This window comes from Bradyrhizobium sp. Ken64, from assembly GCF_055807555.1.
This window is the reverse complement of the sequence record NZ_JBVVPA010000022.1, coordinates 1-94,557: the sequence shown is the minus strand read 5'-3', so window position 1 is coordinate 94,557 and position 94,557 is coordinate 1. Positions and strand designations below refer to the sequence as shown.

At 64.1% G+C, this 94,557-nt stretch carries 94 protein-coding genes and 1 pseudogene; 47 read left to right on the top strand and 48 right to left on the bottom strand.

The features are described from left to right. Positions 1–235: 235 nt before the first annotated feature. Both AC0L2F_RS29180 and AC0L2F_RS29175 read right to left on the bottom strand, forming a co-directional pair. Positions 236–937 (bottom strand): Crp/Fnr family transcriptional regulator, encoded by a 702-nt coding sequence (locus AC0L2F_RS29180; RefSeq protein ID WP_063992701.1) that lies wholly within the window; start codon positions 935–937, stop codon positions 236–238. A 17-nt stretch (positions 938–954) separates the two neighbouring features. Next, positions 955–1,194: a hypothetical protein gene (locus AC0L2F_RS29175; protein WP_473250764.1), complete on the bottom strand. Its 240-nt coding sequence runs from the start codon at positions 1,192–1,194 to the stop codon at positions 955–957. A 171-nt stretch (positions 1,195–1,365) separates the two neighbouring features. Here AC0L2F_RS29175 and AC0L2F_RS29170 point away from each other — a divergent pair, with 171 nt between their 5' ends. After that, on the top strand, positions 1,366–2,103 hold the full coding sequence (locus AC0L2F_RS29170; RefSeq protein WP_063992699.1) for a Crp/Fnr family transcriptional regulator: 738 nt from the start codon (positions 1,366–1,368) through the stop codon (positions 2,101–2,103). Between the two features lie 20 nt (positions 2,104–2,123). Here AC0L2F_RS29170 and AC0L2F_RS29165 read toward each other — a convergent pair whose 3' ends face one another. From AC0L2F_RS29165 to lptF, 10 genes are all read right to left on the bottom strand, one after another. Next, a complete protein-coding gene (locus AC0L2F_RS29165) occupies positions 2,124–2,840 on the bottom strand; it encodes a Crp/Fnr family transcriptional regulator (protein ID WP_007609338.1) in 717 nt (238 codons plus the stop codon). Positions 2,841–3,206: 366 nt separating this feature from the next. Then, on the bottom strand, positions 3,207–3,443 hold the full coding sequence (locus tag AC0L2F_RS29160) for a hypothetical protein (RefSeq protein ID WP_007609339.1): 237 nt from the start codon (positions 3,441–3,443) through the stop codon (positions 3,207–3,209). 75 nt (positions 3,444–3,518) lie between these two features. Continuing rightward, the gene (locus AC0L2F_RS29155) at positions 3,519–3,680 is read right to left on the bottom strand and encodes a Flp family type IVb pilin (protein WP_007609340.1); all 162 of its coding nucleotides are present in this window, start codon (positions 3,678–3,680) and stop codon (positions 3,519–3,521) included. 144 nt (positions 3,681–3,824) lie between these two features. Further along, positions 3,825–4,883 carry an alcohol dehydrogenase gene (locus tag AC0L2F_RS29150; protein ID WP_473250763.1) on the bottom strand — a complete coding sequence of 353 codons (1,059 nt, stop codon included), beginning with the start codon at positions 4,881–4,883 and terminating at the stop codon, positions 3,825–3,827. Between the two features lie 16 nt (positions 4,884–4,899). After that, a complete protein-coding gene (gene rsmA / locus AC0L2F_RS29145; protein ID WP_063992696.1) occupies positions 4,900–5,760 on the bottom strand; it encodes a 16S rRNA (adenine(1518)-N(6)/adenine(1519)-N(6))-dimethyltransferase RsmA in 861 nt (286 codons plus the stop codon). Then, positions 5,757–6,773 carry a 4-hydroxythreonine-4-phosphate dehydrogenase PdxA gene (gene pdxA, locus AC0L2F_RS29140; protein ID WP_473250762.1) on the bottom strand — a complete coding sequence of 339 codons (1,017 nt, stop codon included), beginning with the start codon at positions 6,771–6,773 and terminating at the stop codon, positions 5,757–5,759. The genes rsmA and pdxA overlap by 4 nt, the downstream gene beginning before the upstream one ends. Then, complete coding sequence (locus tag AC0L2F_RS29135) at positions 6,773–7,699, bottom strand: peptidylprolyl isomerase family protein (protein ID WP_007609348.1); 927 nt, start codon at positions 7,697–7,699, stop codon at positions 6,773–6,775. The genes pdxA and AC0L2F_RS29135 overlap by 1 nt, the downstream gene beginning before the upstream one ends. A gap of 69 nt (positions 7,700–7,768) precedes the next feature. After that, positions 7,769–10,258, bottom strand: a complete 2,490-nt coding sequence (locus tag AC0L2F_RS29130) for an LPS-assembly protein LptD (protein WP_063992693.1) — start codon at positions 10,256–10,258, stop codon at positions 7,769–7,771. Beyond that, complete coding sequence (gene lptG / locus AC0L2F_RS29125; protein WP_473250761.1) at positions 10,258–11,355, bottom strand: LPS export ABC transporter permease LptG; 1,098 nt, start codon at positions 11,353–11,355, stop codon at positions 10,258–10,260. Before lptG ends, AC0L2F_RS29130 begins: the two co-directional genes overlap by 1 nt. Further along, the gene (lptF, locus tag AC0L2F_RS29120) at positions 11,352–12,521 is read right to left on the bottom strand and encodes an LPS export ABC transporter permease LptF (RefSeq protein WP_007609351.1); all 1,170 of its coding nucleotides are present in this window, start codon (positions 12,519–12,521) and stop codon (positions 11,352–11,354) included. Before lptF ends, lptG begins: the two co-directional genes overlap by 4 nt. A 339-nt stretch (positions 12,522–12,860) precedes the next feature. On the opposite strand from lptF, the gene AC0L2F_RS29115 reads away from it, so the two are divergent. The 6 genes from AC0L2F_RS29115 (at position 12,861) to AC0L2F_RS29090 (ending at position 22,616) form a co-directional block, all read left to right on the top strand. Then, positions 12,861–14,360: a leucyl aminopeptidase gene (locus AC0L2F_RS29115; protein WP_473250760.1), complete on the top strand. Its 1,500-nt coding sequence runs from the start codon at positions 12,861–12,863 to the stop codon at positions 14,358–14,360. A gap of 6 nt (positions 14,361–14,366) precedes the next feature. After that, positions 14,367–14,819, top strand: a complete 453-nt coding sequence (locus tag AC0L2F_RS29110) for a DNA polymerase III subunit chi (RefSeq protein WP_473250759.1) — start codon at positions 14,367–14,369, stop codon at positions 14,817–14,819. Between the two features lie 166 nt (positions 14,820–14,985). After that, positions 14,986–15,480: a hypothetical protein gene (locus tag AC0L2F_RS29105; RefSeq protein WP_473250758.1), complete on the top strand. Its 495-nt coding sequence runs from the start codon at positions 14,986–14,988 to the stop codon at positions 15,478–15,480. 435 nt (positions 15,481–15,915) lie between these two features. Beyond that, entirely contained in the window at positions 15,916–18,762 is a 2,847-nt protein-coding gene (locus AC0L2F_RS29100; protein WP_473250757.1) for a beta strand repeat-containing protein, read from the top strand. Positions 18,763–19,042: 280 nt separating this feature from the next. Further along, on the top strand, positions 19,043–21,175 hold the full coding sequence (locus AC0L2F_RS29095) for a type I secretion system permease/ATPase (protein ID WP_473250755.1): 2,133 nt from the start codon (positions 19,043–19,045) through the stop codon (positions 21,173–21,175). Beyond that, positions 21,162–22,616, top strand: coding sequence for an HlyD family type I secretion periplasmic adaptor subunit (locus AC0L2F_RS29090; RefSeq protein WP_473250754.1), 1,455 nt, complete (start codon positions 21,162–21,164; stop codon positions 22,614–22,616). The genes AC0L2F_RS29095 and AC0L2F_RS29090 overlap by 14 nt, the downstream gene beginning before the upstream one ends. Before the next feature lie 153 nt (positions 22,617–22,769). On the opposite strand, the gene AC0L2F_RS29085 is transcribed toward AC0L2F_RS29090, so the two are convergent. The 3 genes from AC0L2F_RS29085 to AC0L2F_RS29075 all read right to left on the bottom strand — a co-directional run bounded on the left by AC0L2F_RS29085 (position 22,770) and on the right by AC0L2F_RS29075 (position 25,372). Beyond that, positions 22,770–24,632: an ABC-F family ATP-binding cassette domain-containing protein gene (locus AC0L2F_RS29085; RefSeq protein ID WP_473250753.1), complete on the bottom strand. Its 1,863-nt coding sequence runs from the start codon at positions 24,630–24,632 to the stop codon at positions 22,770–22,772. 71 nt (positions 24,633–24,703) lie between these two features. Further along, positions 24,704–24,877 carry a hypothetical protein gene (locus AC0L2F_RS29080; RefSeq protein ID WP_007609361.1) on the bottom strand — a complete coding sequence of 58 codons (174 nt, stop codon included), beginning with the start codon at positions 24,875–24,877 and terminating at the stop codon, positions 24,704–24,706. Between the two features lie 249 nt (positions 24,878–25,126). Beyond that, positions 25,127–25,372, bottom strand: coding sequence for a hypothetical protein (locus AC0L2F_RS29075; protein ID WP_007609363.1), 246 nt, complete (start codon positions 25,370–25,372; stop codon positions 25,127–25,129). Positions 25,373–25,682: 310 nt separating this feature from the next. Between AC0L2F_RS29075 and ndk the strand changes: the two genes are divergently transcribed. Together ndk and AC0L2F_RS29065 are read left to right on the top strand one after the other, a co-directional pair. Beyond that, positions 25,683–26,105, top strand: a complete 423-nt coding sequence (gene ndk / locus AC0L2F_RS29070) for a nucleoside-diphosphate kinase (protein ID WP_007591953.1) — start codon at positions 25,683–25,685, stop codon at positions 26,103–26,105. Between the two features lie 44 nt (positions 26,106–26,149). Continuing rightward, the gene (locus AC0L2F_RS29065) at positions 26,150–27,010 is read left to right on the top strand and encodes a TerC family protein (RefSeq protein WP_473250752.1); all 861 of its coding nucleotides are present in this window, start codon (positions 26,150–26,152) and stop codon (positions 27,008–27,010) included. 6 nt (positions 27,011–27,016) lie between these two features. Here AC0L2F_RS29065 and AC0L2F_RS29060 read toward each other — a convergent pair whose 3' ends face one another. The 5 genes from AC0L2F_RS29060 to AC0L2F_RS29040 all read right to left on the bottom strand — a co-directional run bounded on the left by AC0L2F_RS29060 (position 27,017) and on the right by AC0L2F_RS29040 (position 32,609). Next, on the bottom strand, positions 27,017–27,328 hold the full coding sequence (locus AC0L2F_RS29060; protein ID WP_063992684.1) for a DUF3240 family protein: 312 nt from the start codon (positions 27,326–27,328) through the stop codon (positions 27,017–27,019). After that, positions 27,328–30,393 (bottom strand): efflux RND transporter permease subunit, encoded by a 3,066-nt coding sequence (locus AC0L2F_RS29055; protein WP_473250751.1) that lies wholly within the window; start codon positions 30,391–30,393, stop codon positions 27,328–27,330. The genes AC0L2F_RS29060 and AC0L2F_RS29055 overlap by 1 nt, the downstream gene beginning before the upstream one ends. Continuing rightward, positions 30,394–31,428, bottom strand: a complete 1,035-nt coding sequence (locus AC0L2F_RS29050; RefSeq protein ID WP_473250768.1) for an efflux RND transporter periplasmic adaptor subunit — start codon at positions 31,426–31,428, stop codon at positions 30,394–30,396. A 330-nt stretch (positions 31,429–31,758) separates the two neighbouring features. Next, positions 31,759–32,322 (bottom strand): cytochrome b/b6 domain-containing protein, encoded by a 564-nt coding sequence (locus AC0L2F_RS29045; RefSeq protein ID WP_473250750.1) that lies wholly within the window; start codon positions 32,320–32,322, stop codon positions 31,759–31,761. A gap of 11 nt (positions 32,323–32,333) precedes the next feature. Next, entirely contained in the window at positions 32,334–32,609 is a 276-nt protein-coding gene (locus AC0L2F_RS29040) for a PepSY domain-containing protein (RefSeq protein WP_473250749.1), read from the bottom strand. 275 nt (positions 32,610–32,884) lie between these two features. On the opposite strand from AC0L2F_RS29040, the gene AC0L2F_RS29035 reads away from it, so the two are divergent. The 3 genes from AC0L2F_RS29035 to AC0L2F_RS29025 are packed head-to-tail and all read left to right on the top strand — an operon-like array spanning position 32,885 to position 35,270. Further along, on the top strand, positions 32,885–33,172 hold the full coding sequence (locus tag AC0L2F_RS29035; protein ID WP_007609379.1) for a PepSY domain-containing protein: 288 nt from the start codon (positions 32,885–32,887) through the stop codon (positions 33,170–33,172). Next, the gene (locus tag AC0L2F_RS29030) at positions 33,172–33,837 is read left to right on the top strand and encodes a response regulator transcription factor (protein WP_063992680.1); all 666 of its coding nucleotides are present in this window, start codon (positions 33,172–33,174) and stop codon (positions 33,835–33,837) included. Before AC0L2F_RS29035 ends, AC0L2F_RS29030 begins: the two co-directional genes overlap by 1 nt. Continuing rightward, on the top strand, positions 33,834–35,270 hold the full coding sequence (locus AC0L2F_RS29025) for a sensor histidine kinase (protein WP_473250748.1): 1,437 nt from the start codon (positions 33,834–33,836) through the stop codon (positions 35,268–35,270). Before AC0L2F_RS29030 ends, AC0L2F_RS29025 begins: the two co-directional genes overlap by 4 nt. Positions 35,271–35,355: 85 nt before the next feature. On the opposite strand, the gene ppx is transcribed toward AC0L2F_RS29025, so the two are convergent. The 4 genes from ppx to AC0L2F_RS29005 all read right to left on the bottom strand — a co-directional run bounded on the left by ppx (position 35,356) and on the right by AC0L2F_RS29005 (position 40,508). Next, positions 35,356–36,858 (bottom strand): exopolyphosphatase, encoded by a 1,503-nt coding sequence (ppx, locus tag AC0L2F_RS29020; RefSeq protein ID WP_473250747.1) that lies wholly within the window; start codon positions 36,856–36,858, stop codon positions 35,356–35,358. Positions 36,859–36,873: 15 nt separating this feature from the next. Further along, positions 36,874–39,066, bottom strand: a complete 2,193-nt coding sequence (locus tag AC0L2F_RS29015; protein ID WP_473250746.1) for an RNA degradosome polyphosphate kinase — start codon at positions 39,064–39,066, stop codon at positions 36,874–36,876. A gap of 128 nt (positions 39,067–39,194) precedes the next feature. Further along, the gene (locus tag AC0L2F_RS29010) at positions 39,195–39,872 is read right to left on the bottom strand and encodes a P-loop NTPase family protein (protein WP_063992677.1); all 678 of its coding nucleotides are present in this window, start codon (positions 39,870–39,872) and stop codon (positions 39,195–39,197) included. Between the two features lie 93 nt (positions 39,873–39,965). Then, entirely contained in the window at positions 39,966–40,508 is a 543-nt protein-coding gene (locus AC0L2F_RS29005) for a CDP-alcohol phosphatidyltransferase family protein (protein WP_026233129.1), read from the bottom strand. Positions 40,509–40,663: 155 nt separating this feature from the next. Between AC0L2F_RS29005 and purM the strand changes: the two genes are divergently transcribed. Both purM and purN read left to right on the top strand, forming a co-directional pair. Then, on the top strand, positions 40,664–41,737 hold the full coding sequence (purM, locus tag AC0L2F_RS29000) for a phosphoribosylformylglycinamidine cyclo-ligase (RefSeq protein WP_007609393.1): 1,074 nt from the start codon (positions 40,664–40,666) through the stop codon (positions 41,735–41,737). A 14-nt stretch (positions 41,738–41,751) separates the two neighbouring features. Beyond that, positions 41,752–42,405, top strand: coding sequence for a phosphoribosylglycinamide formyltransferase (gene purN, locus AC0L2F_RS28995; RefSeq protein ID WP_473250745.1), 654 nt, complete (start codon positions 41,752–41,754; stop codon positions 42,403–42,405). Positions 42,406–42,501: 96 nt separating this feature from the next. Here purN and AC0L2F_RS28990 read toward each other — a convergent pair whose 3' ends face one another. Next, entirely contained in the window at positions 42,502–42,708 is a 207-nt protein-coding gene (locus tag AC0L2F_RS28990) for a cold-shock protein (protein WP_007591938.1), read from the bottom strand. A 377-nt stretch (positions 42,709–43,085) separates the two neighbouring features. Here AC0L2F_RS28990 and AC0L2F_RS28985 point away from each other — a divergent pair, with 377 nt between their 5' ends. Then, positions 43,086–44,234, top strand: a complete 1,149-nt coding sequence (locus tag AC0L2F_RS28985; RefSeq protein ID WP_473250744.1) for an autotransporter outer membrane beta-barrel domain-containing protein — start codon at positions 43,086–43,088, stop codon at positions 44,232–44,234. Between the two features lie 79 nt (positions 44,235–44,313). Here the strand turns inward: AC0L2F_RS28985 and AC0L2F_RS28980 are convergent, their stop codons facing one another. Continuing rightward, a complete protein-coding gene (locus tag AC0L2F_RS28980; protein ID WP_473250743.1) occupies positions 44,314–45,354 on the bottom strand; it encodes a LysR family transcriptional regulator in 1,041 nt (346 codons plus the stop codon). 71 nt (positions 45,355–45,425) lie between these two features. Between AC0L2F_RS28980 and AC0L2F_RS28975 the strand changes: the two genes are divergently transcribed. The 5 genes from AC0L2F_RS28975 (at position 45,426) to AC0L2F_RS28955 (ending at position 48,981) form a co-directional block, all read left to right on the top strand. Then, entirely contained in the window at positions 45,426–46,043 is a 618-nt protein-coding gene (locus tag AC0L2F_RS28975; RefSeq protein ID WP_007609400.1) for a hypothetical protein, read from the top strand. Then, positions 46,030–46,650 carry a GNAT family N-acetyltransferase gene (locus AC0L2F_RS28970; RefSeq protein ID WP_007591919.1) on the top strand — a complete coding sequence of 207 codons (621 nt, stop codon included), beginning with the start codon at positions 46,030–46,032 and terminating at the stop codon, positions 46,648–46,650. The genes AC0L2F_RS28975 and AC0L2F_RS28970 overlap by 14 nt, the downstream gene beginning before the upstream one ends. Positions 46,651–46,675: 25 nt before the next feature. Further along, entirely contained in the window at positions 46,676–47,239 is a 564-nt protein-coding gene (locus AC0L2F_RS28965; protein WP_007609401.1) for an isochorismatase family protein, read from the top strand. A gap of 30 nt (positions 47,240–47,269) precedes the next feature. After that, on the top strand, positions 47,270–47,440 hold the full coding sequence (locus AC0L2F_RS28960; RefSeq protein WP_007609402.1) for a hypothetical protein: 171 nt from the start codon (positions 47,270–47,272) through the stop codon (positions 47,438–47,440). Between the two features lie 158 nt (positions 47,441–47,598). Then, a complete protein-coding gene (locus tag AC0L2F_RS28955; RefSeq protein WP_007609403.1) occupies positions 47,599–48,981 on the top strand; it encodes an aspartate aminotransferase family protein in 1,383 nt (460 codons plus the stop codon). Positions 48,982–49,115: 134 nt separating this feature from the next. Here AC0L2F_RS28955 and rnd read toward each other — a convergent pair whose 3' ends face one another. The 6 genes from rnd to AC0L2F_RS28925 all read right to left on the bottom strand — a co-directional run bounded on the left by rnd (position 49,116) and on the right by AC0L2F_RS28925 (position 56,540). Beyond that, on the bottom strand, positions 49,116–50,267 hold the full coding sequence (gene rnd / locus AC0L2F_RS28950) for a ribonuclease D (RefSeq protein WP_007609405.1): 1,152 nt from the start codon (positions 50,265–50,267) through the stop codon (positions 49,116–49,118). A gap of 411 nt (positions 50,268–50,678) precedes the next feature. Next, complete coding sequence (locus AC0L2F_RS28945) at positions 50,679–52,010, bottom strand: ABC transporter substrate-binding protein (protein WP_007609407.1); 1,332 nt, start codon at positions 52,008–52,010, stop codon at positions 50,679–50,681. 11 nt (positions 52,011–52,021) lie between these two features. Beyond that, the gene (locus AC0L2F_RS28940; protein ID WP_063992673.1) at positions 52,022–52,891 is read right to left on the bottom strand and encodes a carbohydrate ABC transporter permease; all 870 of its coding nucleotides are present in this window, start codon (positions 52,889–52,891) and stop codon (positions 52,022–52,024) included. Next, entirely contained in the window at positions 52,888–53,838 is a 951-nt protein-coding gene (locus AC0L2F_RS28935) for a carbohydrate ABC transporter permease (protein ID WP_473250742.1), read from the bottom strand. Before AC0L2F_RS28935 ends, AC0L2F_RS28940 begins: the two co-directional genes overlap by 4 nt. 1 nt (position 53,839) lies before the next feature. Next, the gene (locus tag AC0L2F_RS28930; RefSeq protein ID WP_063992671.1) at positions 53,840–54,691 is read right to left on the bottom strand and encodes a phosphodiesterase; all 852 of its coding nucleotides are present in this window, start codon (positions 54,689–54,691) and stop codon (positions 53,840–53,842) included. Between the two features lie 373 nt (positions 54,692–55,064). Next, positions 55,065–56,540, bottom strand: coding sequence for a protein adenylyltransferase SelO (locus tag AC0L2F_RS28925; RefSeq protein ID WP_473250741.1), 1,476 nt, complete (start codon positions 56,538–56,540; stop codon positions 55,065–55,067). A 195-nt stretch (positions 56,541–56,735) separates the two neighbouring features. Here AC0L2F_RS28925 and aspS point away from each other — a divergent pair, with 195 nt between their 5' ends. Next, positions 56,736–58,508: an aspartate--tRNA ligase gene (gene aspS, locus AC0L2F_RS28920; protein WP_473250740.1), complete on the top strand. Its 1,773-nt coding sequence runs from the start codon at positions 56,736–56,738 to the stop codon at positions 58,506–58,508. Positions 58,509–58,647: 139 nt separating this feature from the next. On the opposite strand, the gene AC0L2F_RS28915 is transcribed toward aspS, so the two are convergent. After that, positions 58,648–60,612: a hypothetical protein gene (locus AC0L2F_RS28915; RefSeq protein WP_473250739.1), complete on the bottom strand. Its 1,965-nt coding sequence runs from the start codon at positions 60,610–60,612 to the stop codon at positions 58,648–58,650. A 245-nt stretch (positions 60,613–60,857) separates the two neighbouring features. Between AC0L2F_RS28915 and AC0L2F_RS28910 the strand changes: the two genes are divergently transcribed. Continuing rightward, positions 60,858–63,167 (top strand): NADP-dependent malic enzyme, encoded by a 2,310-nt coding sequence (locus AC0L2F_RS28910; RefSeq protein WP_007609425.1) that lies wholly within the window; start codon positions 60,858–60,860, stop codon positions 63,165–63,167. 314 nt (positions 63,168–63,481) lie between these two features. Further along, positions 63,482–63,934 (top strand): DoxX family protein, encoded by a 453-nt coding sequence (locus AC0L2F_RS28905; protein WP_007609426.1) that lies wholly within the window; start codon positions 63,482–63,484, stop codon positions 63,932–63,934. 4 nt (positions 63,935–63,938) lie between these two features. On the opposite strand, the gene AC0L2F_RS28900 is transcribed toward AC0L2F_RS28905, so the two are convergent. The 4 genes from AC0L2F_RS28900 to AC0L2F_RS28885 form a co-directional block, all read right to left on the bottom strand. Then, the gene (locus AC0L2F_RS28900) at positions 63,939–64,499 is read right to left on the bottom strand and encodes a dihydrofolate reductase (RefSeq protein ID WP_473250738.1); all 561 of its coding nucleotides are present in this window, start codon (positions 64,497–64,499) and stop codon (positions 63,939–63,941) included. A gap of 8 nt (positions 64,500–64,507) precedes the next feature. After that, positions 64,508–65,533 (bottom strand): polysaccharide deacetylase family protein, encoded by a 1,026-nt coding sequence (locus tag AC0L2F_RS28895; RefSeq protein WP_007609428.1) that lies wholly within the window; start codon positions 65,531–65,533, stop codon positions 64,508–64,510. Positions 65,534–65,698: 165 nt separating this feature from the next. Continuing rightward, positions 65,699–66,268: a glutathione peroxidase gene (locus AC0L2F_RS28890; RefSeq protein ID WP_473250737.1), complete on the bottom strand. Its 570-nt coding sequence runs from the start codon at positions 66,266–66,268 to the stop codon at positions 65,699–65,701. Positions 66,269–66,360: 92 nt separating this feature from the next. Then, entirely contained in the window at positions 66,361–68,019 is a 1,659-nt protein-coding gene (locus AC0L2F_RS28885) for a L,D-transpeptidase (protein WP_473250767.1), read from the bottom strand. A 208-nt stretch (positions 68,020–68,227) separates the two neighbouring features. Between AC0L2F_RS28885 and AC0L2F_RS28880 the strand changes: the two genes are divergently transcribed. After that, entirely contained in the window at positions 68,228–68,776 is a 549-nt protein-coding gene (locus AC0L2F_RS28880; RefSeq protein WP_007609437.1) for a CreA family protein, read from the top strand. Positions 68,777–68,809: 33 nt separating this feature from the next. Here the strand turns inward: AC0L2F_RS28880 and AC0L2F_RS28875 are convergent, their stop codons facing one another. Further along, entirely contained in the window at positions 68,810–69,019 is a 210-nt protein-coding gene (locus AC0L2F_RS28875; RefSeq protein WP_007609438.1) for a hypothetical protein, read from the bottom strand. A 418-nt stretch (positions 69,020–69,437) separates the two neighbouring features. Between AC0L2F_RS28875 and AC0L2F_RS28870 the strand changes: the two genes are divergently transcribed. Continuing rightward, on the top strand, positions 69,438–69,602 hold the full coding sequence (locus AC0L2F_RS28870) for a hypothetical protein (RefSeq protein ID WP_473250736.1): 165 nt from the start codon (positions 69,438–69,440) through the stop codon (positions 69,600–69,602). Positions 69,603–69,637: 35 nt separating this feature from the next. Continuing rightward, positions 69,638–70,000 carry a hypothetical protein gene (locus tag AC0L2F_RS28865; protein WP_473250735.1) on the top strand — a complete coding sequence of 121 codons (363 nt, stop codon included), beginning with the start codon at positions 69,638–69,640 and terminating at the stop codon, positions 69,998–70,000. Positions 70,001–70,003: 3 nt separating this feature from the next. Here AC0L2F_RS28865 and AC0L2F_RS28860 read toward each other — a convergent pair whose 3' ends face one another. Continuing rightward, on the bottom strand, positions 70,004–70,252 hold the full coding sequence (locus AC0L2F_RS28860; RefSeq protein WP_007609447.1) for a DUF6719 family protein: 249 nt from the start codon (positions 70,250–70,252) through the stop codon (positions 70,004–70,006). Positions 70,253–70,303: 51 nt separating this feature from the next. Beyond that, complete coding sequence (gene pdxR / locus AC0L2F_RS28855; protein ID WP_473250734.1) at positions 70,304–71,791, bottom strand: MocR-like pyridoxine biosynthesis transcription factor PdxR; 1,488 nt, start codon at positions 71,789–71,791, stop codon at positions 70,304–70,306. 74 nt (positions 71,792–71,865) lie between these two features. Here pdxR and AC0L2F_RS28850 point away from each other — a divergent pair, with 74 nt between their 5' ends. The 7 genes from AC0L2F_RS28850 to AC0L2F_RS28820 all read left to right on the top strand — a co-directional run bounded on the left by AC0L2F_RS28850 (position 71,866) and on the right by AC0L2F_RS28820 (position 78,423). Then, entirely contained in the window at positions 71,866–72,591 is a 726-nt protein-coding gene (locus tag AC0L2F_RS28850; RefSeq protein WP_473250733.1) for a pyridoxamine 5'-phosphate oxidase family protein, read from the top strand. Positions 72,592–72,645: 54 nt separating this feature from the next. Continuing rightward, positions 72,646–73,923 (top strand): ArgE/DapE family deacylase, encoded by a 1,278-nt coding sequence (locus tag AC0L2F_RS28845; RefSeq protein WP_473250732.1) that lies wholly within the window; start codon positions 72,646–72,648, stop codon positions 73,921–73,923. A gap of 253 nt (positions 73,924–74,176) precedes the next feature. Next, positions 74,177–74,986: an alpha/beta hydrolase gene (locus AC0L2F_RS28840; protein ID WP_473250731.1), complete on the top strand. Its 810-nt coding sequence runs from the start codon at positions 74,177–74,179 to the stop codon at positions 74,984–74,986. Between the two features lie 33 nt (positions 74,987–75,019). Next, a complete protein-coding gene (gene kynA, locus AC0L2F_RS28835) occupies positions 75,020–75,859 on the top strand; it encodes a tryptophan 2,3-dioxygenase (RefSeq protein WP_473250730.1) in 840 nt (279 codons plus the stop codon). A gap of 8 nt (positions 75,860–75,867) precedes the next feature. Further along, the gene (gene kynU, locus AC0L2F_RS28830; protein ID WP_473250729.1) at positions 75,868–77,070 is read left to right on the top strand and encodes a kynureninase; all 1,203 of its coding nucleotides are present in this window, start codon (positions 75,868–75,870) and stop codon (positions 77,068–77,070) included. A 171-nt stretch (positions 77,071–77,241) separates the two neighbouring features. Further along, positions 77,242–77,643 carry a PaaI family thioesterase gene (locus tag AC0L2F_RS28825; RefSeq protein ID WP_007609457.1) on the top strand — a complete coding sequence of 134 codons (402 nt, stop codon included), beginning with the start codon at positions 77,242–77,244 and terminating at the stop codon, positions 77,641–77,643. A 150-nt stretch (positions 77,644–77,793) separates the two neighbouring features. Further along, on the top strand, positions 77,794–78,423 hold the full coding sequence (locus tag AC0L2F_RS28820; protein WP_473250728.1) for a GNAT family N-acetyltransferase: 630 nt from the start codon (positions 77,794–77,796) through the stop codon (positions 78,421–78,423). A gap of 80 nt (positions 78,424–78,503) precedes the next feature. On the opposite strand, the gene AC0L2F_RS28815 is transcribed toward AC0L2F_RS28820, so the two are convergent. Both AC0L2F_RS28815 and AC0L2F_RS28810 read right to left on the bottom strand, forming a co-directional pair. Continuing rightward, positions 78,504–78,809 carry a hypothetical protein gene (locus tag AC0L2F_RS28815; protein WP_007591844.1) on the bottom strand — a complete coding sequence of 102 codons (306 nt, stop codon included), beginning with the start codon at positions 78,807–78,809 and terminating at the stop codon, positions 78,504–78,506. 95 nt (positions 78,810–78,904) lie between these two features. Then, positions 78,905–79,591 (bottom strand): DUF2161 domain-containing phosphodiesterase, encoded by a 687-nt coding sequence (locus AC0L2F_RS28810; RefSeq protein WP_219683542.1) that lies wholly within the window; start codon positions 79,589–79,591, stop codon positions 78,905–78,907. A gap of 138 nt (positions 79,592–79,729) precedes the next feature. Between AC0L2F_RS28810 and AC0L2F_RS28805 the strand changes: the two genes are divergently transcribed. After that, on the top strand, positions 79,730–80,077 hold the full coding sequence (locus AC0L2F_RS28805) for a hypothetical protein (RefSeq protein WP_473250727.1): 348 nt from the start codon (positions 79,730–79,732) through the stop codon (positions 80,075–80,077). Here AC0L2F_RS28805 and AC0L2F_RS28800 read toward each other — a convergent pair whose 3' ends face one another. Further along, on the bottom strand, positions 80,078–80,758 hold the full coding sequence (locus tag AC0L2F_RS28800; protein ID WP_473250725.1) for an SDR family oxidoreductase: 681 nt from the start codon (positions 80,756–80,758) through the stop codon (positions 80,078–80,080). Positions 80,759–80,875: 117 nt separating this feature from the next. On the opposite strand from AC0L2F_RS28800, the gene AC0L2F_RS28795 reads away from it, so the two are divergent. Next, entirely contained in the window at positions 80,876–81,619 is a 744-nt protein-coding gene (locus tag AC0L2F_RS28795) for an SGNH/GDSL hydrolase family protein (RefSeq protein WP_473250724.1), read from the top strand. Here AC0L2F_RS28795 and AC0L2F_RS28790 read toward each other — a convergent pair. Then, positions 81,609–82,397: a tyrosine-protein phosphatase gene (locus AC0L2F_RS28790; RefSeq protein ID WP_063992655.1), complete on the bottom strand. Its 789-nt coding sequence runs from the start codon at positions 82,395–82,397 to the stop codon at positions 81,609–81,611. The two genes, AC0L2F_RS28795 and AC0L2F_RS28790, sit on opposite strands and share 11 nt — an antisense overlap. Positions 82,398–82,467: 70 nt before the next feature. Here AC0L2F_RS28790 and AC0L2F_RS28785 point away from each other — a divergent pair, with 70 nt between their 5' ends. Then, positions 82,468–82,779: an MliC family protein gene (locus tag AC0L2F_RS28785; protein ID WP_063992654.1), complete on the top strand. Its 312-nt coding sequence runs from the start codon at positions 82,468–82,470 to the stop codon at positions 82,777–82,779. Positions 82,780–82,893: 114 nt separating this feature from the next. Here the strand turns inward: AC0L2F_RS28785 and AC0L2F_RS28780 are convergent, their stop codons facing one another. Next, a complete protein-coding gene (locus AC0L2F_RS28780) occupies positions 82,894–83,094 on the bottom strand; it encodes a DUF2735 domain-containing protein (protein ID WP_473250766.1) in 201 nt (66 codons plus the stop codon). A gap of 541 nt (positions 83,095–83,635) precedes the next feature. On the opposite strand from AC0L2F_RS28780, the gene AC0L2F_RS28775 reads away from it, so the two are divergent. From AC0L2F_RS28775 to AC0L2F_RS28760, 4 genes are all read left to right on the top strand, one after another. Then, positions 83,636–84,670 carry a glutamine synthetase beta-grasp domain-containing protein gene (locus AC0L2F_RS28775; protein ID WP_473250723.1) on the top strand — a complete coding sequence of 345 codons (1,035 nt, stop codon included), beginning with the start codon at positions 83,636–83,638 and terminating at the stop codon, positions 84,668–84,670. 194 nt (positions 84,671–84,864) lie between these two features. Then, the gene (locus AC0L2F_RS28770) at positions 84,865–85,566 is read left to right on the top strand and encodes a GrlR family regulatory protein (protein WP_473250765.1); all 702 of its coding nucleotides are present in this window, start codon (positions 84,865–84,867) and stop codon (positions 85,564–85,566) included. Between the two features lie 18 nt (positions 85,567–85,584). After that, the gene (locus AC0L2F_RS28765) at positions 85,585–86,268 is read left to right on the top strand and encodes a substrate-binding domain-containing protein (protein ID WP_473250722.1); all 684 of its coding nucleotides are present in this window, start codon (positions 85,585–85,587) and stop codon (positions 86,266–86,268) included. 32 nt (positions 86,269–86,300) lie between these two features. Next, positions 86,301–87,122: a tetratricopeptide repeat protein gene (locus tag AC0L2F_RS28760; protein WP_473250721.1), complete on the top strand. Its 822-nt coding sequence runs from the start codon at positions 86,301–86,303 to the stop codon at positions 87,120–87,122. 81 nt (positions 87,123–87,203) lie between these two features. Here AC0L2F_RS28760 and AC0L2F_RS28755 read toward each other — a convergent pair whose 3' ends face one another. Beyond that, positions 87,204–87,332 carry a hypothetical protein gene (locus AC0L2F_RS28755; protein WP_007609481.1) on the bottom strand — a complete coding sequence of 43 codons (129 nt, stop codon included), beginning with the start codon at positions 87,330–87,332 and terminating at the stop codon, positions 87,204–87,206. A 44-nt stretch (positions 87,333–87,376) separates the two neighbouring features. Here AC0L2F_RS28755 and AC0L2F_RS28750 point away from each other — a divergent pair, with 44 nt between their 5' ends. From AC0L2F_RS28750 to AC0L2F_RS28740, 3 genes are all read left to right on the top strand, one after another. After that, positions 87,377–87,844, top strand: a complete 468-nt coding sequence (locus AC0L2F_RS28750; RefSeq protein WP_473250719.1) for a hypothetical protein — start codon at positions 87,377–87,379, stop codon at positions 87,842–87,844. Between the two features lie 56 nt (positions 87,845–87,900). After that, positions 87,901–88,050: a hypothetical protein gene (locus AC0L2F_RS28745; RefSeq protein ID WP_473250718.1), complete on the top strand. Its 150-nt coding sequence runs from the start codon at positions 87,901–87,903 to the stop codon at positions 88,048–88,050. Between the two features lie 283 nt (positions 88,051–88,333). Continuing rightward, the gene (locus AC0L2F_RS28740; RefSeq protein WP_007609499.1) at positions 88,334–89,038 is read left to right on the top strand and encodes a GrlR family regulatory protein; all 705 of its coding nucleotides are present in this window, start codon (positions 88,334–88,336) and stop codon (positions 89,036–89,038) included. 23 nt (positions 89,039–89,061) lie between these two features. Here AC0L2F_RS28740 and AC0L2F_RS28735 read toward each other — a convergent pair whose 3' ends face one another. Continuing rightward, on the bottom strand, positions 89,062–89,994 hold the full coding sequence (locus AC0L2F_RS28735; protein WP_007609500.1) for a hypothetical protein: 933 nt from the start codon (positions 89,992–89,994) through the stop codon (positions 89,062–89,064). A gap of 284 nt (positions 89,995–90,278) precedes the next feature. Here AC0L2F_RS28735 and AC0L2F_RS28730 point away from each other — a divergent pair, with 284 nt between their 5' ends. Next, the gene (locus AC0L2F_RS28730; protein WP_473250717.1) at positions 90,279–91,052 is read left to right on the top strand and encodes a hypothetical protein; all 774 of its coding nucleotides are present in this window, start codon (positions 90,279–90,281) and stop codon (positions 91,050–91,052) included. Positions 91,053–91,212: 160 nt separating this feature from the next. Next, positions 91,213–91,404: pseudogene (locus AC0L2F_RS28725) on the top strand (GrlR family regulatory protein); the annotation flags it as partial. Between the two features lie 176 nt (positions 91,405–91,580). Here the strand turns inward: AC0L2F_RS28725 and AC0L2F_RS28720 are convergent. Then, a complete protein-coding gene (locus AC0L2F_RS28720) occupies positions 91,581–92,366 on the bottom strand; it encodes an IclR family transcriptional regulator domain-containing protein (protein WP_473250716.1) in 786 nt (261 codons plus the stop codon). 114 nt (positions 92,367–92,480) lie between these two features. Between AC0L2F_RS28720 and AC0L2F_RS28715 the strand changes: the two genes are divergently transcribed. Together AC0L2F_RS28715 and AC0L2F_RS28710 are read left to right on the top strand one after the other, a co-directional pair. Then, positions 92,481–93,698, top strand: a complete 1,218-nt coding sequence (locus tag AC0L2F_RS28715; protein WP_473250715.1) for an ABC transporter substrate-binding protein — start codon at positions 92,481–92,483, stop codon at positions 93,696–93,698. A gap of 47 nt (positions 93,699–93,745) precedes the next feature. Beyond that, the coding region (locus tag AC0L2F_RS28710) for a 3-carboxyethylcatechol 2,3-dioxygenase (RefSeq protein ID WP_473250714.1) at positions 93,746–94,557 on the top strand (812 nt) is incomplete at its 3' end.

Here is a 94,557-nt window from a genome sequence, read left to right as displayed (position 1 = left end):
ACGTCGCTGCCGTTTCGTCATCTGACACCTCTTGCTGTCTAAGCTATAGGTGTCCACCGATTTAGGGGAGGCTCAGAATCTTCCCGCGGCGGCAGTCTGGATTGCTTCGCTTCGCTGCGCTCGCAATGACTCCGTGGAGACGGCGTGCGCTAACCTTCCATCTCGTGTCCCGGACGCAGGCCGACTGGGCTTGCTCGTTGGAGCGCCGCCGCGCTGCCCGAGTTGCCCGTATCGCTCACGTCAGATAATCCGGGGTGAAATCCGCGAGCGCGCGAAGCTCGTCGGGTTGCAACAGCTCGATCTCGCTTCCCTCCCAGGCAATCAATCGGCGCCCTCTCAGCTCCTGGATGGTGCGATTGACGTGGACGATCGACAATCCGCAGGCATCGGCGACATGCCGCTGCGTCATCGGCGTCTGGAAGCAGCGGTTCTTGACGAGGCCCACGACCTCCAGTCTTGCGGCGAGCTCGCAGATCAGATGCGCCACCTTCGGCAGCGCCGCCTGTGCGCCGAGGCGCGCGATCCATTGTCGCGAGATCGCCGCGTCGATCAGCGTCTCGCGCCAGAACGCGCGGGTCAGGTGAATCGAGCCGTCAAGCAGCTGCTTGAGTTGGCTGTGTGCGACGTAGCCGACGATGGAGGGTCCGAGACCGACGAGGTCCGCATCCATCGGCGAGACCAGCAGCGTGTGCAGGCATGGCATGTCGCCGGGAACGTGGAAGGCGAGGATCTGGCTGCGATCGCCGACGATGCGCGCCTGGTAGAGGAAGCCGCTGACGACGAAAACGCATCTGGAGGCATCTTCACCCTGGCGCAGCACGATCTCGCCGTCCGATACCTGGCGCAGCGTGGACGGCAGACCCGCGATCTGGCGGCGTTCGTCTTCGGAGAGGCCTTCAATCGCCTGGAGATGTGCGATGAACTTCGGGTGTGGCATGGAGAGGAAGAGGTGTTTCAGTCGTCACGCGGCATGGCCGGCTCGAGCAGGCGTCGTGAGAGTTTTGCGATGGTCCAGTCGGAGACGGGAACCGCCTGGAACTCGCGGATGGCGCGCGCAAGCTCCTGATCCGACATTGGCCGCGCCGGCTCCTTCAACGTGCCATGCAGGATAGCAGCGCGGATACTGTCCAGGTGCTCGCCCGAATCCGATGCGAACAGCTGGCGAATGCGTTTCAGGATCGTCGTAGGGCTCATGCGAAGGGCGGGCGCAGTGTGCGATCGAGGGACGGGGGCCGCGACCCTGTACCGTCGCAAACCGGTAGCAACCTGTGCTTCCGACCAGCGTTCTAGTCCGCTGGATACGGGCCAGATGTATCATTTGATCGAACCGGCAGGATTTTTGGCGGGGCACATGGAACGGGACACATGGAAAAAGCGCATGACGTGCTGATCCGGAACCTGAGCGAGCACACCGCACTCGCACAGGAGGATGTCGCGGAAATTCGCGGGCTGACCTTCGTTCAGCGCGAGTTCGCTCCGAACGAGGATTTCATCCGTCAGGGTGACGAACCCGAGCATTCGGCGCTGGTCGTCTCCGGCATGGTCGCGCGCTACCATTTGCTCGACAGCGGCCGGCGGCAATATCTCGCGTTCCATTTGTCTGGAGACCTGCCGGACTCGCAGGGACTGTTCATCGACCAGATGGACCATGGCCTCTGCGCGCTCGGACCCGCTTCGGTGGCGTTCTTCCCGCATCGCGAATTGTTCATTGCCTTCCGGCGACGGCCGACCTTCGCACTGTCGGTCTGGCGCGAGACTCTGCTCGATGCCGCGATCTTTCGCGAGGCCATCACCAATAATAGCGCGCGGCCGATGCACACGCGCATGGCACACCTGTTCTGCGAGCTGTTCTACCGCGCCCGGGCTGCGCAACTCGTCCGCGGCAATCGCTGCCGCCTGCCGCTCAGCCTCGCACAGCTCGGCGAAACCCTGGGCATGGCGATCGCGACCGTGAACCGGACGCTCGCCGACCTCAGGCGGAGCGGGACCATGGACATGCGCGAGGGCGAGCTGATCGTCCTGAAATGGCGCGAACTGCAGCGGCTCGGAGGCTTCAGTCCGACCTATCTGCATTTGAAGCGCCAATCGCCTCCGCATGCTTGAGACCGCAAGGCTAACCAAGGCTAACCGTCCGCGGCCGTGCGTCCCATCACCTCATCAAAGTGCTTCTTCACCCAGTCGTTGCAGGAGCAGGCTCTGGCTTCGAGCGCCGGCGCGTCAAGGATCAGGATGGCGCCACGGCGCGTCGCGAGGATCCGCCTCGCCTTGAACATCTGGATGACGCGGCTGGCATAGCTGCGGGACACGCCGAGCATGCCGGCAAGCTGCTCGTGGGTGAGGGGGATCTCGGGGCCGCCGACGTGCTGCTGCGCGGAGATGATCCACTTGGCGGCGCGCTGCTCGATCGAATGTGCGGCATTGCAGGCCGCGGTCTGGAGCAGCTGCGCGAACTGACAGTCGCCATAGCGCGAGAGCACCTGCTGGAGCGTGACCGACCTCTGCTGGGCCTGCTCGAGCGCGCGCAGCGGCAGCCGCACCAGGGTCCCGCCCAGCTTCACCACGATGCGCGAATAGGCCAGCGAGACGCTGCGGCCGGCGGCAATGCCCACCGCGCCCTCGCGCCCGACCAGCAGGCTTTCGACCTCGCGATCGTCCTCGACCGGCACGGCGAAGGACACGAGCGTGGAGCGGCAGGGAAAATGGACCGCCGCCACCTCGTCGCCGGCGTGATACAGGATGTGGCTCGCTTCGAGTTCGACCGGCTGGAGGTGCGGCGCGAGCAGTTCGAAATCCGGGCGGCTGAGCCGCTGGAGAAGATCGTTCTGGGGCCGACCGGTCACATGTCTTGCTCTGGCCGGGAATCGGCACCGGCCAGAACCCTACGTTTCCGTAACGGAGCCGACGGTTCCAAAGTGCACACAAGGCGTTTTTCAGCCGTTGAAAAAGTGGCCTCCGGCTTGCGGAATTCCGGAAAGCGTTGGCGAGGCGCATGGCACGCGAGGCAAATGGCGCAGCCGAACCCGTCGGCCTTCAGCTTCACGAGCTCTGTGCAGGAGTGCACACAGCGGGGGCGCGGATCGGCATAGCGTCCTCATCGCGGAGCGCCGACCCCGTGCGCTCTGCCCGACGGACCGCCGGCCTATACCTCGAACGCCGCCGGGCCGGCGGGCCCGAGGGCGGCGCGGATGATCATCACCCGAAGTTCGTCACCCGAAGCGTGCTTCGCAATCGTGCGCGGGCCGGCTTTTTTCCGCGTGGGCGCGATAGGCATCGATCGCTCTGTTGGCGAGCATCAGTTGCCGGCGTTCACCGGTCCTGAGCTGGGCTTCAATGGCGTCGAGCAGGACGTTCGCCGTCTCGTCCGGAGAGCCGAGCTCTCCGCTCTGCTCCAGGAAGCTCCAGGCGATGAAAAATGCGTTCTCGACGGTGCAGCGAATGGACATGGCTGCCAACGCGGCGCGGCCGTTGCCGTTCCGCGGGACAGACGAATGCCGTGAATTAGCGCGCGCGTGCCCGCGTTACTTCAGCGAGCTGCTGATTGAGGTGAACTTCTTGTTCAGCGTCGCGCCGAGGTTGTTGACGACGGCGATGATCGCGAGCGCAATGCCGGCGGCGATCAGGCCGTACTCGATCGCGGTGGCGCCGGACTCGTCGGCGAGGAAGCGGCGGATGGTCTGCATGGTCTTACCAGAATTCCAAAAGAGAGCTGGCGAGGACCATAATGCGCGGAGAGCGGGTTCCCCAATTCGGAACCCCGCCTTGCGTCAATTTCGAGTTAATCGTGACGAATACTGACCCCCGCCGCCTCGAGCTTCTCGCGCATGCTAGTTCTTGAGCACGATGCGGCCGACGACCTTGCCGGCGCGAAGCTCGTCGATCCAGGTCTGGACGTCGCCCATGGGCTCCTCGCGCATCGGCGTCGGCTTGATCTTGCCGGCGCGGGCGAGCGCCATCAGCTCGTGAGCCTCGGTGAGCGTGCCGACCATGAAGCCCTCGATGGTCATGCGCTTGTAGACCCATTGCACCATCGGCAACGTGAACTGGCCGCCCATCAGGCCGGAGACCACGATCTTGCCGCCGCGCGCGGCGACCGCGACCGCAAAAGCCATGGACTTCTCGTTGCCGGCGAAATCGACGATCTCGTCGAAGCCGCCATCGGTTTCCTTGAGGATGCGCTTGATCACGTCGGGCTCGGCCGGATCGTAGGCCGCCGCCGCGCCGTTCTTCAGCGCGGTCTCGCGCGCCGCACCGCTGAGATCGGCGACCGTGATCGGCTGCTTGAACATGGCCGCCGCAAAGGAAAGGCCCATCATGCCGACGCCGCCGAGGCCGATCAGCAGGAGATTGCGCTGGCGTGGACGATCGACCAGGCGCTTGAGCGCGCCATAGGCTGTTACCCCGGAGCACATCAGGGTCGCGGCCTGGTTGACGGGCAGGGGATCGTAGTCGAGCAGATATTTCGCGTCGGGCACCAGCACGTGGGTGGCGAAGCCGCCGTCGATGGAGACGCCGAGAAAGCGCTGCCTGGCGCAGAGGTTCTCGTCGCCATTGGCGCAGTCGCGGCACTGGCCGCAACCGATCCAAGGAAACACCGCCTTCTTGCTGCCGGCGAGACCGGCGAACACGTCGGGACCGACTTCATCGACCACGCCCGCGATCTCGTGGCCAAGGGTGAAGGGCAGCGTCATGCCGCGCGTGGTGTCGAGCTTCTTGCCGCCGCCGAGATCGGCGTAGCCGTCCTGGATGTGCAGATCGGAGTGGCAGAGGCCGCAGCGCTCGATGCGCACCAGCACCTCTCGACCTTGCGGCTTCGGCGTGTCGACGATGGTCTCGCACAACGGCGCATCGAACTTGACCAGGGACTGCCGACGCATCAACGCCATATTTCTTCCTCCGAAATTATCTCTCTGTTCCGCTGCGTATATTGGCCAATTCACGGGCCATGGCAACAAAGCCGGAAATCGGAACGGTTTCGGCGCGCCGCGTCGCATCGACGCCGGCAGCTGCGGCGAGCCGCGCGGGATCGGCGCCGAGCGACTTCAGGCTTTGCCGCAGCATCTTGCGGCGCTGGCCGAAGGCGGCGGCTGCGACCTGTTCGAGCAGCTTGCGATCGCAGGCGAGAGGCGTTTCGCGCGGGATCAGTCGCACAACGGAAGACGTAACCTTCGGCGGCGGCACAAAGGCGGACGGCGCGATGTCGAACAGGATCTTGGTCTCGCAGCGCCAGTTGGCGAGCACGCCGAGCCGGCCGAAGGCCTCCTCGTCCTCGCGCGCCACGATGCGCTCGCCGACCTCGCGCTGGAACATCAGGACCATCATGTCGTACCAGGGCGGCCAGGGTTCGGTGGTGAGCCAGCCGACGAGGAGGTGGGTCGCGATGTTGTAGGGCAGGTTGGCGACGATCTTTGCTCTCTCGCCCGATAGCAGCGGGCGCGGGTCGAAGGTCATGGCGTCGCCATGCACGATCTCGAGACGGCCGGGATAGCGCGCGGAAATATCCTGCAAGGCAGGGATCGCGCGCTCGTCATGCTCGATGGCGATGACGCGTCTGGCGCCGAGCGCGAGCAGGGCGCGCGTCAACCCCCCCGGGCCGGGGCCGATCTCGATGATGGTGGAGTCCTCGAGCGGAGCCGCCGCACGCGCGATGCGCGCCGTGAGATTGAGGTCGAGGAGGAAGTTCTGGCCGAGCGATTTGCGCGCCGACAAAGCGTGCTGGCGAATGACCTCGCGAAGCGGCGGGAGGTCATCGATCGCGCTCATCGGGTTTTCGCAGCCGCCATCCGGCTCGCAAGCCTCAACGCGGCGATCAGGCTTGCCGGATTGGCCTTGCCCGTGCCGGCGATGTCGAAGGCGGTGCCGTGGTCGGGTGAGGTGCGGATGAAGGGCAGGCCGAGCGTGACGTTGACCGCGTCGTCGAAGGCGACAGTTTTGATCGGGATCAGCGCCTGGTCGTGGTACATGCAGACGGCGCAGTCATAGCTGTTTCGCGCGGCTTCGTGGAACATGGTGTCGGCGGGGAGCGGTCCCTTCGCCTCGATGCCGCCGCTGCGCAACGTCTTGATCGCCGGCGTGATCACGGTCTGCTCCTCGTGGCCGAGCGAGCCGTCCTCACCCGCATGCGGATTGAGGCCGGAAATCGCGATGCGCGGATTCGCGATGCCGAAGCGGGATTTGAGTTCGGTCGCGACGATGCGCACGGTCGAGACGATCAGCTCGCTAGTGAGCTGGGCCAGTGCATCGCGCAAGGAGACGTGGATGGTCACGGGCACGACGGCGAGCCGCGGCGACCACAGCATCATCACCGGCTGCGGCGCGCGGCCGTCTTCCGCGGCGAGCTCGGCGAGGAATTCGGTATGGCCGGGATGGCGGAAGCCGGCGCGATAGAGCACGCTCTTGGCGATCGGATTGGTGACGACGGCGCCGGCGCGGCCCTCGCGGACATCAGTGACCGCCTGGCGGATCGAGGCAAGGGCGGCGGGCGCGCTCGATGCGTCGGGCTTGCCGGGCTCGGCGCTTGCGTGCTCGCCGGTCGCAACCACTGGCAGGGCCTCGGGGAAGGCGGCCTCGGCCTCGCCGGCGCTTACCGAAGCGATCCTGACGTCGGCGCCGAGCGCCTTGGCGCGGCGGGCGATCAGCGCCTCGTCGCCGAGCAGATAGAAGGCGGGCAGGTCCAGTTCGCGGCGCTTGAGCCAAGCTGCGATTGTGATGTCGGGGCCGATGCCGGCGGGTTCTCCCAGCGTCAGGGCGAGAGGCTTGGCAGGCTGCTGGGCCATCAGCGGTTGCGATACTCGATCATCGCCGCCTTGCGGAGCTCCTCGAGATAGGTCTTCTGGGTCTTCTCGTACTTCTCCTGATACATCTTCTCGCGGACCTCGCGCTTCTTCGGCGTGTCGATCATGGTCGGCTTGCGCGAGCACAGCACCACCATCTCGATGCCCGCCTTGGTCATCTCGGGCGCGGTCAGGTGGCCGATCGGCGTGTCGTCGAGGACCTTGCGCAGCGCCTCGGGCAATTCCGCGGTGGTCTTGGTAACGATGTCGCGGATGGTGGCATTCGGCGTCGAGCGGAACAACGAATTGGCTTCTTCGCAGCTTCCGATGCGCGAGCGATATTGCTCGGCTTCCTTATGCCGCGTCTCCAGGAACGCCTGCGAGGAGCCGCGCGGCACGATCAGCACGATCGGCTGCATCTTGTATTCGGTGCCCTCGATCTGCAGCTTGTCGCCGGTCTGGGCCTGGACGGCCTGCGCGACGTCCTTCTCGCCGACCAACAGCTTCTCCTTGAAGCGGCCGCGCACGAGGCTGGTCCAGACCATCTCGGCCTTCATGCGGCTCTTCAGGGTTTCGGGGCGGACGCCCTTGACCTCGAGCGACTTGGTGAGCTGGTCCGGCGAGATGCGCATGCGCTGCGCCATGCCCTCATAGGACTGGTTGATGTCGGAGACGCCGGGGTCGACACCGTATTTCTTGCCTTCCTTTAGCTTCACCCGCTCGTCGATCAGCGTGTTGATGACCTCCTGACGGGCCGGTGTCTTCTGCGTCGTCAGCTGGTCGAGCTTGGAGCGCTGCTCGATGTCGAAGTCGGTGATGGGATCGCCGTTGACCATCACGACGATGTTCTGCGCGCGCGACGGCGTGCCGGCCAGGAGCAGGGCGCCGAGGACGAGGAAGAGGCGGAAGACAGGCAATGGGATCGTCATATTTGTCGCTCGCATGTCAGCCGCGGTGAACCTGCGATCGGGAACACGCGGCCGGCACCTTCAAACCGTTCACTGGAGGCCGCCGCCGGAACTGCTGGTCGTCGCCGTGTTCGCCAGCGTGCGCAGGCCGATCTGGAACATGATCGCGTGGTTCAGCACGGGCGGCGTCGAGCCCGCGGAATAGCTATACGCAGTTACATAGTTCAAGCCGAGCACAAAACAATCGTCGACGTAGCCGGCACCGAGCACATACTGGTTGATCTTGTTGGCTTCCAGGTCCCAGCGCGCCGAGCCCGTGACCACCCAATTGGCCGCGACCTTGATCGAGCCCGACGTCAGGATGCCCTCGCGGCGGGTTAGATAGCCGAGTTCCGGCTGCGCGGCGTAGTTGCCGTACAGCATGCTGACTGACCAGCGGTTGAAGTTGGCGCGGCCTTCCGCTTCGAAGCGCTGGATGTTCCAGGTCTGCTCGTCCATGCGCGAGCGAACGCTGAACGTATAGGTGCTGTTGGGCGAATAGGCAGCGCTCGCCACATAGTCGGAGCGCGGCCTCTGCAGACCGGAATCCACGCCGGTATTGATGGAGTCCTGGACCGCGAAGGAGTTCATGCCGAACAGCTGGTAGGACTGGCCGAACAGCACCTTGACGGCGCCACCCTTGTCGAACTGCGTGGTGGACTGCACGCCGACATTGGCGCGGCCGCCGCCCTCGACGCGGTCGTAGCCGGAGAACTTGTCGACGCTGAACAGGTTCGAGGCGTCGAACACCATGCTCTGCGCGTCCTCGTTCGGGAGCTTGCCGGCATAGGTCTCGTTCGGCCGAATGATGATCTGCGCGATCGGCTCGATGGTGGTCGAACCCCATGGCTGAACGTTGATGAAGGGGTAGCGGTATTCGAGCCCCACGGTCGGCATCAGGCGGAACGCCTGGGTGTCGCCGACAGGAAGATAGTTCGACACGCCCGGCTGGTTGGAGACCGAGGAGTTGATCGCATCGGCGCGGAGAATGGCGAACGGCGTCCAGATTTCACCGAACGGATCGGTGAAGGACTTGCGCCACTGCGCTTCGGCCGTCAGGCGGGTGTAGGTGCCCGGGAAGCCGCGCAGCAGGCACTGCGACGGCGTGCGCGCGAGCGGATCGGCCGACGCCGTCGTGCACAGGCTGTTGGTGTTGGCGAGCGTCGTGATAGGATCGAACACGGCGGTGTCACGCGACAGGTTCACGAAATTGGTCTTGTAGCTGAACTCGCCGCCGAAGACCGGATAGTTCAGCACGTTCGAATAGTCGATCACGGGGTAGACGACCGGCACCTGGCTCTGGTTGCCCGAGTAACTCAGCCAGTACATCGTGCGCGCGTCGAAGAAGCTGCGATTGCCGACACCGGTCAGGTAAAGCTGCGAGAGTGCATCCGTCGGCAGATACAGGAACGAGCCGAGCGGATCGCGATATTGCGACAATCGATAGTCCGAGAAGAAATAGTAGTCGGACATCAGGACGCCGTCCCAACCCCAGACCCATTTGTCGTTCAGCGCGAACTGCCCCTTGGTGTCGACGGCGCCGCGGAACTGCTTGTCGCCGGGCTGGCCGGCGAGCGCGCTGCGGTCGAGCTGGTCGATGCCGTAGACGCGGATCTGATAGGCGCCGTCCATCAGGCGCTGGCGGAATTCGGCCTGGAACAGCACGCCCTGCTTGGACGTGATGCGCGGGTTGAAAGTCGCGTCCATGTCGGGCGCGATCGCCCAGTAGAACGGAACCTCGACGCCGTAGCCGAACGGCGTGTTCGACGTGAAGCCCGGCATCAGGAAGCCGGTCTTGCGCTTCACCGTCGGGTCGGGCGTCGAGAAATAGGGCATATAGGCGATCGGCACGCCGAAGAATTCGAGCTGCGCCGTCTCGAAATACAGCATCTTCTCCTGCTGGTCGTGGATGATGCGCGCACCCTTGACCTGCCACAGCGGCGGCTTCTTCGGATCGTCCTTGCACGGCGCGCAGGCCGTGTAGACGCCGTTCTCGAACACCGTGTAGTTGCCGCTGGAGCGATCGGAGCGGCTCGCCGCCATGCGGGTCTGGTCGGCCGTGTCGACGCGCAGCGAATCGACGAAGCCGTCACGGTAGTCGTCGGAAAGATCCAGGATCTCGGCATAGGTGATCTTGCCGTCGGCATCCGTCATGCGGATGTTGCCTTCGGCATGGAGCCGCTTGGTCTTCTGGTCGTAGATGACCTTGTCGGCCTCGACGCTGGTGCCGTTGTAGAACAGCTGGACGTTACCGACCGCGGAGACGCGCGAATTGTTGTAGTCGTAGTCGACCTCGGTCGCCTGAACCAGCATCTGGTTGTCGTTGACGGCCTTCGGTGGCTTCGCACGTGGCGGCAGCGGATTGTAGGTGAAGCTCTGGGCGGAGGCCGGCGCCACGGCGGCAACGTCCATCACGCCGCAGAGCGATGCCACGGCGGCGACAGCAAGCAGGAACCTGCGAATGGACAAGCCACACCCGTTCGCGCGCACCAATGTGCGCCGCGTCAAACGAGACACGGGCCCTCGGTGGACGGCCGTCACTATCCGTCCTCCTGATACAGCAAGGCCAAAAAGCCGGTGAGGCCGCCCACCACCACGGGCAACCACGCCGCAGCGATCGGATGCATCAACTCAGCCTTGCTCAAATCTTCAGTCACTTTCGACAGAACGTAGAGCAGAAAGCCTGCGCCCACGCCACTCAAAACCATCTTCTGCACGCCGCCCATCCGGAAGAAGCGCAACGACACGGAGGCCGCGAGCATCACCATTGCAGCTAGCAAAAACGGCTGCGCCAGGAGCTTCTGATACTGGAGTCGGTATCCGGCTGTCGCGAAGCCCGAGCTTTCGGACGAGCGGATGTAGCTCGGTAGTTGCCAAAAGGACACAGTCTCGGGTGTGGAAAAGCTGTTGCGGACTTGGGCCTCGGTCAGCGTCGTCGGAATCTCCAGGCTGGCCTGATCGACCGGCGGCGAATCCAGCGAGAAGCGGCGGACGCCCTTGAACAGCCAACGGCCGGCCTCAAGCGTCGCCTCGCGCGCCTCGACCCGCTCCTTGAAGTGCTGCTCTGTGTCAAACCGGAACAGCGTGAGTCCGGTGAGCCGGATACCCTGCTGCTCGCTGCGCGCCGCATTGATGATCGTCTCGCCCTCGCTGGTCTTCTGGTTGAGCCAGAAGCCGGAGGCGTCCTGAATGCCGCCGCCCGGCGCCGAACCGAACAGCTCGGCTTCCATGCGCTTGGAGAGCTCGCGCAGATTGGCTGACATCGGATTGTAGGCGACGGTGGCGATCACGCCGATCAGGAGCGCGCTGCCGAGCGCCGGCGAGATGAATTGCCATGCGGAGACACCGGCGGCGCGCGCGACCACGAGCTCGAGCCGGCGGGAGAGGGCGAGATAGCAGGTCATGGCGCCGATCAGCATGCAGAACGGCGTCAGCTTCTCCAGCAGCTGCGGCACGCGGAACAGTGAGGTCTCGGCCACCATGACCGCGGAGGCGGATGCGAGGCCCGAAGTCTTGCGCACCATCTCGATGTAATCGACCAGCACCAGCAACAGGAAAATGCCGGCGAACACGCCGAGCGCCGCGACCACGAAGCGGCCGGCGAAATAGCGCCCGAGTGTGTTGGTGAGCATGCTCATGCGGTGGCCGGCCGTCCGAACAGCCGCGCGATGCGCGCGTTCGACCTGTTGATGGCCTCCATGAGGCGCGGCGGCGGTTCGACCACAAGGCCGCCAATGATGATCGCCAGCCCGATGCCGATGGCGCCAATGACCATCGCATATTGGACCAGCACCGCGCCCGGCGATTTCACCGCCATCACCGAGCAGGCGAAGCCGGCCATGCGCAGGCCGAACACGGCGAGGATCGATGAGCCGATCGAGAAATTGCGGCTCTGGCGCGTGGTGCGAGGTGCACCCAGAAACGCGAAGGTCAGCACGGCAAAGGCGAAGGGATAGATCGGCGCCAGCAGGCTGTCATGCAGGGCCGAGCGGAACTGGCCGGGAATCTGCTTGTAGACGGGATCGTCCTCGGACGGCGAGAGCAGCTCCCAGAGATAACGCTCGCGGATTCCGAGGGTGACGTCGCGGCCCTGGCCCGAAAACTTCGACATGTCGAAGCCGTAGCGGCCGAACGCCACCAGCGCGGGATCGCGCTTGCCGGCTTCGAAGCGCTGGAGATTGCCGGTCTCGAGCACCAGGAACGATCCGTTGTCGTTCTTCACGACTTCGCCGTGCTCGGCGACGATCGAGACCCGCTCGTTCGGATCGCGGCGGTCGTCGATGAAGATGCCGGCGAGAATGCCGCCGGGCTGGCGTTCGCGAATCCGGATCGTCAGGTTCTTGTCGAGCTGGGCGAAGCGGCCGGGCTGCAGGATGTTGGTGAGCACGTCGGCGGTGATCTCCGCGTCCCACTGCTTGATCCGCCGCATGCCGTCGGGAGCGAGATAGGCCGCGATGAAGGCGACCAGCAGCGCCACGACGCAGGTGGCGTAGAAGAACGGATAGAACAGCCGGAACGGCGAGAAGCCGGCGGCATTCATCACGATGATCTCGGAGTCGGTCGCGAGCTTGTTCAGCGTATGCGAGATCGCGATCATCAGCGCGATCGGCGAGATGATCAGGACCAGCGCGGGCACGACGAGGCTGGTGATGCCGAGGAAGGTCAGGATGGTCTGACCCTGGCTCGTCATCAGGTCGATGCCGCGCAACGCCTGCGTAATCCAGATCACGCCCGTGAGGCTGACCAGGACCAGCGCAAACGACGCGAGCGTCGTGCGGAAGATATACCTATCGATTGACCCCATGCGCTACCGCACGAATCCCACCAAGTCCCCAATGCCGGCCGGAATTCCGGCTGTCCAACCAATCCCCGCAAGGGGATCCCCAAGGTCGGCCAACCATCTCATCCGCCGGCTTACTCTCTCAGTACCATCCCTTTGATCCGTCAACAAAATGGCTGCCCCGTGGCACCCTCAATATATGGTTAATATTTCCCTCGTTGTGGCCCCTCGGCCACGGGGGTGCTTGGCATCTGCCGGGCCGGTGGCCCATAGTGCGGCACGCTCAGTGAATCGCCGTTCAGCTCCGGCCGGTGGCCGGGGCCGCCGATCGGTAAAAAGCCCTGTCTTTTTGAGGAGTTACTCATGTCCGATGCCATCAAGGTCGGCTTCGTTCCCTTGTCTGCCGCCGTCCGTGGCATCATGGTCGTGTTCTGCGACGACGCTCTGAAGCTCGGCCCGGCGACCGCCAAGGCGCTCGGTGGGGCCACCGAACTCGTGAAGCGGGCGGCCACCGCCGCCGCCTTCAAGGGCAAGAGCGGCGCTGCGCTCGACATCCTTGCGCCGGAGGGCGTGAAGGCCACCCGCCTGATCGTGATCGGCGCCGGCAAGGCGGCCGGCCTGAAGGCTAACGACTTCCTCAAATTCGGCGGCGTGGCGGCGAGCAAGCTTCCGGCCGGCGCGGCGGCCATGACCATCATGGCGGAACTGCCCAATGGCGCGATGACCAGCGAGCAGGCGGTCGCGATCGCCTCGGGCCTGCGGCTGCGCACCTACAAGTTCGACCGCTACAAGACCAAGAAGAAGGACGGCGAGGAGGGCGGCTCGCGCGCCGACGTCTCGTTTGCTGTCGGCGATGTCGTGGCCGCGAAGAAGGCGTTTGCATCGGCCGCTGCGATCGTGGACGGCGTCATCATTGCGCGCGACCTCGTCAACGAGCCGCCGAACGTGCTTTTTCCCGAGGAGTTCGCGCGCCGCGCAGGCCTGCTCCGCAAACTCGGCGTCAAGATCGAGGTGCTCGACGTCAAGGCGATGGACAAGCTCGGCATGGGCGCGCTGCTAGGCGTCGGCCAGGGCTCGGCGCGGCCGAGCCGCACCGTGATCATGCGTTGGGACGGCGGCAAGAAAGGTGAGGCGCCGGTTGCCTTCGTCGGCAAGGGCGTCTGCTTCGACACCGGCGGCATTTCGATCAAGCCGGCCGGCAGCATGGAGGACATGAAGGGCGACATGGGAGGCGCGGCCTGCGTCGTCGGCCTGATGCATGCGCTCGCAGCACGCAAGGCCAAGGTCAACGTCGTCGGTGCCATCGGCCTCGTCGAGAACATGCCGGACGGCAACGCGCAGCGCCCTGGCGACATCGTCACCTCGATGTCGGGCCAGACCATCGAGATCATCAACACCGACGCGGAAGGCCGCCTGGTGCTTGCCGATGTGCTCTGGTACGTCGCCAAGAAAACCAAGCCGAAATTCATGGTGGATCTGGCGACGTTGACCGGCGCCATCGTGGTCGCGCTCGGCACCGAGCATGCCGGCATGTTTTCCAACAATGACGAGCTTGCCGAGCGGCTGCTGGCGGCCGGCATCGAGAGCGGCGAGAAGGTCTGGCGCCTGCCGCTTGGCCCTGAATACGACAAGCTGATCGATTCCCAGTTCGCCGACATGAAGAACACCGGCGGCCGCCATGGCGGCTCGATCACCGCGGCGCAGTTCCTCCAGCGCTTCGTGGACGGCACGCCCTGGGCGCATCTCGACATCGCCGGCACCGCCATGGGGGCGCCGAAGACCGACATCAACCAGAGCTGGGGAAGCGGCTATGGCGTTCGCTTGCTCGACCGTCTGGTCGCCGACCATTACGAACGCAAATGACCCGAGATGACTGAAGTCCTGTTCTACCATCTGCAAAACATGACGGTGGAGAACGTGTTGCCGCCGCTTCTCGAGAAATCGCTCGAGCGCGGCTGGCGCGTCGTGGTGCAGTCGACTTCGCCGGAGCGCGCCGATGCGCTCGACGCCCATTTGTGGACCTATCGCGACGATTCCTTCCTGCCCCACGGGACATGGCGGGTGAGCGACGCCGCCGATCAGCCGATCGTGCTTGCGGTCGAGGAGGACAATCCGAACGGTGCCAATGTCCGCTTCCTCGTCGACAACGCTGCGCTGCCGCAGGACGCCCAGGGCTATGAGCGCATGGTGCTGCTGTTCGACGGGGACGATCCGGACGCGCTTGCGTTTGCCCGGAGCGCCTGGACGGATTGCAAGGCGCGGGGATTTGATGTCACCTATTGGCAGGCCGACGAGCGGGGCCGGTGGCAGAAGCGGAGTTAGCGGTCGCTCGCAATTAATGATAATTTGCACTTTTCGGGGGATGATGGCTTTTGTCACCTTCGTGCCGCAAAGTGGTGTTGGTACAATTGCTTAGGGCCGATCCTTCACTCGGGGAATTTAGTTTATCGTGCGACATCAAAAGCTTCCCAGCTCGCTCATAGTTGCGTTGGCGGCCGTAGCCCCGCTGGTCGCGGGCTGTTCGGGCGGGACCGATCTGTTGTCCAGGGATGCCCAGTGGTTCAACACGCCCAGCCGCCTGTTCATCAAAAGCATCTCGATCGAGTCGCCGCCGCTGACCCCCGACAAGCCGGTTGGGGCCGAGGATCTGGTCAGTGCCGACGGGGCTTGTGCTGGCATGGCGCCGCCGCCCGGGCCGGCTGATGCGAATGCGTCGACGACCGCGCCGGCTCCCATGGGCGGCACCGTCGCGCTCGGCCACACCGAATGCGATGTGGTGCGCGGCATCGGCGCGCCCTCGAGCGTCAACCTCTCCGGTGATGCCGCCGGCAGGCGCGTTGCGGTCGTGACCTGGACGACCGGTCCGCGCGCCGGCATCTACACCTTCACGGCCGGTCGCCTGTCCTCGATCGAGGGCACGCCGGAAGCTCCGGTCATGCCGAAGGCGACCAAGCCGAAGCCGAAGAAGAAGTCGGCGGCGTAACGGGTTGGCCTTTTGCCCTGATGCTGGTTGCAGCTGTCGCTGCAATCGGCCGCGTATGCTTGCCCCCAACCTCAAGCGATTTTGCATCCATTGATTGCGATGGGCGGGCGTGAACCGTGATCTCTCCGTTCGCGCTCGCCGGCGATCTTGTTCGCGAGTTTCGACATCGCGGATGCCGACCTTCGCCAAAGCGCCTTCATTGCCTCGAGCCGCGTTCTTCCGCGCGCGTTGAAAATCACGGGGGCGTTACGCGTGATCCGTGATCACGCGATTCGTGATGAGAGAGCCTTCGCATCCGCTTTCGAAAACTGCCCCGAAGCAAAACTGGAGGAAATCTCCAGAATAATCACGCGCGTCTCAAGCAACGGTTCAAGAATGTCATTCGCGCGAATGCTACGCACCGAGGGGAGGGGCTAGGTCGGAAGGATCATTTGGATGTCCATTACCTCTGTGTTTTCCCCGGTTACGGGGCAGCTCACCATTTTTGGCGACAGCGCGAATAACGGCCTCGTGATAAGTCGCGACAAGTCCGGCCGCATCCTGGTCAATAACGGGCACGTGAAAACGGTTGGTGGCGAACCCACCGTCGACAACACCACCGCGATCGACATCTTCGGTCAAGGCGGTGACGACACGATCACCGTCGACGAATGCCACGGCCCGATGCCGGCGGTGCACATCTTCGGTGGCGACGGCAATGACAGGATCACGGGCGGCTCGGGAGCCGACCTCCTGTTTGGTCAGGCCGGCAACGATTTGATCAAGGGGGGCGGCGGCAACGATCTGCTGTTCGGCGGAGCGGGTAACGACATCCTGGACGGCGGCAGCGGCGACAACCAGCTGTTCGGCGAGGCCGGCGACGATGTCATGGTCTGGAATCCGGGCGGCGGCACCAACCTGTTCGAAGGTGGTGAGGGCAACGATACGGCTCAGGTCAACGGAAGCAACGCCGCCGAGACGTTCACGATCACGGCGAACGGCACCCGCGTGCGGCTCGACGGGACGGGCGCGGCGCCGTTCTCGCTCGACATCGGCACGACGGAAAATCTGGTCTTGCACGGTGGCGGCGGCGACGATGTCATCACCGCGGGCAACGGGCTCGGCACCCTGATCTCGCTGACGCTCGATGGCGGCGCCGGCAACGACAGGATCATCGGCGGCGACGGCAACGACCTCATCATCGGCGGCAGCGGGGACGACATCGTCAATGGCGGACGCGGCAACGACGTCGCCCAGCTCGGGAGTGGCGACGACACTTTCATCTGGAATCCCGGTGACGGCAGCGACACGGTCGAAGGCGGATCGGGCAGCGACAAGCTGCTTTTCAATGGCGCCAACATCAACGAGACCATCGACATCTCGGCCAATGGCGGCCGGGTGCGCTTTACCCGCGATGTCGCCAACATCACGATGGATATCAACAGCGTCGAGCAGATCGAATTCGATGCGCGCGGCGGCTCCGACAACATCACCGTCGGCGACCTCACCGGGACCGGCGTCAAGCAGGTGCTGGTCGATCTCGGAGCCGTTCCGGGAGGGACACAAGGCGACGGCGCAGCTGACACGGTGACCGTCAACGGCAGCAACGGCAATCAGCACATCGAGGTCACAGCCACGGGCACAACGGTCACGGTCACGGGGCTGCCGGAGCTCGTGACGATCGCAAATGCAGAGGCGGGCAACGACCGGCTGGTCGTGCAGGCGCTCGGCGGCAACGACGTGATCGATGCATCCACGCTCGGCGCGGTGATCGGGCTGACCATCGACGGCGGTGCGGGCAACGACACCATCACCGGCAGCCAGGGAGCCGACACCCTGATCGGCGGCGACGGCAACGACAAGGTCATCGGCGGCCGCGGCAATGACGTCGCGCTTCTCGGCGCAGGCGACGACATCTTCACGTGGAATCCCGGTGACGGCAGCGACACTGTCGAAGGCGGCGCGGGAACCGATACGCTGGTGTTCGACGGCGCCAATGTGGCTGAGAACATGTCCGTCTCGGCGAACGGAAGCCGTGCGCTACTTACCCGTGACGTCGGCGCTATCGTCATGGACCTCGCTGGCATCGAGCACGTGCAGATCGCGGCAGCAGGCGATGCCGACAACATCACCGTCAACGATCTGACCGGGACAGGAATCACGCAGGTTGCCATCGACCTCAGTGCCGGCCCCGGCAGCCAGAGCGGCGATGGCGCGGCGGACCGCGTGACCGTGAACGGCACGACCGGTGACGACAACATATCGGTGTTGACCTCCGGCGGATCGATCGTGGTCAACGGTCTCGCTGCGCAGGTGACGATTGCACATGCGGACGCCGGTGATGTGCTCGGCATCAACGGCGGACAAGGCAATGACGTCATCAATGCGTCTTCCATCAAGGCGGGACAGTCGTTCATCCTCAACATCAACGGCGGCGACGGCAACGACACCATCACCGGCAGTGCCGGCAATGACTTGGTGAACGGGGGACGCGGCAACGATTTCGCCAATCTCGGTGCGGGCGACGACACCTTCGTCTGGAACCCCGGCGACGGCAGCGATACCGTCGAAGGCGGGAAGGGCACCGACACGCTGGCATTCAACGGCGCCAATATCAGCGAGACCATCAACATCTCGGCCAATGGCGGCCGGGTGCTGTTCACGCGAGATGTTGCCGCCATTGCGATGGACCTGAACGGGGTCGAACATGTCGAGTTCAATGCGCTCGGCGGTGCCGACAACATTACCGTCGGCGACCTCTCCGGCACCGGCGTCAGCCAGGTCGACCTCGATCTCGGCGCCAATGACGGCGCCGCGGATACCGTGACCATCAACGCAACCGGCGGCAACGACGTCATCACGGTGACCGAGCACGATGGCATCATCACGGTGTCGGGCCTTGGCCAGGACATCAACATCACCGACGCCGGCGCGGGCGACAGGATCGTCATCAACGGCCTCGATGGCGACGACGTCATCACGGCTTCCGGCTTGCAGGGCGGCATCCAGCTCGTCGCCAACGGCGGCAACGGCGACGACGTGCTGATCGGCGGCCCCGGCAACGACACGCTGGCGGGTGGTGCCGGTGATGACGTGCTGATCGGCGGCGGCGGTCTCGACATACTGGACGGCGGCACCGGCAACAATGTCGTCATCCAGGGCGGAGCGTTTGCGGCGGCGATGCTGCTCAACCAGGCCATGGCGGCCAGCTTCGTTCCCGCAGGTGACGGGAACGGCGAGATGCCGCTGCCCGATCCGCACGCGACGCAGAGCCAGGTGCTCGCACCGCCGCAGCACGCCTGACAGTAAGGCCTGATGGGATGAGCCTCACTAGCGCTCCGACGGAGGTGCGTTCCCTCCCCCCTTGTGGGGGAGGGTTAGGGAGAGGGGTAGCCCAGGAAAAGGTGCCGATGGTTGAAGATGCGGTGTTAGCGACCGAACGACGGAAAGAATCCCCGTGGGGCACCCCCCTACCTGTCCCTCCCCCACAAGGGGGGAGGGAACGGATGGAGCGCTGCTGCTGGCCAAGCTTGATTCGACTTCACGCCGTGGCGTTCTCGCTGCATCGGCCCGGAGAACGCTGATGACGACGAATGCGGTCTCCACCGACACGGGGCTCGATGCGTTGCTGACGCTGCTGCATCTGCAAGGTGTTGCGGCCGATCGCGAGCAGCTAAGGCACCGGCTGGGCGCGGCATGCTTCGGCGCAGCGGATATCGTCCGCTGCGCGAGGTCTCTCGGGCTTAAAGCTCGAATCTATCGAACGCGGTGGAGCCGTCTGTCGGACACCCCGCTGCCTGCGATCGCAATGCTGCGGGACGGCGGCTTCATGGTCATCGCAAAGGCCTCCGCCGACAAGGTGCTGGTGCAGTCCCCGGAGGCGCAGCGGCCGGTGCTGATGGATCGCGACGAGCTGAGCGCGATCTGGGACGGCGGCTTGATCCTGATGGTCCGGCGCGCCGGCCTGTCTGACCTCGGGCGGCACTTCGATATCACCTGGTTCATCGGCGCGATCGGCAAATACCGGCGGCTGCTGAGCGAAGTGCTGGCGGCTTCGTTCTTCCTCCAGCTTTTTGCGCTGGTCTCGCCGCTGTTCTTCCAGGTCGTCATCGACAAGGTGCTGGTGCACCGCTCGCTGTCCACGCTCGACGTCCTCGTCATCGGCCTCGTCGTCGTCTCCCTGTTCGACACCGTGCTCGGGATCCTGCGCAATTACCTGTTTGCGCACACGACCAACCGCATCGACGTCGAGCTCGGGGCCCGCCTGTTCCACCATCTGCTGGCGCTGCCGATGGCGTGGTTTCAGGCCAGGCGCGTCGGAGATTCCGTGGCCCGGGTCCGTGAGCTCGAGAACATCCGCAATTTCATCACCAGCTCGTCGCTGACGCTTCTCATCGACCTGGTCTTCACCTCGGTGTTCCTGGCGGTGATGTTCGCCTATTCGGCGCAGATGAGCTTCATCGTGCTGGCGTCGTTCCCGTTCTACATCGCGATCTCGGCCGTGGCGACGCCGCTGTTTCGCCGCAGGCTGGACGAGAAATTTCGCCGTGGCGCCGAGAACCAGGCCTTCCTGGTCGAGAGCGTCAGCGGCATCGAAACGCTGAAGGCAATGGCGGTCGAGCCGCAGATGCAGCGTCGCTGGGAAGAGCAGCTCGCCGGCTATGTTTCCGCAAGCTTCGGTGTCACCAGCCTCGGCAACACGGCAAGCCAGCTCGTGCAGCTCGTCAGCAAGGTCGTCACCGCCGCCATTCTCTATGTCGGCGCCAGACTGGTGATCGGTGACGCCTTGACGGTCGGCGAGCTCGTGGCCTTCAACATCTTCGCGGGGCGGGTGTCGGCCCCGGTGCTGCGGCTCGCGCAGGTCTGGCAGGATTTTCATCAGGCGCGACTGTCGATCGCGCGGCTCGGCGACATCCTCAACAGCGCGGCGGAGCCGGCTTATTCCGCCGCCCGCGCGGGGCTGCCGCCGATCCGGGGCAACATCCGCTTCGAGCACGTGTCTTTCCGCTACCGGCTCGATGGGCCCGAGATCCTGCACGATGTCTCATTCGATATTCCAGCCGGACAAACCGTCGGCATCGTCGGATCGTCCGGCTCGGGCAAAAGCACCTTCGCCAAGCTGGTGCAGCGGCTCTACGTTCCGCAAAGCGGCCGCGTGCTGGTCGACGGAATGGATCTGATGACGACCGACCCGGCCGGGCTCCGTCGGCAGATCGGAATCGTGCTCCAGGACAACATGCTGTTCAACCGTTCGGTACGCGACAACATCGCGCTGGCCGATCCAAGCCTGCCGATGGCCCGCATCATCGACGCGGCAAAGCTGGCGGGCGCGCATGATTTCATTCTGGAGCTCCCCGAGGGCTACGATACGGTGGTCGGCGAGCGCGGCTCGACGCTCTCGGGCGGGCAGCGCCAGCGCATCGCGATTGCCCGCGCGCTGGTGGGCAATCCCCGGATCCTGATCTTCGACGAAGCCACCAGTGCGCTCGACTATGAAAGCGAGCGGATCATCCATGACAACATGAAGGAGATCGCGAAAGGCCGCACCGTCCTGATCATCGCGCACCGTCTGTCCACCGTCCGCGGCGCCGATCGCATCTTCACCCTGGAACGCGGCCGTCTGGTCGAGGACGGCACGCATGATGCGCTGATCAAGACCGGCGGCCGCTATGCCGCCCTGCATCGTCTCCAGGGGGGCATTTATGAGGTCGGCTAGCACTGTGCCGGCCGCTCGGCCGGAGCAGACCGTGATCCCGTTCCGGAATGGAAAGGGCCGCCGCGCCGATGAAGTCGCCTTCCTGCCGGCGGCGCTGGAAATCACGGAAACACCGCCATCGCCGATCGGCCGCGCCATCGCCCTGGCGCTGATGCTGCTTGTCTGCGCGGCGCTGGCCTGGTCGGCATGGGGCACGATCGACATCGTGGCCTCCGCAACCGGCAAGGTCGTGTCGAGCGGGCGAAGCAAGGTGGTCCAGCCGTTCGAGACCGGGGTGGTGCGCGCCATTCACGTGCAGGACGGGCAACCGGTCAAATCTGGCGACCTGCTGATCGAGCTTGATCCGACCGTGAACGCCGCAGAGCGCGATCGTCTGCACGACGATCTCATGGCCGAGCGGCTCAACGTCGCGCGCCTCCGCGCCGCATTGGCGGGCAGCGAAGATGTGTCCGTCGATCTCGTCGTACCAGAGGACGCCGATCCCATGCTGGTCGCGACGCAACGGCAGCTCCTCGCCAATCAGGTCAGCGAGAACAGGGCCAAGCTCGCGGCGCTGGCACGTCAGGAAGCGCAGAAGGAGGCCGAACATCAGACCATTGCGGCGACGATTCACAAGCTTGATGCGTTGCTGCCGGTCACCCAGCAGCGTGTCGAGATCCGCAAGACGCTGATGGAGAAGGAGATCGGCTCGAAGCTGACCTACTATGAGACCCTCCAGCTCCAGATCGAGCAGCAGGAGGAGCTTCGCGTCCAGAGCAGCCGCTTGAAGGAGGCCGAGGCGGCCGTCGCAGTGATCCGGGAGACCCGCATCCAGGCCCTGGCCGAGTACAGGAAAAGTCTCTCCGACGAGCTTGCCAAAAGCGAACAGAAGGCCAATGGCGTCGCACGCGATCTGATCAAGGCGCAGCAGAGGACGAGACTTCAGCAACTGACGTCCCCGGTCGACGGCGTCGTGCAGCAGCTCGCGGTCCACACCGTAGGCGGCGTGGTCACGCCCGCACAGTCGCTGCTGGTGATCGTGCCGACCGATACGCGGCTCGAGATCGAGGCGATGATCTCCAATCGTGACATCGGATTTGTCGAGGCCGGGCAGGGCGCCGCCATCAAGATCGATACCTTCAATTTCACCCGTTACGGGCTTCTCGCAGGCCGGGTCGTGAGCGTCTCGCAGGACGCCATCGTCCGCGATCGGCCGCAGGAGCGCGGGAGCGATCGTGCGCCCGGGACGCAACGCGACAGCAGCGAGCCCAGCGGGCAGGAGTTGAGCTACAGCGCCCGTATCTCGCTCGATCGTACCCAGATGCAGGTGGACGACCGCCTCGTCAATTTGTCGCCGGGGATGGCGGTGACCGTCGAGATCAGGACCGGTTCGCGCACCATCCTGAGCTACCTGCTATCGCCGCTGCAGCGCTACCGGCACGAGATCATGCGGGAGCGCTAGTTCCCGCCTGTTGCCGACGAAGCTTCGCCAGACGGGCCGGCTCAGTCGGTGCGGCAAAGACAGGTTATTCAACGACTTATTGCTGGGTAGCAAAATACCGGTACTGTGCATGGGGTTGTTTTTCGGATTTTAATGTCGGCCCTTGTGGGGGCGTCAACCCGCCGCCTCGTCGAACTGCGTGCTTGCCTCGAGCCACTGCTCCTCTGCGCGCGCGAGCGCGTCGGCTGCGTTCGCGCGAGCCTTCGACAGTTGCGCGGCTTGCTTGGGGTCGCGGCTGAAGATGTCGGGCAGGGCGAGCGCAGTGTCGATCTTGCTGATGATCTCGCTGACGCGGGCGATCTCGGATTCGGCTTCAGCGATACGTTTCTTCAGTGAGCCGCGATTGTCCGATCGCGGACGCTGCGGCTTCTCGCTCGGCGCGTTGCGCTCGCGCGGGGCGGGCTCGCCATTGCGCGCGGACAGCACCAGGCGGCGATATTCGTCGAGATCGCCGTCGTAATTGGTCACGGTGCGGTCGGCGACGATCCAGAGTTGATCGGCGCAGGACTCGATCAGATAGCGATCATGCGAAACCATGATGACGGCGCCGGGGAATTCGTTGATGGCTTCCGCAAGCGCGGCGCGGCTGTCGATGTCGAGATGGTTGGTCGGCTCGTCCAGGATGATCATGTTGGGGCCGAAAAAGGTCGCAAGTCCCAGCAGGAGCCGCGCCTTCTCGCCGCCCGACAATTTTCCAACCTTGGTGTCAGCCGCCTTGCCGGAAAATCCGATGGCGCCGGCGCGGGCGCGTACTTTCGCTTCGGGCGCCTCGCCCATCAGCTTGCGGACGTGGTCGTAGGTCGAGGCATCCTCGTTCAATTCGTCGAGCTGGTGCTGGGCGAAATAGGCAATCGAGAGCTTGTCGGCGCGGGTCACCTTGCCCGAGAACGGCGCGAGGCGGCCGGCGAGCAGTTTCACAAGGGTCGACTTGCCGTTGCCGTTGGAACCAAGCAGCGCGATGCGGTCGTCATTGTCGACGCGCAAGGTGACGCGGTTCAGCACGGGCGTGTTCGGATCGTAGCCGACCACGACGTTGTCGGCGGCGATGATCGGCGGCGACAGGATTTTCTCCGGCGCCGGAAAGCTGATCTCGCGTACGTCCTGGGTGACCAGCGCCGTGATCGGCTTCAGCCGCTCCAGCATTTTCACACGGGACTGCGCCTGGCGGGCTTTCGAGGCCTTGGCCTTGAAGCGGTCGACGAAGGCCTGCAGGCGGGCGCGTTCGGCTTCCTGGCGCTTGACCGCTTTGGCATCGAGCATCTCGCGCATGGCGCGCTGCTCCTCGAAGGAGGAGTAGGTGCCTTTGTAAAGCGTGAGCTTGCTGCGATCCAGATGCAGGATCTGGTCGACCGAGCTTTCCAGCAGGTCGCGGTCATGGCTGATCACGATCACGGTGCGCGGATAATGCGCGAGGTGATCCTCCAGCCACAGCGTGCCTTCGAGGTCGAGATAGTTGGTGGGCTCGTCGAGCAGCAACAGGTCGGGAGCGGCGAACAGCGTCGCGGCGAGCGCGACACGCATGCGCCAGCCGCCGGAGAATTCGGCGCAGGGGCGGAGCTGGTCGGTGGCCGAGAAGCCGAGGCCGGAGAGGATCGCGGCGGCGCGGCTCGGCGCCGAATGGGCGTCGATGTCGACCAGCCGGGTCTGGATCTCGGCGATCCGGTGTGGATCGGTCGCGCTCTCGGCCTCGGTGAGCAGCGCGTCGCGTTCGAGGTCGGCCTTGAGCACGACCGAGATCAGGCTCTCGGGGCCGTTCGGCGCTTCCTGCGCGAGGCTGCCGACGCGCCAACGGGGCGGCAGGGTCACCGTGCCGTGCTCGGCCGCGAGCTCGCCGCGGATCACCTTGAACAGGGTCGATTTGCCGGTGCCGTTGCGACCGACCATGCCGACGCGGGATCCGGGCGTGATCTGCACGGAACTCTGGTCAATCAGAAGGCGTCCGGCGAGGCGGATGGAGAGGTCGCTAATGGAGAGCATGCGGCCTTGTCACCGCACCGGCGATCAAACGCAACCCGTTTTTCCGTGTCTGCAAGCCGGTGCTCGTCAACTCAGTGCGAATCGCGCTCGCGCTGCTTCAGCTCATTGAGGAGTTGCTCGAGGTGCGTCGGCAGCCTGGCTTCGGGCCGCAGGCTCTGCTGGAGCCGTTCGCCCACCGCATCGCGGATCGAGCGGCTGGTGCGCCGGTCGATTTGCTCGCTGTCATCGGCGAAAAGACTAACCATCGCAGGGTTCCGTGTTCTCAAAGAAGCGACACCGTACCAAGTCCTTGGTCCCCAAATGGTTTCGCCACTCCGGCGATTGCGAGGCATTCTAGCAAAAATTGTGTGAAGCCACGCAATATCCCCCTGCGAATACAAAGCCCCGGCGCTGGGGACGCCGGGGCTTCGCTTGGAAGGTACCTTGGGGGGCTCAGGTACCCTTGGGGTCAGGTATCCTTGGGGTCAGGTATCCTTGGAAAGGTGCTGTCGGGCTCAGTAGCAGCGGTTGATCATCCGCCAGCGGGGTCCCCAGGGGGTCGGGACCAGCCGGCGCACATAGCAGCCGCCGTAGCCGTAGGAGACGGGGGCATAGAAGCGCGGGCCACCCCAGCCATGATGCCAGCCACCGCCGCCGCCATGACCCCAGCCGCCATGCCAATGAGCGGACGCGGAGGTCGGTGCCAGCGCGGCACCAAGCGCAACCGCGGCGATCGCGGCGAGCGAAAGTTTCCTCAACATGGTGATCTCCTCAAATCTGTCGGCGCGGGGCTATCGCGTCGATGGAAAGGCCGCCGAAACGGTCCGCCTCGGGCAGAGGCTTTGGTTTCGATGGACCTGAGGTTATCCGAACGAGGCTGAACCAAACCCTGACGAGGCCTTCAGATTGGGTTCATTTGGGTGAAATCGTTGTAATCCATCTTGGAATTCCGGCCCCTGGGCTGCGGCGAAGCGTCCCCGAGTCGGTTTTGGCGGTCGCTTGCCGTATTGCGAAGGCGCCGATATAAGCCCGGCAACTCCGAACCACCGTTTTCTCTTCAAGGACAACATCATGGCCATCGAACGCACCTTCTCGATCATCAAGCCCGACGCCACCGCGCGTAACCTCACCGGTGCGGTTAACGCCGTGATCGAGAAGGCGGGCCTGCGTATCGTCGCGCAGAAGCGCATCCGCATGACCAAGGAACAGGCCGAGACCTTCTATGCGGTCCACAAGGCGCGCCCCTTCTTCGGTGAGCTCGTGGACTTCATGACGTCCGGCCCCGTGGTGGTCCAGGTGCTGGAAGGCGAGGGTGCCGTCTCCAAGTATCGCGACGTGATGGGCGCGACCGATCCGTCCAAGGCGGCTGACGGCACCATCCGCAAGCTCTACGCAAAGTCGATCGGCGAGAACTCCGCGCACGGTTCGGATGCGCCGGAAACCGCTGCGATCGAGATCGCGCAGTTCTTCTCGGGCAACGAGATCGTCGGCTGATCCGTCAGCCGATCAGGTAACGAGACGCGGCGAAAGGACGTAGTGTGAACTGGCTCTGGCAGATCTTCGATCCCGCTACGATCGGGGCATTCTTCACCCAGTTCCGCGTTGAGATGGCCGAACCGACTTTCTGGGTCGCTGTCGGCAAGATCATCTGGATCAACATCCTCTTGTCCGGCGACAATGCGCTGGTGATTGCGCTCGCCTGCCGCGGCCTCAAGCCGCGGCATCGGCTGTGGGGCATGATCCTGGGTGCCGGCGCCGCGGTGCTGCTGCGGATCATCTTCACGGGCATCGTCGCGAGCCTGATGGAGCTGCCGTACCTCAAGCTGGTCGGCGGTCTTGCGCTGATCGTGATTGCGGCAAAGCTGCTGGTGCCGGAACAGGAGGACGAGGACGGCGTCGAGTCGGCCTCGCATCTGTGGCAGGCCGTGCAGATCGTCGTCGTCGCCGACATCGTCATGAGCCTGGACAACGTCATTGCGGTGGCCGCGGCCGCCAATGGCAGCGCGCCCTTGCTGGTGCTCGGTCTTGCCATCAGCGTGCCCTTGATCGTCGCCGGCGCGGCGCTGATCATGGCGCTGCTCGCAAGGCTGCCGGTGCTGGTGTGGGCCGGCGCGGCGCTGCTCGGCTGGATCGCGGGCGAAGTGATCGCGACCGATCCCGGCATCGCGCCGAGGCTGCACACGCTGTTCGACGGTCCGTTCGGCGCCTCGCTGGACAACATGCTCGGCGCCTTGCGCATCCCACCGCAATTCGCGCATGGCGGCGGAGGCGGCGAATATCTCTGCGCAGCTCTCGGCGTCGTCGTCGTGCTGGTCGTCGGATACGTCTGGCGCCGGCGCAGCATGAGCGCGGCCGCGCTGGAATCCTCCGAGCGCCACGCCAAGGCCTCGGCGGAATAGGCTGCTTCAGTCGATCGCGCCGAACTCCGTCACGGGCGTCGTCCAGTAGACGATCTTGGCTCCGGCGAACGGAACTCGCAGTCGGTCGAGCAAGCGGCCAGCATCGCTCCTCGCCATGATGATCTGCACGATGGCCTGATCGGCGTTGCCCTTCACGCGTTCGGCCGCCGTGTGCAATCGGACTTCGGCGCCGTGACCAGCCCCGTGCAATGCGGTGAACCCCGAAACAAGATCGGTCTGCTCGGTAAGATAGTCGAACACCTCGTCGCAGAGTTGGCGAGACAAGATCAGCGTGAGGCAGACCGGCTGGTCGATCATCAGGTCACCTTCGGCGTCCCGCCATAGCGGCGATACAGGATCGGCAAGAGAATCAAAGTGAGCAGGGTGGACGACAGGAGCCCTCCGATCACGACAACGGCGAGCGGTCGCTGGACTTCGGATCCTGGACCGGAGGCAAACAGCAGCGGGATCAAGCCGAACGCCGTAATGCTCGCGGTCATCAGCACCGGCCGAAGCCTACGCATGGCGCCTTCGACGACGATACGATTCTCGCTCAGGCCGCGGGCCCGCAGCTGATTGAAATGAGAGACCAGGACAACACCATTAAGAACGGCGATGCCGAGCAGCGCGATGAAGCCGACGGAGGCTGGCACTGAAAGATATTCGCCCGTCAGAACCAGTGCGAAGACGCCCCCGATCAAGGCAAAGGGAATGTTGACGAGGACCAGCAAGGCCTGTCGTATGGCGCCGAATGTGGTGAAGAGCAGCAGGAAGATCAGACCGATCGCAACCGGCACCACGACAGACAGACGTGCGGCGGCACGTTGCTGGTTCTCGAATTGCCCGCCCCAGGTCAGCCGGTAGCCTTCCGGGAGCGGGAGTTCGGCGGCTTTCTGGCGCGCCGCTTCGACGAAGCCCACCATGTCGCGGCCCCGGACGTTGGCGCGGACCACGCTCATCCGCGAGCCGTCTTCGCGGTCGATTTTCACGGGGCCGTCCACTCGTTGGATTCGGGCGACCTGCGACAGCGCCACATGCTGTCCGGAAGCGAGCGTCATTGGCAGGCTCGCCAACAGCGTCGGCGTCTCCCTGGTCGACTTGCTCCCGCGGATGAGGATCGGCGTGCGGCGTCCCCCCTCAAGCGCGGTCCCGATCGTTCGGCCCTCGATTTGCGTGCGGAGTGAGTTCGCTATGGAGTCCACCGTCAGGCCGAGGCGACCGGTCTCCATTCGATTGACGGCCACCGTGTAATATTCAGCGCCTTCGTTGAGCGTGGTGTAGACGTCCTCGGCACCGTCTATGCCGGACAGGATGCCCGACAGCTTTGCCGCGATTTCGTTCAGTCTGCCGATGTCGGGGCCGAAGATCTTCACTGCGACGTCGCCGCGCACGCCGCTGATCATCTCCTGCACGCGCATGTCGATCGGTTGGGTGAAGCTGAGCGAGATACCGGGAAAGCCGTTCAGAACCTCACGAAGCTTCTGCAGCAGGGTCTCGCGACTGTCGGTCTGTCTCTCGGCGGCCGGCTTGAGCACGAGGAACGTGTCGGTCTGGTTGGGGCCCATGGGATCGAGGCCGAGCTCGTCCGACCCGGTCCGTGCGACGATACCGGCAATATCCGGTACGGCCAGAAGTGCGGTCTGGAGCCTTGCATTTATAGCCAATGACTCGTCGAGGTTGACGGAAGGAAGCGTCTCTACACTGACGATGATGTCGCCTTCGTCCATCGTCGGCATAAAGGTCTTGCCGAGCTTTGAATAACCGAAGCCCGCAGCGAGCAGGCCGATCAGCGCTGCAGCAATCACCTTGCGCTCGTTGTCCAAGGCCCAGTCCAGCGCCGGTGCGTAGATCCGCTGTGCCGCACGAATCAGCAGGGGATCGCGATGTGACGCGGACTTCAGCAGATAGGAGGTTGCGACCGGGATCACGGTCAGCGCCAGCAGCAACGAGCTGGCGAGCGCGAAAATGATTGCCAGTGCGACTGGGATGAATAGCTTCCCTTCCAATCCCTGCAGGGTCAGCAGCGGTACGAACACGATCATGATGATGAGGACGCCCGAGGCGACGGGTTCCAGGACTTCGCAAACCGACCGGTACACCAGGTGGATCAGCGGAGTCGCCTTGCTCGGTTCGTGCTTGCCGAGGTTGCCGACGATGTTCTCGACGACGACAACCAGCGCGTCGATCAACATGCCGATCCTCGCAAGTCCACCCAGGCTCATCAGGTTGGCCGACATTCCCACGACGCGCATGACGATGAGCGCCATGAGAATGGCCAGCGGCAGGCTGAGAGCGATCACCAGCGAGGCGCGCCAGTTGCCGAGGAAAAGCAGCAGAAGAACGATGACGAGGACGGTGGCCTCGCCGAGCGCCCGAATCACCGTGCCCACCGCGCGGTTGACCAAGCGGCTGCGGTCATAAAACACGTTGATCGAAACGCTCCTCGGCAGCGAGGGCTGCAGCTCGGCAAGTCGGGCACGTACGTCTCGGACGAGCTGCCCCGCATTGGCGCCGCGCAAGCCGAGGACCAGCCCCTCGACGGTTTCGCCGTGCCCGTCCGACGTAACTGCGCCATAGCGGGTCAGCGTCCCGACCTGGACGTTCGCGACGTCCTTGACCAGGATCGGCACTCCCTCGCGCGTGTCAACGACTATGGCCTTGATATCTTCTGTCGACCGGATGCTGCCTTCAACCCGAACCAAGGTGCTGTCCTCGCCCTGGTTCACCCGTCCGGCGCCATCGTTGCGACTGTTGGCTTCGATCGCCCGACGGAACAGGTCATGCGATATGCCGCGGGCGGCAAGTGCATCGCTGCGCGGCACGATCTCGAAGGCGCGCACATAACCGCCGAGCGCATTGACGTCGGCAACACCGGCGACAGTACGCAGGGCGGGACGGATCACCCAATCGAGCAGGCCCCGGCGTTCGGCGAGCGAGAGTTCGGGACTATCGATCGTGAACATGAACATTTCGCCCAGGGGACTCGTGATCGGCGCAAGACCGCCGCTCACCCCGTCAGGGAAATCACGCGAGATGCTCGATAGTCGTTCCGACACCTGGTTGCGCGCCCAGTAGATGTCAGTGCCGTCTTCGAAATCGACGGTGATATCAGCCAATGCATACTTCGTGGTTGAACGAAGGACTTTCTTGTTAGGCAATCCAAGCAGTTCAAGCTCGATAGGGACCGTGATGCGCTGCTCGACCTCTTCGGGGGTGAGGCCCGCCGCCTTCATGATGATCTTCACCTGGACCGGGGAGACGTCGGGAAACGCGTCGATCGGCAGGCCGGGCAGGAGGACGACGCCGGCGGCGACCAACAGCACCACCCCCAGCATAACGAACAATCGCTGGGAAAGCGCGAAAGCGATCAGTCGCCGGAGCATCTACTGTCCCAGTCCCGAGAGAATGCCGCGAAGCGCCGAGATGCCCCCGATTGCGATCTCGTCCTGCTCTGTCACGGGGCCCGACACGACGACATGGTCCTGATCTTCCGCAACCAGCTTGACCGAGACTAGCCGAAAACCGCCGTCGAACGCGACAAAGACCGACGTTTGTTCGCCCCGCCGCACCAGCCCGCTATAGGGAATCTCCCAGGCGCTTTCACCGGCGGAGAGAAAGCCGATGCGGGCTGCGGTCGTCTGACCAGGATGCAGCTCTCCGTCGTTGGGCACTTCCGCGCGAACCAGAATGGTTTGGGTGCCAGGGTCGATGGTCTCGGAGACCAGTACGACCTTGCCGGGCGTTGAATAATTCTCAAACTCGACACTTGCACCGGTGCGGATCGCTCGGATATTGGCGGCAGGAACCGCGATTTCGGCCCATAGCGGCGAGAGCCGCGCGAGCTTGATGAGCGGCGTGGATTGTTCGACCCGTTGTCCTGGCGATACCATGACATCGACCACCGATGCAGGCTGCGGCGCATTGACCGTGAGCGTCCCGCTGATAGCCGCTTCCTGGGCCAGCCGCGAAATTACCTCATCGGACATCCCGCTCAGATGCAGCATCTGCCGCCGCTCGGCGACGACGAGAGTAGCCTGACGCGCCTCGGCCTGGCTGGTTTCCAACACGCGTTGCGGTACAGCCTTGCCTTCGAACAGATCGACGTTACGCTTGAGCTGCTGGGCGGCGAGAAGCTCCTGTGCGATCGCGTGCAGGTAGTCGCGCTGTTGAGAGACGAAACTTGGACTTTCCAGGGTGACCAGCGGCTGGCCGGCCGAGATGCGGTCGCCGCGCCCGGCCCGGAGATTGGCGACCATGCCGGACACCGGTGCGCTGACCACCCACAATTGCGGCGTCGGGATCACGATTTGGACAGGATAGGGCAGCGTCAGGTCGGTCCGGCTCGCGATCGGATGGGTCACGCGCACACCTAGATTCCGCGCCTGCGCATCGCTCAGCTTCACATCGTCCCGCGCCATCGACACGGAAGGTAACAAGCTCAGTGCAACCGCGAAGAGCGTACGAACGAATGCGCCCCCAGAAGAGGTGAGAAGCAGAGTTCCGCGTCTGACTCGCATGAGGAAGATCCCACACCCACGGGCGAGAGAAGCGCCAATCGGCTGCAGGTCTCGATTACTCCACCAGCGCGCTGGTGAGTTGATTTGCCTCAAGCGCGCCAGCCATTGTGGGAGGCTGCTCGCTCTTGGTGGAGCGTTTCGGCCGACCTCAGTCAATTCGGTCGTCGCCAATGGAAGCCAAGCTGCCGTCCCACCTCTCGGAGAGGCGGCAGTAAGGCCAACCAATCTCGCTCATGTTGGACGCTTCCTCCCGGTGATCATCGCTTTCACCAGGCTCTCGCGGTGCTCGAAGCTCGCCAGCAGGACGCCAAACACGTGGACGACGACGAGACCGATCGTGAGGTTGGCGAACGCCTCATGCACCTCCTCCACCCATTTTGCTCCCCAAAAGCTACCGGTCGTCATCATGTAACCGGTGAGGCAGGTGCCGAGCAGAGTGACGATCAGCGCCACCACCATCGTGCCACCGGCTGGATTGTGGCCGAGATAGCGTGGCGCCCTCAGCAGCGCCACGTCGCGCATGTAGGCGAGCACTGCACGCGGGGAACGCACGAAGTCGCGAAAGCGCGCATGGCGCGGCCCCACGAAGCCCCACACGATCCGTAACGCGAGCAACCCGGCAATAATATAGCCGGCGGCGATATGGACATTTTCGATCTCGTCACCGGTCGCATAAGCGAGCAGAAACAGCCCGGCCAGCGACCAATGGAAAATGCGCACGAAGGCGTCCCAGACCTTGACCGAGGCCGGCGGCTTCTCGCCGCCAGCCAGGGTCGCGTCGTGAATGGCGCTCATGGTGCTGACCCTTACAGCTGACCGACGATCTGGCCGCTGGTCGGATCGACAAACAACTCGACCCGGCTGCCCGACTTGTCGATAGTGTAGAGTTCACCACAGGCATTCTTGAGCTTGGCCTTCTGAACTTTGTAGCCTTGGGCTTCGACCCTGGCCTGCAGTTGTTCGAGCGACAGCCAGCTTGTCTGTGGCGCTGCAGTGCAGGGACGCCCGAGGCTGCCGGCGTGAGCGGTCGCGGCGGCTGCGAGCAAGGCGGCGGTGGCGGTGAACATGGTGATCTTGCGCATGGTTCTCTCCGGCTTGTGGCGCCCGGCCGCGTCATGCGGCGAGGCGTCGAGCGGAAATTGGCAGAAGAGCCCTGACGGCCACCTGTTGGGTGGTGTCAGTGAATTGTCAGCCAAGCGACCAATGAGCGGCAACGCTCCAGGCCCGGAAGCCGGCGGTAACCGGGGTCCGCTGCCCGGCCTGGCCCCTATTGATCCACGTCAGCGTTTCGTCAGGTCGATTGGGGCATTCTTTGTCCATGCAATCAGCTGGTCTTATGCGATTCCTCGCAGTTCCAATGCTGGCGGGCGTCGTGCTCGCGTCAGGGCCCGCGGCTGCAGGCGACCACGATAATGGCGCGCCCGACGCGGTTCGCCGTGCAGTCGAGGCGGGCGAGATCAAGTCACTCGCCGATATCCTCGCATCCGTCCGAGGCAAGCTGCCGGGCGAGGTCGCCGGCGTCGAAATAGAGCGTCAGCGCGGCCGCTGGATCTATGAGCTCCGCATCGTCGGCGACAAGGGCCACCTCTACGAAGCGTATGTGGACGCGCGCAGCGGCGAGATTGAACGCATCAAGGAGAAGTGATGCGCCTGCTGCTCGTGGAGGATGACCGACGGATCGCGGCCGATGTGGAGACGGCCTTGCGCGCGGGCGGCTATGTGGTCGAAACCGTCCGCAACGGCGAGGAAGCCTGGTTTCGCGGTGACACCGAGGACTACGGCGCCGTCGTCCTCGATCTCGGCTTGCCCGGCATGGACGGCCTCGCCGTCCTCAAGCGATGGCGCGCGAACGGACGGTCCATGCCGGTGCTGATCCTGACGGCGCGTGGCAGCTGGGCCGAGCGCGTCGACGGTATCGACGCGGGCGCCGACGACTACCTGCCCAAGCCCTTCCGCATGGAGGAATTGCTGGCGCGGTTGCGCTCGATCGTGCGCCGCGCGGCGGGGCATGCCTCCCCAAAGATTGTCGCCGGCGAGGTCGAACTCGACGAGCGCCAGATGAAGGTGACGCTGCGCGGCGTGCCCGTCGCGTTGTCGCCTTTGGAATACCGCCTGATCGCCTTTCTCTTGCACCACCGAGGCCGCGTGGTGTCGCAGCATGAGCTCGACGAAAACGTCTATGGTCACGGCGAAGACCATGAGTCGAACGCGCTCGAGGTGCTGGTCGGCCGCGTGCGCAAGAAGCTCGGTGCCGATCTGATCGAGACCAGGCGCGGCTTCGGCTATCTGGTACCGGAGAGGACGCCGTGAGCCGGGGCTCGCTGCGGCTGCGACTGATCGCTGGCGGATTCGTAGCTATCCTGATCGCGCTGACCATCGCCGGCGCCGGGCTGACGCTGTTGTTCGAGCGCCACGTCACGCGCACCATCGGCGACGACCTCGACGTCTATCTCAAGCAACTCCTCGCAGGTATCGACGTCGATGCGCAGGGCAAGCTGATGGTGGGCCGCCCGCCGGCCGACCCGCGGTTTGCAGACCCGCTTTCGGGTTTGTATTGGCAGGTATCAGACGACGACGGCCAGGTGCTGCGTTCACGTTCGCTGTGGGACACGGCGCTGGACTTGCCGCAGGATGAGCCGTCGCCTGGCGAATTGCACCGTCACGTCATCCTTGGCCCCGCGAACGCGCGGCTCCTGGTCAGTGAACGCCGCGTGCTGCTTACCGTGAGCGACCGCCGTGCGCCGGTGCGCGTCGCGGTGGCCGGCGATCTCGCCCGCGCGTCGGCCGCCGCCGCGCAATTCGCCAAGGATCTGGTGCTGGCGCTCGGCCTGCTGAGCCTGGTGCTGGCGGTGGCCACCTCGATCCAAGTCGGACTAGGCTTACGCCCGCTCGACGCGCTTCGCCGCGGTGTCGCGGACGTCCGCTCCGGCCAGCGCAAGCATCTCCCCGTCGACGTTCCTGCCGAAGTGAAGCCTCTGGTGGAAGAGGTCAACAGCCTGATCGATGCCCAGGAGCGCGAGATCGAGCGTTCGCGCAGCCGTGCCGCTGACCTGGCGCACGGATTGAAGACGCCGCTTGCCGCACTCGCGGCAGATGTCGCGATTTTGCGTCGGCGAGGTGAGCAGGACGTCGCCCAGGCAATCGAATCCGTCGGCGACGCGATGAGCCGTCACGTCGACCGCGAACTGGCGCGTGCCCGGGCGCGGGGGACGGCACGACAGCGCGGCCATGTTTCCACGCCACTCAGACCGCTTGTCGAGTCCCTGATGCTGACGCTGGCGCGCACGTCCACTGCGCAGCGGCTTGAATTCAGGACCTGCATAACGGGCGAGCCGATCGTGCCGCTCGATCGCACTGATCTGGCCGAGGTGCTGGGCAATCTCCTGGAAAATGCCGCCCGTCACGCCAAGAGCCAAGTGCGCATCGGCGCGGATGCCACCGCGAATCCGGCGATCACGGTCGAGGACGACGGCCCGGGCATCGCGTCCGCCGAACGCGGCCGCGTGCTCGAACGCGGTGCAAGGCTGGACGAGCGCGGCGAGGGTACCGGCCTTGGCCTCGCCATCGTTCAGGACGTGCTCAGTGCCTATCGTTGGCAGCTTGTTCTCACCGACTCCGAGCTCGGCGGACTGAAAGCCATCGTCACGCCGGAGGGCAGCCGCGATCGAATGGCTGCTCCTGGTCAAAAACCCGGATCGCCCGCACAGGAGGGGCGCTGTGGCTGGGAACAGCCGCTCCGATAGAATGTTCCGCTTCGTGGCTTTACCAGCCTGTTCATTGAGCGCCCGTTGGCCAAGGCAGCGTTGCCTTGCGCGCCGCTTCTGTTTGTCACCGCCGCACGATCGAGCCGGCGCGGTTGATCAGGCGGGCGAGTGCGCGGAAGCGGCTGCCGACGCGATCCGCGACGAGATCGCCGAGGCGGTGCTCGAACACCAGCAACAGCTTGCGGCCCACGCTGCGGAAGTGCGTCGCGGGCAAGACGCCCGGACGAGCCGCCGAGATCAGATGCGCGACGCGGAAGGCCGCGCCCAGCAGGCGGGCGCGTTCGAGCTGCGCCGGCGTCAGCAGCTCCTGCATGGCGACCGGCGGCTGGTTCTCCTCGCTGAGCCCCGCATAGCGATAGAACACGGACAGGCCGACGAAGGCGCGCTCGGTGTGGGTGATCGCGCCGAAATTGCCGTTGACGACGAGGCTCAGCGTCTGCTCGCCGCGATGGTCGGGATGCACGCGCCAGCCGATGTCGGACAGCAGGCACGCGGCGTGGCGCAGGCGGCGGTCCTCCGCGGTCTCGCGCAGCTTCACCACGCGCGCGAGGCGGTCGGTCCAGGCGATCAGCTCGCGCGCGTGCCTTGCCGAACGCGACAGCAGCTGGTTCAGCTCCTCGGCCGCGCAGATCAGTCCGTCCTTGTTGCGTTCGGAGTCCGGCAGCTTCTCGTGCAACAGGCCCTCGCGCACGCCGAAGGTCGAGAACACGATGGTCTTCGGCTTCGCCACCCGGATGATGTGCTCGAGCACCAGCGCCGCATAGGTGAGGAGCGGACGCCGGGCATCGGCGACGATCTCGATGTCGGCGAGCATGCCGGCGGCCGCAAGCCGGCGGAGACGACGTGAGAAATCGAGTGCCTCGGCAGCCGAAATCGAATAGCCGTGCATCACCTGGAGCGGATAGCCGCTCTGGATGATGTGGATGCGCGCAAGCGCGCGCCAGGTGCCGCCGACAGCGTAGAAGCTGCGGCCGCTCCCTGCCTTGAGCTGCGGCACCCCGTCGAGCGCTTCGCGCACAATGCGGTCGGCGCGTTTCAGGGATTTGTGCGCGAGGTCCTGCAGCGCGAGCCCGCCGAGCGGCAGCGTCACGCCGCTGCGCACAGTGTTTTTGCGCACGTCGATCAGTTCGAGCGAGCCGCCGCCGAGGTCACCGACGATGCCGTCGGGATGATGGATGCCGGAGATCACGCCAAGCGCCGACAGCCGCGCCTCGCGCGAGCCCGACAGGATCTCGATTTTCACCGCGCAGATGCGCTCGGCTTTGGCGATGAAGTCGGGGCCATTGGAGGCGTCGCGGCAGGCGGCGGTCGCAATCGCAAACACCCGTCCGACCTGCATCACCCGGCACAACGCACGGAAGCGCTTGAGCGAGGTCAGCGCCTTGTCGACGGCGTCGGGCGCAAGCAGTCCCGTGCTCTGCACCTCGCGCCCGAGGCCGCACAGCGTCTTCTCGTTGAAGATCGGAATCAGGCTCCGCGTCAGTCCCTCGTAGACGACGAGCCGGACCGAGTTGGAGCCGATGTCGATGACCGCGACGCTCGAGCCGCGCTTGCGCGGCCGCTTCACGTCGACGATCCCGGATCAGGATTGATGACGTTCATTACGGCGCGTGAGGCGGCGCGGCGAGGATTCCTTGAGCGACTTACCACGGCCAGACAGACTCGGATTTGTCATGAAGTAGTTGTGGACGTTGAAAGGCTCCTCGCCCTTCGCGGTCTTCATACGCGTTGAGGACCCGTCCGGCAACAATTGCCAGCTCTGTTCATTGTCCTTGAGATTCGCAACCATGATCTGTTCGAGAACCTGCTGATGCACCGTGGGATTTTGCAGCGGACACAGCACCTCGACGCGGCGGTCGAGGTTGCGCGGCATCATGTCGGCCGAGGAGATATACACAGCCGCTTTCGCGCTCGGCAGGCCCTGGCCCATGCCGAAGCAGTAGATTCGGCCGTGCTCCAGGAAGCGTCCGATGATCGACTTGACGCGAATGTTCTCCGACAGCCCGGGAATGCCGGGCCGCAGGCAGCAGATACCGCGTACCACGAGCTCGACCTGCACGCCGGCCTGTGAGGCCTCGTAGAGCGCGTCGATGATGTCGGGGTCGACCAGCGCGTTCATCTTCATCCAGACCGCACCGGGCCGGCCGTGCCGCGCATGCGCGGTCTCGCCCTGGATGTGCTCGATGATGCGCTTGCGCAAGGTCAGCGGCGAGACCGCCATCTTTTCCAGATCGCTCGGCGCGGCATAGCCGGTGATGAAGTTGAACACGCGGGCGGCGTCGCGGCCGATGGTCGGGTCCGAGGTGAAGTAGGAGAGGTCGGTGTAGATGCGCGCTGTCACCGGATGATAATTGCCGGTGCCGGTGTGGACGTAGGTCGTGAGGCTGCCGCCTTCACGGCGCACCACCATTGACAATTTCGCGTGGGTCTTCAGTTCAAGGAAGCCATAGACGACCTGCACGCCGGCGCGCTCGAGGTCGCGCGCCCAGCGAATGTTGGCCTCTTCGTCGAAGCGCGCCTTCAGCTCGATCAGCGCGGTGACGGATTTGCCGGCTTCGGCGGCTTCCACGAGCGCGCGCACGATCGGCGAGTTGCTCGAGGTGCGGTAGAGCGTCTGCTTGATGGCGACGACATCGGGGTCGCGCGTCGCCTGCTGGAGAAACTGCACCACGACGTCGAACGATTCGTAGGGGTGATGAACGACGAGATCCTTCTGCCGGATCGCAGCGAAGATGTCGCCGCCTTGCTCGCGCACGCGCTCGGGATGGCGGGGCACGTAAGGGGTGAATTCAAGGTCGGGCCGGTCGAGGCGGGTGAGCTGCGAGAGCTCGTTCATGGCGAGCACGCCATCGACCAGGAACACCTCGTCGTCGGCGGTCGATAGCGCGTGCTGCACGAAGCTGCGCAGCTGCTCCGGCATCTTGGCATCGATCTCGAGCCGGATCACCGAGCCGCGGCGGCGGCGCTTCAGCGCGGTCTCGAACAAGCGGACGAGATCCTCGGCCTCTTCCTCGATTTCGAGTTCGGAGTCGCGGATGACACGGAAGGCGCCCTGGCCATGCAGATTGTAGCCGGGGAACAGGCGGTTGATGAACAGCGCGGTGGCCTGCTCCAGCGAGATCAGCCGGACCACCTTGCCGTCAGCCGGCAGGCGGATGAAGCGGTCGATCTTGCCGGGCATGCGGATCAGCGCGTTCATCTGCTTGCCGTCGGCGGCGCGCGTGAGCTGGAGCGCGATGGTGAAGCCGAGGCTCGGAATGAACGGGAAGGGGTGGGCCGGGTCGATCGCGAGCGGAGTCAGCAGCGGGAACACGTTGCTGAGGAAGTAGTCCTCGACCCAGGTTCGTTCCGCCTTGGTGACCTCCTTGCCCTCGACCAGCACAATGCCCTCGTCGGCGAGCGTGCCGCGCAGGTCGCGCCAGATCGCCTGCTGGTCGGAGGCAAGCTGCGAGACGGTCCGGTTGATGAGCGCGAGCTGCTCGGATGGTGTCAGACCGTCGGGGCTGCGCTCGGCAATGCCCTCGCGCACCTGGGCTTTGATGCCGGCGACGCGGACCATGAAGAACTCGTCGAGGTTATTCGCTGAAATCGACAGGAATCGTACCCGCTCCAGCATGGGGTGGCTGGGATTGACCGATTCCTCCAGGACGCGGCGGTTGAAGTGCAGCCAGGAGAGCTCGCGATTGATGAACCGCTCGGGGTTCGACGCGATCGCCGGCGGGCCTTCGGCTTCCGGGGCTTTCTCTTTAACTTCAATAGCTTGCGCAGAGTCCATCAGAAGTCGATCCATCCAGTTCGCCCCAATTTGCGACTTAGCCGCAAAACCCGCGGGAGCATGTGTTAGAGCGATGACGTTTCGATGACATTGATGTTCCGCCGCCCGGCCGCGTCAAGCCGCCTTGGTCAGACTTCCCGGAGCAGCTCGGCCGCCAGGGCCCGGGTGACGGGGCGGCCGAGGCGCAGGGCCTCGCTGTCCAGCAGGTCCACAGCCCGTCGGGCGGCGGCCGAGGACCGCTCCAGGCGAGTGGCGAGGTAGCTGACCACGCTCTCGTCCACCGCGAGCTGGCGGTCGGCGCAGAATTTGACGATCAGGCCGCGGAAGAGCTGGTCGTCAGGCGGCAGCAGCGAGATAACGGGGACGGCGCGGAGCCGCGAGCGCAGGTCGGCGAGTTCGATCTCAAGAGAAGCGGGCGCCTCGCGCCCGGTGAAGAGGACGTAGGCGCCGTCCTCGCGGGCCAGATTCATCAGATGGAACAGGGCGCGCTCGTCGAATTCCCCGGCCTTGGGATCCTCGACCACCAGCGCGCCGGTGACGAGCGCAGCCGGGACGGCTTCGGCGGTCAGCCCATTGGCCGTGGTCGAGCGGGCGCCTGAAGCCTCTGCCCAGATCGCGGCGAGATGGCTCTTGCCGCTTCCTTCCGGGCCGGCCAGCCACATGATCCGGTTCGGCCATTCCGGCCAGGCGTCGATGAGGGCTAGACCGGCGGCGTTGACGGGGCCTTCGAGGAAATTGTCCCGGCTCAGACTCTCCGCATGCGGAAGCGAAAACGCCAATTGTCGGGGATGAACGCGGCCTGGCACGCTTGCTTTGCTCCGTGCCGGTGTGCCGGCTTCGTTTAAAGAGATGCGACTTAATCGAGCGGGAGTTGGCCTTTTACGGGGCCACTTCCCAACTCATTTGGCCTCGATCGTGCTCATGTGCCGCAACCATTCGACGAGATAGAGCGACACGGAGGAGAGCGTGAAGACCGTGACGAGGCCCATCAGGATTATATCATACGGACCGGGTTTGAACCCGAAGGCGAGGGCGGCCAGCACCAGCGCCGCGAACGCCACCTGGGCCACAGTGTTGAGCTTGGATACCTTCGAGGGCTTCATCTCCACAGGCCGGTCGAACAGCCACGATATGATCACGGCAGCGACGATCATGATGTCGCGCGAGACCACCAGGATGACGATCCAGCGCGGAATCGCGCCCCAGATGCCCAGCGCCATGTAGATCGAGACCAGCAGCGCCTTGTCGGCGAGCGGGTCGAGCAAGGCGCCGAGCTCGCTCGTCATGTTGAAGCGCTTGGCAAGGAAGCCGTCGACCGCGTCGCTGATACCGGCGATCAGGAAGACGGCGAACGCCACCTCCATTTGGCTCGACACGATGGCCCAGACGATGATCGGGACCAGCATGATGCGGCCCAAAGTAATGATGTTCGGTATACTCACACGGCGCTTCCCGGCACCCGGCCTGACCTCGAATTCGGCCCTTTGGAGGCTGAACCGGTTGATATCTCTACATAGTATACGGCGGCGCGCCATGCGAGCCATTGCGCGTCCCCGGAATTCGACGTAACCAGCCGCAAACCCACTGGAAATCGGGCATGACCGACCGCAAAAACGGCCTCACTTACGCCGATTCAGGCGTCGATATCGATGCGGGCAACCGCTTGGTCGACCTGATCAAGCCGATGGTGCGCGCCACCGCACGTCCCGGCGCCGACGCCGAAATCGGCGGATTCGGCGGCCTGTTCGATCTCAAGGCGGCCGGTTTCAAGGATCCCATCCTGGTGGCCGCGACCGATGGCGTCGGCACCAAGGTCAAGATCGCGATCGAGACCGGGCTGCATGGCGGGATCGGCATCGACCTCGTCGCCATGAGCGTCAACGACCTCGTGGTGCAGGGCGCCGAGCCGCTGTTCTTCCTCGACTATTTTGCCTGCGGCAAGCTCGATCCGGAGGCGACCGCGTCGATCGTGGCCGGTGTCGCCGAAGGCTGCCGCGAATCCGGCTGCGCCCTGATCGGTGGCGAGACGGCCGAGATGCCCGGCCTCTACAAGGACGGCGACTACGACCTCGGCGGCTTTGCCGTCGGCGCCGCGGAGCGGGGCACGCTCTTGCCGCGCAAGGACATTGCTGCCGGCGATGCCGTGATCGGGCTCGCCTCGTCGGGTGTGCACTCCAACGGTTTCTCGCTGGTGCGCAAGATCGTGGAACAATCCGGCCTCGGCTTCGGGGCGCAGGCGCCGTTTGCGCCCGTCATGACGCTCGGCGGCGCGTTGCTGACGCCGACGCGTCTCTACGTCAAATCCTGCCTGCGCGCGATCCGCGAGACCGGCGCGGTGAAGGGGCTTGCCCACATCACCGGAGGCGGCTTCACCGACAACATTCCGCGCGTGCTGCCGAAGCATCTCGGCGTCGGTATCGATCTGGCGCGCCTGCCAGTGCTGCCGGTATTCAAATGGCTGGCCGCGCAGGCCGGCATTGCCGAACTCGAAATGCTGCGGACCTTCAATTGCGGGATCGGCATGATCGCGATCGTCGAGCCGGACAAGGTCGAAGAGGTCGTCGAGGTCTTCGCCGCTGCCGGCGAGACCGTGGCACAGCTCGGCACCGTGATCCCGGCCGAGGGCGAGCACCGCGTCGTCTATAACGGCCATCTCGATATGGCGCTGTAGTGACCGGCGCTGTGATGAAACGCCGCGTCGCCATCCTGATTTCCGGCCGTGGCTCCAACATGGCTGCGCTGATCAAGGGCGCGGCCGCGCCGGATTTTCCGGCGGAGATTTCGCTCGTCATCTCGAACAAGGCCGATGCGCTTGGGCTGGAAAGGGCCAAAGCGAGTAGCGTGAAGACGCTGGTGATCGAAAGCAAGCCGTTCGGCAAGGACCGCGCCGGCTTCGAGAAGGTGCTGCAAGCAGCGCTCGATCGGCACGGCATCGAGCTGATTTGCCTCGGCGGCTTCATGCGCCTGTTCACGGCCGAATTCACCAAGGCCTGGTACGGGCGGATGCTCAACATCCATCCCTCGCTGCTGCCGTCCTTCCCCGGTCTCGACCCGCACGGCCAGGCTTTGCGCGCCGGCGTCAAGCTGTCCGGCGCGACGGTGCACTTCGTGATCCCCGAGACCGATGCCGGCCCTATCGTGATGCAGGGCGCGGTTCCCGTCAGCGACCACGACACGGCGGACACGCTGTCGGAGCGTATCCTCGAAGTCGAGCACCGCATCTATCCCGCAGCACTGAGCCTGCTCGCGACCGGCAAGGTCCGGATCGAGGGCGATGTGTGCAAGACCGCGGGCAGCGGGCCTTCGGAGAATTTTCTGGTTGCACCGTTGGTGCGGTGAAGCGCCGTCGCACTCGGAATACTTCTCATCCCCAACAAAAACCCCCGGCAGAGCCGGGGGCAACGTCATGATCTCTTGCGCAGACCGCGAGAGAAATCAGGAAACCTTGAGGTTCTCCGCGGATGCCTTGCCGCGGTTCTCCACGAGGTCGTATTCAACCACCTGATTTTCATTGAGGGTCGAGAGTCCGGCGCGCTCGACGGCGGAGATGTGGACGAAGACGTCCTTGTCACTGCCGTTCGGCTTGATGAACCCATAGCCCTTGGTCGGGTTGAACCATTTGACGGTGCCCTTTTGCGGCATCCTCAGTCTCCTCCGCTAGATACAAAAACGACGCGGCCGCTTTTCGCGTGCCACGCCACAAACGGGCTTCCGGTAGTCTGTTCGAGTCTTGAGTCTCAATGTCGCGAAACGCACAGTCGAGCGGCCAATTCCGATTGTGTCCGATATTGCAACATGAAAATCGCCCGTTAGCAAGCCGCGCGCGAATTTCAAGAGCCGACCGGAGTACCCGACCGCAATTTGCGACCTGTGGCCGCGGAACCACAATCGGAAGCAATGCCTTTGCCTGGACGCGCCAGCCGGTTGACCCTCAGTAACAGTTCGGCACAAATCGCGGCACGCGTGCGCCGCTCCTGTTGCATTTTTGGGCGCCGCCCTTTGCTTCGGGATTTGTCGCCATGTGCTGCATTTCGCAGCCCTCAGAGACACGGCAGGCGATCAGGCTGAACCGCGTCCGTTGGATCGCGGCTGCCGTGGCGTTTGCGCTCATTGTGGTACTCTCGACGACATCAGGCTTTGCGCAAAGTCCGACGCCCACGCCGACCCCGACTCCCACGCCGTCACCGACGCCGATTCCGATGCCGACAGCGACCAATTACGACCAGTCGGCCGGCAACAGCGCGCTCAATCTCGGCTCGAATTTCCTGGAGCGGCTCGGCAACCAGGCATCTGGCGGCATCAACCGGGCGTTTCGGACCAATCCCGGCGGCGGCGGCGCATCGGCGGGCGCAGAAGATCCGCGCTACCGCACCTGGTTCGAGGGCTACGGCATCTCGGTCCGGACAGATGCGCAAGGAGACTTTGTCGGCGACAAGCGCAAGACGTTTGGCGGTGTCGCAGGCTTCGGCGCGCGGCTCGCGCCGGGTGTCAATCTCGGCTTCTCCGTCGACCAGAGCCACACCGACATCGACGTGCCGCTCGCACTTCAGTCTGCGACGCTGGACCTGACGCAACTCGGCTTCAGCGGCTCCGTCGACAAGGGCCCATGGACCTGGGCTTTCGCCCTGGTGCACGGCTTCGGCAAGGTCCGCTCGAGCCGGGATACGGGTCTGGGACTTGCGACCGCGGGTTATCGCGCCGCAGTCGACGGCGCCCTGACCGAGATCAGTTATTACTGGACCAAGGACCAGATGCGCGTCGTACCGAAGGGCGCACTGGAATATGTCCGCGCCACCAGCGTCGCGTTCCAGGAGGTTGGCGGCCTCGATCCACTCAATGTCGGCTCGACGGCGCTCTCGCGCGCGCGGGTCATGATCGGAGCCGAGATCGGGCGCTACTTCATCTTCGACCAGAGGATCCTGGACCTGTCCGCCTATGGCAAGTTCGTCGACAATTTCCATCAGAACCTGGGATCGGTGCAGGTCAGCCTCGGGACCCAGAGCATCGTCGTGCCCGGCATCGGCGAGAGCCGCTACGGCATGGATGCCGGCGCCTCGGCCTCACTCAGCCTGACCAACACGGCGCGGCTCTACGTCAATTACGACGGCAAGTTCCGCAACGAGCTGACGTCGCATCAGGGCACGGTCGGCTTCGAACATCGGTGGTGAGGCGAAGCCTGCCCGCGTCGGCCCAGAGGAGGATCCGGAAAACTGCGGCGCGGTTTTACGAAAGGATCGTGCTCGAGTTTTAAGTCGGCATTGCCGCGACATATCCCGCCAATCCAAAACCCTCGCGCGCGGCCGTCATCATCGGCGCCAGCGCGTTCGGGTGGATGAACTCGTCGCGGAAACAGGGATGGATCTTGGGGTCGAAGATTTTCTTCAGCCAATCGACCACGATCTTGTGGCGCTCGGAGGCGCGGAATTCCTTGTGATAGGTGAGCCAGAGATCGGCGTGGTGGCTGACGCCGAGATCGACGGCAACAAGCGGGGCGCCGAGCGCGATCGAAACCGTCGGCAGGAATCCGATGCCGGCGCCGCGCTCCACCGCATAGAGCACGCCGACCGAGGAATTGGTCTTGATCCCGACGATGCCCTCGAGCGACTCAAGTCCGAGCACGCGGGCATAAGCGCCGTCGTCGACCTGCGGGGCGCTCTGCTTGATGATGCGGTGGTTCTTCAGCTCGGCCAGGCTCGCCGGCACGCCGTAGAGGTTTTCGTACTCCTTGGACACGAAGGGATAGATGTGCAGCCGGCCGAGCTTGGCGACGATCAGATCGGGATTGGTCGGCGGCTCGAGCTGGATCGCGATATCGGATTCGAGCCGCGCGACGTCGGCCTGTTCCATCGCGCAGCGCAGGTCGACGGTGATCTTGCGATAGGTCTTCTGGAAGTCGATCAGTCGCGGCAGGATCCAGAAATTGCCGGGGCCTTCCGTCACCGCGACGCGCACGGTGCCTGACATATCGTTCGACGATCGCGAAGCACGCCGGAACACGTTGAAGGCATGACGCTCCATGTGCGCGACGTCGGCGATCATCGCGCTGCCTTCGTCGCTGAGCGTGAGCCCGCTCTGGTCGCGCAGGAACAGCTTGCAGTCGATGCTCTCTTCGAGCCGGTCGATCCTGCGCATCAGGGTGGTGGAGGTGAGCCCGAGCTCCTCGGCGGCGTTGCGGAAACTTTTATATTTTGCGCAAGCTAAAAACAGTTTCAAATCGTCCCAGGACATATCCAGGGCTTCTTCACGGTGCTGCATCACCGCAGCACCCCGGTGCAATAACTGTTGCATACGCCTGATCCCCAGCCGCTAAGCTCTTGGTCATAGCGGGGCACGAAAGCCGCAAACGATAGAGGGGTGACATGGGTATGGAAAGGGGCTCGTTTGCCGCAAGGCATGATTTCGACGCGCTGCCGCTCAGTCCGGATGTCGACGTACGTCGCGCCCAATTTTCCGAAATCGCCGCGCTTTCGCAGCTGGCGCACCGGCTGGTGCCGGGCGTTCGGATCGGGGCGACTGAGCTTGCAAAATATTTCGCCTACGATCCCGAGAGCATCCTGACTTTCAGCCGGAAGGGCAACCTCGTCGGGGGCATGGCTTTCCTGTTTCTCAACGATCGCGGGCATGATGCGCTGCTGCTCGACGAGATCTGCCTCACCGCGCCGGAGACGCGCCATCTCGCGTCCGCGAAGGAGGACGTTTCCGCCATCTACATCTGGGCGATCGCTGCGACGGGGCGCGGCGTCGCCGGTCTCGGCAAGGCCGCGGCTCATCTGAGACAGCTAAGGTTTCGCAACGCGGATTGCTATGCGCAGCCGTCAACCGTGGCCGGCCGCGACATCATGAAGGCGACAGGCTTCGAGCCTGTTCCAAGCTTCCAACCCGACCTGTGGTGCTACGAGCGGCCCTGGCATCGGCAGCCGATGCGCATGCCGGGCGCGATCATTCAAGCAAGGAGTTTTGCAGATGCACGGTACTAGGATTCCGCTCGCGAAGCCCGATTCCCGCGCCATCACCATTCGCCTCGCGCGCGATCTCAGCGATCTCATGCTGGTCACCTCGATCCGCTCAGCCGTCTATCTCGCCGAGCAGGATTGCCCGTTCGACGAGGAGTTCGACGGCAACGACATGGTCGCTGCGCATTTCATCGGCTATGTCGGCAACGAGCCTGCGGGCTGTCTGCGGGTGCGGTTCTTCGGCGATTTCGCCAAGGTGGAACGGCTTGCGGTGCGGCACCAATATCGGCGCTCGCGTGTCTCGTTCAAGCTGGTACAAGCGAGCGTCGACTATGTGAAGCGCAAGGGCTTTCGCAAGATTTACGGCCAGGCGCAGGACCGCCTGGTCGATTTCTGGGCCCATTTCGGCGCCAAGCCGCTTGGTCACAATCGCAAGATCACCTTTTCCGACTTCTCCTACACGGAAATGCTGCTGGAGATCGAACCGGGCCCGGATGCCATTACGCTGGACAGCGATCCGTACGTGATCATCCGCCCCGAGGGCGATTGGGACCGGCCGGGCGTGCTCGACGCCTCGGCAGGACGGGCCGTGACGTCGCCGCTGCGGGACGTCGCGCTCGCTGGCCGTTGAAACTGGTGCAGCTGCGCGCAAAACCATGCTGGTTTCCATCACCGACGATCCGCCGATCCTGGTCTGCGCGGATCTCCAGGTCGAATACCTGACCCCCGGACGTCGCCACGTCATCCTCGACGGCGATGCCGCGACCGCGCGCTGCGTGGAACTGCTGACGTTCTGGCGCGACAATCTCTGGCCGGTGATGCATCTGAAGCGCATCGCGCAGGCGGCCTGGTTCAATCCGGCATCCAAGCTGACCGATTGGATCGCGGAGGCGAAGCCGCGGCCGGGAGAGATGACGTTCGAGCACCCGCTGCCGTCGGCCTACAGTTCGGCGCGTTTTGTGGACTACATGTCCAATATCCGCAATGTCCGTTGCGTGCTCGCGGGCTTTTCCCTGGACGAAACTGTCCTGGCCACCGCTATCGACGGGTTTCACCGCAGTCATCGCTACCAGGTGGTGGCCGACGCCGTCGCCTGCCGGCAGCCGGGAACAGGCGATGCCGCCGCCTACAAGCATGCGGTAGTGAATGTGATCGGGAATTTTGCTACAATCCAGTCCAGCGCCGAACTGATCAGAACCAGCGGCGCCGTTGCGGTGTAGGCGGCCGCAATCGACGGATGGAGTGGGACATTGTCACGGGGAGATCAGCTCGAGGAGCTGGCAAGCGACCTGTCGCGTGCCGCCGAGGCGGCGCGCCGTCTTGGTCTGCCCACGACGGTGTATCTGCTCTCGATGGCGCTGGTGGAGGTGCGGGAAGCCGCCGCCGCCGACAGCGACGGGAATGACGACGGCGCGGCGTGACAGCTGCCCGATGTGCGGCTTTGTGCAACGCTGCTGAGCGCTTGCTGCCGACGAATTGACGTTGCAAGTTTTGCGCGGTGGCAATAGCCAAGGAGCTAGATCATCGAGTGATGACGCTGGCCGCGCCGGCGACGTGACGCTTTCAAGGATGCCTGCAAATGTCCATGCTGCCCAATTCGCAAGAGGCCCGGGATGTGGCCTACCAGCTCCATCCTTACACCAACGCGCGCGCCCATCAGCAGGCCGGTCCCCTGGTGATCGAACGCGGCGAGGGCCCTTACGTGTTCGACGCCTCGGGCAAGCGCTATTTCGAGGCGATGGCAGGCCTGTGGAGCGTCGGGCTCGGCTTCAACGAGAAGCGGCTGGTCGAGGCTGCGCACAAGCAGATGCAGGCGCTGCCGTTCTATCACACGTTCTCCGCCAAATCGCACGGGCCCTCGATCGATCTTGCCGAGAAGCTGGTCGCGCTCGCGCCTGTTACGATGAGCAAGGTGTTCTTCACCAATTCCGGCTCGGAGGCCAACGACACCGTTCTGAAGTTGATTGCCTATCGCTCCAACGCGCTCGGCCAGCCACAGCGCAAGAAGGTGATCAGCCGGATGCGCGCCTATCACGGCGTCACCATCGCGTCCGCCAGCCTCACCGGCCTGCCGAACAACCACCGCTCTTTCGACTTGCCGCTCCCGAACATCCTGCACACGGGCTCACCGCATTTCTACAAGGACGGCGCGCCCGGGGAGAGCGAGGAAGCCTTTGCAACGCGGCGAGCCGAGGAGCTCGATGCGCTGATCCAGAAGGAAGGCCCGGACACGATCGCGGCGTTCTTCGGTGAGCCGGTGATGGGCGCAGGCGGCGTCATCGTGCCGCCGGCGACCTATTGGGACAAGATCCAGAAGGTTTTGAACAAGTACGACATCCTGTTGGTCGCCGACGAGGTCATCTGCGGCTTCGGCCGCACCGGCAAGATGTTCGGCTGCGAAACCTACGGCATCAAGCCCGACGCGATCGTGGTCTCAAAGCAGATCACCTCGAGCTATTTTCCGCTGTCGGCCATCATGATGAACGCTCGCATGTTCGAGCCGATCGCCGATGAGAGCAACAAGATCGGCGTGCTCGGCCACGGCTTCACCGCGGGTGGCCATCCGGTCGGATCGGCGATTGCGCTGGAGAATCTGAAAATCATCGAGGAGCGGGGCCTGGTTGCGCACGCCGCCGAGCTCGGTGGCTACATGCAAGGCAAGCTGCGTGAACTCACCAGCCATCCGCTGGTCGGCGAGGTCCGCGGTGTCGGCATGATCGCTGCGATCGAACTTGTGCTGGACAAGGCGCGCAAAACCGCGGCGGCAACGCCGGGCGCCGTCGGCGGCATGGCCAGCCGCATGCTGCAGGAACGCGGCGTGATCTCGCGCAACATGCTCGACGCCATCGCCATCTGCCCGCCGCTGATCGTCACCAAGGCCCAGATCGACGAACTGGTCGCGGCGATTTCAGGTGTGTTGGACGACATGAAGCCGGAAGTGGCGAAGCTGACGCCGGCGTAGGGGGAAGCTTTCAGCTTTCACCTCGTCATTGCGAGGAGCGAAGCGACGAAGCAATCCAGACTGACTCCGAGGAAAGATTCTGGATTGCTTCGCTGCGCTCGCAATGACGATGTGGCGAGAGCCAGGCATCGGGCCTATTCCGCCCGCTGAACCCCGATCACGCGGCCTTTCTCGACCGCCAGCGCCAGCTCGCCGCGCTTCAGTTTCAGGGCGGCCTCGCCGAACAGCTCGCGGCGCCAGCCGCGTAGCGCCGGCACGTCAGCCTCGTCGTCGGCCGCAATCTCCTCGAGATCGTCGACGGTCGCAATCACCTTGCTGGCGACCGCATGGCGCTCCGCGGTCATGCGCAGCAGCACCTTCAACAGCTCGACGATCGCGGCGCCATTGTTGTTGTTGCGCGGCTTTTCCAGCTTCGGCAGCGTGGCGTGATCGCGCGCCAGCCCGCGCTCGACGGCGGCGACGATGTCGGCGCCCCATTTGGATTTCTCAAAACCCTTCGGCACGGAGCGCAGGTTTGCGAGCTTCTCGATCGTATTCGGCGCGTGGGTCGCGATGTCGCTGACGGCCTCGTCGCGCAGCACGCGGCCGCGCGGCACGTCGCGGCTCTGGGCCTCCTGCTCGCGCCAGGCGGCGACCTCCATCAGGACTGCGAGGTCCTTGGGCTTGCGCACCCGCGTCTTGAGCCGTTCCCAGGCGCGCTCGGGGTGGAAGTCGTAGGTCTTGGGCGAGGTCAGGACCTCCATCTCGATCGAAACCCATTCGCTGCGCCGGCGCTTCTTGAGGTCGGCATCGAGCGCTGCGAACACGTCGCGCAGATGCGTGACGTCGGACACGGCGTAGTGCATCTGCTCCTTGGTCAGCGGCCGGCGCGACCAATCGGTGAAGCGGTGGGTTTTGTCCGGACGGTGTCCGGTGACCTTCTCGACCAGCGCGTCGTAGGCAATGCTGTCGCCGTAGCCGAGCACCATGGCCGCGACCTGTGTGTCGAACACCGGGTGCGGAATGATGTTGGCCTGGTGCCAGATGATCTCGATGTCCTGGCGGGCGGCGTGGAACACCTTCAGCACAGCCTCATTGGCCATCAGCTCGAAGAACGGCTTGAGGTCGATGCCCGCGGCCAGGGTGTCGATGACGATCGCTTCCTCGGCGCTGGCCATCTGCACCACGCACAGCAGCGGGTAGTAGGTGGTCTCGCGCAGGAACTCGGTATCGACGGTAATGACGGGGTGCTTGGCCAACCGGCTGCAGGCAGCCGCAAGGTCAGCGGTGGTGGTAATCAAATCCATGAACGGCCCATGACAAGTCCATCAGCCGTTCTGCCGAAAGCGCTGTGATGTCAAGGGGCTCGAAGCGAATTCGAGCCTTGCATTTGGGCCGGAATCGCATTTTCCGACGAAAATCCTATTCGTAGCGGACCCGCCGGGAGGGTTTGCGCGCGCAAGGCAGTGCCACCACGACCACACACATGGCGACCAGCGCCAGCCCCAGGAACTCGAAAACCAACAGATCCACGGCAAAACCCCTCAGAAACATTGCTAAACTTGTCTGGGGCGAATTGAGGGTCTGTTAATTCTCGTGGTTACCGGCGGCGGGCCGGGCCGGATGGTGGACGCGGGGTTAACGGGGGCGACCGTTCAAAACGAAATCGGCGCCCCGCAGGACGGGGCGCCGACGTTCGTTTGACGTTGCAGCAGGCCTTACGGCAGCTTCAGCGACGTCTCCGCGTTGTACGGCTTGAGCGTCTCGTCGGCGGCCTTCTGGGCGGCGACGAGGGCTTCCTTCGGCTGCTTCTTGCCGTTGAGAACCAGCATCACCTCGTCCTCCAGCGTCTTGCGCACCGGCACGGTCTTGTAGGTCGCGAACCAGGGCTTGGCGACGTCGAGCTGCTCGACGGCGGTCTTGGCGTCCGGGTTCTTGTTCAGGAATTCGACCATGTCAGGCGTCTTGTAGGCGGCCATGTTGGGCGCGAAATAGCCGGTGGCGCGGCTCCACCAGCCGCTCTTCTCGGGCGAGGTCATCCACTTGATCAGGGTCCAGGCGGCCTTCTGCTTGTCGGCTTCCTGGCCCGCGGGAACGATCAGCGAGGCACCGCCGATCGGCACCGCGTTGCGGACGTTGCGCGGGATGAAGGCGACCTTGTAGGCGAACTTGGCGTTGTCACGCACATAGGTCAGCGAGCCGGTCGAGAGCATCATCATCGCGGCGTTGCCGGAGATGAAGGAGGTGCTGACGGCGGGGCCAGGCGTCGCGCCCGGCGGGTGAACCTTGTGCTTGGTGACGAGGTCGTTCCACCAGGTCAGCGCGCCCAGCATCGAGGGCGTGTCGTAATAGACCTCGCCGCCGAACTCCTCGTTGTAGTAGCGCCCGCCATTGGTCATGGTGAGCGTTTCCATCATCCACCCGCAATAGTCGTAGGCGCAGGGGATCGCGATGCCCCATTGGGTCACCTTGTCACCCTCGCGCTTCGTGAGCTTCTTGGCCCAGTCGGTCAATTCGGCCCAGGTCTGCGGCGGCTTGCTCGGATCGAGGCCTGCTTCCTTCGCCTTGTCGGCGTTGATGTAGAGCAGCGGCGTCGAGTTATGGAATGGCACGCCATAGACCGAGCGATTGATCACCGCGTTACCCTGCAGCGCTGGAAAGAACTGGCCCAGAAACTGCTCCTTGGTGGTGCCGTCGGCGGCGATCAAGGGATCGAGGTTTGTGAGCTCGTTCTCGATCTGCATATCGAGCAGAAAGTTCGCCGACATGATCACGGCAGCCGGCGGCTTGCCGGCCTTGATCGAGGCGCGCGTCTTGATCAGCGTGTCGTCATAGGAACCGGTGTAGACGGCGGTCGCCTTGATGTTCGGATGTCCCTCGTTGAATTCCTTGATCAGGGTGCCCATGTCGCGGGCGAGCTTGCCGTCGACGGGGACGGGGAAGAACAGGTCGATCTCGGTCGGGCCTTCGGCCAGCGCCGGGAAGGTGAGGGCGCTTGCCAAAGTGCCTGCAATGGCAAAACCAAGCATGAGCCTGCGGGAAAACAGCATCGAGAAATCTCCTATTTGATGCCTGAGGTGACGAAAGAGCTGATGAAGCGTTTCTGGAAGATCAGGAAGGTGACGAGCAGCGGTGCGATCACCATCAGCGTGCCGGCGGCGATGGTGCCCCAGGCCTGCGTTCCTTCCGCGGTCGCGGTGAAGACCGAGAGCCCGACCGTGAGCGGCCGCTTGTCCGGCGAATTGATCACCATCAGCGGCCACAGGAAGTCGTTCCAATGGCTGGTCACGGAGATGATGGCAAAGGCCGAGAAGCTCGGCATCGACAGCGGCACGTAGATGTGGCGGATGCGCTGGAGCAGGCTGGCGCCGTCGATCAGGGCAGCGTCTTCCAGCTCGGTCGGTATCGCCTCGAACGCTTGCCGCATCAGGAAGGTGCCGAAGGCGGAAGCGAAGAACGGCATCATCACGCCGGTGAGCGTGTCGTAGAGGCCGAGCTGCGCCACCAGGCTCAAATTGGGCACGATCAGCAGCACCGGCACCAGCATCAGCTGCATCAGGAACAGATAGAAGATCAGCGATTTTCCGGCGAAGTCGAGCCGCGCAAAGGCAAAGCCCGCCAGTGTGATCGTGAAGACCTGCACCAGGAGAATGCCGGTGCAGATGATGATGGTGTTGAGGGTGTAGCGCGGGAAATCGCCGATCTCCCAGGCGTCCCTGACGTTGTCGAGCGTCGGCTTCAGGCTCGGCATCAGCTCGGCCATGAGGTTGATGCCGTCGGATGCCGGGCGCAGCGTCGCCACACCCATCCACAGGAACGGGATCAGCCAGACCACCGCGAGCAGCACGGTCAGCGCAAAGCCGAGCTTTGGCGTGATCTCCCGGCGGGTGGCGAGCGGGGCGTCCCTGAACAGACGGTCGAACAGCCTCATGACCCGCCCCCGCGGTTTGCCATCGTCCGGAAGGAGAGCGCGGTGAGGCCCATCAGCGCCGCAAGCGTCAGCAGTGTCGCTGCCGAAGCCTTGCCGATGTCGTAGTGCTCGACCGCCTGTTGGTAGATGTAGAACAGCACGAGATTGGTCGCGTTGGACGGCCCGCCCTTGGTCATGACGAAGACGTGGTCGACCTGCGTGACCGCGTTGAGTGTGGCGATGACCGTGACGAACAGGAAGGTGGGCTTGAGCTCGGGCAAGATGATGTGGCGCAGCCGCTGGTACGGCCCGGCGCCGTCGAGATGGGCGGCTTCCATGACATCTTCCGGCACCGCCTGGAGGCCGGCCAGGAAGAACAGCATGTAGTAGCCGGCGTTCTTCCAGATCGTGATGACCATGATCGCATAAAGCGCGATGTCGGAATCGCCGAGCCAGTTCGGCAGCACCGGAAGCAGGCCGCCGATGTAATAGTCGAGCAGTCCGACATTGGGCAGGAAGATGAACAGGAACAGCGCGGATGCCGCGACCATCGGAATCAGCACCGGCAAAAACAGCGCGGCGCGCAGCGCACTGGTGACGGCGTTGGTGCGCGCCAGCGCCAGCGCGAACAGCAGCGCGAGGCCAATGCTCGGGACCGCGGTGCCGACGGCATAGACGAGATTGTTGACGACCGCGCCAGTGAAGGCGGGGTCCGCAAGCACCGCTGCGATATTGTCGAGACCGACGAAACGGACCGGCGCCCTGGGCGTGGCGCGCTGATACAGCGCGTCGACGAGGACGCGGCCCATCGCACCGTAGGTGAACAGCGCGAGGAAGACGAGCGAGGGCAGCAGCAGGAGATAGGCCGGCAGCGAGGTCTTGAAGCGGTGAGAGAACCGCTTCAGGACACGCAGGCGCGGCGCCGCCGAGGCCGCGACCGGGAGAGCCGCGGGTTCTGCGAAGCTCATCTCATCGCGCCGGGAAATTGAGCGCATAGTCGCGGCCGTCCACTCCCGCCGGTGGTTCGAAGGGAAAGCGCAGACTGCTGTCGAGGAAGTCGTGGCTGTGCACGACCAGGTTCTCGCCGTCGATCAGCACCACGCCGTAGGCCGGCGGCTCATGGCTGGCGAGATGCTCGGCCGCGGCAGCGTCGAGCTCGAACCAGACCTGGTGGTTGGTGCCGCGAAGCGTCGAGAACGGGATCTTGCCGTAGCTGCCGAAGATCGGCCGGTGCACGTGGCCGAAGAAGAGGTGGCGGATGCGTGAGCGATAGGGCGCGATCACCTCGGCGAACTCGGCGCTCTGCGCCAGCGCGATCTCGTCCATCGCGTGCACGCCGACCGGGAACGGCGGATGATGCATGAAGACCACGAACGGCATCTCCGCCGGCGCCGCAGCCAGCGTGCTTGCGAGCCAGCCCAGGCGCTTGGCGCACATCTCGCCGGCGTGGCTGGTTTCGTCCAGCGTGTCCAGAAACACGAACAGACCGTGCTCGGTGGTGCGTGTGCCCTGCACGAAACCGTTCGGATCGCGCGGGGCGGACCTCAAGCCGTCCAGACAGGCGACACGGCGGTCGTGATTGCCGACCATGGCGATGTAGGGGATTTTCAACGCCGCCATTGCGTCGGCGAAATTGGCGTAGGATTCAGCCTCGCCCCAATGGGTGAGGTCGCCGGTCACCACCGCGAAGGCGGCATCGACGTGATGCTTGTTGATGTCGGCAATCGCAGCGTCCAGTCGGGCGCGCGGGTCGAGGCCATACAGCTTCAGCCCGGGGTTCGCGAGATGCGTGTCGGTGATGTGGATGAACTTGAAGGGCATGGCGCTTGTCAGGACCGTTGGAGGATGGGCGCCTCCGGCAAGACAGCCCTGACAGGCCGTTAGAGCGCGAGTGTTTCAGTTTGATGACAGCGGTTCCCGAGGCGCGAGGCGTCCACAAGCTCGGCTCGGTAGGGTCGATTAGCCGAAGGCGTAATCCACAACTGTGAGCCAACTTCAAGTTGTGCTATTGCTGCTCTAACGGGTGGCAATCTCAACATGACAGGCGAGTTCGGTGAGCGGGCTTGATGATCGCGGCCGCGTCAGTCGTAGGGTGGATTAGCGAAGCGTAATCCACCTCTTCACTTTCCGCTTGTTGAGAGAGAGGGGGTGGATTACGCCTTCGGCTAATCCACCCTACGCACCAAGTTCGTAGCTACGTCCCGCAGAACGTCTGCAGCACTCGCTGCTCTGGCAGCGGGGGATCGGCGTAGGCGGCGTAGTCCGGCTGGTCCTCGAACGGCTTGGCCAGTACCTTCACCAATTCCTCGAACGGCGTGTAATCGTCGTTGTTGACCGCCGCCTGGATCACGGCCTCGACGCGGTGGTTGCGCGGGATGAACATCGGGTTGACGGCGTGCATGGTGGCTTGCCGTTCGGCTGCGGTTTGCGGCTCAAGCGCCGTGCGCTCGCGCCAGCGCCTGGCCCATTCATCGAACGCCCCGGGGTCCATGAACTGGGCACGTGCATCGTCGGCAGCCGGATCACCAGCGGCGTCACCGAGCTTGCGGAAGGTGAGGGTGAAGTCGGCCTGGTTCTTCGCCATGGCGTCGAGCAGGTCCTGGATCAGCGCATCGTCGCCATCGCGTTCCGTGAACAGGCCGACCTTCTTGCGCAGGCCCGCCTGATAGGCGTCGCTGAACGTCTCGGAGAAGGCGCCGAGAATGTCCTGGGCTTCCGCGACCGCCTTTTCCTGATGGTCGGAGAACAGCGGCAGCAGGCATTCGGCCAGTCGGGTCAGATTCCACAGTGCGATGCGCGGCTGGTTGGCATAGGCATAGCGGCCCATCTCGTCGATCGAGGAAAACACCTGCGCCGGATTATAGGAATCCATGAACGCGCACGGACCGTAATCGATAGTCTCGCCTGATATCGATGAGTTGTCTGTGTTCATCACGCCGTGGATGAAGCCGACCAGCAGCCAGCGTGCGACGAGATCGGCCTGGCGCGCGACGACGCCGGACAGCAGCGCGTGATAGGGCCGCTCGGCGCCGAGCAACTCCGGATAGTGGCGGGCGATGACGTGGTCGGCGAGCCGGCGGATCGCATCGGTGTCGCGGCGGACCGCGAAGAACTGGAAGGTGCCGACGCGGATGTGGCTCGAGGCGACGCGGGTCAGCACCGCGCCGGGCAGCGCGGTCTCGCGGATGACGTGCTCGCCGGTGACGACGGCAGCGAGTGAGCGCGTGGTCGGGATGCCCAGCGCGAACATCGCCTCGCTCACGATATATTCGCGCAGCACCGGCCCGAGCGCGGCACGGCCGTCGCCGCGGCGGGAGAACGGGGTGGGTCCCGAGCCCTTGAGCTGAATGTCGCGGCGGATGCCGTCCTTGTCGATGACTTCGCCGAGCAGCACTGCCCGTCCGTCGCCCAGCTGGGGCACGAACTGTCCGAACTGGTGGCCGGCGTAGGCCATGGCGATGGGATCGGCGCCGGCGGGAACCGTTTTGCCGGCCAGAATTTCGGCCCCCTCAGGGGTCTCCAGCACGTCAGGATCGAGCCCGAGCTGGACCGCCAGCGGCCGGTTCAGCTTGATCAGCCGGGGCGCCGCCACCGGCGTCGGTGCGACCCGGGCGAAAAAGCTGTCCGGCAGCGCCGAATAGGAGTTCTGGAACGGGAAATGGACTGTCATGGCGTCAAGATAGGCGTGGAACGCCTGATGGCAAAGGCTTGAGCCCGGATTGGGCAAAAATGGGCACTTCCAGCCGAAAACGGGCCGTTCCCTTGGTTGCCGCCCTCCGCCTCGTCGGGTAAACCCTGCCGCAACTTTCGCATAGGGCCATTCGCCCTATCGATTCGATCCTCCGACATTGAATTTGGGACGACCATGCATCGCTACCGGTCACATACATGCGGCGCGCTCCGCGAGAGCAACATCGGCGAGACGGTCCGCCTTTCAGGCTGGGTCCATCGCGTTCGCGACCATGGCGGCGTGCTGTTCATCGACCTGCGCGACCATTACGGCCTGACCCAGTGCGTGGTCGATCCGGACTCGCCGGCGTTCTCGCAGGCCGAGAAGCTGCGTTCGGAATTCGTGGTCAAGATGGACGGCAAGGTCCGCCGCCGCCCCGAAGGCACCGACAATGACGATTTGCCGACCGGCAAGATCGAGATCTATGTCAGCGAGATCGAAGTGCTGGGCCCGGCGGGCGATTTGCCGCTGCCGGTGTTCGGCGACCAGGAATATCCTGAAGACATCCGTCTCAAGTACCGCTTCCTCGACCTGCGTCGCGAGAAGCTGCACCAGAACATCATGACGCGCGTCGAAATCATCAAGTCGATGCGCCGGCGCATGGAGGGGCAGGGTTTCTTCGAGTTCAACACCCCGATCCTGACCGCGTCCTCACCGGAAGGCGCGCGCGACTTCCTGGTGCCGTCGCGCATCCATCCCGGCAAGTTCTACGCGCTGCCGCAGGCGCCGCAGCAGTATAAGCAGCTGTTGATGATGTCGGGCTTCGATCGCTACTTCCAGATCGCGCCCTGCTTCCGCGACGAGGACCCGCGCGCCGACCGCCTGCCGGGCGAGTTTTACCAGCTCGACGTCGAGATGAGCTTTGTCACGCAGGAAGATGTCTTCGCCGCGATGGAGCCTGTCATCACCGGCGTGTTCGAGGAGTTCGCCAAGGGCAAGCCGGTGACCAAGGGCTGGCGCCGGATTCCGTTCGCGGAAGCCTTGCGCAAGTACGGCTCCGACAAGCCGGACCTGCGCAACCCGATCGAGATGCAGGACGTCTCCGAACACTTCCGCGGCTCCGGCTTCAAGGTGTTCGCCCGCATGTTGGAGGACCCCAAGAACCAGGTTTGGGCGATCCCGGCGCCGGGCGGCGGCTCGCGCGCCTTCTGCGACCGCATGAATTCATGGGCGCAGGGCGAGGGACAGCCGGGCCTTGGCTACATCATGTGGCGCGAGGGCGGCGAAGGTGCTGGTCCGCTCGCCAACAACATCGGTGCTGAGCGCACCGCCGCGATCCGCGCGCAGATCGGCGTGAAGGAAGGCGATGCCGCCTTCTTCGTCGCCGGCGATCCCGACAAGTTCTGGAAGTTCTCAGGCTTGGCCCGCAACAAGGTCGGCGAGGAGTTGAACCTCACCGACAAGGAGCGGTTTGAGCTGGCCTGGATCGTCGACTTCCCGATGTACGAGTACAACGAAGAGGACAAGAAGGTCGACTTCTCGCACAACCCGTTCTCGATGCCGCAGGGTGGCCTCGATGCCTTGAAGGGCCAGGACCCGCTGACCATCAAGGCGTTCCAGTACGACATCACCTGCAACGGCTACGAGATCGCCTCGGGCGGCATCCGCAACCACGTGCCGGAAGCGATGGTGAAGGCGTTCGAGATCGCCGGCTATGGCGAGCAGGAAGTCGTCGATCGCTTCGGCGGCATGTACCGCGCCTTCCAGTACGGCGCGCCGCCGCATGGCGGCATGGCCGCCGGCGTTGACCGCATCGTCATGCTGTTGTGCGGCACCAACAATCTGCGCGAGATCTCGCTGTTCCCGATGAACCAGCAGGCCATGGACCTCCTGATGGGCGCGCCGTCGGACGCCACCCCCAAGCAGCTCCGCGAGCTGCATGTGAAGGTGAATTTGCCGCAGAAGTGAGCGGGTGCCCCGGACGCAGCGCAGCACGTAGTGATGCGCTGCTGAGCCGGGGCCCAGTCTCAGCGATCAGCAAGCTTCTGGATCCCGGCTCTGCGTCGCGTCATTGCATGCCGCGACGCGTCCGGGACACGAGATCAAACTACAGCCCCGTCGACGCCTCGATCCTGAACTGCGCAAGCGCGCTCTGTGGGTCGGTTTGCAAGAGCTGCATCAATTGCATCAGTGGTGCCTTGGCGCGTGGGGACAGCTTAATGGAAAGCGTCTGGCCCGGCGTCTCGACGAAGCGGGCGATCGCGTCCACGGCCGCGTTCGCATCCGGATTGACGGAAGCAACTTGCTCCCGTTTAGCCCTGATGCTCTCGACGAGCGCCTGGCGTGCGGTATCGCGGCTGACATTCTGCATGCGCGCGAACTGCGCCGCGACGAGATCGACGACGCCGCTATCGCGCAATGAGAATTCGAGCGTGCCCGCCTCGATCCGGGCCGCTTGGCCAATGAGCTGGGCTGGATCGGCCGAAAACACCTCGCGTGATACGTTGCCGAGCGCGATACGCAGTTGCGCTCTTGCGATCCCTCCGATGTCGAGGGTCGCAGGCGTCAGAGCGAAGCTGTTGGACTGTTCGGTCCAGGCAGCGCCGAGATCGAGGTCGATCGCGAGCTTGTCGATCCCGCTGGCAATCAATGGAATCTGTTTTGGGTCGGATGGATCGACCGGCGTCACAAATTTGGCAACCACATGCGCCTTGCTCGGGATCGAGCCGACCAGCTGTCCCCAGTCCAGGCTCAGTGTGTGGATCATGACCAGCTTCTTGGTGGTCTTGAACGGCGCCGTCACGCCCTTGATCTCCGCGCCTGCGAGCACGCCGAACAGCCCGAGCATCTGATCCGGCGAGGGCGCCCGCCCGGGAGTGGTGAGGCTTGCTGCCCAGCGCATCAAATTCGCCGTGCTGAAGGATTTCAGCGCGAAGCGCTCCATCTTGAACTGTCCCTGCGGAGACGGCGTGTCGACACCTTCGACCGCGAACTCGCCGTCGCGATATCGGATGGCATTAACCGTGGCCGTTCCTTGCGGCGTGCCGACCGACATCTTGCCGATTTCGGCCTTACCGATGCGAAGACCCTCATAGACTCCGGCGAGCTTCTCCAGCAGCTCGCGTGCCTCTGCCGGCGTCGGCGGGGCCGATTGATCCCGTGGCAGCGCAGCAAATATCTCGGCCAGCCGGAATTTCGAGGGCTGGACGGCGATGTCTTCCATGGTGAAGCCGTCGATATCCACTCGCAGTCCCTGTGCCGATTTGAGCGCATAGGGGCCTGTCGAGACCTGCCGGTAGACCCGGCGGTAGCTGTCGTCGTTGGCCGTCTGCGGATCGAGCGCGGCGAGGATCGCGCTCGCGTCGAAATCGTTGACGATGATGTTCGACAATTCGCCAGTCAGCTTGTCCGGTTTGCCGGGCTGCTTCACGTCGACCGAGATCACGGCGCGGTCCGACTTCATCGCGTCGATCTTGCCGTGCTTCAGGTTCTGGATCGCCAGTCCGGAATAGGTGACCTCGCCGCTGCCGGCGGTGCCGGAATCGAAGCTGATCGTGAGGGTCGGGGCCGTGAGCGACGATGCAGCGACACTCGCATATTGGCCGAGCACGTAGCGGTACACATCGACCAGCGAGCCGTCCGCCGGCACCTGACCCGCGTGAACAGGACCGGCATAGTCGCGCATGACCAGTTGCGGGATCTTGTACGCGACCTTCAGCTTGGCAGCGCCGATCTGGTCCAGCGCAACCTCGAGCCCGGTGATATCGATATCGTCGGCCGAAAACCTCGTCTCGTCGATCCGGCGAACGCCCGTGCCCTTGATCGCGGCGATCCTGATCTGCGCCTGCGGCTCCTTGCCGGGCGTAACCGCGATGTCCTCGATCGTGAGGGTGCGCGTGGGCAGATCGAAGGCGATCTTGCCGTAACTAGCCTTGCCGCCTTGCTTGCGGATTTGCTCGAACGCGGCCTCCACCTCGGAGGTGGTGCGATGCTGGACGTAGAGATTGAAGCCGAACCATCCGCCGGCGGCCACCGCGGCCACCACGATCAGGCCGATCAGGATTCTCTTCATTCCCGGCTCCAGTTGCTCGCGTTGCAGCACGCAACCTGCCATATTCGCAAAGCAATGCGCGGTCCAGGGAAAGTGAACGCTATCAGATATTTGACGGCGCGCCCTGTTGATGGGGCCGCAATCGGATGTTGCCACCGGGGCGCCCGGCGTGCTTCATCCCGTTTCCATGACCCGGAAATACCACCGGAAGGCGGGCCGGTCAGGACAACGTAGTTTGAGGCCGGTAACGCGAGGCGAGACACCGCATGTCGTCTTATTCCGATGATCTCCACCAGGCGGCGCTCGCCTATCACCGTCTGCCGCGCCCCGGAAAGCTCGAGATTCAGGCGAGCAAGCCGCTCGCCAACCAGCGTGACCTCGCGCTGGCCTATTCTCCCGGCGTCGCCGCCGCCTGCATGGAGATCGCCAAGAATCCGGCGGAAGCGGCGACGCTGACGATCCGCTCCAATCTGGTCGCCGTGGTTTCGAACGGCACCGCCGTGCTCGGCCTCGGCAATATCGGTCCGCTGGCCTCGAAGCCGGTGATGGAGGGCAAGGCGGTCCTGTTCAAGAAATTTGCCGGTATCGACGTGTTCGACATCGAGATCGCGGCCGATACCATCGAGCGCGTGGTCGAGACGGTGGCCGCGCTCGAGCCGACCTTCGGCGGCATCAATCTCGAGGACATCCGCGGACCGGAATGCTTTGAGATCGAGGCGCAGCTCAAGGAGCGCATGAAGATCCCGGTCTTCCATGACGACCAGCATGGCACCGCGATCATCGTCGCCGCCGCGATCACCAATGGCCTGCGCCTGAACGGCAAGAACCTGTCGGACGTCAAGATCGTGGCATCGGGAGCAGGGGCCGCAGCGCTCGCGACACTGAACCTGCTGGTGTCGATGGGCGCGCAGCGCAAGAACATCTGGGTCTGCGACATCGACGGCCTCGTTCACGAAGGTCGCAACACCACGATGGACCGTTGGAAGGCGGTCTATGCGCAGAAGACCGACAAGCGCACCCTCGCCGACGTCATCGGCGGCGCCGACATCTTCATCGGCCTCTCCGCACCGGGCGTGCTCAAGCCCGAGATGGCCAAGGCGATGGGCGACAAGCCGCTCATCATGGCGCTCGCGAATCCGACGCCGGAGATCATGCCGGAGGAGGCGCGCAAGGTGCGTCCCGACGCCATGATCTGCACCGGCCGCTCCGATTTTCCGAACCAGGTCAACAACGTCCTGTGCTTTCCCTTCATCTTCCGCGGCGCGCTCGATGTCGGCGCCAGCGCCATCAACGAGGAGATGAAGCACGCCGCCGTCGAGGCCATCGCGCAGCTCGCGCGCGAGGCGCCGTCCGATGCGGTCGCGCAAGGCTTCGATACCGGCGAGACGCAAGGGTTTGGCCCGGGCTCGCTGATCCCGAGTCCTTTTGATCCGAGGTTGATCCTGCGCATCGCGCCGGCGGTGGCGAAGGCCGCGATGGAATCGGGCGTTGCGACCCGGCCCATCACCAATTTCGACGAGTACACCGCGCTGCTCGAGCGCTTCGCGTTCCGCTCCGGCCTCGTCATGAAGCCGATGTTCGCGAAGGCCAAGACCCAGCCGGTGCGGGTGATTTACGCCGAAGGCGAGGACGAGCGCGTGCTGCGCGCGACCCAGGTGGTGCTGGAAGAAAAGCTGGCGACGCCGATCCTGGTCGGACGTCCGTCGGTGGTCGAGGCGCGCATCAAGCGCTTCGGCCTGTCGATCAAGGCCGGCAAGGACTTCGACCTCGTCAATCCCGAGGACGATCCGCGCTACCGCTCCTACGTGCAATCCTATGTCGAGGTCGCCGGCCGCCGCGGCGTCACGCCGGACGCGGCGCGCACGGTGGTGCGCACCAACAACACCGTCATCGCGGCGCTCGCGGTGGTGCGCGGCGAGGCGGACGCCATGCTCTGCGGCGTCGAGGGCCGCTACATGAGCCATCTGCGCCATGTCCGCGAGATCGTCGGCTTCACGCCGGGGATCAGCGACTATGCGGCGCTGGCGCTGCTGATCACGAGCAAGGGCGCCTTCTTCATCGCCGACACCCAGGTGCGGCCCAATCCGAGCGCCGAAGAGCTCGCCGAGATCGCCTCGCTCGCGGCGGTCCACGTCCAACGCTTCAACATCAAGCCGAAGATCGCCTTCGTCTCGCATTCGGATTTCGGCAGCTACGACACGGAATCCTCGCGCAAGATGCGCCGGGCGACCCAGCTCCTGAAGGAGAAGCATCCGGAGCTCGAGGCCGACGGTGAGATGCAAGGCGACACCGCGCTCTCGGCCGCTGCGCGCAAAATGGTGCTGCCGCACTCCAACCTCGAGGGCGAGGCCAACATCATGATCATGCCAAGCCTCGACACCGCCAACGTCGCCTACCAGATGATCAAGTCGCTGGCGGACGCGCTGCCCGTCGGTCCGATCCTGATCGGCCCGGCGCGCCCGGCCCACATTCTCACCCCGTCGGTGACGGCGCGAGGCATCCTCAACATGACCGCGGTCGCTGTGGTGGAAGCGCAGGAGCGCGCGTCCCGGCAGCAGCCGACGTTGTTTACGTAGGGGCGGCCGCGCGAGAGGTGCAATCCCTTCTCCCCTTGCGGGAGAAGGTGGCGCGAAGCGCCGGATGAGGGGTTCTCTCCGCGCGACGAATCTCGAGAGTTGTCCCTGCCGATAGAAACCCCTCACCCGTCTCGCCGCTTCGCGGCGAGCCACCCTCTCCCGCAAGGGGAGAGGGGAAGAGGCTCCTGGTGCTAGTTTTGAATTACTTTCACTTCGCGATTTCCCCGTTTGTAAACCGGCGAATGACTCTCCATAATCCCTGAGTGCTTTCGTCAAAAATCCGGTTTCAAAATGCCTGAGCAAAGAGGCCGATCATGCCAGCGTTCGTGACTTTCGGGCGGATCCTGTTCGCCGTGCTGTTCATCTACACGGGTGCGGCAAGACTGTTTGCCATGCAGGCGACCGTTGATTTCATCGCCGCCAAGGTCGTGGTGCCCGACATGATCGCGCCTTACGCCAAGCAGATCGAGACGGCGACGGCCATGACCACGCCGCAACTGCTGGCGATCGCGGTCGGCGGGCTCGAGATCATCGCGGGGGTGATGATCGCTCTGAATTTCGGCGCGCGCTTCTTCGCGATGCTGATGATCATCTATCTCGCGGTCGCGACCTTCCTGTTCTACGACTTCTGGAATCAGGTGCCGCCCGACAACGGCAAGATGCTGGTCGACGCGCTCAAGAACCTGTCGATCATCGGCGCGCTGTTCATGATCATGGGCTATGGCCGCGCCACGCGTCCGGCCGAGGCGGCCTACGGGGACGTGTAAGGGTTTAAACCACCTGCGTCCTGCGCCACGGCGTCACCGTCACGTCATGCGCGGCGTCGAGCAGATACGGCGCGCCCGGCTTCATCCCGTGTGAGGCCAGCACCTCCTGAGGCGTGCGCTCCGGTACTTCGACAAAACAGCCTTCGCCGCCGGGCAGCCGCAGGTGCGGGGCTTCCGACAGCCAGAACGTGTCGTAGCGGTGCATGAACATGTCGAACACGACGGGCCCGCCGATGATTGCGACGGTGCCGGAGGCGACATCGGCGAACGCGCAGGCGTCTTCGAAGCTGGCGTGATCCGGATTCCACAAGGTCGCGTTCGGCATTTCGGGATCGACGGTCAGAGCCTTGATCTTGCGGGTCAGGACCAGGCGCTTGCGCTTGGGTGAATTCGGCTGCTGCTCGTGCGAGTGACGGCCGTGCACGATCAGCGCGGCGCGATCGAGCGCCTGCTCGAAAAACAGCTTGTCGCCTTCGAACTTTAGGCTGTCAGGCATGACATGATCGGCGTCGGCGAGCATGCCGTCGGCAGAAACGATGACGTAGCCTTCGATCCGAAAGGACAATGGCGCGGCTATTCGGAAACCGTCGTCACGACGCTGTTGACCGGCCGGTTGCTCACCGTCGGCAGCTTGACGTCCTTGAGCAGCTCCTGGTCGTATTCCGGCAGCGTCGAGGCCGGGAACTTGGCGCGCATCGCCACCACCTTGTAACCGCCGGCCTTCAGGCGCTTGAGCAATTCGGGCAGGGCTTCCGCAGTGTGCTTCTGGAAGTCGTGCATCAGGATGATGCCCTTGCCCTTGCTCTCGAGCTTCTTCATGACGGTCTCGATCACCTTCTCGGGCTTCGAAGCCTTGAAGTCGAAGGAGTCGATGTCGCAGGAGAAGATCGCCGTGTTGCGGTTGCCGAGATAGGTGACCATCTCCGGCGGATGCTGGAGCGCCGGGAAGCGGAAGAAAGGCGAGGGCGAAATGCCGCCGAGCGCCCATTTCACCGCGGAGAGGCCCTTCTCGATCTCCTCCTTGCGCTGCGCTTCCGTGAGCTTCTTGTTGTTGAGGTTGGCGTGCGACCAGGTGTGGGTGCCCACGGTATGGCCGGCCGCGTAGACCTGCTTGAGGATCTCCGGCTCGTAGGTCGCGTGCTTGCCGATGGAGAAGAAGATGCCGGTGGTGCACTCGTCGGCGAGCGCCTTCAGCACCGCGGGCGTGTTCTTGGGCCAGGGGCCGTCGTCGAAAGTCAGCACCACCTCCTTGTCGCGCAGGAAGTCGAGCTCCTTGAAATGCTCGAAGCCGAAGCCGGGACCACCCGTGGTGTCGATCTCGACCGTGCGGGCGACGCCGAGTGCGCCGGGGGTATTGCAGGCCGCGCGGGCGGGCTGCGGCGCCTGTTTAGGCGGGGGAGGATTGACGAAGCCCGCCGGCGCGGCGGCTGCTGCAGGAGCGGGTGCCGGAGCCGCAGCGGGCGCAGCCGCAGCCGGTGTTGCCGTCGGTGCGGCCTGCGTCGCAACAGCGGGCTTTGCAGCCGGGGTCTGCGACCATGCCGCGCCCGTCATCGCCAGAGACATCGCGCTTGCTAAAATCAGTCCTGCCGCCACACGCATGGTGTTGTCCTCGAGATTGATCCCGTTGTTCCGCCGCGGCTTTTCGCCTCCGGCAAAACCATCCTGCCCCTAACGATCCTAGCCTAGATGGTGGGCCCTCGCCATTGCAACGGCTGTTTGGCGCCCCAGCCCAATTGTGCCCAACCGGGTTGGGAACGCGTGGCGTCAAGTGTCGGCCAGCGCCTTGGCGATCGCCGTCTTGATCCGCGTATCGGCAGGCTCGACCGTGGAGGCAAAGACATCGGCGATATAGCCGTCGCGGCCGATCAGATATTTGTGGAAGTTCCAGCGCGGAACTTCTCGCGGACGCGCCTCTGCCGCCCATTTGTAGAACGGATGCGCCTTCGCACCGACCACGACGGCCTTGGCCGCCATCGGGAAGGTAACGCCGTATAGGTGGTGGGCGGTTTCCGAGATCTCGCTGGTGCCGCCGGGCTCCTGTCCGCCGAAGTCGTTGGAGGGCACGCCAATGACAGTGAGGCCGCGTTCGCGAAACTCGCTCCAGATGTCTTGCAGGCGGGCATATTGCGGCGTGTAACCGCACAGCGAAGCGGTGTTGACCACCAGCAGCGGTTTGCCGGTGAAGGCCGCAAGGCGGATGTCGTCGCCTGACAAGGCCGGGAAAGAGAAGGCAAAGGCAGAGATTCGGCTCATGCCGCCATCCGCCCGTGCACGCGTCGCCGGCGCCAGCGTGCCTGCAAAGGCGGCGATGAGCATGGTTCTGCGGTTCATCATGACGGCGTCCCCCGAAATGATCTGGGAGGCATCTTACTCCGCCGGTGCGAGCGGCCTCGTCAACACCGCGTTATCTGCCGCGATGAAGCGCGTTAGTACAGGCGGACGATGAAATCGGTGCCTTCGCCAGTCTCGCCTTGGTTGATGCCCTGGTCAGAGACGATGATCGAGCCGCCTGATGTCAGCATTTCGTTGATCTTCGCGATCGTGTCGGCCGCGATCGAGACGCGGTCGAGGGCCTCGGCCGGGCTGTCCGGCGTGACCACAGGCTTGGCAGCGACGGGAATCACGGCCGCGCCACGCCGGCGGCTTGTCATGCGGCCGTTATCTTCGCGCGCGGCAGAGCGGACGGATACTGGCAATGACACAACAGACCAATGCAGTGCATTGGAATCGGCCTTGTCAACTTCGGCGGTGAAGACATGGGTGCCGAGCGGCCGATCACTCGCAGCGATCGTGACAGGCACCTCGAACAGCGGCGCAAAGTTCTGCCGCACGTAGAGCTTGGAATCCTTGCGGCTGATGAAGACCGCGATCTGGCCCGCCCGCTTGGGCGCTTCAGGTTTTGCCACGGGTGCCGGATCGGCAACGCGGGTCTCGTCCTTCTTCACGTCGGGCGTGGCCGCCTGCGCTGGTGCCATGACCGGCGTATCGGACGTCTTCGCGGTTTCGGACTTCGCGGTTTCGGACTTGGCCGTTTCAGACTTGGCCGTTTCAGACTTGGCCGTTTCAGGCTTGGCAGTTTCCGACTTCGGCGTCTCCGCGGCCTCGACAGGCTTCGCTTCAGTGTCCGCGGGCTGGACGGCGTCTCCGGCCTGGGGCTTGGCCGCGTCCGTCGCCTCGGCGGTCTTGGTCTCCGGCTTTGCCGTTGTCTCGGTCTGGTCGGCCGATGCTGCGGCGTCCTCGCGGGCCGGAGCGTATCCGGTGGTCACGTCCGACATCACGGTGTGGCCGACCGACGAGCGCAGCTCGAACACGCCGTCGGCGCTGGCGGTTTTCGTTTCAACCGGCTTTGCTTCGGTGGCCGCGGTATTGGCCGTGCCCTTGTCAGCCTTGTCGCCGGCATTGGTCTGCGGCTCGAGGCTGGCCGCGGGTTGCGGCGGAACGCGCACCGAGGCAAGCAGCGGATGTGAGAAGTTCTGCGGCGACATCTGACCGGGCGAAACGATCACGCGCGCGCCCATCCTGGTCCAGTTCCACATCTTCACCGCGAACGCCATCGGCATGCGGATGCAGCCGTGCGAGGCCGGATAGCCCGGCAGCACGCCCGCATGCATGGCGACGCCCGACCACGTGATCCGCTGCATGTACGGCATCGGCGCGCCGCTATAGATGTTGGAGTGGTGGAATTTGTGCTTCTGGATGACGCTGAACACACCCATCGGCGTCGAATGGCCCTTCATGCCCGTCGACACCGGGGATTCCGCGAACACGCCGTTGGTGTCGTAGACCGTGACCTTCTGCCGGTCGATCGAGACGACGATGACGAGAGGACCTTGCGGTTTCGTGCCGGCTTCTTTTTCGGCGACAAGGTCTTTCTTACCGGCCGTGGCGCGCTTCTGCGGCTTCTGGCGCGGGACGTCGGGGTGGCGCTCCTGGCGCCCGTAGGACCCGTCCGAATAATCCGTCCAGTAATAAAATGCTGCGTCCGCCTGGCTCGCCGTGCCGATCGCACCCGCCGCCGTCAAAATGGCGACCTGCCAAAATCGCGCCGGCTTGGCAGAAAAACCAGACCCGTTCACGCTGTTCATCATCGAATCCATAATCCAAATCAAATGTTAGTCTCTCAGAGGGGATACGCGTTCACCAGCACGGCGGTTCTGCGATCAGCTACTTTTGTCCAAACCGTAGCAAAAAAGCCTCACGGAGCGGTAAACGGCGGCCGTGTCGGCTCCCCGGTCGTCTTCCTGATCGGTCAACCGATGCCTACATTGCCTGGACTTGTTACCGGAGAACTTCATGTCATCTCGTTTCCCCAGTCTTTCCAGCATCCGCTTGAAAGGCCTCGCTTTATTCCTCCTGGCGCTGACCGTGCCGGCAGCGTCCGCCTTCGCAGCGGACGAGCCGGATCTGATCTTCCGCCGCTCGACCGTGTTCAAATGGATGAGCCCAAACGACAAGCTTGCGACCTACGGCCTCGACGATCCTGAAGTCGAGGGCGTGGCCTGTCATTTCACGGTGCCGGAGAAGGGCGGCTTCAAGGGCTGGCTGGGCCTTGCCGAGGAGGTCTCGGACATTTCGCTCGCCTGCCGTCAGGTGGGCCCGATCAAATTCAAGAACAAGATGGAGCAGGGCGACGACATGTTCCGCCAGCGCCGCTCGCTGTTCTTCAAGAAGATGCAGATCGTGCGCGGCTGTGACGCCAAGCGCAACGTGCTGGTCTACATGGTCTATTCGGACAGGCTGATCGAGGGTTCGCCGAAGAACTCGACCTCGACCGTGCCGGTCATGCCGTGGGGACCGGCGGACGCGAACGTCCAGAAGTGCGGAGAGTTCTTCACCCAGTGACGCTCTTGCGTTCACTCAGTGACGCGCTTGCGTTCACTCGGTGATGTCAGCGCGGTTGGCGCGCGGTTTTGCAAGATGCGAGCCGGTCAGCCGCACGAATGACTGCGGCGTGGCCTCAAACCCACGGCTCGATTGCAGCGCCATTTCGCCAGGCGAATTGGCGCTGCTGCGAACAGGCTGTTGCTCCCGGCGGTCCGTTCGTCGGTCCGCATCGCGCGTCGTTGCGCGAACTTGCGCCGTCATGGTGGCCGTTCCTCACATGAACGCGCTCGGCGATCCCCGGGCGTCCTCGGTCTCGATAGCTTGGGTCGCAGTCGAAGCGCCCCCGGTTCGACAGGACCCAGCCTTCGTTCGGCTTCTCTTCAGCAGAAAAACGTAAAACGCATGTGAAGGGTGTGAGGCGGGATCATGGCGACGCCAGCGTTCCGGCGCGCATCCGAGCTCGTCCGGAGCCTGTCAGGCCACATTGGGCTGCCGCACGACCCATCTGAAAAGATTGAGATTTTCCGTCGAATGTGTCGTCGCCGCGAGCGGGACGAAACAATTCTCACGGAGATGAAACCATTTTCCGGCTTTGGCGCATCACGCGCGAAACCGCCCATGGTTATCAACATCACAACGACGACGGCGCACGCCGGCCACCGAATTCGGAGAGAAGTCCATGCGCACGCTCAGCCTCATCCTTGCTTTCGGTTTCGTGCTTGCCGGCTCCTCGTTCGCAGGCTCGCCGGACGGCAATGTCCCGGGCATCGGCACTTTCCAGTATAGCGGCTCGCCGATCATGGCCCCGGCGCAGCAGCCGATCGTGGTTGCCGCGCGCTTCTGATCGCCAACAAGAAAAATCAGCCGATAAAGGCCATCATGATTGTTCGTACTTTTGCTGCGGCGTTCATATCCCTTCTGACGATCAGTGCCGTTCAGGCGCAGGTGCGCTCTCTCTCCAGATTACCCGATCCCCGTACCGAGTTCGTGAGGCAATGCGCGCCGCGCATGCTCGGACGGTGGGAGCATCCGGAAGAGGTCTGCGGCTGCCTGCACGATCATGCCGCCGCCGTCGTCGAGGATCGCGATCTCCGCGAGGCCCTGCTGCGCGGCATCAGCGAGACCGGGGTGCCGACGATCGAGACCGACTGGGTGCCGGCCGCAAAGCAGACCGAAATCGGCCCGACCTTCACCAAGATAGCCAAGCCGACCCTGCAATGCATGTTCGATCCGGCGAAGTAGCGCTCATCGCTTTGATTTCGGACCAAACCGCGACACGCAGGTGCTGGTCCGTGCGATGCCCTTGTCGGTCATCTTGGCGCCGCGCACTTCCTTGACTTGTCCGGCGGGACAGGTTCCGTCGTCCACTTGCACGCGCTGGCCGAGCTTGAGATCGACGATGTCCTGCTCGCGTCCGACCGTGCCTGCGCGCGCCGTCGCGGCGAGTGCGATGAAGATCAGGAGCGAGAGGCAAGTCGCGCGGCGTAGCAGCATGGTGTGAGCTCCCGGCATCGATGCCGCAATGTAGGGAGCGGTAGCCGATTCTCATAGTGAACGTTGGTCATGCCCGCCGGGCCGCTTGCGCCTCGCTCGCAAGGCCGCTCGCGATTCCCGCGCGAGCCGCTCGGCGGATGCCACGAGCTTCGGAACCGCGTGGCCGGAAAATCCCAGCACGAAGCCGGGCAGTGGACGTGAGCGTGAATAGGTGTCGGCCAACAGCCAGCCTTCGGCGCGGGCGGCCTGCTTGGCTTCTGCCGCCACGAGCGGATCGACCGAGGGATCGAACCGGGCGACAAGATGCAGACCCTGCGATGGGACCGGCACCGACAGCACGCCGTCGGATGCGGCTTCGAGCGTCCCGGCCAGCGCGTCGCGCGCCTCGCGGTAAAGCTTGCGCACGCGCTTCAGGTTCGCCGCGAACGCGCCGGAATTCAGCATGTCGGCCACCGCACCCTCCATCAGCGTCCCGGGAAAGCGGTCGAGCGCGGCCCGCCCCGCGGCGACATCCGCAATCAAGCGCTCGGGCAGGGCGCAATAGCCGATGCGCAGGCCCGGAAACAGCGTCTTGGCGAACGTGCCCATGTAGATCACGCGCTGGAGGTGATCGATGCCGGCCAGCGACATCAGCGGCGCGCCGTCATAACGGAATTCGCTGTCGTAATCGTCTTCCAGCACGAAGGCGCCGGCCTGCCTGGCCCAGTCCAGCAGCTCGAGCCGCCGCGGCATCGACATCTGCACGCCCAGCGGAAACTGGTGCGATGGCGTCACATAGGCTGCGCGCGCGGACGGCGCCGCTGCGCGGCCTCTGGCGATCCGCATGCCGTGCGCGTCGACGGGCACGGACACGGCACGATAGCCGCAATGCGCGATGGTTTTGCGCGCGGCGGGGTAGCCTGGATCCTCGCACCAGACCTGGTCGTTCGGCTTCAGGATCGCGCTCAGCACGATGCGCAGCGCGTGCAGCGTGCCTGACGTCAGCATGATCTGATCGGGATCGCAGCGCAGGCCCCGCGCTGACAACAGATGATCGGCGATCGCCACACGCAGCTCGCGGCTCCCGCGGGGATCGCCATAGTGCAGATGCTCCGCGCCGAAGGCGCGCATGCGACGGCCGACAAAGGCCCGGAAACGCTGCACGGCGCGGGCGTCGATATGGGTGCAGCCGAGCGAAAACGCGCCTTGCCCCGGCGTTTCGACGCTGATCTTCGGCCGCTTCAGCTCGGCCGCGCGTGCGGGAATGCGCGCGGCGACAAACGTGCCGGAGCCGACGGTGGCGTCGGCAAAGCCGTCGGCGATCAGCCGCTCATAGGCGGTGACGACGGCATTGCGCCGAAAGCCGGTTTGTTTGGCCAGCGTGCGCGACGGCGGCAGCGGCTCGCCGGGTTTCACCAGACCGCCGACGATCATCTCGCACAGTGCCTGATACAGCCGATGCGCCGACGAGGCGCCAGCCGTGATGTGCGGGCCTGCGAGATCGAGCGGCAGCTCGGCCTTGGCGGGCGAGGGGGTGGAATTGGTCGGAATTTTTCGCATGGAATTGGCACTATCGCAGACCAAATCCACGGCTACAACTGCTCTGGAAGTGTTGCAATCCGACAGGAGCGGCCGTGAGCCAGACCGAGAACCCAAATTCCTATCCGACATCCGCGCGCAACCAGGTGAAGCGCCGTCACGACCGCGGCTTCTACGATCACGACACCGTTCATCGCATCCTGGATTCCTCGATGCTCTGCCACGTCTCCTACGCGATCGACGGCCAGCCCTATTGCACGCCGACCTTTTTCTGGCGCGAAGGGACCAAGCTGTATTGGCACGGCTCGAGCGCCAGCCGCATGCTGCGCAACCAGACCCGGGGCGAGCGTGTGTGCCTGACGGTCGCCCATCTCGACAGTCTGGTGCTGGCGCGCTGTGGATTCAATCACTCGGCCGACTACCGCGCCGTGATGGCATTCGGCACCGCCTATCTCGTCACCGATCCCGAGGAGAAGGAGCGCGCCGTCATCGCGATGGTCGACCGCTTCTTCCCCGATCGCACCGCAAGCCTGCGGGCGAGCAACACGCAGGAGATCAAGGCGACCTCCTTTATCGCGATGGAGATCGAGGAGGCCTCCGCGAAAATCCGCGCCAAGGGTGTCGCCGACGACGACGAGGACTATGAATTGCCGATCTATGCCGAGCGCATCCCGGTACGCACCGTGCTCGGCGCGCCGGAGCCTTGCCCGCGGCTGCTCGACGGCGTGCGCCGGCCGGCGACACTGAATGGCTATTCGGAAGGCCGGCTGCTCGAAGATGCATTGCGGGATGCTTATTTTGCAGAGTACCCGAACGGCTGAAATCGGTTAGCTTGCGCTCCATCGATGATCTCAATGCCCGATTGGAGTTGCCTGATGAATGCCGAAACGCAGCAGAGGATTCTTGACGCCGTCGATGCCGGCTTCGAAACCCAGCTCGCGACCACCCGCGATTTCGTCGCGATCCCCTCGACCCGCGGGGCGGAGGGGCCATGCCAGGACATGATCGGTGACCTCCTGCGCGTGCGCGGCTACGAGGTCGACGACTGGCATATCAATGTCGACGACCTCAAGGATCTGCGCGGCTTCGGACCCATCGAGCACGATTTTTCGAAGGCGCGCACTGTGGTCGGGACGTACCGGCCCGAAACAGAGGCGGGCAAATCGCTGATCCTCCAGGGCCACTGCGACGTCGTACCAGCCGGGCCGCTGGAACTATGGGACACCCCGCCGTTCTCGCCCATCATCAAGGACGGCAAGATGTTCGGTCGCGGTGCGTGCGACATGAAGTCCGGCACCATCGCAGCGCTCTCCGCGCTCGATGCGATCAGGGCCGCGGGCCTCAAGCCGACGGCGCGGATTCACTTCCAGTCGGTGATCGAGGAGGAGAGCACCGGCGTCGGCGCACTCTCGACGCTTCAACGCGGCTATCGTGCCGATGCCTGCTTCATCCCAGAGCCGACCGGCGGCAAGATGGTGCGCTCGCAGGTGGGCGTGATCTGGTTCCGCCTACGCGTGAAGGGCCATCCGACCCATGTCGCCTTCGCCGGCTCCGGCGCGAACGCAATCATGGCGGCCTATCATTTGATCCAGGCGCTGCAAAAACTCGAGATCGAGTGGAACGAGCGCGCGAAAGCCGATCGTCACTTCAAGACGCTGAACCATCCCATCAACTTCAACCCCGGCATCATCAAGGGCGGCGACTGGGCCTCCAGCGTGCCGGCCTGGTGCGACGTCGATTGCCGGATTGCCGTGTTGCCGGGCTGGTCGATCGCCGATCACCAGAAGGAGATCATGGCCTGCGTTGCGGCTGCCGCGCGCAACCACCGCTTCCTCGCCAATAATCCCCCGGAGGTCGAATGGTCGGGCTTTTTGTCGGAAGGCTATGAGCTGACCGACGCCGTCGCGCCTGAGGCGGCGTTCGGCAAGGCCTTCAACACCGTCTATGGCGGCGCAGTCGAAGATCTCGTCTTCACCGCGCTCACCGACACCCGCTTTTACGGCCTCAATCACGGCATCCCGAGCCTCTGCTTCGGCGCGAGCGGCGGCGAGATGCACGGCTTCAATGAATATGTCGATCTGGACTCGCTGAAGAAGACGACCAAGGCAATGGCGCTATTCATCGCGAATTGGTGCGGGGTGGAGAAGGGGTAGGGGCCTTCCGCCGTCATTGCGAGGAGCCCTTGCGACGAAGCAATCCAGACTGCCACCGCGGAGGCAGACTGGATTGCTTCCGCCTTCGCTGAAGCTTCGGCGGACAAGTCGCTGCGCTCGCAATGACGGGGGCTGCCCAATCCACCGGCGTTCCAAAATCCTTTAAGCTTAAACTAAAGACTAGGATGCCGCCCGCGCTGGTGGCAGACTGGCGCCAGGTCCACAAGGCCTTGAGTCCGTCGAGGAAGTCACGATGCGCGATTGGGATGACGCTTACGCCAATTCGGCCCATATCCCGGGCTCGGACAAGATACCGGCGCTGTGGGCGGAGCGGGCGGCGGCTTATCGCGCCGGGCTGAAGGAGTTTCGCGCTGACATCGCCTACGGCACCAGCGAGCGCCAGCGGCTCGACCTCGTCCTGCCCGACGGCGACAGCAAGGGCCTCGTCGTGTTCGTCCACGGCGGCTATTGGATGCGCTTCGACAAATCGGCATGGACTGATCTCGCCGAAGGCGCGCGTCATCATGGCTGGACCGTGGCACTGCCAAGCTACACGCTGACGCCGGCCGCGCGCATCTCCGACATTACGGCGGAAATCACCACAGCGACCGCCAAGGCGGCCTCGCTCGTCGCGGGTCCGATCCGGCTCGCCGGCCATTCCGCGGGCGGTCATCTCGTCACGCGCATGCTGTGCGACGACAGCCGGCTGGAGCCCGCCGTCTACAACCGCGTCGCCGGCACGCTTTCGATCAGCGGCCTGCATGATCTGCGTCCACTGCTCAAGACCAGGATGAACGACACCCTGCGCATGACGATGGAGGAGGCGACGCTGGAAAGCGCGGCGCTGCATCTGCCGCGCGGGGCTTCGCCGGTGACCGCCTGGGTCGGGGGCAACGAGCGGCCCGAATTCATCCGCCAGTCCGATCTGATGGCCAATGTCTGGACTGGATTCGACGTGCCGACGCGTCTTGTCGTCGATCCCGGGCTGAACCATTTCACCGTGATCGACGCCCTCAAGGACCCCTCCTCGCCAATTACCGCGCGCCTGATCGGCCTCGACTGACGAGGCCTCAAAAATCGATCGAAAGGGCCTGCCATGACGTCCAGCCAATACGATCCCGCAAGCGAAGGCGCCGAGACCGATTTCGCCCGGCGGATGTCCTATGGCAACTATCTGGCGCTGGACGCGATCCTCGGCGCGCAGCATCCGCTGTCGGAAGCGCATGACGAGATGCTGTTCATCATCCAGCATCAGACCACCGAGCTGTGGATGCGGCTCGCCATCCACGAGCTCAGCGCCGCACGCCGTTCGATCGCAAAGGATGAGGTGCAGCCTGCGATGAAGATGTTGGCACGGATGTCGCGCATCTTCGAGCAGCTCAACGGCGCCTGGGACGTTCTGCGCACCATGACGCCCAGCGAGTATACGCGCTTCCGCTCGCAGCTTGGCCAGTCCTCGGGCTTCCAGTCGCGGCAATACCGGCTCATCGAATTCCTGCTCGGCAATCGCAACCATGCCATGCTCAAGCCGCACGCGCACGATCTGGAAACCACGCAGCTGCTCGAAGCCGAGCTCGCAACGCCGAGCCTCTATGACGAGGTGCTCCGGCTCGCCGACCGCAACGGGCTCAAGATGCCCGCGGCCGTGCTGGCGCGCGATGTTCGCGAGACTCATAGCTTCAATGAAGGTGTGCTGCAGGCTTGGCGTATCGTCTACGAAGCGCCGGAAACGCACTGGATGCTCTATGAACTCGCCGAGAAGCTGGTCGATTTCGAGGATTATTTCCGGCGCTGGCGCTTCAACCATGTGACGACGGTCGAGCGCGTCATCGGCTTCAAGCGCGGCACCGGCGGCACCGGCGGCGTCAGCTACCTCAAGCGCATGCTGGAGGTCGAGCTGTTTCCTGAACTCTGGCGCGTGCGCACGATCCTGTAGAGATTTTCATGACCAAGCTTCGCGTCTACGACGACACCAAAGCGCTATTCCATATGCCGGACGGTGTGATCTATCTCGACGGCAATTCGCTCGGCGCGTTGCCGCTTGGCGTTGCCGAGCGCGTCAGCCGCGTCATCACCGCCGAGTGGGGCGATGAATTGATCCGCGCCTGGAATACGGCGGGCTGGTATGCCCAGCCGCGCCATGTCGGCGATCGCATCGCGCGACTGATCGGTGCGGAAGCCGGCTCCGTCATGGTCGGAGATACGCTGTCGCTCAAGGTCTATCAGGCGCTCGCCGCCGCGCTCGACATGAACGGATCGCGCAAGGTCGTCCTGTCGGACACCGGCAACTTTCCGACCGATCTCTACATGGCCGAAGGCCTGATCGCGACCCTTGGCCGTGGGCATCAATTGCGCCTGGTGGTGCCGGAGGAGATCGAGGCTTCGTTGTCGGAGGAGATCGCGGTGCTCTATATCACCGAGGTCGATTACCGCACCGGACGGCGCCACGACATGGCGAAGCTGACTGCAAGAGCGCATGCGCTCGGCATCGTCACGGTCTGGGACCTCGCGCATTCGGCCGGCGCGCTGCCGGTTGACCTTGCAGGCACCGGCGCTGATTTTGCCGCCGGATGCACCTACAAATACATCAACGCCGGCCCCGGCGCGCCGGCCTTCCTCTACGTCGCGCCACGCCACGCCGACAGCGTGCGCGCCGCTTTGTCGGGGTGGATGGGGCACGCAAAGCCGTTCGCGTTCGAGCTTGCCTATGCGGCCGCCGGCGGCGTCGAGCGCATGCGCGTCGGAACACCGCCGGTGTTGGCAATGGCGGCGCTGGAGGCCTCGCTCGACATCTGGGACCAAGTTGATATCGCGGAGGTCCGGGCCCGCTCGCTGGCGCTTGGCGATCTCCTGATTGCCGAGGTGGAACGCCGCTGTCCGTCCTTGAAGCTTGTTACGCCGCGCACGCATGAGCGCCGCGGCTCTCAGGTCTCCTTCGCCTTCGGCGGCGGCTACGCCGCAATGCAGGCCCTCATCGCCCGTGGCGTCGTCGGGGATTTCCGCGCGCCTGACATCATGAGGTTTGGCATCACGCCGCTGTATATCGGCGAGACCGAGGTGATGAAGGCAGCCGAGATCATCGAGGAGGTGATTGCGGGCGAGGTGTGGCGGCGGCCGGAGTATCAGGTGGTGAATGCGGTGACGTGAGGTACGAAGGCTGTCTCCCCGTCATTGCGAGCGCAGCGAAGCAATCCAGAAATGTATTCGCGGAAAGATTCTGGATTGCGTCGCTGCGCTCGCAATGACGACCTCGGACGTCATTGCTTTGCCGCGCGGAGCAATTCACCCTGTGAGCAGAATGATTTGGGAGGAGATCTGATGACGCCGCTCGAGAAACTTAAAGCGATGAAGATGCCGTTTGCCGAACTCAAGGGCGTCGAGTTCGTCGAAGCCGGGAAGGATCGCGTGGTGGCGCGGATGATGGTCAGGCCCGATCTCTGCACGCTTCATCACACGATTCACGGAGGCGCGGTGATGGCGCTGGCCGATTCCGTCGGCGCGGCGGCCACCGTGATCAATCTGCCGGAGGACGCCAAGGGCACGACCACGCTCGAGAGCAAGACCAACTTCATCGGCGGGGCCAAGGAGGGAACCACGGTGATCGCGACCGCTACCCCAATCCACAGAGGCCGGCGCACCCAGGTCTGGACCACCCGGCTGGAGACCGAGGACGGCAAGCTGATCGCCGTGGTGACGCAAACCCAGCTGGTCCTCGTATGAATACGGGGGCTTGATTTTATTAACGAATTAGTCGCCTCCAATGCCCGAAACTTGGGCAGGTTCCCGTCTTGAAAAGTTTGTTGCGATGCACAATATTGGAGGCCTAGGGATTCGAACGCCTCCTCGAGGGATACCAAGAGGAGTTTTGACTTGTCACTCGCAGCAGATTTTGGACTTGAAGTAACCAGCCGCCCGAAGTCCGTTCAGGGCTACGTGCGCACCTTGAGCCAGCAGGAAGAATTGCCGCTCTTGCGCGATCATCTGCTGAGGCTCGATGCCGAAAGCCGGCACGATCGCTTCAACGGTTTTCTCGACGACAGTTTTATCGAGCGTTACGCCGCCCGCTGTGCCGAGGACGGCACCGTGATCGTCGCCTATATCGTAGATGGCGTGGTCCGCGGTGCGGCCGAGCTGCATCCGCCCGAGGACGATTCGCTGCCCGAGGTCGCCTTCAGCGTGGAAGCCTCGGCGCGGCGCCAGAACGTCGGCACCGTGCTGTTCAGCCGCCTGATCGCGGAAGCGCGCTGGAAAGGCTACAAGCGCCTGCGCATTACCACCGGCGCCGAGAATCACGCGATGCGGGCGCTCGCCAGGAAGTTCGGGGCGCATCTGCAATTCCGTCATGGCGAATCGACCGGTACGATCGATCTCGCCAGGGCGCCCGAGGACGAGCTCGCTGATCTCGCGGCCTCACCATTCACGGCCGGCCGCGCTCTCATCAGCTTCAACTCGACCTGCTGGAAGATCATCTCCAGCATCTATGGCAATCGCGCCGCCTGACCTGAAAAAGCCGTCTGGAATCAAAAGAGCGGACCGGCAAAACCGGTCCGCTTTTGTATTGGATGTAGGGAACTAGGCTGTCAGGTGCCGGTGCGCTTGTCGTTGCCGAAGCGGCGCACGACACGGCGTTCGACCACCACCGAGCGCTGCGCGCCCTGTTCGCCGGCGATCACGCGGGTCGAGGTGATGCGGCTGTTGGTGCGAACCTGTTTCTTGACCTCGGCCTGGACGACATCGAGCGGCATGCCCATCAGGGCTGCGGCGATCTCGGCCTGCTGCTCCTGATCATCGGTGATGCCGACGGCGGCGAAGATCGCCTCGTCCAGGGTCGGCGGATCGTGGCGCACGCGCCGCGTGCCATATTTGGTATTCCAGTCTGCGTTCATAACGGCCTCGTTTCGATGCCGGGATACCTAGTGCCGTCTATGTTGCATTGCAATATGAAAAAGATGTGGCATCTCAGCTATGCACCGGTTGGGTGTCAGGGTGGTGACGCGACACCGGCAACATCCGCAACCCGCTGCTGTGGCCAGCGTTTCAGCGCCGCGTGGCCCGCTTCCGTCAGCCCGTAGATTCCCCGCTCGGTGCGTTCGAACCAGCCATACACATTGTTAAGCATGATCTTGCCGGCATCCGGACAGCGTTGGCGCAATTCGCTCACCTTCCGCGGGCCTGCTGCAAGCTCCGAGGCGCAGGCCAGCGCCTGCTGCCGATAGGCCGTCATGATCGGCGCGCGCGTGCTGCCGCCCAGCACCGGATCGCCCTGGCGGCGCTGATGCTCTGCGACGAGGCGCGAACGGACCTTCGGCTCGCGGCGTGGTGCTGCCGTCGGCGGCTTCACCAGTACTTCGACCTGACCGCGGTCGGTCACCCCGAGCATGCCGAAGCCGAGGCGGCGACAGAGATTGCGATAGCGCGCGTCGGTCTCACGACCCTTGCCGCGCACTGACATCTTTGCGGCAATCCAGACCTCGTCGCCGGCCGGTGCACGATCGACCGCCTGAAGGATCAGCTCGAGATTGAAGGTCAGCTTGAGCTCGCCGATCACCACCACCGGCGGATCGCCGGCGCTGAGACCCACGAGATCGCAGCCGCCGATCTCGCCCTTGACCGTGAAGCCGAGCTCTTCGAGGAAGCGTTTGACAGGCAGGTAGAGCGTGGTTTCCAAAGGAAGCTTCCGAGTGTCACGTCCGAGAATCAGTCTGCGGCAGTTTAGCCCCGGAATGGACTTAGAGCTCTGCGCCATTTGATCGGGAACAGATGATCCGGCTATCCTGAGGGTGGGATAATCGGGCGGTTCACGAAGATGACCATCAGGAATGGGCTCTATCATATCCGCATCGAAATGTTGGATGCCGTCCAGGGCGGCAACCAGGGCGTCATGGTGATGCGCGACGGCAGCATGCGGGGAGGGGATTCGTTCTTCTTCGCCTACGGCAGCTACACCTCGGCCGACGGCAAGTGGAAGGGCGAGCTGACCAACGAGGAACATTCCCCTTCGTTCGACGAGCGCCCGGTGTGGGGCCGCAAGGTCGTGACCATCGGCTTCAGCGGTACCTATAATGACGAGACCGCGTACGGCGAGGGCATCGCGCTCGCCGGCAAACAGAGCATCCGTTTCAAAGGCAATCTCCGGCTCCTGGTGCCGGATTGATTACACCCGCCCGCCGACCGGGATCAGCGCGCCGGTGACGCCGCTCGCGGCGTCGCTGGCGAGGAACAGGATGACTTCGGCGAGCTCCTGCGGTCTCACCCATTTGGCAAAGTCGGCTTCTGGCATGTCGGCGCGGTTGGCCCTGGTGTCGATGATCGAGGGCAGCACCGCGTTCACGGTCACCTTGCCTTTCCACTCGCTTGCCAACGCCTCGGTGAGGCGATGGACGCCGGCTTTCGACGCTGAATAGGGGCCCATGCCGGAGCCGGCCTGAAGCGCGCCCATGGCGCCGATATTGACGATGCGGCCGGCCTTGGACGCGGCCAGATGCGGCAGCGCCGCGTGCGAGGCGTTGAGCGCCGTCAGCAGGTTGAGCGCATGCATGCGCTGCCATGTCTTGATGTCGCCGTCGCCCACGGTCTCGAAGGCGAAGCCGCCGGCGATGTTGATCAGCCCATCGAGCTTGCCAAAGTGTCTTGCCGCCGCCTCGACCGCCGTCTTTGCTTGTGCTGCGTCGGACAAATCGACGCCGCCGATCTCGATGCGCTCAGGCGTCGCGGAGATTTGCGATGGCGCATGGTCGATGCCGGCCACGCGCGCGCCGCGCGACTGCGCGGTCTCGGCGACGACTTTTCCAAGTGCGCCGAGTGCGCCGGTCACCACAATGACTTTTCCCTGCACGAGACTCTCCGTCCATCAATGGGCCGGACTATTGCGCGGCCCGCATTGGACTTGCAATGGCGGCCGGTTCCAAATTGGGCTATAGACGCAACTTCAGATAGTGGAGGAGGCTGTTTCATGGGCGACAATTTGCCGACCCTTGAGTTTCCTGCTGCGATCGTTGACTTGCAGTATCCGCTGCCGAACTTCAGGAAAGCATTGGGCGGAAGGGGGCCCGTGCGCATCGTGGCGATGGGGTCGTCCTCGACGGCCGGACTTGGCAACGTGGTTGCATATCCAGCGCGGCTCGAGCTGTATTTGAGAAAGCACTACAAGGATGACGATCCCCATCGGGACATCCGGATAGATGTGCTCAACCGTGGCAAGGGCGGCGAAGAGGCGCCGCAAGAAGTGGCTCGGTTCAACGATGACATCTTTGCCGACAATCCTTCGCTGGTGCTCTGGCAGGTCGGAACCAACGCCGTGTTTCGCAGCAACGAATTCGACTTCGATGAGGTGTTGGCTAAGATCGCCGAGGGATTGGCCCGCCTGCGCGATCATCCGGCCACAGATGTCATTCTCATCAACCCGCAATACGTCACGGCCATGCTCGGCGACAATGCCAAGCTCTCGGAGAAGATGGTCTCGGCGATCCGGGCCGCCGCGCAAGATGCCAAAGTCAATTTGTTCCAGCGCTGGGCCCTGATGCGGCACTGGAACGAGCACAACAACGCCTCGCTCGAGCAACTGCTCGCGCCGGACGACGAGTTGAAGCTGCACCAGAGCGACTGGAGCACCATGCAAGTCGCGCGGGCTCTGCGTTCGGCGATCCTAACGGCGACGGGTGCAACACAGAGATGCCCGTGCCTGATTACGACGTGAGATAGCGTTCCTTGAGCGCCGTCCGCTCGGCCGCGCCGAGCTTGAGCCCGTCCCGCAAATAGGTTTCGAGATCGCCATATTCGGCGCCGACAGCTTCGAAAGCTGCGGCAAGGTACGACGCCTCTACGCTACCGATGGCATTGCGTACGTCCTCGGGCAGATCGGTGGCCGCCGTCGCGTCGCGCTTGTAGTGCTGGTTGGTCAGCAGATAGTCCTCGGCAATGACGTCATCCGGCACGCCGAGCGCATGCAGGATCAGCGCGCTGGCAAAGCCGGTGCGGTCCTTGCCGGCGGTGCAGTGAATGACGAGCGGCGCGCGGTCCTCCAGGAGATGACCGAACAGGTTGCGGAAACTGGCCGTGTTGTGGCGGACATAGTTGCGATAGGATTCGCGCATGAGTTCGAGCGCGACCGGCGCGGTCAGCCTGCCTCTGGCGAGCTCGGCGCGCAGCGCAGCCACGACCGTCGGCTCGATCGGCAGCGAATGCACGGCGATCTCGTTGATCACGCAGACGCCCGCCGCGCGCTCCTCGACGCCGCGAAAATCGAAGGCGCTGCGCACACCCAGCGCGCGGACGATCTCGACATCGGCAGCAGTGAGCTGGCCGAGATGGTTGGAGCGGAAGATGTGCCGCCAGCGCGTGGTCCGGCCATCTGCGGTCGGATAGCCGCCGAGGTCGCGAAAATTGCTGGCGCCTTGCAGGGCGAGATGGCGGGCAGGGGAGCCCTGTACCGAGGAGTCTTGTCCGGAGGAGTCTTGCAGGGACTTGTCTTGCATGAGATCAGTTTGGGTTATGGTTCCATTGGACGCACAACGGGCGTCCTTGAATCTATTACAGGGGGCGATCATGGGCCGGCACAAGGCCATTCTTTTGACGGTCGCCATGCTGGCGGGCGGAATGATCGGAGCGCGGCAGGCCGATGCGCAGACGTTCCGGACCTACCACTGCGCCGATGGTACGCAGTTCATCGTTGGGTTTTATGACGCCGACAAGCGCGCCTTCCTCCAGATCGACGGCGAGCCTGTTACGCTCGCCAAGCGGCTGACGGTCTCGGGCGCCCGCTATTCGGGGGCGGGCATCACGCTTGTAATCGGCAAGACCGGCAGCACCACGGTCAAGCATCTGAAGCGGCCGGTCACGGCCTGCGCGGGGATCTGAACGGCGGCATTTCCACAAAAATCAAAAAGGGCCGAAACTTCGTTGTTTCGACCCTTTTTCAAACTGACGCCGGACGCTTGAGAGGGCGCGGCGGTATCGAACCGAACGCAGGCATCAGCGATCCCATTTCGGCTTGGCTTCATCGATTGCTTCCTGATGGTACCAGCTGCCGCTGCAAATCGTCTCGTTCGCCGGGAGCGAGGCGTGGTTGGCGGGAAGGCGGGTCTCACCGTTGCGGCGTCCCCCGAGAGCGGAGCGGCCCCCGACAGGGAATTGGTAGATCTGTGCAGATCCGTGACTCAGTCCATTGTTCATCATTGCGGTATCTCCCGAGATCGCAGCGCTGGCCTCCATGGTGCGCCCGACTCGTTGGCTTGTGGTTACTGGAATCCCCATATCGGCCGTGCATTCCCAAATGCAAAGTGCTGAAAAGGAAATCAGCATTGGCCTATTTTGTAGGCACGGTGCATTCTGCTTCCTCCAAGGCAGCGGTCGGGTGGCTAACGCGTGGGCCATTGCGAAGGTTGCGGGCGACGGGGCACAGACTTGGCGAATATTGCCGGACGTTGATGCGCGTTTAGTCGGCAACCTCAGGCCCGGGCCTGCCTGCTCCAGAATCGGGCGTTTTCCGCAGGATTTTTGCGGTGCAGCTTCACGCAAAGGTGCGCCGCTATGACGCACGGCGCGGTCGACGATCCGCCGGGCGGGACAGGAGGCCGGCCGCGGTGGAAAACCTCCCGCTCTGCGGCCTTTTGGCACGTTAAATGCTTGGAAAGGGTCGGCCGATGTTGGCCGGGTAAACAATCGTGCGGGGGCCTGCGGCCCCCACCTTTCGCATCATCTACAGAGAGGCTCAATGACCAAGTATAAGCTCGAGTACATCTGGCTCGACGGATATACGCCGACTCCGAACTTGCGCGGCAAAACTCAGATCAAGGAATTCGCGTCGTTCCCGACGCTCGAGCAGCTTCCGCTCTGGGGCTTCGATGGCTCCTCCACCCAGCAGGCTGAAGGCCACAGCTCCGATTGCGTGCTGAAGCCGGTCGCGGTGTTCCCGGATGCCGCCCGCACCAACGGCGTGCTCGTGATGTGCGAAGTCATGATGCCCGACGGCAAGACCCCGCACTCGACCAACAAGCGCGCCACCATCCTCGACGATGCCGGCGCCTGGTTCGGCTTCGAGCAGGAATACTTCTTCTACAAGGACGGCCGTCCGCTCGGCTTCCCGGCCTCCGGCTATCCGGCCCCGCAGGGTCCGTACTACACCGGCGTCGGCTTCTCGAACGTCGGCGACGTCGCCCGCAAGATCGTCGAAGAGCATCTCGACCTCTGCCTGGCCGCCGGCATCAACCATGAAGGCATCAACGCGGAAGTCGCGAAGGGCCAGTGGGAATTCCAGATCTTCGGCAAAGGCTCCAAGAAGGCCGCTGACGAAATGTGGATGGCCCGCTACCTGATGCTGCGCCTGACCGAGAAGTACGGCATCGACATCGAGTTCCACTGCAAGCCGCTCGGCGACACCGACTGGAACGGCTCCGGCATGCACGCCAACTTCTCGACCGAGTACATGCGTACGGTCGGCGGCAAGGAGTACTTCGAGGCGCTGATGGCGGCCTTCGACAAGAACCTGATGGACCACATCGCCGTCTACGGCCCGGACAACGACAAGCGTCTGACCGGCAAGCACGAGACCGCGCCCTGGAACAAGTTCAGCTATGGCATTGCCGATCGCGGTGCTTCGATCCGCGTGCCGCACTCCTTCGTCAACAACGGTTACAAGGGCTATCTGGAAGACCGTCGTCCGAACTCGCAGGGCGACCCATACCAGATCGCTTCGCAGATCCTGAAGACGATCGCCTCCGTGCCGGCCGACAAGAAGGCCGCCGCCTAAGATCCTCCCGGCCCGGGCTGGGGGGCTGGCCCGGGTTGGACTTCGATCCGCCGAAGCCGAAAGGCTTCGGCGGATTTTTCATTCTGATGACAACGTTGCGGAGACTCCTCGGACATCATGGCGGGAAACTTCTCCATCGCCGCCGAAAGCGAGATAGAGTGCGCTTGGGTTGCGCGCAGGGCCGGGGACGGCTGGTGTTTGAAGGCTTCTACAAGGTGAGATTTCAGCTCGGCGACGCCGTCGGCCGGAGCGTGATGCATGCCGGCAACGGCAAGATGCTCGGCGGCAATTCGGCCTTCGCCCATATCGGCACCTACGCGAAGACCGAAGGCGGCGTCGATATCGTGATCCACACGGTCCGCCACAACCCCGATCCGACCTATCGCGCCATGGCGGGCACGGACGATGCGACCTTGCTCGCCAAGGGCTGGGCCGACGGCGATCTCTATCGCTTCAAGGGCGAGCTCAAGGAGCTGCCCGGCGTACCCTTTCAGTCGTTGATGACGCCGATCACCGAAGACGAGATGCCGATCGCCGGCGGCGTCGGCGAGGCCGGCATCGCCGACGGGCTCTACTCGGTGCATCTGCGCATGCTCGATGGCGTCGACGGCGGTCTCACCGGCGTGATGCTGCTCAACAAGGGCCGCATCCTCGGCGGCGATGCATCGTTCTATTATCTCGGCAGCTACACCGCCGCCAACGGGCGCTGGAAGGGCCAGATCCTCAACCAGGAGCACACGCCGGCCAAGGACGATCCGATCTTCGGCGGCCACGAGGTCGGCATCGGCTTCTCCGGCACTTATGACGCCGAGGAGGCGGTGCTGGAGGCAACGGCGCTCGCCGGCAAGCGCAGCCTGCGCCTGACCGCCGCGCTCAAGCTGATGCACCGCTCCTGATCGCCACGGGAATCGCTGATGGAAACAATTCGCATGCTTTCGACGCTCGGCCTGATGGGCGCGATGCGCAGCCTGTCCTCCGCCTTCGAGACCGCCAGCGGCATTCATGTCGATGCCGACTTCGCGCCGACCCTGGCGCTGCTCAAACGGTTGCGCGACGGCGAGCCCGCCGATCTCGTGATCCTCACCCGCGAAGGGCTCGACGAGATGATCGGCGAGGGTCGCGTCGTCGCAGGGAACGCAGCCGATCTGGCGCGCTCCTTCGTCGGCATCGCGGTGCGGTCAGGGCAAGCACATCCCGACATCGCCACCGCATCCGCGCTGCGCAGCACGCTGCTCGCGGCGCAGTCCGTCGCCTATTCGCGGCTGGGCGCGAGCGGGGTCTATTTCGCCCGGTTGATCGCGCGGATGGGGATCGCGGCAGAGATCAACGCCAAAGCCACCATCGTCGAGCAGGGCTTTACCGCAGAGCGGCTCGTGAGCGGCGAGGCTGACCTCGCCGTGCAGCAGATCAGCGAACTGAAGCAGGTCGAAGGCATCGAGGTGGTCGGCCCGATTCCGCACGATCTGCAAACGCCGGCCGTGTTTTCCGCCGGCCGGATGACAAACGCCGAGCACGCCGACGCCGCGGACCGGCTGCTGCGCTATCTGGCATCACCCGAGGTCGTCCCCGTGCTGCGTCAATCGGGACTCGAGCCTTGAATTTTCCGGAGCGACGACGCAACTTGGCGTCCATGCGGACTTTCCTCGTTGCCATCCTTCTCACGCTTGCGGTGCCGTTGTCGGCGCATGCGCAATCGGCCGATCTCGTTCTGTGCGACCGGGTTGCGGCCGATCCCAGCGATCCCGACAAGCCGGCCGATATGAGGGGCGTGACGGAGATTGCGGCCTCCGACGTTGCGACCGCCATCAAGTTCTGCAAGCAGGCCGCGCCGTCGTCGCGGCGCGCGATGTTCGCGCTCGGCCGCGCCTATGCGGCCAATCGGCAGACGGCGGAAGCGATGGCTGCCTGGCGCAAGGCCGCCGACAAGGGATCGAGTGCGGCAATGGTCGAGCTCGGTGTAGCCTACGGCACCGGCTCCGGCGTCGCCAGGGATGAAGCGCAGGCGCGCAAATTGTTCGAGAAGGCGGCGCAGGCCGGCAATCCCCGCGGCATCAGCAATCTCGCCGCGCTCGGCGACAGCGGCGGTGCCGCGCCGGCCGATCCCGCACAGGCGCGCGCTTTGCTCGGCAAGGCCGCCGAGACCAATGCGGAGGCGCAATACCAGCTCGGCGTGATGCTTTCCGAAGGCACGGGCGGTTCGAAGGACGACGCCGCGGCGCGCGCGCTGTTCGAGAAGGCGGCGGCGCAAAACCATCCCGGCGCGCTGGAGCGGATGGGCGCCTTCGCGCAGGAGGGCCGCGGCGGGCCAAAGGACAAGGACGCCGCGAAATCCTATTACGAGCGCGCCGCAGCGCTCGGCGATGCGGATGCCAAGCAGGCGCTGGAGCGGCTGCGCTGTCCCTATGCGATCAAGGACAAGCAAGGCAAGCTCGTCACCACGCTGTGCTTCTAAAGCGCGACGAACGGGCTTAATTTCTTGTGAGCGTAATCTTTTCGGAAAACCGCTGCGCACTTTTCCAGATCATGCCGTAGCTCACTTGTAGTAGTAGGCGAAATTGTTGCGGGCGTCGCGATAGGTCGTCTCCAGGGAAGGCGCATACTGCGCGACCGCAGGCATTCCACAGCGGACGTGGGCCTTGATCGAGCGCAAGGCCCCCGGCATCCGTACCGGCCTACACTCCGTCTCCAACGACATGGAGATTTGCGATGAGAGTTCGAGGCTGGATGCTGGCGCTGGCCGGCCTGGGGGCGGCGACCGCCGTGGCGGCGCAGGATCTCAAATCGCCGTCCGCGGATCAGTACGTGCCCCGTCTCGGTGACATCATGGGCGCCGCGCAGACGCGCCACCACAAGCTCTGGATGGCCGGCAAGGCGCAGAACTGGGAGCTTGCCGCCTACGAGCTGCGCCAGCTCAAGGCGAGCCTGATCGAAGCCGCCGTATTCTACTCCGGCATTCCCGTCGGCAATGTCACGACGCTGGAGCCGTCGCTGCAATCGATGTCCGATGCCATCGATGCGAAGGACAGCCGCAAATTCGCAAAAGGGCTGGACGAGCTGACCGAAGGCTGCAACGCGTGCCACCGGTCGCTGAAGCGCAGCTTCGTCGTCATGAAGGTTCCCTTGGACCAGAAGCCCTTCGCCAATCAGCAGTTCGCGCCAACCACAAGGCCTTGAGGGAACGGACCTTGCGCGGAGCGGGTTGAGTGCGAAACCTGACAGGAGGCGCAACCATGATCCGCAAGCTCGCATCCGGCGAATATCGGCTCTATTTGCGCAAGGTGAATCCCAGGACCGGCAAGCGCCGCAACCTCGGCACGTTCAGGAGCCGCGCGGCGGCCGAGAAGCATGAGCGCGAGGTGCAGTATTTCAAGCGTCATTAGCGCCTGAGGAAGGCCGTTCGCCACCGGCCAAACAAAAAACTCGAAAAACAACCCCATGCACAGTAGCCAAGTGCTTGAAATCACAGCACTGCAAATGGCGTCCAAATCTTCATATTTGCGGAATTGCCGAAATCGCTTGCGCCGTCGGGCAAAACAGGCGCATGATGGCATCATGGCAGGTTTGGCTTCGCGAATGGCCCTGCGCGAAAAAGCCCGATGGCCTTGATGCGATGGCGGTGCTAGGTAGCGCGTGCTTTCCTTCTGATATTCCGGGTCAATTGCGTTGCTGGACGGGCTCTACAAGGTTGAATACGGCGTCAACGATGCCTTCGGCCGCAGCATCATGTGCATGCATGACGGCAAGCTGCTGGGCGGCAATTCGGCCTTCGCGCATCTCGGAAGCTATGTCGAGCGCGACGGCGAGATCATCGCCGAAGTCATCACCGAACGGCACAACGACGATCCCAACTACAAGCCGCTGATGGGGGCTGACGTCGCCTCGATCGGCGCGCGCGGGCGGCTCGTCGGCAACCAGATCCGCCTCGCGGGCAGCGCGGACACGATGCCGGGCGCCGGTTTCTGGGCCAATCTCACGCGGCTCGATGACGATGGGCTGCCGCCGCAGGGGACGATCGGTCCGGGCGGGGTCGTGAACGGGCTCTATGCAATTCATCTGCGCGCACTCGACGGCGTTGATGCCGGACTCTCCGGCGTCATGCTGCTGATGGACGGCCGCATCCTCGGCGGCGATGCTTTCTTCTACTACCTCGGCTCCTATTCCTCGGCTGACGGCCGCTGGAAGGGCGAGATGCTCAACCAGGAGCACACGCCAGCGAAAGGCGAAAACCCCGTGTTCGGCGGCTATGAGGTCGGGATCGGCTTCTCCGGCACCTGCACAGAAGACAGCGGCGAGCTCGAAGGCATTGCGCTCGCTGGCAAGCGTAGCTTGCGGCTGGCAGCATCGCTCAAGCTGATGCGAAGGGCGTAGGCTACCGATCATCTCGTCGCGTGCTAGTCCTGGTTCTCCAATGCAGAGGGTCGCATGATTTGGCTGGATCTCTCGAGCCACTCACGCGTCGTGACCAGATTGACCGCATCGGTGAGGTACATCCCCACTGCGAGGCCGCGGTCATAGCTTGCCCAGAAACGCGGAAGAATCTCGATGTTGCGTCCCCCGCGTCCGATGATCCTGACGAGCCCGGCTGATTCAGCGGAGATCATCAAGTTGCGGACATGGGTTCGGGAGACGCCGAAACGGCTGGTGGCCTCGATATAGGGCACGACCGCGCTCGGGTCGCCGGCATCCATTGCAGCCTTGAGCACCGCATTCTGGATGAGCGGCCCGGCGGCATGGCTGAAGAACAGCATCGTGTCCGGCAGCGTCATCATGAGGCGAGCCGCTGCAGGATTGAAGGGCGGAGATTTGCTGCAGTTGAGGACGTAAAAGTCCCGATCGCGCGAAAATATCGGGCCGTAATCGTGACCGGGATACAGCGTGGCAAGGGGCACATAGTGAGCCACCAGCCATTCGATGTGATGCGCGCGCAGCCTGTCCGTGGTTGCCAGCAATCGGACCCGGCCGTCGTCGGGGGCTCTGCGCAATTCGAGAAACCCGACCTCCCGCAACCGCGCGATCAAATGATCCACCTGCCGGTCGCTCGCGTATCCGAACAAGGCAAGTTGCTGTTTGAGGGCGCTGACGGTGAACCAGGTCTCGCGTCGGGAAGGGTCATGGGCGGCTTCGAGGACTGCCGCACAGTGGAAGACAAAGAACCGCCCCGCCTCCAGGAGAAGCCGAACCAGAAATGGTTCGCCCTCGTACACCTTCACGAAGCTTGCCAGATAAGCGTGCCGCGCCTCAGGCAGGCGAGAATGCTGCACGATCTCATCAAGCGTCAATCGCAACCGGCCGCCAACCAAGCGCTCAAGTTCGTCCTGCTCCAAAGCCGCCCCCTGATCCTGACGTGAGGAAAATATAAAAGGGGCGAAGCGATAGGCGCAATGTTTTCCATTCAATCTTGAGTAGAAGCCGCTAGGTTTCTGGCGATTGCTCGGGCACCGGCCGCCCCAAGGAAGTTTAGCTGAGGCGCGGCCGAGCCCGTGCGGCGTCGCAGTATGCAGCGATAGGCCGGCAGCGATCTTCAATGAGTGCGTGTGTTGTTTCCGATAATACAAAATACTACTTAAAATTGTCTTTCATGAGGCGTGCTATTAAGGAGTCCTTCAAAATGCCTGATACGAACACAGATTTCCCGCTCGTCCCCGAACTCGCGAACGCGAACAGTCAGCCGCCGGACAGGTCAGCCTATGTCCAGCTTCAAAGCGTGGATCGGCCCTTGGTCATGTGGGCCAATTCCGACAATTCGAGCAAGAGCGCCTATGTCTGCGACGAGCCGAACGAGAATCTGTCAAACACCACCGCGATCATCGAGAACTACTGGGACGGCAAGGGGCCGCCGGTCTACCAGCTGGTCTTGCGGCAGTTCTGGCGCCCCGTTGGGAAGTCGTACCATCGGATTCCAGTGGGCAACACCCTGACGATCAGTGTCACGAAGACTCAGGGGGTATCCTCGACAGTCTCACAGTCGATTTCCGCATCGCTGGGCATCTCGTACGGCGCACTGAGCGCCGAGGTGTCAGCGACGTTCTCGAAATCCGTGACGACTAGCGACGAAAGCTCGTACACAGAAACGGTCCAGATCAGTCCGCCAGCGGACGGAATGGTTCGGGTGTGGGTGCTGTGGCAGCTGGTGCACGAGATCGTGGCGATCCAGGGCTCGTACGACACCGGCGGCAAGTTCGTTTCCAACGGCAACGTGCTTCCGAAGGGGGACCGGAACTACGCCAATCGCAAGGCTCAAGTCGCGTGGAACGGGCGCGGTCGTTACAGTAGCGGGGCGTGGGTCAACTACGACGATACGTCCTGGTTGTTCCCGTCCGATACGTTCGTGGCCTACCAAAAGGACTTCCCCGCAAGCGGGGCTGTTGGCAGGCTGGCATAGGCTCGGGCGAGTGCGGCCAGGAAGAGTGGCGCATCCGTGACGGAAAGTTCCTGCTTTGCGGTGACAGTGCACTCAATGATCCCAGCCACACTCGTGCGCTCGAAGTGCTGACTGAACCAAAGTGCACTGTCACCGCAATATACTCCTCGGCGGATTGCCGTGGAAAGTTGAGATGCTGAACCCGGCGCAAACGTCGCCGAAAGGCGAGAACCCCTCGTTCGGCGGCTACGAGGTCGGGATCGGCTTCTCCGGCACCTGCACGGAAGACAGCGGCGAACTCGAAGGCATCGCGCTTGCCGGCAAGCGCAGCCTGCGGCTGGCGGCCTCGCTCAAGCTGATGCGGCGGGCGTGAAGGTGCGGGTACACATAAGCTTGCAAGTATCTGCTTTTCACGCGCGAAACACGGCCATGAACATTGGTTCCTGTGGTTTTGACGCTCGCGGGCCGCAGATCCTTCGCCACTCCTCGAAGTGGCGTTTGGGACAAGGGCTCACCTTTTCATTCGCGCGCAACACGTTGGGGGCCGCGTCAAGAGACTCTTCCGCGCGCCTTGTTTGCCGCGGACCACCGCCGCTCGATTTCCTTCACCGCCGCCCGCATGTTGGGCAGATACTTTTTGGCGGCCACCTCCGGCGTCATCGACGACGAGAAGAAAATCAGATTCAGGCTGCCGAGGACGGGGCCGCCCCCCGGAATGGCCAGCGCGATCGCGCTGATGCCCGCCTCCGATCCACCGACGGACGAGGCGTAACCGTCCTTTTTCGTCTGTGAGAGAATGTCCTCGATGAAGCGACGGTCCTTCGCCAAAGCCGCGTCCTCCTCGACGAGTGATGCGGTGAGGTCCAGCATTTCTCGTCGCAGAGCAGGCGCGGAGGCAGCCAAGATGGCTTTCCCAAGCGCGCTGCGCACCAAGGATCTCCTCCGTCCGACCATGGACCGATGAACGGAGAACGGACTGAAGGGATGTGTGCTTTCCCGAATAAGTACCGACCCGAGTTCGAACACTCCGAAGTCGCTTGGCCAGGAGACGCCATCCAGTAGGCCGAACATCGCGGGCAGTGCCGCCTGGCTCGATAGATCCCGTGAAGACACGCCTTCGCTCAAGGTGCGTACTTGGGACGTCAAGCCGAACAAGGCATTCGTCTCGTCAAAGATCACGTAGCCATCTTCGCGCAGCGTATCGAGCAGACGATAGCAGGTGGTACGGTTGAGTCCTGTCCGCTTTGCGAGTTGTACGACGTTGGATGGGCCGCTTGCATTGAGCTCGTTGATCAGCGCCAAGCCACGGGAAAGTGCCCTTACGCTGCGGTGCATGATCCCTCCAGACGTGTTCGCAGTGCGAACATTTCATAGACTCAGATGGAATCCTAGTTCAATCGGCGGCAATCCATCCCGGCACGCCCAAAAGGGCGGCGACGGGAGGAAACGATGGTTCATTCAAGCTTTTATTTGTCTGCGGCCGTGTGCTTGGCTCTCGCGGCGCCGGTCGCGGCGCAGACCGCCGGCGGCCCCCCGAATCTCAGCGGAGGCAAGGTCAAGGTCGGTGTCCTGACTGACATCGCCGGCCCCACGGCCATGGCGAACGGCAAGGGTTCGGTGATCGCGGCTGAAATGGCCGCCGAGGACTTCGGCGCCGGCCTCAACGTCGAGGTGATCTCGGCCGACCACCAGGGCAAGCCGGACGTCGGATCGCAGATCGCCGGACGCTGGTTCGACGTCGAAGGCGTGGACGCGATCGCCGACATGCAGGGATCCCCGATCGGCTTCGCCGTGCAGAACATGGCGGCGCAGAAGAGCAAAATCATGCTGTTGTCCGGTTCGACCTCCTCGGACTTCAACGGCAAGGCCTGCTCGCCGCTAACGGTCCAGTGGACGGTTGACACCTACAATCTCGCGAAAGGCGCCGCCAAGTCCGTGGTCGAGGCCGGTGGAACGAAATGGTACTTCCTCACAGTCGATCAGGCGTACGGCAATGCTCTGACGCGCGATACGTCTGAGCAAGTCAAGCTCAATGGCGGGCAGGTGGTCGGCAACTCGGTGTTCCCGCCGAACACGTCCGACTTCGCTTCGTTCCTGCTCACCGCGTCCAATGCCGGCGCCAACGTGATCGCGATCGCGGCGTCGAGCGGCGATACGGTGACCGCGCTGAAGCAGGCGGACGAATTCGGTCTGAGCTCAACGGCCAAGATCGTTCCGCTTCAATCGGTGCTGACGGACGTCTACGCGGTAGGTCAGAAGATCGCGCACGATGCCTACGAAGTGTCGCCGTTCTACTGGGACCGGACGCCCGAAACGCGTGCCTGGGCCGAACGCTTCTTCGCCAAAGCCAAGATCATGCCGACCGGATTCCACGCGGGCGTCTACTCCTCGGTCGCGCACTACCTGAAGGCCGTCAAGGCCACGGGTACCGACGACGCCCCGACGGTCATGAAGCAGATGGAGAAGGAACACGTGCACGACTTCTTCGCGGCCGACGGCTACATCCGTGCCGACCGCAAGATGATCCACGACATGTACCTGCTCCGGGTCAAGAAGCCCGGTGAAAACAAGGGTGCCTGGGATCTCTACAACGTCATTCAGACGCTGCCCGGGGAGTCCGTCAACCGCCCGCTATCCGAAAGTCCGTGCCCGCTGGTGAAGAAGTAGCCGCCAGCCATCGATCGACCATCCAACTCGGCGCAAGGAATCCGAACATGTCAGTCGCCATCGTCTGCGCTTCTCACACGCCTCTGATGTACAAGGGACCGGCCAGCAACGAAACCGAGCAACGCGTCCGAACCGCGTTTGGACGGCTCGGGACCTTCGTGAAGGAGTTCGCACCCGACTACATCATCCAGTTCGCTCCCGATCACTTCAACGGCTTCTTCTACGACCTGATGCCCTCGTTCTGTGTCGGTGCCGGCGCAGTCTCCCTGGGCGACTGGGGAGGCGGGACGGGACCGCTGGATGTTCCGGAGAAGACGGCGCTCGAGCTCATCGACCATGTGCGAGCCGAGGATTTCGACGTGGCGGTTTCGTATCGCATGCCGGTCGATCACGGCTTCGTCCAGTTGTGGGAGGCGATGCTCGGTGACTTCAAGTCGATCCCGATCCTGCCGATCTTCGTCAATGCCGCTGCGCCGCCCGTTCCGACCTACCGCCGTGCCCGGCAAATCGGTGAATCGGTAGGGCGGTTCGCTGCGCGTTCCGGCAAGCGAGTCTTGTTTGCCGCGTCGGGGGGCCTCTCGCACGATCCGCCGCTGCCATCGATCAAGGACGCGCCGCCGGAGATCCGGGAGCGGCTGATCAATGGGCGAAATCCGACCGCGGAAGCCAAGGAAGCCCGCGAGAAGCGGGTGCTCGAGGCGGGCGTTCTCGCAGAAGCGGGAGAGGGGCCGTGCCAGCCGCTCAATCCGGATTGGGATGCGCAGTTCATGGAGATCCTGCGCAGCGGCCAGATCTGGCGTGCCGACGCGCTCGACACCGACAAGGTCCGCGAAGTTGCGGGACGCGGTGCCAACGAGGT

Coding starts and splice junctions, on each gene's coding strand:
- AC0L2F_RS29045 (WP_473250750.1), bottom strand. CDS start 32,322: ATGAGCGCCATTCACGACGCGACCCTGGCTGGCGGCGAGAAGCCGCCG.
- AC0L2F_RS28840 (WP_473250731.1), top strand. CDS start 74,177: ATGCGCGATTGGGATGACGCTTACGCCAATTCGGCCCATATCCCGGGC.
- AC0L2F_RS28990 (WP_007591938.1), bottom strand. CDS start 42,708: ATGCCGCAAAAGGGCACCGTCAAATGGTTCAACCCGACCAAGGGCTAT.
- AC0L2F_RS28785 (WP_063992654.1), top strand. CDS start 82,468: ATGGGCCGGCACAAGGCCATTCTTTTGACGGTCGCCATGCTGGCGGGC.
- AC0L2F_RS28715 (WP_473250715.1), top strand. CDS start 92,481: ATGGTTCATTCAAGCTTTTATTTGTCTGCGGCCGTGTGCTTGGCTCTC.
- AC0L2F_RS29075 (WP_007609363.1), bottom strand. CDS start 25,372: ATGTTGAGGAAACTTTCGCTCGCCGCGATCGCCGCGGTTGCGCTTGGT.
- kynU (WP_473250729.1), top strand. CDS start 75,868: ATGACCAAGCTTCGCGTCTACGACGACACCAAAGCGCTATTCCATATG.
- pdxR (WP_473250734.1), bottom strand. CDS start 71,791: ATGCGAAAAATTCCGACCAATTCCACCCCCTCGCCCGCCAAGGCCGAG.
- AC0L2F_RS28980 (WP_473250743.1), bottom strand. CDS start 45,354: ATGCAACAGTTATTGCACCGGGGTGCTGCGGTGATGCAGCACCGTGAA.
- AC0L2F_RS28965 (WP_007609401.1), top strand. CDS start 46,676: ATGCTGGTTTCCATCACCGACGATCCGCCGATCCTGGTCTGCGCGGAT.
- AC0L2F_RS29175 (WP_473250764.1), bottom strand. CDS start 1,194: ATGAGCCCTACGACGATCCTGAAACGCATTCGCCAGCTGTTCGCATCG.
- AC0L2F_RS29115 (WP_473250760.1), top strand. CDS start 12,861: ATGTCCGATGCCATCAAGGTCGGCTTCGTTCCCTTGTCTGCCGCCGTC.
- AC0L2F_RS29170 (WP_063992699.1), top strand. CDS start 1,366: ATGGAAAAAGCGCATGACGTGCTGATCCGGAACCTGAGCGAGCACACC.
- AC0L2F_RS28985 (WP_473250744.1), top strand. CDS start 43,086: ATGTGCTGCATTTCGCAGCCCTCAGAGACACGGCAGGCGATCAGGCTG.
- AC0L2F_RS29160 (WP_007609339.1), bottom strand. CDS start 3,443: ATGTCCATTCGCTGCACCGTCGAGAACGCATTTTTCATCGCCTGGAGC.
- aspS (WP_473250740.1), top strand. CDS start 56,736: ATGCATCGCTACCGGTCACATACATGCGGCGCGCTCCGCGAGAGCAAC.
- AC0L2F_RS28925 (WP_473250741.1), bottom strand. CDS start 56,540: ATGACAGTCCATTTCCCGTTCCAGAACTCCTATTCGGCGCTGCCGGAC.
- AC0L2F_RS28745 (WP_473250718.1), top strand. CDS start 87,901: ATGATCCGCAAGCTCGCATCCGGCGAATATCGGCTCTATTTGCGCAAG.
- ndk (WP_007591953.1), top strand. CDS start 25,683: ATGGCCATCGAACGCACCTTCTCGATCATCAAGCCCGACGCCACCGCG.
- AC0L2F_RS28720 (WP_473250716.1), bottom strand. CDS start 92,366: ATGCACCGCAGCGTAAGGGCACTTTCCCGTGGCTTGGCGCTGATCAAC.
- AC0L2F_RS29040 (WP_473250749.1), bottom strand. CDS start 32,609: ATGCGCAAGATCACCATGTTCACCGCCACCGCCGCCTTGCTCGCAGCC.
- pdxA (WP_473250762.1), bottom strand. CDS start 6,773: ATGGCCCAGCAGCCTGCCAAGCCTCTCGCCCTGACGCTGGGAGAACCC.
- AC0L2F_RS28905 (WP_007609426.1), top strand. CDS start 63,482: ATGCCAGCGTTCGTGACTTTCGGGCGGATCCTGTTCGCCGTGCTGTTC.
- AC0L2F_RS28975 (WP_007609400.1), top strand. CDS start 45,426: ATGGGTATGGAAAGGGGCTCGTTTGCCGCAAGGCATGATTTCGACGCG.
- AC0L2F_RS29180 (WP_063992701.1), bottom strand. CDS start 937: ATGCCACACCCGAAGTTCATCGCACATCTCCAGGCGATTGAAGGCCTC.
- AC0L2F_RS28945 (WP_007609407.1), bottom strand. CDS start 52,010: ATGCTGTTTTCCCGCAGGCTCATGCTTGGTTTTGCCATTGCAGGCACT.
- AC0L2F_RS28790 (WP_063992655.1), bottom strand. CDS start 82,397: ATGCAAGACAAGTCCCTGCAAGACTCCTCCGGACAAGACTCCTCGGTA.
- kynA (WP_473250730.1), top strand. CDS start 75,020: ATGACGTCCAGCCAATACGATCCCGCAAGCGAAGGCGCCGAGACCGAT.
- AC0L2F_RS29110 (WP_473250759.1), top strand. CDS start 14,367: ATGACTGAAGTCCTGTTCTACCATCTGCAAAACATGACGGTGGAGAAC.
- purM (WP_007609393.1), top strand. CDS start 40,664: ATGACCGACCGCAAAAACGGCCTCACTTACGCCGATTCAGGCGTCGAT.
- AC0L2F_RS28775 (WP_473250723.1), top strand. CDS start 83,636: ATGACCAAGTATAAGCTCGAGTACATCTGGCTCGACGGATATACGCCG.
- AC0L2F_RS29100 (WP_473250757.1), top strand. CDS start 15,916: ATGTCCATTACCTCTGTGTTTTCCCCGGTTACGGGGCAGCTCACCATT.
- AC0L2F_RS29135 (WP_007609348.1), bottom strand. CDS start 7,699: ATGACGATCCCATTGCCTGTCTTCCGCCTCTTCCTCGTCCTCGGCGCC.
- AC0L2F_RS28875 (WP_007609438.1), bottom strand. CDS start 69,019: ATGACGGCGCAAGTTCGCGCAACGACGCGCGATGCGGACCGACGAACG.
- purN (WP_473250745.1), top strand. CDS start 41,752: ATGAAACGCCGCGTCGCCATCCTGATTTCCGGCCGTGGCTCCAACATG.
- AC0L2F_RS28915 (WP_473250739.1), bottom strand. CDS start 60,612: ATGAAGAGAATCCTGATCGGCCTGATCGTGGTGGCCGCGGTGGCCGCC.
- AC0L2F_RS28890 (WP_473250737.1), bottom strand. CDS start 66,268: ATGATGAACCGCAGAACCATGCTCATCGCCGCCTTTGCAGGCACGCTG.
- AC0L2F_RS29015 (WP_473250746.1), bottom strand. CDS start 39,066: ATGGACTCTGCGCAAGCTATTGAAGTTAAAGAGAAAGCCCCGGAAGCC.
- AC0L2F_RS28730 (WP_473250717.1), top strand. CDS start 90,279: ATGCCTGATACGAACACAGATTTCCCGCTCGTCCCCGAACTCGCGAAC.
- AC0L2F_RS29095 (WP_473250755.1), top strand. CDS start 19,043: ATGACGACGAATGCGGTCTCCACCGACACGGGGCTCGATGCGTTGCTG.
- AC0L2F_RS28825 (WP_007609457.1), top strand. CDS start 77,242: ATGACGCCGCTCGAGAAACTTAAAGCGATGAAGATGCCGTTTGCCGAA.
- AC0L2F_RS28885 (WP_473250767.1), bottom strand. CDS start 68,019: ATGAACAGCGTGAACGGGTCTGGTTTTTCTGCCAAGCCGGCGCGATTT.
- AC0L2F_RS28760 (WP_473250721.1), top strand. CDS start 86,301: ATGCGGACTTTCCTCGTTGCCATCCTTCTCACGCTTGCGGTGCCGTTG.
- AC0L2F_RS29050 (WP_473250768.1), bottom strand. CDS start 31,428: ATGGCGCGGGACGATGTGAAGCTGAGCGATGCGCAGGCGCGGAATCTA.
- AC0L2F_RS28765 (WP_473250722.1), top strand. CDS start 85,585: ATGGAAACAATTCGCATGCTTTCGACGCTCGGCCTGATGGGCGCGATG.
- AC0L2F_RS28870 (WP_473250736.1), top strand. CDS start 69,438: ATGCGCACGCTCAGCCTCATCCTTGCTTTCGGTTTCGTGCTTGCCGGC.
- AC0L2F_RS29090 (WP_473250754.1), top strand. CDS start 21,162: ATGAGGTCGGCTAGCACTGTGCCGGCCGCTCGGCCGGAGCAGACCGTG.
- AC0L2F_RS28865 (WP_473250735.1), top strand. CDS start 69,638: ATGATTGTTCGTACTTTTGCTGCGGCGTTCATATCCCTTCTGACGATC.
- AC0L2F_RS28880 (WP_007609437.1), top strand. CDS start 68,228: ATGTCATCTCGTTTCCCCAGTCTTTCCAGCATCCGCTTGAAAGGCCTC.
- AC0L2F_RS29035 (WP_007609379.1), top strand. CDS start 32,885: ATGCTGGCGGGCGTCGTGCTCGCGTCAGGGCCCGCGGCTGCAGGCGAC.
- AC0L2F_RS28750 (WP_473250719.1), top strand. CDS start 87,377: ATGAGAGTTCGAGGCTGGATGCTGGCGCTGGCCGGCCTGGGGGCGGCG.
- AC0L2F_RS28805 (WP_473250727.1), top strand. CDS start 79,730: ATGACCATCAGGAATGGGCTCTATCATATCCGCATCGAAATGTTGGAT.
- AC0L2F_RS28815 (WP_007591844.1), bottom strand. CDS start 78,809: ATGAACGCAGACTGGAATACCAAATATGGCACGCGGCGCGTGCGCCAC.
- AC0L2F_RS29155 (WP_007609340.1), bottom strand. CDS start 3,680: ATGCAGACCATCCGCCGCTTCCTCGCCGACGAGTCCGGCGCCACCGCG.
- AC0L2F_RS28955 (WP_007609403.1), top strand. CDS start 47,599: ATGTCCATGCTGCCCAATTCGCAAGAGGCCCGGGATGTGGCCTACCAG.
- AC0L2F_RS29060 (WP_063992684.1), bottom strand. CDS start 27,328: ATGATCGACCAGCCGGTCTGCCTCACGCTGATCTTGTCTCGCCAACTC.
- AC0L2F_RS29080 (WP_007609361.1), bottom strand. CDS start 24,877: ATGGTTAGTCTTTTCGCCGATGACAGCGAGCAAATCGACCGGCGCACC.
- AC0L2F_RS28780 (WP_473250766.1), bottom strand. CDS start 83,094: ATGAACAATGGACTGAGTCACGGATCTGCACAGATCTACCAATTCCCT.
- AC0L2F_RS29055 (WP_473250751.1), bottom strand. CDS start 30,393: ATGCTCCGGCGACTGATCGCTTTCGCGCTTTCCCAGCGATTGTTCGTT.
- lptG (WP_473250761.1), bottom strand. CDS start 11,355: ATGAGCATGCTCACCAACACACTCGGGCGCTATTTCGCCGGCCGCTTC.
- AC0L2F_RS28795 (WP_473250724.1), top strand. CDS start 80,876: ATGGGCGACAATTTGCCGACCCTTGAGTTTCCTGCTGCGATCGTTGAC.
- AC0L2F_RS28930 (WP_063992671.1), bottom strand. CDS start 54,691: ATGCCCTTCAAGTTCATCCACATCACCGACACGCATCTCGCGAACCCC.
- AC0L2F_RS28845 (WP_473250732.1), top strand. CDS start 72,646: ATGAATGCCGAAACGCAGCAGAGGATTCTTGACGCCGTCGATGCCGGC.
- AC0L2F_RS29150 (WP_473250763.1), bottom strand. CDS start 4,883: ATGGCGTTGATGCGTCGGCAGTCCCTGGTCAAGTTCGATGCGCCGTTG.
- AC0L2F_RS28860 (WP_007609447.1), bottom strand. CDS start 70,252: ATGCTGCTACGCCGCGCGACTTGCCTCTCGCTCCTGATCTTCATCGCA.
- AC0L2F_RS29085 (WP_473250753.1), bottom strand. CDS start 24,632: ATGCTCTCCATTAGCGACCTCTCCATCCGCCTCGCCGGACGCCTTCTG.
- rnd (WP_007609405.1), bottom strand. CDS start 50,267: ATGGATTTGATTACCACCACCGCTGACCTTGCGGCTGCCTGCAGCCGG.
- lptF (WP_007609351.1), bottom strand. CDS start 12,521: ATGGGGTCAATCGATAGGTATATCTTCCGCACGACGCTCGCGTCGTTT.
- AC0L2F_RS28970 (WP_007591919.1), top strand. CDS start 46,030: ATGCACGGTACTAGGATTCCGCTCGCGAAGCCCGATTCCCGCGCCATC.
- AC0L2F_RS29030 (WP_063992680.1), top strand. CDS start 33,172: ATGCGCCTGCTGCTCGTGGAGGATGACCGACGGATCGCGGCCGATGTG.
- AC0L2F_RS28935 (WP_473250742.1), bottom strand. CDS start 53,838: ATGAGCTTCGCAGAACCCGCGGCTCTCCCGGTCGCGGCCTCGGCGGCG.
- AC0L2F_RS28910 (WP_007609425.1), top strand. CDS start 60,858: ATGTCGTCTTATTCCGATGATCTCCACCAGGCGGCGCTCGCCTATCAC.
- rsmA (WP_063992696.1), bottom strand. CDS start 5,760: ATGAGCGCGATCGATGACCTCCCGCCGCTTCGCGAGGTCATTCGCCAG.
- AC0L2F_RS28940 (WP_063992673.1), bottom strand. CDS start 52,891: ATGAGGCTGTTCGACCGTCTGTTCAGGGACGCCCCGCTCGCCACCCGC.
- AC0L2F_RS28895 (WP_007609428.1), bottom strand. CDS start 65,533: ATGCGTGTGGCGGCAGGACTGATTTTAGCAAGCGCGATGTCTCTGGCG.
- AC0L2F_RS28755 (WP_007609481.1), bottom strand. CDS start 87,332: ATGCCGGGGGCCTTGCGCTCGATCAAGGCCCACGTCCGCTGTGGAATG.